131 protein-coding genes and 1 tRNA gene (2 of these 132 only partly in view) are annotated in these 108723 nt (G+C 65.6%); 58 read left to right on the top strand and 74 right to left on the bottom strand.

Going from position 1 to position 108723, the window contains the following annotated elements; translation table 11 throughout:
- Positions 1-407: the start of a patatin-like protein gene (locus IE187_RS03270; protein WP_189675077.1), read on the bottom strand. The gene continues 1891 nt to the left of window position 1, outside the view; the window shows 407 of its 2298 coding nt (coding positions 1-407); its start codon is at positions 405-407; its stop codon lies off the left edge, out of view.
- Positions 407-1099, bottom strand: coding sequence for an endonuclease/exonuclease/phosphatase family protein (locus tag IE187_RS03265; RefSeq protein WP_133188969.1), 693 nt, complete (start codon positions 1097-1099; stop codon positions 407-409). The genes IE187_RS03270 and IE187_RS03265 overlap by 1 nt, the downstream gene beginning before the upstream one ends.
- Before the next feature lie 292 nt (positions 1100-1391).
- Here IE187_RS03265 and IE187_RS03260 point away from each other — a divergent pair, with 292 nt between their 5' ends.
- From IE187_RS03260 to IE187_RS03230, 7 genes are all read left to right on the top strand, one after another.
- A complete protein-coding gene (locus IE187_RS03260) occupies positions 1392-1769 on the top strand; it encodes a Ros/MucR family transcriptional regulator (RefSeq protein WP_133188967.1) in 378 nt (125 codons plus the stop codon).
- A gap of 84 nt (positions 1770-1853) precedes the next feature.
- Entirely contained in the window at positions 1854-2051 is a 198-nt protein-coding gene (locus IE187_RS03255; protein WP_133188965.1) for a hypothetical protein, read from the top strand.
- 33 nt (positions 2052-2084) lie between these two features.
- Entirely contained in the window at positions 2085-2603 is a 519-nt protein-coding gene (gene moaC, locus IE187_RS03250) for a cyclic pyranopterin monophosphate synthase MoaC (RefSeq protein ID WP_189675076.1), read from the top strand.
- Positions 2600-3784, top strand: a complete 1185-nt coding sequence (locus tag IE187_RS03245) for a molybdopterin molybdotransferase MoeA (RefSeq protein ID WP_189675075.1) — start codon at positions 2600-2602, stop codon at positions 3782-3784. Before moaC ends, IE187_RS03245 begins: the two co-directional genes overlap by 4 nt.
- A 71-nt stretch (positions 3785-3855) precedes the next feature.
- On the top strand, positions 3856-4614 hold the full coding sequence (gene modA, locus IE187_RS03240) for a molybdate ABC transporter substrate-binding protein (RefSeq protein WP_189675074.1): 759 nt from the start codon (positions 3856-3858) through the stop codon (positions 4612-4614).
- Between the two features lie 14 nt (positions 4615-4628).
- Complete coding sequence (gene modB, locus IE187_RS03235; protein WP_133188957.1) at positions 4629-5309, top strand: molybdate ABC transporter permease subunit; 681 nt, start codon at positions 4629-4631, stop codon at positions 5307-5309.
- Positions 5299-5919: an ATP-binding cassette domain-containing protein gene (locus IE187_RS03230; protein ID WP_189675073.1), complete on the top strand. Its 621-nt coding sequence runs from the start codon at positions 5299-5301 to the stop codon at positions 5917-5919. The genes modB and IE187_RS03230 overlap by 11 nt, the downstream gene beginning before the upstream one ends.
- 126 nt (positions 5920-6045) lie before the next feature.
- Here the strand turns inward: IE187_RS03230 and IE187_RS03225 are convergent, their stop codons facing one another.
- Positions 6046-8337 (bottom strand): FdhF/YdeP family oxidoreductase, encoded by a 2292-nt coding sequence (locus IE187_RS03225; protein WP_189675072.1) that lies wholly within the window; start codon positions 8335-8337, stop codon positions 6046-6048.
- A 153-nt stretch (positions 8338-8490) separates the two neighbouring features.
- Between IE187_RS03225 and fdhD the strand changes: the two genes are divergently transcribed.
- From fdhD to IE187_RS03210, 3 genes are read left to right on the top strand one after another with little or no spacing between them, the layout of a single operon-like run.
- Positions 8491-9279 (top strand): formate dehydrogenase accessory sulfurtransferase FdhD, encoded by a 789-nt coding sequence (gene fdhD, locus IE187_RS03220; RefSeq protein WP_189675071.1) that lies wholly within the window; start codon positions 8491-8493, stop codon positions 9277-9279.
- Positions 9276-9818 carry a molybdenum cofactor guanylyltransferase gene (gene mobA, locus IE187_RS03215; RefSeq protein WP_189675070.1) on the top strand — a complete coding sequence of 181 codons (543 nt, stop codon included), beginning with the start codon at positions 9276-9278 and terminating at the stop codon, positions 9816-9818. Before fdhD ends, mobA begins: the two co-directional genes overlap by 4 nt.
- Positions 9815-11011, top strand: coding sequence for a molybdopterin molybdotransferase MoeA (locus IE187_RS03210; RefSeq protein ID WP_189675069.1), 1197 nt, complete (start codon positions 9815-9817; stop codon positions 11009-11011). Before mobA ends, IE187_RS03210 begins: the two co-directional genes overlap by 4 nt.
- Before the next feature lie 3 nt (positions 11012-11014).
- On the opposite strand, the gene IE187_RS03205 is transcribed toward IE187_RS03210, so the two are convergent.
- The gene (locus IE187_RS03205; protein WP_229839199.1) at positions 11015-13396 is read right to left on the bottom strand and encodes a TonB-dependent receptor; all 2382 of its coding nucleotides are present in this window, start codon (positions 13394-13396) and stop codon (positions 11015-11017) included.
- A 209-nt stretch (positions 13397-13605) separates the two neighbouring features.
- Between IE187_RS03205 and moaD the strand changes: the two genes are divergently transcribed.
- From moaD to IE187_RS03180, 5 genes are all read left to right on the top strand, one after another.
- Complete coding sequence (gene moaD, locus IE187_RS03200) at positions 13606-13860, top strand: molybdopterin converting factor subunit 1 (RefSeq protein ID WP_189675067.1); 255 nt, start codon at positions 13606-13608, stop codon at positions 13858-13860.
- Positions 13857-14318, top strand: coding sequence for a molybdenum cofactor biosynthesis protein MoaE (locus IE187_RS03195; protein WP_189675066.1), 462 nt, complete (start codon positions 13857-13859; stop codon positions 14316-14318). Before moaD ends, IE187_RS03195 begins: the two co-directional genes overlap by 4 nt.
- Before the next feature lie 155 nt (positions 14319-14473).
- Positions 14474-14998, top strand: a complete 525-nt coding sequence (locus IE187_RS03190) for a 2Fe-2S iron-sulfur cluster-binding protein (protein WP_189675065.1) — start codon at positions 14474-14476, stop codon at positions 14996-14998.
- Positions 14995-15981, top strand: a complete 987-nt coding sequence (locus IE187_RS03185) for an FAD binding domain-containing protein (protein ID WP_189675064.1) — start codon at positions 14995-14997, stop codon at positions 15979-15981. The genes IE187_RS03190 and IE187_RS03185 overlap by 4 nt, the downstream gene beginning before the upstream one ends.
- Positions 15978-18308 (top strand): xanthine dehydrogenase family protein molybdopterin-binding subunit, encoded by a 2331-nt coding sequence (locus tag IE187_RS03180; RefSeq protein WP_189675063.1) that lies wholly within the window; start codon positions 15978-15980, stop codon positions 18306-18308. Before IE187_RS03185 ends, IE187_RS03180 begins: the two co-directional genes overlap by 4 nt.
- Before the next feature lie 185 nt (positions 18309-18493).
- Here IE187_RS03180 and IE187_RS03175 read toward each other — a convergent pair whose 3' ends face one another.
- From IE187_RS03175 to IE187_RS03135, 9 genes are all read right to left on the bottom strand, one after another.
- A complete protein-coding gene (locus IE187_RS03175) occupies positions 18494-19417 on the bottom strand; it encodes an XdhC family protein (RefSeq protein WP_189675062.1) in 924 nt (307 codons plus the stop codon).
- A gap of 4 nt (positions 19418-19421) precedes the next feature.
- Positions 19422-20456 carry a GTP 3',8-cyclase MoaA gene (gene moaA, locus IE187_RS03170; RefSeq protein WP_229839198.1) on the bottom strand — a complete coding sequence of 345 codons (1035 nt, stop codon included), beginning with the start codon at positions 20454-20456 and terminating at the stop codon, positions 19422-19424.
- Between the two features lie 89 nt (positions 20457-20545).
- Positions 20546-22750 (bottom strand): aldehyde oxidoreductase molybdenum-binding subunit PaoC, encoded by a 2205-nt coding sequence (gene paoC, locus IE187_RS03165; RefSeq protein WP_189675061.1) that lies wholly within the window; start codon positions 22748-22750, stop codon positions 20546-20548.
- Between the two features lie 5 nt (positions 22751-22755).
- Positions 22756-23706 carry an FAD binding domain-containing protein gene (locus IE187_RS03160; RefSeq protein ID WP_189675060.1) on the bottom strand — a complete coding sequence of 317 codons (951 nt, stop codon included), beginning with the start codon at positions 23704-23706 and terminating at the stop codon, positions 22756-22758.
- On the bottom strand, positions 23703-24338 hold the full coding sequence (gene paoA / locus IE187_RS03155) for an aldehyde dehydrogenase iron-sulfur subunit PaoA (RefSeq protein WP_189675059.1): 636 nt from the start codon (positions 24336-24338) through the stop codon (positions 23703-23705). The genes IE187_RS03160 and paoA overlap by 4 nt, the downstream gene beginning before the upstream one ends.
- Before the next feature lie 143 nt (positions 24339-24481).
- Positions 24482-27664: a helicase-related protein gene (locus tag IE187_RS03150; RefSeq protein ID WP_189675058.1), complete on the bottom strand. Its 3183-nt coding sequence runs from the start codon at positions 27662-27664 to the stop codon at positions 24482-24484.
- 165 nt (positions 27665-27829) lie between these two features.
- Positions 27830-28156: a hypothetical protein gene (locus IE187_RS03145; RefSeq protein ID WP_189675057.1), complete on the bottom strand. Its 327-nt coding sequence runs from the start codon at positions 28154-28156 to the stop codon at positions 27830-27832.
- A gap of 150 nt (positions 28157-28306) precedes the next feature.
- Positions 28307-29503: a multidrug effflux MFS transporter gene (locus tag IE187_RS03140; protein ID WP_133191993.1), complete on the bottom strand. Its 1197-nt coding sequence runs from the start codon at positions 29501-29503 to the stop codon at positions 28307-28309.
- A gap of 96 nt (positions 29504-29599) precedes the next feature.
- A complete protein-coding gene (locus IE187_RS03135; RefSeq protein ID WP_133188921.1) occupies positions 29600-30067 on the bottom strand; it encodes an Lrp/AsnC family transcriptional regulator in 468 nt (155 codons plus the stop codon).
- Positions 30068-30249: 182 nt separating this feature from the next.
- Here IE187_RS03135 and IE187_RS03130 point away from each other — a divergent pair, with 182 nt between their 5' ends.
- The 9 genes from IE187_RS03130 to IE187_RS03090 all read left to right on the top strand — a co-directional run bounded on the left by IE187_RS03130 (position 30250) and on the right by IE187_RS03090 (position 36489).
- Positions 30250-32106 carry a sensor histidine kinase gene (locus tag IE187_RS03130; RefSeq protein WP_229839197.1) on the top strand — a complete coding sequence of 619 codons (1857 nt, stop codon included), beginning with the start codon at positions 30250-30252 and terminating at the stop codon, positions 32104-32106.
- Positions 32107-32120: 14 nt separating this feature from the next.
- The gene (locus IE187_RS03125; protein ID WP_189675055.1) at positions 32121-33146 is read left to right on the top strand and encodes a polysaccharide deacetylase family protein; all 1026 of its coding nucleotides are present in this window, start codon (positions 32121-32123) and stop codon (positions 33144-33146) included.
- A gap of 12 nt (positions 33147-33158) precedes the next feature.
- Positions 33159-33235, top strand: a tRNA-Ile gene (locus IE187_RS03120).
- A 197-nt stretch (positions 33236-33432) separates the two neighbouring features.
- On the top strand, positions 33433-34101 hold the full coding sequence (locus IE187_RS03115) for a DNA cytosine methyltransferase (protein ID WP_229839196.1): 669 nt from the start codon (positions 33433-33435) through the stop codon (positions 34099-34101).
- A gap of 163 nt (positions 34102-34264) precedes the next feature.
- Positions 34265-34954 carry a DNA cytosine methyltransferase gene (locus tag IE187_RS03110; RefSeq protein ID WP_189675053.1) on the top strand — a complete coding sequence of 230 codons (690 nt, stop codon included), beginning with the start codon at positions 34265-34267 and terminating at the stop codon, positions 34952-34954.
- A gap of 64 nt (positions 34955-35018) precedes the next feature.
- Entirely contained in the window at positions 35019-35228 is a 210-nt protein-coding gene (locus IE187_RS03105; protein ID WP_189675052.1) for a hypothetical protein, read from the top strand.
- Entirely contained in the window at positions 35225-35473 is a 249-nt protein-coding gene (locus tag IE187_RS03100) for a hypothetical protein (protein ID WP_189675051.1), read from the top strand. The genes IE187_RS03105 and IE187_RS03100 overlap by 4 nt, the downstream gene beginning before the upstream one ends.
- Positions 35470-35931: a hypothetical protein gene (locus tag IE187_RS03095; protein ID WP_189675050.1), complete on the top strand. Its 462-nt coding sequence runs from the start codon at positions 35470-35472 to the stop codon at positions 35929-35931. The genes IE187_RS03100 and IE187_RS03095 overlap by 4 nt, the downstream gene beginning before the upstream one ends.
- A 336-nt stretch (positions 35932-36267) precedes the next feature.
- Entirely contained in the window at positions 36268-36489 is a 222-nt protein-coding gene (locus tag IE187_RS03090) for a hypothetical protein (RefSeq protein ID WP_189675049.1), read from the top strand.
- Positions 36490-36725: 236 nt separating this feature from the next.
- Here IE187_RS03090 and IE187_RS03085 read toward each other — a convergent pair whose 3' ends face one another.
- Genes IE187_RS03085 through IE187_RS03020 form a run of 14 tightly spaced genes read right to left on the bottom strand, consistent with a single transcriptional unit; the run spans position 36726 to position 49303 of the window.
- Positions 36726-38513 (bottom strand): hypothetical protein, encoded by a 1788-nt coding sequence (locus tag IE187_RS03085; protein ID WP_189675048.1) that lies wholly within the window; start codon positions 38511-38513, stop codon positions 36726-36728.
- Entirely contained in the window at positions 38510-39340 is an 831-nt protein-coding gene (locus IE187_RS03080) for a hypothetical protein (protein ID WP_189675047.1), read from the bottom strand. The genes IE187_RS03085 and IE187_RS03080 overlap by 4 nt, the downstream gene beginning before the upstream one ends.
- 22 nt (positions 39341-39362) lie before the next feature.
- Positions 39363-39536, bottom strand: coding sequence for a hypothetical protein (locus tag IE187_RS03075; RefSeq protein ID WP_229839195.1), 174 nt, complete (start codon positions 39534-39536; stop codon positions 39363-39365).
- A 49-nt stretch (positions 39537-39585) separates the two neighbouring features.
- Positions 39586-40056: a hypothetical protein gene (locus tag IE187_RS03070; protein WP_189675045.1), complete on the bottom strand. Its 471-nt coding sequence runs from the start codon at positions 40054-40056 to the stop codon at positions 39586-39588.
- Positions 40053-40364 carry a hypothetical protein gene (locus tag IE187_RS03065; RefSeq protein ID WP_189675044.1) on the bottom strand — a complete coding sequence of 104 codons (312 nt, stop codon included), beginning with the start codon at positions 40362-40364 and terminating at the stop codon, positions 40053-40055. Before IE187_RS03065 ends, IE187_RS03070 begins: the two co-directional genes overlap by 4 nt.
- Positions 40361-40897: a lysozyme gene (locus tag IE187_RS03060; protein WP_189675043.1), complete on the bottom strand. Its 537-nt coding sequence runs from the start codon at positions 40895-40897 to the stop codon at positions 40361-40363. The genes IE187_RS03065 and IE187_RS03060 overlap by 4 nt, the downstream gene beginning before the upstream one ends.
- Positions 40898-40917: 20 nt before the next feature.
- The gene (locus tag IE187_RS03055) at positions 40918-41190 is read right to left on the bottom strand and encodes a hypothetical protein (protein ID WP_189675042.1); all 273 of its coding nucleotides are present in this window, start codon (positions 41188-41190) and stop codon (positions 40918-40920) included.
- Positions 41187-41468, bottom strand: coding sequence for a hypothetical protein (locus IE187_RS03050; protein WP_189675041.1), 282 nt, complete (start codon positions 41466-41468; stop codon positions 41187-41189). Before IE187_RS03050 ends, IE187_RS03055 begins: the two co-directional genes overlap by 4 nt.
- 6 nt (positions 41469-41474) lie before the next feature.
- A complete protein-coding gene (locus tag IE187_RS03045; RefSeq protein ID WP_189675040.1) occupies positions 41475-42311 on the bottom strand; it encodes a hypothetical protein in 837 nt (278 codons plus the stop codon).
- Between the two features lie 13 nt (positions 42312-42324).
- Positions 42325-44343: a sialate O-acetylesterase gene (locus tag IE187_RS03040; protein ID WP_189675039.1), complete on the bottom strand. Its 2019-nt coding sequence runs from the start codon at positions 44341-44343 to the stop codon at positions 42325-42327.
- 32 nt (positions 44344-44375) lie between these two features.
- A complete protein-coding gene (locus IE187_RS03035) occupies positions 44376-47303 on the bottom strand; it encodes a phage tail protein (protein WP_189675038.1) in 2928 nt (975 codons plus the stop codon).
- Position 47304: 1 nt separating this feature from the next.
- Positions 47305-47751, bottom strand: a complete 447-nt coding sequence (locus tag IE187_RS03030) for a hypothetical protein (RefSeq protein ID WP_229839194.1) — start codon at positions 47749-47751, stop codon at positions 47305-47307.
- Complete coding sequence (locus IE187_RS03025) at positions 47751-48647, bottom strand: DUF2163 domain-containing protein (protein ID WP_189675037.1); 897 nt, start codon at positions 48645-48647, stop codon at positions 47751-47753. Before IE187_RS03025 ends, IE187_RS03030 begins: the two co-directional genes overlap by 1 nt.
- Complete coding sequence (locus IE187_RS03020; RefSeq protein ID WP_189675036.1) at positions 48644-49303, bottom strand: DUF2460 domain-containing protein; 660 nt, start codon at positions 49301-49303, stop codon at positions 48644-48646. Before IE187_RS03020 ends, IE187_RS03025 begins: the two co-directional genes overlap by 4 nt.
- Before the next feature lie 417 nt (positions 49304-49720).
- Between IE187_RS03020 and IE187_RS03015 the strand changes: the two genes are divergently transcribed.
- Positions 49721-50122, top strand: coding sequence for a hypothetical protein (locus IE187_RS03015; RefSeq protein ID WP_189675035.1), 402 nt, complete (start codon positions 49721-49723; stop codon positions 50120-50122).
- Here the strand turns inward: IE187_RS03015 and IE187_RS03010 are convergent, their stop codons facing one another.
- The 30 genes from IE187_RS03010 to IE187_RS21695 all read right to left on the bottom strand — a co-directional run bounded on the left by IE187_RS03010 (position 50123) and on the right by IE187_RS21695 (position 72536).
- On the bottom strand, positions 50123-52999 hold the full coding sequence (locus IE187_RS03010; protein WP_189675034.1) for a hypothetical protein: 2877 nt from the start codon (positions 52997-52999) through the stop codon (positions 50123-50125).
- Positions 52999-53316, bottom strand: coding sequence for a hypothetical protein (locus IE187_RS03005; protein WP_189675033.1), 318 nt, complete (start codon positions 53314-53316; stop codon positions 52999-53001). The genes IE187_RS03010 and IE187_RS03005 overlap by 1 nt, the downstream gene beginning before the upstream one ends.
- A 29-nt stretch (positions 53317-53345) precedes the next feature.
- The gene (locus tag IE187_RS03000) at positions 53346-53702 is read right to left on the bottom strand and encodes a hypothetical protein (protein ID WP_189675032.1); all 357 of its coding nucleotides are present in this window, start codon (positions 53700-53702) and stop codon (positions 53346-53348) included.
- Between the two features lie 7 nt (positions 53703-53709).
- Positions 53710-54468: a hypothetical protein gene (locus tag IE187_RS02995; RefSeq protein WP_189675031.1), complete on the bottom strand. Its 759-nt coding sequence runs from the start codon at positions 54466-54468 to the stop codon at positions 53710-53712.
- Positions 54469-54541: 73 nt separating this feature from the next.
- On the bottom strand, positions 54542-54967 hold the full coding sequence (locus IE187_RS02990) for a hypothetical protein (protein WP_189675030.1): 426 nt from the start codon (positions 54965-54967) through the stop codon (positions 54542-54544).
- Entirely contained in the window at positions 54964-55428 is a 465-nt protein-coding gene (locus IE187_RS02985; protein WP_189675029.1) for a hypothetical protein, read from the bottom strand. The genes IE187_RS02990 and IE187_RS02985 overlap by 4 nt, the downstream gene beginning before the upstream one ends.
- Entirely contained in the window at positions 55425-55973 is a 549-nt protein-coding gene (locus tag IE187_RS02980) for a head-tail connector protein (RefSeq protein ID WP_189675028.1), read from the bottom strand. Before IE187_RS02980 ends, IE187_RS02985 begins: the two co-directional genes overlap by 4 nt.
- A gap of 1 nt (position 55974) precedes the next feature.
- Entirely contained in the window at positions 55975-56193 is a 219-nt protein-coding gene (locus IE187_RS02975; protein ID WP_189675027.1) for a hypothetical protein, read from the bottom strand.
- 23 nt (positions 56194-56216) lie between these two features.
- Positions 56217-56687 carry a hypothetical protein gene (locus IE187_RS02970; RefSeq protein ID WP_189675026.1) on the bottom strand — a complete coding sequence of 157 codons (471 nt, stop codon included), beginning with the start codon at positions 56685-56687 and terminating at the stop codon, positions 56217-56219.
- Between the two features lie 149 nt (positions 56688-56836).
- Positions 56837-58456 carry a hypothetical protein gene (locus tag IE187_RS02965; RefSeq protein WP_189675025.1) on the bottom strand — a complete coding sequence of 540 codons (1620 nt, stop codon included), beginning with the start codon at positions 58454-58456 and terminating at the stop codon, positions 56837-56839.
- Positions 58457-58560: 104 nt separating this feature from the next.
- Positions 58561-60093, bottom strand: coding sequence for a hypothetical protein (locus tag IE187_RS02960; RefSeq protein ID WP_189675024.1), 1533 nt, complete (start codon positions 60091-60093; stop codon positions 58561-58563).
- A gap of 18 nt (positions 60094-60111) precedes the next feature.
- The gene (locus tag IE187_RS02955) at positions 60112-62334 is read right to left on the bottom strand and encodes a phage portal protein (protein ID WP_189675023.1); all 2223 of its coding nucleotides are present in this window, start codon (positions 62332-62334) and stop codon (positions 60112-60114) included.
- Complete coding sequence (terL, locus tag IE187_RS02950) at positions 62327-63805, bottom strand: phage terminase large subunit (RefSeq protein WP_189675022.1); 1479 nt, start codon at positions 63803-63805, stop codon at positions 62327-62329. Before terL ends, IE187_RS02955 begins: the two co-directional genes overlap by 8 nt.
- On the bottom strand, positions 63795-64217 hold the full coding sequence (locus IE187_RS02945) for a hypothetical protein (RefSeq protein ID WP_189675021.1): 423 nt from the start codon (positions 64215-64217) through the stop codon (positions 63795-63797). The genes terL and IE187_RS02945 overlap by 11 nt, the downstream gene beginning before the upstream one ends.
- A gap of 242 nt (positions 64218-64459) precedes the next feature.
- Complete coding sequence (locus IE187_RS02940) at positions 64460-64612, bottom strand: hypothetical protein (protein ID WP_189675020.1); 153 nt, start codon at positions 64610-64612, stop codon at positions 64460-64462.
- 167 nt (positions 64613-64779) lie between these two features.
- Positions 64780-65064, bottom strand: a complete 285-nt coding sequence (locus IE187_RS02935) for a hypothetical protein (protein ID WP_189675019.1) — start codon at positions 65062-65064, stop codon at positions 64780-64782.
- 1 nt (position 65065) lies between these two features.
- Entirely contained in the window at positions 65066-65521 is a 456-nt protein-coding gene (locus tag IE187_RS02930) for a hypothetical protein (RefSeq protein WP_189675018.1), read from the bottom strand.
- Positions 65518-65835, bottom strand: coding sequence for a YkgJ family cysteine cluster protein (locus IE187_RS21700; protein WP_368855573.1), 318 nt, complete (start codon positions 65833-65835; stop codon positions 65518-65520). The genes IE187_RS02930 and IE187_RS21700 overlap by 4 nt, the downstream gene beginning before the upstream one ends.
- Positions 65836-65861: 26 nt before the next feature.
- Entirely contained in the window at positions 65862-66269 is a 408-nt protein-coding gene (locus IE187_RS02920) for a hypothetical protein (RefSeq protein WP_189675016.1), read from the bottom strand.
- Positions 66266-66496 (bottom strand): hypothetical protein, encoded by a 231-nt coding sequence (locus IE187_RS02915; protein WP_189675015.1) that lies wholly within the window; start codon positions 66494-66496, stop codon positions 66266-66268. Before IE187_RS02915 ends, IE187_RS02920 begins: the two co-directional genes overlap by 4 nt.
- A complete protein-coding gene (locus IE187_RS02910; RefSeq protein ID WP_189675014.1) occupies positions 66493-67380 on the bottom strand; it encodes a hypothetical protein in 888 nt (295 codons plus the stop codon). Before IE187_RS02910 ends, IE187_RS02915 begins: the two co-directional genes overlap by 4 nt.
- A gap of 32 nt (positions 67381-67412) precedes the next feature.
- On the bottom strand, positions 67413-67616 hold the full coding sequence (locus tag IE187_RS02905) for a hypothetical protein (RefSeq protein WP_189675013.1): 204 nt from the start codon (positions 67614-67616) through the stop codon (positions 67413-67415).
- A 151-nt stretch (positions 67617-67767) separates the two neighbouring features.
- The gene (locus IE187_RS02900; protein ID WP_189675012.1) at positions 67768-68073 is read right to left on the bottom strand and encodes a hypothetical protein; all 306 of its coding nucleotides are present in this window, start codon (positions 68071-68073) and stop codon (positions 67768-67770) included.
- Positions 68074-68269: 196 nt separating this feature from the next.
- Positions 68270-70621, bottom strand: a complete 2352-nt coding sequence (locus tag IE187_RS02895; RefSeq protein WP_189675011.1) for an ATP-binding protein — start codon at positions 70619-70621, stop codon at positions 68270-68272.
- Complete coding sequence (locus tag IE187_RS02890) at positions 70621-71064, bottom strand: RusA family crossover junction endodeoxyribonuclease (RefSeq protein WP_189675010.1); 444 nt, start codon at positions 71062-71064, stop codon at positions 70621-70623. The genes IE187_RS02895 and IE187_RS02890 overlap by 1 nt, the downstream gene beginning before the upstream one ends.
- A complete protein-coding gene (locus IE187_RS02885; protein WP_189675009.1) occupies positions 71064-71291 on the bottom strand; it encodes a hypothetical protein in 228 nt (75 codons plus the stop codon). Before IE187_RS02885 ends, IE187_RS02890 begins: the two co-directional genes overlap by 1 nt.
- Positions 71288-71497 carry a hypothetical protein gene (locus tag IE187_RS02880; protein WP_189675008.1) on the bottom strand — a complete coding sequence of 70 codons (210 nt, stop codon included), beginning with the start codon at positions 71495-71497 and terminating at the stop codon, positions 71288-71290. Before IE187_RS02880 ends, IE187_RS02885 begins: the two co-directional genes overlap by 4 nt.
- A 1-nt stretch (position 71498) precedes the next feature.
- The gene (locus tag IE187_RS02875; protein ID WP_189675007.1) at positions 71499-71774 is read right to left on the bottom strand and encodes a hypothetical protein; all 276 of its coding nucleotides are present in this window, start codon (positions 71772-71774) and stop codon (positions 71499-71501) included.
- Positions 71771-72199 carry a hypothetical protein gene (locus IE187_RS02870; protein WP_189675006.1) on the bottom strand — a complete coding sequence of 143 codons (429 nt, stop codon included), beginning with the start codon at positions 72197-72199 and terminating at the stop codon, positions 71771-71773. The genes IE187_RS02875 and IE187_RS02870 overlap by 4 nt, the downstream gene beginning before the upstream one ends.
- A gap of 157 nt (positions 72200-72356) precedes the next feature.
- Positions 72357-72536 carry a carph-isopro domain-containing protein gene (locus IE187_RS21695; protein WP_368855571.1) on the bottom strand — a complete coding sequence of 60 codons (180 nt, stop codon included), beginning with the start codon at positions 72534-72536 and terminating at the stop codon, positions 72357-72359.
- Between IE187_RS21695 and IE187_RS02865 the strand changes: the two genes are divergently transcribed.
- The 16 genes from IE187_RS02865 (at position 72525) to IE187_RS02795 (ending at position 79727) form a co-directional block, all read left to right on the top strand.
- Positions 72525-73349, top strand: coding sequence for a S24 family peptidase (locus IE187_RS02865; RefSeq protein WP_189675005.1), 825 nt, complete (start codon positions 72525-72527; stop codon positions 73347-73349). The genes IE187_RS21695 and IE187_RS02865 overlap by 12 nt on opposite strands.
- On the top strand, positions 73346-74062 hold the full coding sequence (locus IE187_RS02860) for a hypothetical protein (RefSeq protein ID WP_189675004.1): 717 nt from the start codon (positions 73346-73348) through the stop codon (positions 74060-74062). Before IE187_RS02865 ends, IE187_RS02860 begins: the two co-directional genes overlap by 4 nt.
- Before the next feature lie 110 nt (positions 74063-74172).
- A complete protein-coding gene (locus IE187_RS21230; RefSeq protein WP_229839193.1) occupies positions 74173-74649 on the top strand; it encodes an HNH endonuclease in 477 nt (158 codons plus the stop codon).
- On the top strand, positions 74646-75020 hold the full coding sequence (locus tag IE187_RS02850; protein WP_189675003.1) for a hypothetical protein: 375 nt from the start codon (positions 74646-74648) through the stop codon (positions 75018-75020). The genes IE187_RS21230 and IE187_RS02850 overlap by 4 nt, the downstream gene beginning before the upstream one ends.
- A complete protein-coding gene (locus tag IE187_RS02845; protein WP_189675002.1) occupies positions 75017-75352 on the top strand; it encodes a hypothetical protein in 336 nt (111 codons plus the stop codon). The genes IE187_RS02850 and IE187_RS02845 overlap by 4 nt, the downstream gene beginning before the upstream one ends.
- The gene (locus tag IE187_RS21610) at positions 75346-75480 is read left to right on the top strand and encodes a hypothetical protein (protein WP_268249482.1); all 135 of its coding nucleotides are present in this window, start codon (positions 75346-75348) and stop codon (positions 75478-75480) included. Before IE187_RS02845 ends, IE187_RS21610 begins: the two co-directional genes overlap by 7 nt.
- Positions 75477-75896 (top strand): hypothetical protein, encoded by a 420-nt coding sequence (locus IE187_RS02840; RefSeq protein WP_189675001.1) that lies wholly within the window; start codon positions 75477-75479, stop codon positions 75894-75896. Before IE187_RS21610 ends, IE187_RS02840 begins: the two co-directional genes overlap by 4 nt.
- Entirely contained in the window at positions 75893-76087 is a 195-nt protein-coding gene (locus IE187_RS02835) for a hypothetical protein (protein ID WP_189675000.1), read from the top strand. The genes IE187_RS02840 and IE187_RS02835 overlap by 4 nt, the downstream gene beginning before the upstream one ends.
- A complete protein-coding gene (locus tag IE187_RS02830) occupies positions 76084-76998 on the top strand; it encodes a YqaJ viral recombinase family protein (protein WP_189674999.1) in 915 nt (304 codons plus the stop codon). The genes IE187_RS02835 and IE187_RS02830 overlap by 4 nt, the downstream gene beginning before the upstream one ends.
- Positions 76998-77843 carry a recombinase RecT gene (locus IE187_RS02825; RefSeq protein ID WP_189674998.1) on the top strand — a complete coding sequence of 282 codons (846 nt, stop codon included), beginning with the start codon at positions 76998-77000 and terminating at the stop codon, positions 77841-77843. Before IE187_RS02830 ends, IE187_RS02825 begins: the two co-directional genes overlap by 1 nt.
- The gene (locus IE187_RS02820; protein WP_189674997.1) at positions 77843-77986 is read left to right on the top strand and encodes a hypothetical protein; all 144 of its coding nucleotides are present in this window, start codon (positions 77843-77845) and stop codon (positions 77984-77986) included. The genes IE187_RS02825 and IE187_RS02820 overlap by 1 nt, the downstream gene beginning before the upstream one ends.
- Positions 77986-78435, top strand: a complete 450-nt coding sequence (locus tag IE187_RS02815; RefSeq protein WP_189674996.1) for a hypothetical protein — start codon at positions 77986-77988, stop codon at positions 78433-78435. The genes IE187_RS02820 and IE187_RS02815 overlap by 1 nt, the downstream gene beginning before the upstream one ends.
- Positions 78436-78444: 9 nt before the next feature.
- Positions 78445-78672, top strand: coding sequence for a hypothetical protein (locus IE187_RS02810; protein ID WP_189674995.1), 228 nt, complete (start codon positions 78445-78447; stop codon positions 78670-78672).
- A complete protein-coding gene (locus tag IE187_RS02805) occupies positions 78669-79208 on the top strand; it encodes a hypothetical protein (protein WP_189674994.1) in 540 nt (179 codons plus the stop codon). Before IE187_RS02810 ends, IE187_RS02805 begins: the two co-directional genes overlap by 4 nt.
- Before the next feature lie 4 nt (positions 79209-79212).
- Positions 79213-79515: a hypothetical protein gene (locus IE187_RS02800; protein WP_189674993.1), complete on the top strand. Its 303-nt coding sequence runs from the start codon at positions 79213-79215 to the stop codon at positions 79513-79515.
- Positions 79512-79727, top strand: coding sequence for a helix-turn-helix transcriptional regulator (locus IE187_RS02795; protein WP_189674992.1), 216 nt, complete (start codon positions 79512-79514; stop codon positions 79725-79727). Before IE187_RS02800 ends, IE187_RS02795 begins: the two co-directional genes overlap by 4 nt.
- Here the strand turns inward: IE187_RS02795 and IE187_RS02790 are convergent.
- The gene (locus IE187_RS02790; protein WP_189674991.1) at positions 79715-81007 is read right to left on the bottom strand and encodes a tyrosine-type recombinase/integrase; all 1293 of its coding nucleotides are present in this window, start codon (positions 81005-81007) and stop codon (positions 79715-79717) included. The genes IE187_RS02795 and IE187_RS02790 overlap by 13 nt on opposite strands.
- A 328-nt stretch (positions 81008-81335) precedes the next feature.
- On the opposite strand from IE187_RS02790, the gene gloA2 reads away from it, so the two are divergent.
- Both gloA2 and IE187_RS02780 read left to right on the top strand, forming a co-directional pair.
- Positions 81336-81719 carry an SMU1112c/YaeR family gloxylase I-like metalloprotein gene (gloA2, locus tag IE187_RS02785; protein WP_133188917.1) on the top strand — a complete coding sequence of 128 codons (384 nt, stop codon included), beginning with the start codon at positions 81336-81338 and terminating at the stop codon, positions 81717-81719.
- Between the two features lie 104 nt (positions 81720-81823).
- A complete protein-coding gene (locus IE187_RS02780; RefSeq protein ID WP_165954477.1) occupies positions 81824-81991 on the top strand; it encodes a hypothetical protein in 168 nt (55 codons plus the stop codon).
- 16 nt (positions 81992-82007) lie between these two features.
- Here IE187_RS02780 and IE187_RS02775 read toward each other — a convergent pair whose 3' ends face one another.
- Entirely contained in the window at positions 82008-83297 is a 1290-nt protein-coding gene (locus tag IE187_RS02775; protein ID WP_189674990.1) for an MFS transporter, read from the bottom strand.
- 137 nt (positions 83298-83434) lie between these two features.
- On the opposite strand from IE187_RS02775, the gene pgsA reads away from it, so the two are divergent.
- Positions 83435-84001: a CDP-diacylglycerol--glycerol-3-phosphate 3-phosphatidyltransferase gene (gene pgsA / locus IE187_RS02770; RefSeq protein ID WP_189674989.1), complete on the top strand. Its 567-nt coding sequence runs from the start codon at positions 83435-83437 to the stop codon at positions 83999-84001.
- Between the two features lie 40 nt (positions 84002-84041).
- Here the strand turns inward: pgsA and IE187_RS02765 are convergent, their stop codons facing one another.
- Complete coding sequence (locus IE187_RS02765) at positions 84042-84677, bottom strand: fasciclin domain-containing protein (protein WP_189674988.1); 636 nt, start codon at positions 84675-84677, stop codon at positions 84042-84044.
- Positions 84678-84755: 78 nt separating this feature from the next.
- Positions 84756-85655, bottom strand: a complete 900-nt coding sequence (locus IE187_RS02760) for a hydrogen peroxide-inducible genes activator (protein ID WP_133188909.1) — start codon at positions 85653-85655, stop codon at positions 84756-84758.
- Between the two features lie 145 nt (positions 85656-85800).
- Between IE187_RS02760 and IE187_RS02755 the strand changes: the two genes are divergently transcribed.
- The gene (locus IE187_RS02755) at positions 85801-86343 is read left to right on the top strand and encodes a peroxiredoxin (RefSeq protein ID WP_133188907.1); all 543 of its coding nucleotides are present in this window, start codon (positions 85801-85803) and stop codon (positions 86341-86343) included.
- A 150-nt stretch (positions 86344-86493) separates the two neighbouring features.
- On the top strand, positions 86494-87015 hold the full coding sequence (gene ahpD, locus IE187_RS02750; RefSeq protein WP_189674987.1) for an alkylhydroperoxidase, AhpD family: 522 nt from the start codon (positions 86494-86496) through the stop codon (positions 87013-87015).
- Positions 87016-87056: 41 nt separating this feature from the next.
- Here the strand turns inward: ahpD and IE187_RS02745 are convergent, their stop codons facing one another.
- A complete protein-coding gene (locus IE187_RS02745; protein ID WP_189674986.1) occupies positions 87057-87839 on the bottom strand; it encodes a sulfite exporter TauE/SafE family protein in 783 nt (260 codons plus the stop codon).
- A gap of 133 nt (positions 87840-87972) precedes the next feature.
- Between IE187_RS02745 and epsC the strand changes: the two genes are divergently transcribed.
- Together epsC and IE187_RS02735 are read left to right on the top strand one after the other, a co-directional pair.
- Entirely contained in the window at positions 87973-88653 is a 681-nt protein-coding gene (gene epsC / locus IE187_RS02740; protein WP_189674985.1) for a serine O-acetyltransferase EpsC, read from the top strand.
- Positions 88653-88994, top strand: a complete 342-nt coding sequence (locus IE187_RS02735; protein WP_189674984.1) for a DUF2794 domain-containing protein — start codon at positions 88653-88655, stop codon at positions 88992-88994. The genes epsC and IE187_RS02735 overlap by 1 nt, the downstream gene beginning before the upstream one ends.
- 4 nt (positions 88995-88998) lie before the next feature.
- On the opposite strand, the gene IE187_RS02730 is transcribed toward IE187_RS02735, so the two are convergent.
- The 11 genes from IE187_RS02730 to IE187_RS02680 all read right to left on the bottom strand — a co-directional run bounded on the left by IE187_RS02730 (position 88999) and on the right by IE187_RS02680 (position 100156).
- Positions 88999-90117, bottom strand: a complete 1119-nt coding sequence (locus IE187_RS02730; RefSeq protein ID WP_189674983.1) for a sensor histidine kinase — start codon at positions 90115-90117, stop codon at positions 88999-89001.
- Between the two features lie 124 nt (positions 90118-90241).
- Positions 90242-91273 (bottom strand): hypothetical protein, encoded by a 1032-nt coding sequence (locus tag IE187_RS02725; RefSeq protein WP_189674982.1) that lies wholly within the window; start codon positions 91271-91273, stop codon positions 90242-90244.
- A 98-nt stretch (positions 91274-91371) separates the two neighbouring features.
- Complete coding sequence (locus IE187_RS02720; RefSeq protein ID WP_133188895.1) at positions 91372-92271, bottom strand: SDR family NAD(P)-dependent oxidoreductase; 900 nt, start codon at positions 92269-92271, stop codon at positions 91372-91374.
- A gap of 166 nt (positions 92272-92437) precedes the next feature.
- Positions 92438-92803: a hypothetical protein gene (locus tag IE187_RS02715; protein ID WP_189674981.1), complete on the bottom strand. Its 366-nt coding sequence runs from the start codon at positions 92801-92803 to the stop codon at positions 92438-92440.
- Positions 92804-92885: 82 nt separating this feature from the next.
- Positions 92886-93578 (bottom strand): phosphate regulon transcriptional regulator PhoB, encoded by a 693-nt coding sequence (gene phoB / locus IE187_RS02710; RefSeq protein WP_133188891.1) that lies wholly within the window; start codon positions 93576-93578, stop codon positions 92886-92888.
- Positions 93579-93583: 5 nt separating this feature from the next.
- Positions 93584-94282: a phosphate signaling complex protein PhoU gene (phoU, locus tag IE187_RS02705; protein ID WP_133188889.1), complete on the bottom strand. Its 699-nt coding sequence runs from the start codon at positions 94280-94282 to the stop codon at positions 93584-93586.
- A gap of 7 nt (positions 94283-94289) precedes the next feature.
- The gene (pstB, locus tag IE187_RS02700) at positions 94290-95060 is read right to left on the bottom strand and encodes a phosphate ABC transporter ATP-binding protein PstB (protein WP_133188887.1); all 771 of its coding nucleotides are present in this window, start codon (positions 95058-95060) and stop codon (positions 94290-94292) included.
- Positions 95057-96271: a phosphate ABC transporter permease PstA gene (gene pstA / locus IE187_RS02695; protein WP_189675570.1), complete on the bottom strand. Its 1215-nt coding sequence runs from the start codon at positions 96269-96271 to the stop codon at positions 95057-95059. Before pstA ends, pstB begins: the two co-directional genes overlap by 4 nt.
- 91 nt (positions 96272-96362) lie before the next feature.
- The gene (gene pstC / locus IE187_RS02690) at positions 96363-97739 is read right to left on the bottom strand and encodes a phosphate ABC transporter permease subunit PstC (RefSeq protein ID WP_189674980.1); all 1377 of its coding nucleotides are present in this window, start codon (positions 97737-97739) and stop codon (positions 96363-96365) included.
- A 42-nt stretch (positions 97740-97781) separates the two neighbouring features.
- Positions 97782-98846 carry a substrate-binding domain-containing protein gene (locus IE187_RS02685; RefSeq protein WP_189674979.1) on the bottom strand — a complete coding sequence of 355 codons (1065 nt, stop codon included), beginning with the start codon at positions 98844-98846 and terminating at the stop codon, positions 97782-97784.
- Between the two features lie 74 nt (positions 98847-98920).
- Positions 98921-100156, bottom strand: coding sequence for an ATP-binding protein (locus tag IE187_RS02680; RefSeq protein WP_189674978.1), 1236 nt, complete (start codon positions 100154-100156; stop codon positions 98921-98923).
- Between the two features lie 79 nt (positions 100157-100235).
- On the opposite strand from IE187_RS02680, the gene IE187_RS02675 reads away from it, so the two are divergent.
- The 4 genes from IE187_RS02675 to IE187_RS02660 are packed head-to-tail and all read left to right on the top strand — an operon-like array spanning position 100236 to position 102787.
- A complete protein-coding gene (locus IE187_RS02675; protein WP_133188879.1) occupies positions 100236-100628 on the top strand; it encodes a hypothetical protein in 393 nt (130 codons plus the stop codon).
- 4 nt (positions 100629-100632) lie between these two features.
- Positions 100633-100920, top strand: a complete 288-nt coding sequence (locus IE187_RS02670; RefSeq protein WP_229839192.1) for an HPr-rel-A system PqqD family peptide chaperone — start codon at positions 100633-100635, stop codon at positions 100918-100920.
- A complete protein-coding gene (locus IE187_RS02665; RefSeq protein WP_189674977.1) occupies positions 100917-101777 on the top strand; it encodes an HprK-related kinase A in 861 nt (286 codons plus the stop codon). Before IE187_RS02670 ends, IE187_RS02665 begins: the two co-directional genes overlap by 4 nt.
- Positions 101777-102787 (top strand): nucleotidyltransferase domain-containing protein, encoded by a 1011-nt coding sequence (locus tag IE187_RS02660; protein WP_189675568.1) that lies wholly within the window; start codon positions 101777-101779, stop codon positions 102785-102787. The genes IE187_RS02665 and IE187_RS02660 overlap by 1 nt, the downstream gene beginning before the upstream one ends.
- Here the strand turns inward: IE187_RS02660 and IE187_RS02655 are convergent.
- On the bottom strand, positions 102779-103465 hold the full coding sequence (locus IE187_RS02655; RefSeq protein ID WP_189674976.1) for an HAD hydrolase-like protein: 687 nt from the start codon (positions 103463-103465) through the stop codon (positions 102779-102781). The genes IE187_RS02660 and IE187_RS02655 overlap by 9 nt on opposite strands.
- Positions 103466-103526: 61 nt before the next feature.
- Here IE187_RS02655 and glmU point away from each other — a divergent pair, with 61 nt between their 5' ends.
- From glmU to IE187_RS02625, 6 genes are all read left to right on the top strand, one after another.
- Positions 103527-104888 (top strand): bifunctional UDP-N-acetylglucosamine diphosphorylase/glucosamine-1-phosphate N-acetyltransferase GlmU, encoded by a 1362-nt coding sequence (gene glmU / locus IE187_RS02650; protein ID WP_189674975.1) that lies wholly within the window; start codon positions 103527-103529, stop codon positions 104886-104888.
- A 25-nt stretch (positions 104889-104913) separates the two neighbouring features.
- Positions 104914-105294 (top strand): ribbon-helix-helix domain-containing protein, encoded by a 381-nt coding sequence (locus IE187_RS02645; RefSeq protein WP_229839191.1) that lies wholly within the window; start codon positions 104914-104916, stop codon positions 105292-105294.
- Positions 105291-105656: a type II toxin-antitoxin system VapC family toxin gene (locus IE187_RS02640; RefSeq protein ID WP_189674974.1), complete on the top strand. Its 366-nt coding sequence runs from the start codon at positions 105291-105293 to the stop codon at positions 105654-105656. The genes IE187_RS02645 and IE187_RS02640 overlap by 4 nt, the downstream gene beginning before the upstream one ends.
- Before the next feature lie 14 nt (positions 105657-105670).
- On the top strand, positions 105671-107494 hold the full coding sequence (glmS, locus tag IE187_RS02635; protein ID WP_189674973.1) for a glutamine--fructose-6-phosphate transaminase (isomerizing): 1824 nt from the start codon (positions 105671-105673) through the stop codon (positions 107492-107494).
- Complete coding sequence (locus tag IE187_RS02630; protein WP_133188865.1) at positions 107491-108381, top strand: ROK family protein; 891 nt, start codon at positions 107491-107493, stop codon at positions 108379-108381. The genes glmS and IE187_RS02630 overlap by 4 nt, the downstream gene beginning before the upstream one ends.
- Positions 108382-108474: 93 nt before the next feature.
- Positions 108475-108723: the start of a putative bifunctional diguanylate cyclase/phosphodiesterase gene (locus tag IE187_RS02625; protein ID WP_189674972.1), read on the top strand. It continues 1647 nt past the right edge of the window; only the first 249 of its 1896 coding nucleotides appear in the window; its start codon is at positions 108475-108477; its stop codon lies off the right edge, out of view.

Genomic DNA, 108723 nt, shown 5'->3' with positions numbered 1-108723 from the left:
CAGGCGAGCGGCAGCGCCCAGACCTTGGTGAAGCGGTGCGTCGGCGCTTGCTTGGGATCGACCAGCGCCTCGATATCGGCCGAATCGAGCCAGAGCTGGGTGAGCGGTTCGAGGCTTTGGCCAGTGCTGATCGCCTGGCCCAGAAAGATGCCGTTGATCCCGCCCGCACTCGCGCCGGCGATGATGTCGACGAGCACGCGCAGCTTGAGCCCGGTCTCGGCCTCGATTTCTTCGAACAAGGCGAAATAGACCGCTTCGCTGCCCGTCGCCGCAGCCGGGTCGCCCGCGTGGAAGGCGCGGCTGGCCCGCGCGAGCCGCCAGATTTCCTTGGTGATGCCGTGCATGTAGACGGCAAGGCTGATGCCGCCATAGCAGACGAGCGCGAGGCGAAGTTCCTTCTCGCGCATCACTCGGGGTCCAGCACCGCCCAGATCGGCAGATGATCCGAGGCGCGGCGCGCGATCACGCTCGCATGCACGCCGTAATCGACGACGCGAAAGCCGCGCGTCATGATCCGGTCGAGTCGCCCGACCGGGCGGCGGGCATGGAAGCTCGGGCCGGTCGGGACGCTCGGATAGTCGCGTCCGAAATCGTGCAGGCATCCGCCGGCCGGGGTCCATTCGTTGAGATCGCCCATCAACACCGTCGGCAGGCGTGCGGGGCATCCGTCGATATGCGCGAGGATCGCGCGCGCCTGTTTGCGGCGCCACAGCCCCGACAGATCGAGATGCATCCCCAGCACGCGGATCGGCGTGCCGTTCGCGACGACATCGGCACGGATCGCGCCGCGCGGCTCGAGCGCCGGGATATGCAGTGTCGCACAGCTGTGCACCGCGGCCTCCTTGCGAACGAGCAATGCGTTGCCGTGAAACCCCATGCTCGCGCGGTCATGGCCAATCTGGATCGCGCGCCACGGGCTATGCTCGTCCATCAGACGCTGCGGGATGATGCGCGCCTTGGTGCCGAAGCGGCGATCGGCCTCCTGCAACGCGATCACGTCTCCGCCGATCTCGTGCAGCACGTCGAGGATGCGCTGCGGGTCGCGCTGCCTATCGAGCCCGATGCCCTTGTGGATGTTGTAGCTGACGACCTTGATCATGCGTCGGCTGTTCGCAGGGCCGGACCGATCGAACGCTGGTGATAGGAAAACTGGTCGATCATCGTCCATCTAACGCAATTGGCACATCGGGATGAGCGCACGATGTATAGCGCGAAGCGCTGGCGGAGGTAGGTGTTCCATATCGCGCACCCTGCATATAAACCATGTTAATTCCTGCAAGGCCGCAACCTTCTGGGACCTTTAAGACTATATCACCTTATAATAGACGGCTCTTGCGGTGCTGCGGCGCACAAAGAGCGCACACAAGGAAGAGATATTGTTGGATTTGAAGATGTTACGGCTCGTTGGCGATATTGTCATCGCGCAAGTCAGCGCCAATCGCGTCGCCAGCGGTGAAGTGCCTGAATTAATAAAGTCGGTTTACGCCTCGATGACGCAGCTTGGCGAAGCGCCGGCGGAAGCAGCCGCCGAAGCGCCCACGCCGGCCGTTTCGGTGCGCGCGAGCGTTCGTCCTGATTCGATCGCGTGCCTGGAATGTGGTGCGCGCTTCAAGGCGCTCAAGCGCCATCTGTCGGGCCACGGGCTGACGCCGGAAACCTATCGCGAGAAATGGTCGTTGCCCGAATCCTATCCGATGACCGCGGCCGACTATAGCGTCGTGCGCTCGGGCATGGCGAAGGCGAGCGGCCTCGGTCGCGTTCAGCGCTGACACCGCCCCCCTGACACCGCCCCCCTGACACCGGTACCATCGTGAGGCCTTGCCGTGGTCGCGCGGCGGCGGCAAAGCAGCGCGATGCGCACCACTTCCTCCACCGCGAGCGTGCGGCTATATTATCTCGACGAGAGCGACCCCGTTGCGCAGACGCTGTTCTACGGGTCGCTCGCCGACGCGATGATCCTCGCGCGTCAACAGCCCGAAGATGTTCAGGCAGGGCTGTGGTTCGCGACCGATAACGACGTGGTGCCGTTCCTCGATATCGACGAGGGCTGAACGGTGAGCGCGACGCCAGCTATGGGACAGACCATGCCCGATCCTGATACCAGCCCGTCGCTCGCCACCGCGGATGCGTTGACGCATATCGACGCTGCGGGCCGGGCGCATATGGTCGATGTCAGCGAAAAGGCCGACACCGCGCGCGTCGCCACCGCCGAGGGGCGATTGCTCTGCACCGCGGAGACGCTCGACATCGTCCTGCGCGGCGAGGCGCCCAAGGGCGCGGTGGTGCAGACCGCCGAGCTTGCCGGGGTGATGGGGGCCAAGCAGACCAGCACGCTGATTCCGATGTGCCACCCGCTGCTGCTGACGAGCATCAAGGTGCGGATTGCGCCCGATCCCGCATTGCCGGGCTTTCGCGTCGCGGCGACCGTCAAGACCAAGGGGCAGACCGGAGTCGAGATGGAAGCGTTGACCGCGGTCAGCGTCGCATGCCTGACCTTGTTCGACATGCTGAAAGCGGTCGACCGGACGATGCGGATCGAGGGGATCCAAGTGACGCACAAATCGGGAGGCCGCTCGGGCGTCTGGCAGGCGGACGCGGCGTGATCGCGTTCGACGCGGCGCTCGCGATCGTCGTTGCCGAGGCGAAGCCGCTCGCGGCGGAAGCGGTTGCGCTCGGTGCGGCACTCGGGCGTGTGCTGGCCGAGCCGTGCGTCGCGCAGGTCGATGCGCCGCGCTCGGACATATCGGTGATGGACGGTTATGCGCTGCGCGACGCCGATCTCGCGCTGGGGGCACCGTTCCGCGTCATCGGCGCTGCCTATCCGGGCACGGCCTTCGACGGAGTGGTGCAGTCTCGCGCGTGTGTCAGGCTCTTCACGGGGGCCCCATTGCCGCAAGGCGCGGACCGTGTCGTCGTGCAGGAGGATGTCGCGCGCGACGGCGATACGATGCGCGTCGTCGGGACACTCTCCGGCAAGCGCTACATCCGGCCGCATGGATCGGATTTCCGCATGGGCGACGTCCTGCTCCCAAGGGGCACCATGCTCGGACCGCGCGCGTTGGTCGCAGCGGCGGGGGCGGACGTCGCGACGCTTGCGGTATGGAGGCGTCCGCGGCTGAGCGTGATCAGCACGGGCGACGAGCTCGCCGAGCCGGGTCACGCGCGCGAGCGGACGGGGAGCATCCCGGAAAGCGCGTCCTATGGCGCGGCGGCGCTCGGCGAAGGCTGGGGCGCGCAGATGATCGGGCGGTACCGCCTGCGCGATGACATTGCCGAGCTGACCGCAGGCGCGACCAGGGCGCTTGCCGAGGCCGATGTCGTCGTTGTCACTGGCGGGGCGTCGGTCGGCGAGAAGGATTATGCCAAGCAGATCTTCGTGTCGCTCGGCACCGAGCTCCTGTTCTCGCGGATCGCGATCATGCCGGGCAAGCCGGTCTGGTTCGGGCGGCGCGGCGAGCAGCTGGTGCTAGGTCTGCCGGGCAATCCCAGTTCGGCGATGGTCACCGCGCGTTTGTTCCTGACGACGCTGCTCGCAGGGCTGAGCGGTCGCGCGCCGTCGGCGGCGCTGCGCTGGCGGAGTGCGACGCTGACCGCGCCGCTCGATGCGGTGAGCGCGCGCGAGACCTTCGTGCGCGCGCGCTGCGACGGGGAGGGTGTAGCACCGCTCGCCAACCAGGATTCGGGGCTGCAGCGCGCGCTGGCCGAGGCCGATGTGCTGATCCGGCGGCTGCCGCATGCCGCCGCGGCACCGGCCGGGAGCACGGTGTCGGTGATCGACTTCTAGGCGGGCATCGGACCGGGTTGCTCTCCCGCACGGAGCGCGCCATGCACGGGTTCGGCCATAGGAGTTTGACGATGCGCCCCCTCTTTCGCGTGCTCACCGTGTCGGTCGCCTTGCTGGCTGCGACTCCGGCGCTCGCGCGCGGGCCGCTCGTGCTCGCGGCGGCGAGCTTGCAGGAATCGATGAACGCTGCCGCCGATGCCTGGGCGGCGCAGCGGCATGAGCGGCCGGTGATTTCGTTCGGCGGCTCCTCGGCGCTGGCGCGGCAGATCGAGGCGGGGGCGCCTGCCGACCTGTTCGTCTCGGCCGACGAGGATTGGATGAACGCGCTCGCCAGGAAGGGTGCGATCGTGCCGGCGAGCCGCGTGACGTTCCTCGGCAACCGGCTGGTGCTCGTCGCGCCCGCAGCAGTTGCGAAGCCAGTGACGATCAAGCGCGGCTTCGCGCTGGCGCAGTGGCTCGGCAGCGGGCGGCTGGCGATGGCGGACGGCGCGGTGCCGGCGGGGAAATACGGGCAAAAGGCGTTGACGGCGTTGGGCGTATGGAGCGCGGTCGCGCCCAAGGTTGCGCGCGGCGATACCGTGCGCTCGGCGCTCGCCTTGGTCGAGCGGGGCGCGGCGCCGTACGGCATCGTCTACGCCACCGACGCCTATGCCTCGAAGCGCGTGCGGATCGTCGGGGTGTTCCCCGCGGCGAGCCATCCGCCGATCACCTATCCGGTCGCGGTGCTCAAGGCCGCGCCGTCGCCAGCGGCGGCGGAGGGGTTCCGCCGTTTCCTGGTGTCGAGCGCGGGCAAGGCGATCTTCCGGCGCTACGGCTTCGTGGCCCGCTGAGCGTCGCAGCGGCGATGACCCCCGAGCTTTGGACGATCGTCTGGCTGTCGCTCAAGATCAGCCTGGTCGCGGTGCTGGTGACGCTGCCGATCGCGTTCGTGCTCGCGATGCTGCTCGCGCGGGCGCGGTTTCCGGGGAAGTTTCTGCTCGACGGACTCGTCCACTTGCCGCTGGTGTTGCCGCCGGTGGTGACGGGCTGGTTGTTGCTGCTGGCTTTCGCGCCGAACGGACCGCTCGGCGCGCCGCTTGCGGCGATCGGCGTGTCGCTGCTGTTCCGCTGGACCGGGGCGGCGGTGGCGGCTGGGATCATGGCGCTGCCGCTGATGGTCCGCGCGATCCGGCTGTCGATCGAAGCGGTCGACCCGCGGCTCGAGGGTGCCGCGCGGACGCTCGGCGCGTCGCGGATGCGCGTGTGGCGGACGATCACGATCCCGCTCGCGCTGCCGGGGATCGCGGCGGGTGCGGTGCTCGGGTTCGCGCGCTCGCTCGGCGAGTTCGGCGCGACGATCACCTTCGTCTCGAACATCCCGGGCGAAACGCAGACGCTGCCGATCGCGATCTATTCGGCGCTGCAGGTGCCGGGATCGGATCCGATGGTCGCGCGGCTCGCGCTGATCTCGGTGCTGCTATCGCTGGCCGCGCTGGTGCTGTCGGAATGGCTCAGCCGCCGCGGGGGCGTCGACCATGTCTTTTGACGTCGATGTGCGGCATCGCTTCCGCTCTGGCACCGTCGCGGCGCTGGCCTTCCAGAGCGGGGCGGGGCTGACCGCGCTGTTCGGGCCGTCGGGCGCGGGCAAATCGAGCGCACTCGCGATGATCGCGGGGTTGCTCAGGCCCGATGCGGGGCATGTTCGCGTCGCGGGGCGTACGCTGTTCGATCGCACCACCAACGTTCCCGCCGAGCAGCGCCGTTGCGGCTATATCTTCCAGGATGCGCGGCTGTTCCCGCATTACCGAGTGCGCGCAAACCTGCTCTACGGTGCGGCGCGCGCGGCGGGGGCAGGGATGACGCTCGACGAGGTGAGCGAACTGCTCGGGATCGCGCATCTGCTCGATCGCTGGCCGCGCACGCTGTCGGGGGGCGAGGCGCAGCGTGTCGCGATCGGGCGGGCGCTGCTGTCTGGGCCGGCATTCCTGCTGATGGACGAGCCGCTTGCCTCGCTCGACCGCGCGCGGCGGGGCGAAATCATGGAGCTGATCGAGCGCGTGCGTGATGAGGTCGGGTTGCCGATCCTGTATGTCAGCCATGATCGCGGTGAGGTCGATCGGCTGGCGACGACGGTCGTCGATATGGGCGCGGGGTAAGCGATGCTCAATTGAAGCCAACCCGTCACCCCGGCGTTGTGCCGGGGCCCACCGTGCTGCGCGTGCTTCGGCGGCACACTCGGGTCGCGGTGGACCCCGGCACAAGGCCGGGGTGACGGCGTAGGGTTAGCCCGCGACGATCCTGACGGGCACCGATTTCGCCGCCGGCACGAAGCTTTCCTCGGCATAATGCTCGACCGGCATCAGCACGTTGCACTCGGGATAATAGGCGCCGAGGCAACCGCGCGGGATATCGTACGGCGTTACGATCAACCCGTCGCGGCGGCGCGCGATGCCGTCGCCCGCATCGCTTTCGAGCGCGACGAGTTGCCCCTCCGAGAGTCCGGCATCCGCCATGTCGGCGGCGTGGATGAAGAGCACGTCGCGCGTCCCCTTCACGCCGCGGAAGCGATCGTGATAGCCGTAGATCGTCGTGTTGAACTGGTCGTTCGAGCGCAGCGTCATGAGCCGGAAGCGACCCTCGGCATCGTCGAATCCGGTGGCGCACAGCCCGCTCGGCGCGAGGAATTCGGCCTTGCCGCTCTCCGTCAGCCAGATCCGCTCGGACGCCTTGTTCCCCTTCCAATAGCCACCGGGCCTGAACAGCTTGTTGTTGAAATCGGGGAAGATCTTCGGATAGGTTTCCTCGATCGCGTCGCGGATCAGCGCGTAATTGCCGACCCAGGCGTCCCAGTCGACCTTGGGATTGGGGGGCAGGAGCTGCTTGGCGAGCGCACCGACGATCGCGGGTTCGGACAGCAGATGCTCGCTCGCCGGATGCGCCTTGCCGCGCGAGGCGTGGATGCAGCTCGTCGAATCCTCGACCGTGACGACTTGCGGGCCGCTTGCCTGCACGTCGCTCTCGATCCGGCCGAGGCAGGGGAGGAGATAGGTCACCTTGCCCGGGAAGAGATGGTTGCGGTTGAGCTTGGTCGCGATCTGGACCGACACGTCGAGCCGGGGCCAGGCGGCTTCCATCGGCTCGGTCTCGGGCACCGCGCGCAGGAAATTGCCGCCAAGCGCGACGAACGCCTTGACCGATCCGTCGATCACGCCGCGGCACGCCTCGACGGTGTTGAGCCCCTTCTCGCGCGGCGCGGTGAAGCCGTATTGCTTCTCGATCTGCTCGACCGGCACGAGCTCGGTCTTCTCGGTGATGCCGACGGTGCGCTGTCCCTGGACGTTAGAATGGCCGCGCACCGGGGTCGGTCCGGCGCCGGGCTTGCCGATATTGCCGCGCATCAGCAGCAAATTGACGACCATGCGGACGTTCTCGACGCCCTTGACGTGCTGCGTCAGGCCCATGCCGTAGATCGCGAGCACTGCCTTCGCCTTGGCGTAGAGCCGCGCCGATTCTTCGAGTTCGGCCTTGGGCAGGCCCGATTCGTGGACGATCGCATCCCAGTCGGCGGCGCGGACCGAGGCGACGAAGGCGTCGAAGCCGTGCGTGTGCTCGGCGATGAAGGCGGTATCGAGCACGGGCGGCTTGCCCGCGGCGAGCGCTGCATCGTGCCATTCGACGAGGAACTTCGCGATCCCCATCATTGCCGCGAGATCGCCACCGGCCTTCACCTGATGATATTGCGTCGAGATGTTGGTCTCGCCGAGCGTCGCCATCTCGATCGGGTTCTGCGGGTCGGTGAAGCGCTCGAGCCCGCGTTCCTTCAGCGGGTTGAAGGTGACGATCTCGACCCCGCGCTTGCGGGCGCTGCGCAGGTCATGCAGCATTCGCGGCGCGTTCGACCCGACATTCTGCCCGAAAAACAGGATCATGTCGCATTTTTCGAAATCCTCGAGCCGCGTCGTGCCGACGGGAACGCCGATCGCCGCCTTGAGGCCGACCGAGGTCGATTCGTGGCACATGTTCGAACTGTCGGGCAGGTTCTGGTTGCCGTACATCCGCGCCATCAGGCCGTACATGTACGACGCCTCGAGGCTGGTGCGCCCCGAAGAGTAGAAGACCACCGACTTGGGATCCATCGGCTTGAGCGTCGCGCCGATCTCGGCGAACGCCTCGTCCCAGCTGCACGCAACATATTTGTCGGTCGCGGCGTCGTAGCGCAGCGGATGCGTCAGGCGGCCGTTCTGCTCGAGGTCGTAATCCTTCCAGTCGCGCAACTCGGTCAGCGTGTGCTGCTGGAAGAAATCGGGCGTGGTGCGATAGCTGGTCAGCTCCCAGGCGGTCGCCTTGGCGCCTTCCTCGCAAAATTCGACGGGGTGGAGATGCTTGGGCTTGGGCCAGGCGCAGCTGACGCACTGGAAGCCGTCGGGCTTGTTCTGGCGGACGAGCTCGCGCAGCGCCTCGGGACCGACGCGTTCGCGCGGCAGGATCTCGGCGAGCGAGCGGACCGAACCCCAGCCTCCGGCGGGCCCTTCGAACGGCTCGATTTCAGGGGCGTCCGACTTTTGCTTGACCATGACCGTTCCCGCATTCTGCCCGCAAGACACAGCGGACCTTTTCGCTGAACGATACCGCAACCGATTGGTTCACCCACAAAAGCGCATGATCTGCGCACCGTTTGCGCGCGATTGCGCATTTGGCGATGCCGATGGATGGGCTAGGGCGATGCGATGACGGATGCTTCCCTCGATCAAACGTTTGCGCAGATCCGCGCCGATGGCACGCACAGTGAAATCCGCCGCGCGGTCGCGGTCGAGCGGCCGATCGCGCTCGAGTTCAGCGGGGTCGGCTATGCCGTGATGATGGCGACGCCGACCAATCTCGAGGATTTCGCAACGGGGTTCGCCTTGAGCGAGCGGCTCATTCCCGGCGTCGAGGCTGTGCTCGGGATCGACGTGCATTCGCGCGCCGACGGCGACATCGTTCGCGTCGCGCTTGCGCCCGAGTGCGGACCGAATCTGCTCGAGCGCGTGCGGCACCGCGTGTCCGAATCGTCATGCGGCATGTGCGGGATCGAGAATCTCGAACAGGCGCTGCGCTTGTTGCCCGCCGTGACGGCGCAGAGCCGCGCCGACAGCGCCGCGCTGTTCCGCGGTTTGAACGCGCTTCGCCCGCTCCAGCCGCTCAACCGCGCGACAGGCGCGGTCCATGCCGCGGCGTTGTGCTCGGCAGAGGGCGACGTGTTTCTCGTCCGCGAGGATGTCGGGCGACACAATGCCTTCGACAAGCTGATCGGCGCGATGGCGCGCGAGCGGCGCGGCTGGGATGGCGGGTTTGCCTTGCTGTCGTCGCGCTGCTCGTACGAGCTGGTCGAGAAAGCGGCATTGGCGAATTGCCCGCTGCTCGTGACGATCTCGGCGGCGACCGACCTTGCGTTGCGGCGGGCGGCGTCGTGCGATCTGCGCGTGGTGATGCTCGCGCGCAGCGATGCGGTGCTGGCGGCGCACGGCGCGGCATGACGCTGCTCGGTGCGATCCTCGCGGGTGGTCAGGCGACGCGGTTCGGGAGCGACAAGGCGCTCGCGCTGCTCGACGGGCAAACGCTGATCGCGCATGCGGCAGCAGCGTTGCGGGCGGCGACCGATACGGTGATCGTCTGCGGGCGGACGACGGGGCCAGACGGGCTTGCCGCGATTCCCGATTGGCCAGCGCCAGATCTCGGGCCGCTTGGCGGCTTGTGCGCCGCGTTGCGGCACGCCGAAGCGCACGGGCATGACGCGGTGCTGTCGATCGGGTGCGATACGCCGTATCTTCCGACCGCACTTGTCGAGCGGTTGACGGCGGGCGGCGAAGCGCGGTTTTTGCGGCAGGCGCCGATCATCGGCTATTGGCCCGTCGCGCTGACCGAGCCGCTCTCGCACCATCTGACGCAGAGCGGAGATCGCGCGGTCTATCGTTGGGCGTCGCGTGTCGGCGCGGTGGCGATCGATGCGGGGGGCGATCTGCCTAATATCAACCGCGTCGCCGATCTCGCGCGGCTCGCGGACCGGGCCGAATGAGCGACGCACCACGCCCCGCGCGGCCGAGTTTCGACGCCGCGCTCGCCATCATCCGCGAACAGTCGGCATCGCTCGGCGTCGAGACGGTCGGCCTGCTCGACGCGCTGCACCGCGTGACGGCGGGCGACGGGATCGCGGCGAGCGACTATCCCCGCTTCGATGCCGCCGCGATGGACGGCTTCGCGTTCGCCGCGGCCGATACGGTGGGTGCCACGCCCAAGCAGCCAGCGCATTTGCCGATCGCGGGATCGGTCCGCGCGGGCATCAGCCCGACCACGCACGCGCCGCGCACCGCGTGCCGGATCAGCACCGGCGCGCCGGTCCCGGCCGGGTGCGATTATGTTCTGCCGCATGAGGAAGCGCGGATCGAGCAGGGGGCGCTCGTTCTCGATCGCCCGCTGCTGCCGGGGCGAAACGTCCGGCGTCGCGGTGAGGATGCGGCCGCCGGTGCGCGCGTGCTGTCGCCGGGAACGCGGGTGACGCCCGAGATCATCGGGGCGCTCGCTTGCTATGGGGTCGCGGCGCTGGATGTCGCGCGGCAACCCTCGATCACGCTGCTGCCGACCGGGGACGAACTGCTCGTGCCGCCGAGCGTCGAGCGGCCCGCCGCGATCTTCGACGCCAACAGCGTGATGCTTACGGCGCTGCTGCGCGCGCAGGGGATCGAACCGCGGCGCGCGCTGCCGGTCAGCGACGATGTCGCGCAACTCGAGCGCGCGATCGCGGCCGCGTCGGACAGCGCGATCGTCGTGACGACGGGCGGCGCTTCGGGCGGCGACCATGATCATCTCGGCCGGGCGCTGGCGCGGCTCGGCGCGCGGGTGCATTTCCACGGGGTGCGGATGCGGCCGGGCAAGCCCTTGCTGTTCGCGACGCTGCCGAATGGCACGCTGTTCTTCGGATTGCCGGGCAACCCGGTCGCGGCGTTGCTCGGCGCGCGCTTTTTCCTCGGCGCGGCGCTCCGCGTGATGAGCGGACTTCCGCCCGAATGCGGCGAAACGGTCGAGATCGACACCGATCGGCGACCCGACACGACGCTGTTCCTCAAGGCGTCGCGCGATGCCGCTGGAGCGATCCGGATCCTCGCCGATCAGCGATCGCACACGTTGCGCCCGCTGATCGAAGCGAATTGCTGGGTGGTCGCCGACACGACGTCCGACGGGGAGCGCCGCCGCGTCTATCCGCTGACCTGAGCGCTATTGGTACGCGCGCAGCGTCACGCCGATCACGCGCGGGTCGCTCGGCGTGCCGAGGATCAGCCCTGAATTGCCCGCCTGGATCGTCAGGTTCTGGATGTAGTCGGCGTTGAACACGTTGCGGACGAACACCGCGACTTCGAGGCCGGCGCGGGTCCGCACTGCCAGGCTCGCATTGGTGACGGTGTAGCCGTCGATCAGCGTGTATTTGGACAGGCTCGGATCGCCATAATAGCTGGTCCGCCAGCTCGAATCGGCATGGAGGATGACCGCCAGCGTCCCCACCGGCAGCGTATAGTCGCCGCCAATCGTCTCGGACCATTTCGGCAGCCCGGCGAGCGGCCGCCCTGTCAGGTTGCAGGCGGCCGTCGCGGCGGTCTGGAGTTCGAGCGGGCAGGGGCCGGCGGGGTAGCGCGAGTATTCGCCATGCGCGAAGGCGAGGTTGCCGCGGAGCTGGAAACGGGGCGTGAGCGTGGCGGTGATGTCGGCCTCGACGCCCTTCACCGTGACCTTGGGGATGTTCGAGAGATAGCCGCGCAGCGCTACCGTCTGCGCGCTGTCGACGATCGTCGCCTGGAAATCGCGCACGGCGGTGGTGAAGCCCGCAAGATTGAAGGTCAGCCGCCGCTCGAACAGCGCCGCCTTGAGCCCGGCCTCATAGGTCGTGTTGAGCTCGGGCCGGATGACGGCGGTGGTCAGCACCGGCTGGTTGGCGGTGTCGAGCGGCAGTCCCGACAGGTTGATCCCGCCCGATTTGAAGCCGCGCGCATAGCTTGCGTACGCCAGCACTTGATCGGTCGCCTGCCAGGCGAGGTTCGCGCGGCCCGACAGGTTGCTTTCCGTGTCGTGGCCCGAATAGCTCTGCCCGCGCAGCACGCCGAGCTGGGCCGCGAGCAGCGCTGCGTTGGTGACGGTCGGTCCGCCGAAGGTATAGGCGCTGTAGCTGCCGTCCTTGACCTCATAGGTGTAGCGTAGGCCCCCGGTCAGCGTCAGGCGCGGCAGGAGCTTGTAGTTGAGTTCGGCGAAGGCGGCGTAGCTGTCTTCTTTGAGCCGGGTGTTGCCATCGGTGCCATAGCCATCGAGCAGGTTCGCCGGCACCGCGACCGCCGCCGCGCCCGTTCCGGTGGTCGTGCCGATCAGATAGCGCGCCGCGGCGGGGCCGTAGATGCTGATCGGCTCGCCGGTGATCTTCTGGTCGAAGAAGTACAGGCCCGCGACATAGCCCAGGCGATGCTCGCCGTTCGAGGCGAGCCGCAGTTCCTGGCTGAACTGGTCCTGGCGCGAGGGGATGTGCTGCGTGATCTGGACCGGGATGCCGGTATAGTCGCGGTCGTTCGCCGCATCCCAGTTCCAGAAGCGCCACGCGCTGACCGAGGTGAGCGTGCCGATCCGCCCGAGGTTCCAGTCGGCGATCGCCGAGACGCCGCCCTCGTTCGTGTCGACGCCGAGTTGCGCGTCGATGTCGGTCTTGCGGTCGTACGGGTTGGTGCTCGGTGGTGCATAGCCAAATTGCGCGGCGAGCCCGGTCGGCCCGGCATATTGCCGCGTCGCGGCGCGCAGGCTCTGGCCGACGCGCAGATAGACCTGGGTGCAGCATTCGCTTTCGAAATTGGTGAAGTCGGCGCTAAGGCGGAGCTGGAAATCGCTGGTCGGCTTGAACAGCAATTGGCCGCGCACCGCCTGGTTGCCGATGCCGTTTTGCTTGGCGCCGGTGCGGACATTGTCGATCACGCCGTCGCGTCGCGTCGTCAGCCCCGCGATGCGAAAGGCGAGCGTATCGCCGATCAGCGGGCCCGAGGCGGACGCCTTGGCCTGGACGAAATTATAGCTGCCGACCGAGAGTTCTTCGCTCGCCTCGGGGGTGAAGGTCGGCGCCTTGCTGGTGATGCTAATCGCGCCGGCTGTCGTGTTCTTGCCGAACAGCGTGCCTTGCGGCCCGCGCAGCACTTCGATCTGCGCGATGTCGGAAAAGTCGAACGCGGCGGTGGCGGGGCGGGCGTGATAGACTTGATCGACATAGAAGCCGACGCCGGGCTCGAGCCCGTCGTTCGCCTGACTCACCGCGACGACGCTGCTGCTGAGGCCGCGGATGGTGAAGGCGGTGTTGCGCGGATTGGCCGAGCTGTAGTTGAGCGCGGGGACCAGCAGGCTGAGCTGGTTGGTGTTGACGGTGTACGACCGCTCGATCAGTGCGCCGCCCACCACCGAAATCGCGAGCGGGACCTTTTCGAGATCCTCGCTGCGGCGGCGCGCGGTGACGGTGATGTCGGGCGTGCCCTCCGCGCTGTTGTCCAGGGCGGGGACAGCGGGCGGCGCATCCTTCGCCGATGCGACGGTCGGCATGGCACTGCACAGGGCCGCCGCCGAAATGGTGGCGGCCATGATCGACACTCGCATTCGCAAAACCCCTTACGCGCCGCGTTTGGCTCGCTGCGAATCGCTGTATACCGTCGAATATAGTGAGCGGAAGTCAATTTGTCGGTCGGTGCGTTTTCGCGCGAAGGGAGGTGGCATGACGCTGGCTTCGGTCTTACGTGACGACCCAGAAACACGCGCCGCGATAGTCGGTTCGGCGCTGATGGTGACGTGGCATGAAACTCGATCTGCTCTATTTTTCCTGGGTGCGCGAAGCGGTCGGCCGTGATGGTGAGGTCGTCGAGCTGCCGACGGAGGTCGCAACGGTCGACGATTTGCTCGCCTGGCTGGCAGCGCGGGGCGAGGGCTATGGCGTGTTCGCCACCACCGAGCGGTTGCGCTGCGCGATCGACCAGACCTTCGCGCCGCTGTCCGCGTCGATCGCGGGCGCTCGTGAAGTCGCGATCTTCCCGCCGGTGACGGGCGGATGAGCATCCTGATCGGCGTCCAGCAGGCGGATTTCGTCCCCGCGACCGAACTCGAGCGGCTCGAGGCGCTGGGGGGTGGCGCGGTGGCGAGTTTTACCGGCATCGTCCGCGCTGACGCCGCCGACACCGTCGCGCTCGAACTCGAAACCTATCCCGCGATGGCAGAGCAGGCGCTGCGCGCGATCGCGCAGACCGCGACGGAGCGCTGGCCGTTGCTCGGCGTGACGATGATTCACCGCTACGGGCGGCTGCCAGTCGGTGCGCGGATCGTGCTGGTCGGTACCGCCTCGCGGCACCGCGGCGCGGCGATGGAGGCGTGTGCCTTCCTGATCGACTGGGCGAAGACCGCCGCGCCGTTCTGGAAAAAGGAATGGCAGAGCGACGGCGCAGCGCACTGGGTCGAGCCGCGTGCTGCCGATGACGCCGCTGCGGCAGCGTGGGCTTCACGCGCGCCGAAATAAGCGCTGATCTGGCGCGTGCGCGGCAAGATCGCGTGACGGACGCTAGTCTTCTGCCGTAAAGCAGCGGTGCCGATGACTCGCCCCGATCAGGCGACTCACCATCGGCCGGGCGAGCGCGGAAATGCCGCGGCCTGGATCCTGAGGCGAGGTGCTGAATGCAATTCACAATCAACGACCGGCCCGTCGAGGTCGAGGTCGACCTTCGTACCTCGCTGCTCGATCTGCTCCGCGAACATCTCGGCCTGATGGGCAGCAAGAAGGGCTGCAACCAGGGCGCGTGCGGCGCTTGCACCGTGCTCGTCGATGGCGCGCGAATCAATTCCTGCCTCGCGCTCGCGGTGCAGTATCAGGGCCGCGCGATCACCACGGTCGAAGGGCTGGCCGACGCCGAGGGGCTGCACCCGCTCCAGCGCGCGTTCATCGCGCATGACGGGTTCCAGTGCGGCTATTGCACGCCAGGCCAGCTGTGCTCGGCGGTGGCGATGGCCGACGAGATCGCGCGCGGTATCCCAAGCCATGTCACGGGCGACCTCACCGCCGCGACGATCGCGCTCGACCATGACGAACTGCGCGAGCGGATGAGCGGCAATCTGTGCCGCTGCGGCGCGTATAACGGCATCGTCGCGGCGATCGCGGAGACCTATGCTGCCGCGCCCGCACGGCAGGAGGAAGCGGCATGACCCCGTTCAGCTATGCCCGCGCCGAAGACGTGGCGGGCGCAATCGCGCTAGTAGGCGCTACGCCAGACACGAAATATCTCGGCGGCGGGACCAATCTGGTCGATCTGATGCGCGAGACGATCGAGCGGCCGGCGGCGCTGGTCGACGTGACCGGCCTGTCGCGCGAGATCACCGTTGGCGCCGATGGCGGCGTGGTGATCGGCGCGGGGGTGACCAACACCGCGCTCGCGGCCGACCGCACGATCCGCGCGCACTATCCGATGCTGTCGCGCGCGATCCTGGCGGGGGCGAGCGCGCAGATCCGCAACGTCGCGACCGTCGGCGGGAACCTCCTCCAGCGCACCCGCTGCGGCTATTTCTACGACGACGCAGCGCGCTGCAACAAGCGCGCGCCCGGCGCGGGGTGCGACGCGATCGACGGGTTCAACCGCATCCATGCGATCCTGGGTGCGTCGCCGTCGTGTGTCGCGACGCATCCCTCGGACATGTGCGTTGCGCTGGCGGCGCTCGATGCGCAGGTGCGCGTGGCGGGGCCGGGCGGCGAGCGGACCATCGCACTGGTTGATTTGCATCGCTTGCCGGGCAGCACGCCCGAGCGCGATACCGAACTTCAGCCGGGTGAGCTGATCGTGTCGGTCGCGCTGCCCGCACTCCCATTCGCGGCGCACTCGACCTATCGCAAGGTCCGCGACCGCGCGAGCTATGCCTTTGCGCTCGTCTCGGTCGCCGCGGCCCTCGAGACTGAGAACGGCACGATCAAGGAGGTCCGCATCGCGCTCGGCGGCGTGGCGCACAAGCCGTGGCGGGCGTTCAAGGCCGAAGCCGCTTTGCGCGGTCAGGTGCCAAGCGAAGCGAACGTCCGCGCCGCGGCCGAGCTGGAACTGGCCGACGTCGCGGGCCTTCGCGACAACGGCTTCAAGATCGAACTGGCCAAGCGCGCGATCGTCGCGACCCTCGCCGAACTGAGCGGAGAGCAGGCATGAGCATCGTCGAAAACGCCACGCAGCTTGCGCAAGGCGCGCTTCAGGCGGTGATGAAGAAGGCGGTCGAGCTCGCGCCCGACAGCTGGATCCCCGGCGGCGTTCCCGATCCGCTGATCGCGCACAAGCACGGGCTCGTCGGCACGCAGGTGTCGCGGCTCGACGGACCGTTGAAGGTCACGGGCGCGGCGCGTTTCGCCGCTGAATTCCCGCTCGAGGACCTGGTCTACGCCGCGCTCGCCTACAGCACGATCCCGAAGGGGCGGATCGCCACGCTCGACGTTGCGGCGGCCGAGGCGCTGCCCGGCGTCGTTCTGGTCATGACCTACAAGACCGCGCCGCGGCTCAACCCTACGCCGGTGATGATGACCGCGCCGAAGGCGGTCGGTGGTGACAGGTTGCCCGTGATGCAGGATGACCGCATCCATTGGAATGGCGAACCGGTCGCGGTGGTGCTCGCGCAAACGCAGGAGCAGGCCGATCATGCCGCGTCGCTGATCGCGGTCACGTACGACACCGAGATCGCGATGACGCGCTTCGAGGACGCCAAGGCCGATCGCAAGAACGCGTCGTTCATGGGCGCGCCGATGCTGCTCGAGATCGGTGATGCCGAGACCGCGCTCGCGGCCGCGCCGCACAGCGTCGACCGCACCTATCGCACGCCGCGCCACAACCACAATCCGATCGAACTCCACGGCGCGACGTTAGTCTGGCAGGGCGACGACCTGATCCTTCACGACGCGTCGCAATGCGTCGCGCACGTCGCCTGGACGCTCGCGCAGGTGTTCGGCATCGACGAGGCGCAGGTCCACGTGACCTCGCCCTATGTCGGCGGCGGTTTCGGCAGCAAGACGCTGTGGAACCACCAGATCCTGGCGGCCGCCGCCGCCAAGCTTGCCGGGCGGCCGGTGCGTATCATGCTGTCGCGTGAGGGCGTCTACCGGATGGTCGGCGGGCGCACGCTGACCGAGCAGCGCGTCGCGATCGGCGCGCAGGCCGATGGGCATTTCGATGCGCTGATCCACACCGGCGTCGTCGCGATGACGTCGCACAACAATATGCCTGAGCCGTTCATCCTGCCGACGCGCTCGGCCTATGCCGCCGGGAGCTTTCTCCTCAACGTCGAGGCGGTCGAGCTCGACATGCTCGCCAACACCTTCATGCGCGCGCCGGGCGAATCGGTCGGGACCTTCGCGCTCGAGAGCGCGGTCGACGAACTGGCGGCCCAACTCGGCGTCGATCCGATCGCGCTGCGCGAGACGAACGAGCCCGAGACCAACCCGACGACGGGCACGCCCTTCTCGTCGCGCAACATCGTCGCGGCGTATCGCAGCGGCGCCGAGCGCTTTGGCTGGGACAAACGGAGCGCCACGCCGGGCACGCGTCGCGAGGGCGAATGGCTGGTCGGGATGGGCTGCGCGACCGCGACCTATCCTTACTACCGCATGCCCGGTGGGGCTGCGCGGCTGACGCTGACCAAGGATGGCCACGCCACGGTCGAGATCGCCGCGCACGAAATGGGGATGGGGACCGCGACGACGCACACCATGGTGCTCGCCGAACGCCTCGGGCTGCCGATGGACAAGGTCACGTTCCTGTACGGCGATTCGAAGATGCCGGGGACGGTGATGGCAGGCGGATCGCAGCAGACCGCGTCGATCGGCGCGGCGGTGATTGCGGCGCAGACCGCGCTGTTCACCGAATTGCTCAAGCTGGCGGGCAACGATTCGCCGCTCGCCGGGCTCAAGCCGAGCGAAGTCGGCGGGTATGAGGGTGGCCTGTGCAAGCTCGACGATCCGAGCGCGTGCGAAAGCTATGTCTCGATCCTGTCGCGCGCGCAGCGTGACGCGGTCAGCGTCGAAGCCGCGGGCTCGGCCCCGCTCGAGACGCAGCATTGGTCGATGCACTCGTACGGGGCGATGTTCGCCGAGGTCCGCGTCAATACGGTGACCGGCGAAGTGCGCGTCAGCCGCTTCCTCGGCTCGTTCGATTGCGGCAAGATCCTCAATCCCAAGACCGCGACGAGCCAGTTCCGTGGCGGGATCATCATGGGGCTCGGCATGGCGCTGATGGAGGAGACGCAGTTCGACGAGCGGACCGGGCGCGTGATGAACCCGAGCCTCGCCGAATATCACGTGCCGGTGCATATGGACGTGCCCGAGATCGAGGTGATCTGGACCGACATCGCCGATCCGCACGCCCCGATGGGCGCGCACGGCATCGGCGAGATCGGCATTACCGGTGTCGCCGCAGCGGTCGCGAACGCGGTGTTCAACGCGACCGGCAAGCGCGTTCGCGATCTGCCGATCACGCTCGACAAGCTGATGTAAGATCGACACTTGCGGGGGGCAGCGCCTCCCGCAGAGCGGTGAGGAGGGAGCGACTCTTCACCCGTTCGCCCTGAGCTTGTCGAAGGGCCGGTCTCCCAATGCGCCCCGCGCGCTTGTGCGGATGGCGGGGCTTCGACAGGCTCAGCCCGAACGGAGTAGGGGGCCGCGCGTGCAATCCGGCGACGTTACCCCCGCACGTGCAGCGCCTTGACCATCCCGGCGGCGACCGACAGCGCGATTTCGCTCGCGCCGATCGCGTTGATGTCGATCCCGGCCGGCCCGTCGATCCGGTCCAGATCGTCCTGGCCGAAGCCCGCCGCGGCCAATCGCTCGAGCCGCGCGGCATGGCTGCGCCGCGACCCGAGCGCGGCGATATAGCCGGTCTCGGCGGAGAGCGCCGCGATCAGCGCGGGATCGTCGATCTTGGGGTCGTGGCTAAGCGTGATCACTGCGGTCGACGGGCCGGGATTGTACGCCGCGACGGCTTCGTCGGGCCAGCGATCGTCGAGCGTCACGCCGGGGAAGCGCTCCTCGGTCAGGAAGCGGGTGCGCGGGTCGATCACCGTCGCCTTGACGCCGAGCGTCTCGGCGATCTGCGCGAGCGCCTGCGCGATCTGTACGGCACCGACGATCAGCACCTGGCGCGGCGCGGCATAGGTGTTGGCGAAGATGCCGTCGCCCGGCATCGGCGCGAGGCTGCTGCGCCCCGTCGCCAGATCGGTATAGACCGTCACGCCGCGCCCGGACCCTTGCGCATGCTCGATTGCGTCGAACAGCGCGGGCGGGAAGCCCGCGTCGGACACGGGCTGGACGAGCACTTCGATCGTCCCGCCGCACGGCAAGCCGACTTCCCACGCCGAGCCGTCGGCGACGCCGTATTGGCGGCCTTCGGGCGTCCCGCGCGCGATCACCTCGGCCGCGAGCGCGAGTACGTCGCCTTCGACGCACCCACCCGAAACCGAGCCTTCGAGCCGACCGTCGGCATGGACGAGCATGTGGCTGCCGCGCGGGCGCGGCGCCGATCCCCAGGTCGAGATGACAGTGGCGATCGCCATCGGTGCTCCGCGCCAGGCTGCAAATGCCGCGAGCGCCGTCTCGTTATCGGCCATCGTGTCAGCCCCCCGTGACGCTCATGTGCCGCCCGACCGCGGGCGCGGCATTTCGGTCGACGATCTCGAACGCATGGCGCAGCGGCTTGGTCAGCAAGGCGGCGTCGATCGCCGCATCGAGCGCGGCGGGGCCGCCCTCGCGGAGCACCTGCTTCAAGTCCATCTTGTCGTCATGGCCGAGGCACATATAGAGCCGCCCGGAAGCGGTCAGCCGCACGCGGTTGCAGCCCTCGCAGAAATTGTTGGTGAGCGGGGTGATCAGGCCGAGCCGCGTCCCCGTCTCGCGCACACGGACGTAGCGCGCAGGGCCGCCGGTGCGATGATCGTCGCGCTCGAGCGTGAAGCGCGCCTCGAGCCGCTCGCGAACGACGTCGAGCGGGAGGTAGCGATCGGTGCGATCCTCGTCGACCACGCCGAGCGGCATCGTCTCGATCAGCGTGAGGTCGAACCCGTGCGTCCCGCACCAGCGCATCATCGGTTCGATCTCGTCCTCGTTCGCACCCTTCAGCGCGACCATGTTGATCTTGATCGACAATCCCGCCGCCTTGCCCGCGGCGATGCCGTCGAGCACTTCGGCAAGGTTGCCCGTCCGCGTGATGTGGCGGAAATTGTCGGGATCGAGGCTGTCGAGGCTGACGTTGACGCGCCGCACACCCGCCGCGAACAGCGCCTCGGCATGCTGCGAAAGCCGTGTCGCATTGGTGGTGAGCGTCATCTCGTCGAGCGCACCCGTCGCGATATGCCGACCGATATAGCGCGCGAGATCGTCGACGCCGCGCCGCACCAGCGGTTCGCCGCCAGTCAGCCGGATTTTCCGCACGCCACGCGCGATGAAGGCATCGGCGACCGCGCCCATTTCCTCGATCGTCAGCACTTCCTTGCGCGGCAGGAACGTCATCGCCTCGCTCATGCAATAGCGGCAGCGCAGATCGCAGCGGTCGGTCACCGACAGCCGCAGATAGGTGATCCGGCGGCCGAAGCTGTCGGTGAGCGGGCGGGTGTCGGGGCGGATGTTCGACATCGGAGATGGGAAACTCATGGGGGACGGCGAACGGCGACGGACGACGGTCGGTGGTACTATTTAGGATGCCGGCGGCACGATTGCCATGCCGCCGGCGATCCCCGGTCTCATGCCACTGGCGGCAGGTGGGCGATATGCTTGTCGAGCGTGACCGGATAGTCGCGCACGCGCACTCCGCTCGCATTGTAGATCGCGTTGGCGATCGCCGCGCCAACGCCGCACAGGCCGAGCTCGCCGACGCCTTTGGCCTTCATCGGCGACGATGTCGGATCGACCTCGTCGAGGAAGATCACGTCCTGGTGCGGGATGTCGGCATGGACCGGCACCTCGTAGCCCGCGAGATCGTGATTGACGAAGAAGCCGAAGCGCGTGTCGACCGCGAGCTCCTCCATCAGCGCCGCGCCCGCGCCCATCGTCATCGCGCCGATCACCTGGCTGCGCGCCGATTTCGGGTTGAGGATGCGGCCTGCCGCGCACACGGCGAGCATCCGGCGGATGCGGACCTCGCCCGTCAGGCTGTGGACCGCCGCCTCGACGAAATGCCCGGCGAAGGTCGATTGCTGATAGGTCTTGCTCAGAGTGCCGTATTCGATGGCGTCCTCGGCAACGAGCCCGGCATCGCCCGCCGCTTCGGTCAGCGCGACGCTGCGGTTGCCCGAGCGCACCTTGCCGTCGGCGAAAGTGACGTCGGCCGAGTTGAAGCCGAGCTTCTGCGCGATCGCCTCGCGCAATTTGACGCACGCGGCATAGACGCCCGCGGTCGCGTTGTTCGCGCCCCATTGCCCGCCCGACCCGGCCGAGACCGGATGGTCCGAATCGCCGAGCTGGACGACGACCTTGGCGACATCGACGCCCATCATCTCCGCCGCGGTCTGCGCGATGATGGTGTAGGTGCCGGTGCCGATATCGGTCATGTCGGTCGAGACGGTGACGATACCCTTCTTGTCGAGCGCGACCCGCGCCGCCGACTTCATCGCCATGCTGTTGCGGAAGCCCGCCGCAACGCCCATGCCGACGAGCCACTGGCCGTCGCGCCGCTGCGCAGGCTTGGCGCTGCGCTGCTTCCAGCCGAAGCGCTCCGCGCCCTGTTCGAGGCACTGGACGAGCTGGCGCTGCGAGAAGCGGCGCTCGGGCTTTTCCGGGTCGACCTGCGTGTCGTTGGCGACGCGGAAAGCGATCGGATCCATGCCGAGCTTCTCGGCCATTTCGTCCATCGCGATCTCGAGCGCCATCAGCCCAGGCGCTTCGCCCGGCGCGCGCATTGCATTGCCCTCGGGCAGATCGAGCACCGCGAGCCGCATCGACGTCAGACGATTGGCACCGGCATAGAGCAGCCGCGTCTGGCTAACCGCGGTCTCGGGGCCACCACCGGGCAGATCGCCCGATCCGCTTTCGTGCGCGATCGCGGTGATCTTGCCATCGGCGCTGGCGCCGATGCGGATCCGCTGGATCGTCGCGGGGCGGTGTGTCGTGTTGTTGATCATCATCGGGCGCGTCAGCGTGACCTTGACCGGACGGCCCGCGGCCTTCGCGCCGAGGGCTGCCAGGATCACGTCGGCACGGATGAACAGCTTGCCGCCGAAGCCGCCACCGACATAGGGCGAAACCAGCCGGACATTGTCCTTGGGAATACCGAGCGTCTTCGCGACGTCGCCCTTGCTCCAGGCGATCATCTGGTTCGAGGTGTACAGCGTGACCTTGTCGCCATCCCATTTCGCGGTGGTGGCATGCGGCTCCATCATGGCATGGCTGTGATCGGGCGTGGTATAGGTCGCGTCGAGCTTGACCGGCGCGCTGCCGAACGCCGCGTCGAAATCGCCGATCTTGGTGACGGGCGGCTTGCCCTTTTCGCTGTAGAGCGGCGCGTCTTTCAACTCCTTCTCGAGATCGAACCGGCCCGCGGTGCGCGCGTAATCGATCACGATCAGCGCGGCGGCGGCACGCGCCTGTTCGAACGTCTCGGCGACGACGAGCGCGACGGCCTGGTGATAATGGTCGATCTCGGGCCCACCGAGCAGCTTGGCGGTGTTGAAATTGCCCTTGCCGAGCGGCCCTGCGCTCTCGGCGGTGACGATCGTCAGCACGCCGGGTGCGGCCTTGGCGGCAGCCAGGTCGATCCGGCTGATCCGCCCCTTGGCAACCGCCGCGCCGACGACATAGCCGTAGGCCGGGTTGGCGACGACGTCGTGACGCTCATAGGCGTAGGGCGCGGTGCCGGTGGTCTTGTACTTGCCATCGATGCGATCGATCGGCTTGCCGACATGCTTGAGCTGATCGATCGGGTTCTGGCCGGCGGGTGTATCAAACTTCATGGCGTTCAGCCCTTCGCTTCGATCAGGGCCGCGGCGAGCGTGCGCTCGACCAGCGTGACCTTGAAGGCATTGTCGTGCGTCGGCTTGGCGCCGGCGAGCAGCTTGGGCGTCACCGCCGCGGCGCCTTGCGGTAGTACCGCTTCGGCCGCCTCGACGCGCCAAGGCTTCGGCGCAATCCCACCGACCGCGACGCGGCCCGAGCCGTCGCGCTGGACGATCGCGGCAACCGAAACGAGTGCAAAGGCGTAGGACGCGCGGTCGCGCACCTTGTGATAGATGTGCGTGCCGCCGATCGGCTTGGGCAGCGTGACCGCGGTGATCAGTTCGCCGGGCACCAGCGCCGTCTCGATATGCGGTGTGCTGCCGGGCAGCGTGTAGAAATCGGCGATCGGGATAGCGCGCGCCGCGCCATCGGGGCGGACCGTTTCCACGGTTGCATCGAGCAGCCGCATCGCGACCGCCATGTCGCCGGGATAAGTCGCGATGCACGCGTCGCTCGTCCCGATGATGCCGAGCTGGCGGCTGAACCCGCCGATCGCGGCGCAGCCCGAGCCGGGCTTGCGCTTGTTGCACGCCTGGTTGGTGTCATAGAAATACGGGCAGCGCGTGCGCTGGAGCAGATTGCCCGCAGTAGTCGCTTTGTTGCGCAACTGGCCGCTTGCGCCGGCGACGATCGCACGGCTGAGCACGCCGTAATCGCGCCGCACGCGTGCATCCGAGGCGAGATCCGAATTGCTGACAAACGCGCCGATGCGCAAGCCCCCGTCCTTCGTCTCCTCGATCCGGTCGAGTTTGAGGTCCTGCAGGTCGATCAGATGCGCCGGGGTCTCGATCTGCAGCTTCATCAGATCGAGCAGATTGGTGCCGCCCGCGATGAACTTGGCATTCGGCGTGCGGGCGACCGCGGCGGCCGCTTCGGCGGGCGATGTGGCGCGCGCATAGGTGAACGGCTTCATGCGTTTGTCCCCGCAACTTCGCTCATCGCGTCGAGAATGTTGGAATAGGCGCCGCAGCGGCAGATGTTGCCGCTCATCCGCTCGCGCATCTCGGCATTGGTGGCGCGCGGTGCGTCGGTGAGGCTGGCGGTGACATGGCTCGGCGTGCCGGCCTTGATCTCGGCGAGCACCGCGACGGCCGAGCAGATCTGCCCGGGGGTGCAATAACCGCACTGATAGCCGTCATGCTTGACGAACGCCGCCTGCATCGGATGCAGATGGTCGGGCGTGCCGAGCCCCTCGATCGTCGTGATCTTGTCGCCCTGGTGCATCACCGCGAGGCTGAGGCACGAATTGATGCGCTTGCCGTCGACGATCACGGTGCACGCACCGCACTGGCCGTGGTCGCAGCCCTTCTTGGTGCCGGTCAGATGCAGATGCTCGCGCAGCGTGTCGAGCAGCGTCGTCCGCGTATCGACCTCGAGCGTCTGCTTCTTGCCGTTGACGGTGAGCGTCACGGGCATCGTCATGGGGCGCTCCTGTTGTGCTGCGACCGGCGCCGCCGCTGCCGGGATCGCGGCCAGCCCCGCCGTCATCGCGCCGCCCACCAGGACGCCGCGCCGCGACACCTCTGTCTCGCTCTTGATATCCACCGCACGTCCTTCTTGTGATCAAATGGCCACGCAGCCATTGCGCCGCCAGCGTCGATTTACGGCGCCAACCTGTAATCCGTCGCAACCAAACGCTCAACCGGTCGCTTTGGTTCACGCTACAGACAGGAAACGGTGCGGCAAGGTCAAGTGTCGCTCGACAGTCCTTCGAGCAGCGTCTCGATCACGCCGAGCCGCGCCATCGCGTCGTCCTGCGCGCTCCGCAGCAGCAGCCGGTCGCCCTTCACCTCGAGCCCCGCGGCGTCGCCGGCGAAATCGTGCCGCGGCGTCAGCGCGATCGCCGCGGGGCCGGCATCGATCCGCGCGATCCGCGCACCGAACGCGAGCACGCGTAATCGCGCGACCGCCAGCAAGGCATGCGCCTCGGGTGGCAAACTCCCGAAGCGATCTTCGAGCTCTGCCTCGAACGCGTCGAGCGCGGCCATCTCGCTCAGCCGCGACAGCCGGCCGTACAGCGCGACGCGGACATCGTCCTCGGGGATCCAGTCCAACGGAAGATTGCCCGCGATGCCGAGATGAAGCTCGGGCGTCCAGCGCTCGACATGCTCGCCACGCGCGGTGCGAAGCGCCGATTCGAGCAGGTAATGGTACAGATCGACGCCGATCAGCTTCATGTGCCCGGCCTGCGCATCGCCCAGCAGATCGCCCGCACCGCGCATGTCGAGATCGCGCGCGCTGATCGCGAAGCCGGCGCCGAGCTTGTCGAGCGCCTCGAGCGTACGCAGCCGCTTGAGCGTGGATTCGGCGACCTTGCTCTCGGGATCGGTGAGCAGCAGGATCTGCCCGCGCCGCCCGCCCCGCCCGACGCGTCCGCGCAGCTGGTGGAGCTGCGACAGGCCGAAGCGGTCGGCGCGCCAGACGATCATCGTGTTGGCGCGCGGCACGTCGAGCCCAGCCTCGACGATGTTGGTCGCGAGCAGCACGTCACCATCGCCGTTCGCAAAGCTGACCATTGCTGTGTCGATCTCGGCGGCGGGCAGCTTGCCGTGCGCTTGCCGGATCGTGAGGCCGGGAACGAGCGCGGCGAGCCGTTCGGCCATCGGCGCGATATCCTCGATCCGCGAGACGACGACGAAGCTCTGTCCGCCGCGTTCGCGTTCGCGCAGCAACGCGGTGCGGACCGTGACGGGATCGAAGCTGCCGACGCTGGTGCGGATCGGCTGGCGCCGCGCGGGGGGCGTGGCGATGACCGAGACCTGTTGCAGCCCGATCAGCGCGGCCTGCAAGGTGCGCGGGATCGGCGTCGCGGTCAGCGTCAGCACATGGCCATCGGTGTTAAGCCCGCGCAGCTTGGCCTTGTCGGCCGCGCCGAAGCGCTGTTCCTCGTCGATCACGACGAGGCCAAGGTCGCGATAGGCGACGCCCTTCGCAGCCACCGCACCGGTGCCGATCACGATCGCGATCGATCCGTCGGCGAGGCCGGCCTTGACCGCCTTTTTCTCGGCCGGGCTCGACAGCCGCGACAGGCCCGCCACCGCGAGCCCGGTCGCGGCGAAGCGCTTGGTGAACAGTTCGAGATGTTGGCGCACCAGCACCGTCGTCGGCGCGGCGACGACGACTTGCTTGCCCGCCAGCGCTGCGAGCGCGGCGGCGCGGAGCGCGACCTCGGTCTTGCCATAGCCGACATCGCCAACGACGAGCCGATCCATCGGCTTGCCCGCCGCCAGATCGGCCCGCGTCGCGGCGATCGCGCGCGCCTGGTCGGGGGTTTCGGTGAAGGCGAACTCGGCGGCGAAACGCTCATAGGCGTCGACTTCGGGCTCGAGCACCGCTGCGGTCTTGCGGTCGCGTTCGGCGGCGAGCGCGGTCAGCCCGCGCGCACTCTCGGCGACCGCCGCGTCGATCGCGCCGCGGCGTTTCTCCCAGCTCGACCCGTCGAGCGTGTCGAGCGCGACCGCGTCCTGGTCGGCGCCATAGCGCCAGATGCGGTCGGCATCCGCGACCGGCACCAGCCGCCGGCCCTCATTGGCATATTCGAGGACAATCGCGTCGCCGCCATCGGCATCGACCCCGACGGGCTCGACCCCGGCGACGAGCCCGATCCCGAAATCCTCGTGCACCACGACGTCACCGATGCGGATGTCGCCCATGTCACCGCGGAGCGCCGCCGCGGCATCCGACGGCGCATGCGTCGCCTGGACGCGGCTGCCGAGCAGATCGGCTGCGGCGACGACGCTGAGTCCGGGCGCTTGCCAGCCATGGTCGATCGGCATGTCGAGCATCGCCGCACTGCCCGGTGCGAGCGTCGCGACCTCGGCCCAATGGCTGATCTTGGTAAAGGCGATGCCCTGCGCCTTGGCGAGGCGCGGCGCGAGGAAACGGATGTCGCGCGCCGCGCCGAGCAGGACGAGCCGGTCCCCCTGCGACAGCGCCGCCTTGGCGAAGCGCGAGAAAGCGCGACCCGCCGCCTTGCGCTCGACGAAGCGCGGGACGGGCTGTTCGTCGGCGGCGGCGACCGCGATGATCGTGCGCCCTTTCAGCGCCTTGTCCCAGCGCTTCCGATCGACGATCGGCAGCGTGTCGAGACCGCGCGCCTTGGCGGCGCTGGTGGCGAGCCCGACATAGCGATCGCGCCGCGCCGTTCCCGCGGGGTCGATCGCGATCACGGCGTCGGGCGCATGGTCGAACAGCGACTCCCAGTCGGCGCCAAGCGCTGGTTCGGACACGCGGCCAACCTGGATCGACTCGATCGGCTCGGTGCCGAGCTGCGAGATCGGATCGTAGAGCCGGATCGCGCTGATCGCGCCGTCGACGATCTCGATGCGTACGGGGGCGACCGCGTCGGCGGGGTACAGGTCGACGACTTGCCCGCGCAGCGCCATTTCGCCCGGCTCGTCGACCCGGTCATCGGCGACATAGCCGATCGCGCCGAGCATTTCGGCAAGCGCCGTCATGTCGACATGGTCGCCGACCCGCAGCGTCGGGGGTGCGTCGTCGAACGCCGGGGGCGGGGGGTAGGCTGCCGCGGCAGCCTCGGCGGTGGTGACGAAGGCGACGCGCTGCTGGTCGGTCAACGCGACGCGCAACCGGCGCAACGCGGCGATGCGGCGGCCGACATTGGTGGGGGAGGCGGGCGCGGTGTCGCCTGGCAGAGCGTCGCTCGAGGGGCTGTGCACCACCAGCAGATCGGGCGCGGCGCAGGCAAGGGCTGCGGCCACGGCCTCGGCGCGTTGTTCGTCGGTTGCGATGTAGAGGATGTCGTGCGTCGCGGCCGCTTGCGCGAGCTTGGTCGCGACGATCCCGATCGCGGCATCACGCTCGGTCTGGCGCGCTTCAGGCGCTGGCGGATTGGCGTCAGCGAGCAGCAAGGGGCTGTTCCGACACGGGGATTACGGCACCCGCCGCACGCTTTGTCTCGCTCATGATCGGCACGGCATCGCGTCAGTCTCTCCCAGCGTCAGGAGCGTCCTAACGGGCGGAGACACGATTTTGGTCCCGCGAAAAGCGCAGCTTTCGTCGGGAATTAACTTCGATCAGGAAGAACGCTCGGCTGCGTGCGCGCCGGTTTCGATCGCTGGCTCTGCTGCAGGACCCGGCGCGAGCTTTTCGTCGCCAGCGAAGAGCCGGTCGAGCCGCCGACGTGTCGTGCGGTCGAATTCGGCCTTCGATACGGTCGACGGGCGCGACAGTTCGAGCTCGTCGGCGATCGCCGCCTTGATCCGCGTTACCGCATCTTCCTGCAGGACGCCGGCCTTCACCAGTTCGGCCGAGAGCTGGAGCAAGCCAACCGCGGTGGCATGCGCGCGCAGTCCGACGAAACCGATGAGGTCATGGACTTCCTTGCCGGCTCTCGTGTCCATCGTCACTCTCCTAGGATGGGGGTCTTGCCCGCTACGGCCGCCCGTTTCCCGGCCCATCCTCTGCTCTTTTCGGGCGACCGCAAGCGCAACCGGCTCTGCTTGACGCGTGGGTGCGCCGCCCGATCCTGCTGGCCAAACTCTCCCGCGGCGTCAGCGCGCGTGGTGTGCGTGGAACAGCCGGCCGCCTTCGACCCAATAGACGATCGCCAGCACGACCAGCCCGATCGCGAGATAGCCGATCGCCAGCGGATAGGTCGTGCCGTTATACGATTGTCCGATCAGCGACCCGACGATGACCGCGCCGACGCTGGTGATGAACCCCTGGATCGACGACGCCGTCCCGGCGATATGCCCGACGGGCTCCATCGCCATCGCGCCGAAGTTGGAACCGCACAGGCCGATGCACGTCATGCTCAGCGCCTGGAAGACCATATAGGTCAGCAGCGTTTCGAAGCCCGCCGCGATCACGCCGATATGCAGCACCGACAGCGCGATGAGGCCGAGCAAGGCGGATTGCGAGATCAGCCGCGTCCCGAGCCGTTCGACCAGCCGGCTGTTGGCGAAGGCCGCGCAGCCCATCGAGAAGGCGCAGATCGCGAACAGGATCGTGAAGCGCGTGCCGGCATGGAATTCCTCGACGAAGATCTGCTGCGCCGACGACACGAACGCGATGATCGCGCCGAAGGTCATCGACGCCGCCACCGCATAACCGGCCGAATAGCGGTTGGTCAGCGTCAGCCGATACGCCTGGCCGAGCGACGCGAGCGACAGCGGCGAGCGCCGCTCGACCGACAGCGATTCGCCCAGCCGAAAGAACGTCCAGCTCAGCACGAACGCGGCGAAGGCGGCGAGCGCGTAGAAGATGAAGCGCCACGGCCCGAACGCGAGCAGGACTTGCCCGATGCTGGGCGCGAGGATCGGCACCAGGAAGAAGATCATCTGCGCGACCGACAAGGTCCGCGCCATCTGCCGGCCCGAGAAGCGGTCACGCACGATCGCCACCGCGAGCACGCGCGTCGAGGCTGACATCAGCCCTTGCAGGAAGCGCGCGCCGAGCAGCGCCGCGAAGGTCTGCGACCCGCCCGCGAACACGCTCGCCCCGACGAACCCGAGGAGCGAGATCAGCAGTATCGGCCGCCGTCCGTAGCGATCGGCGAGCGGCCCGTAGACGAGCTGGCCAGAGCCGAAGCCGAGCATGTAGATCGTGATGATCCACTGCCGCTGATTCGCGGTGGCGATCGCCAGGCGATGGCCGATATCGGCGAGCGCGGGGAGCATCAGATCGACGCCCAGCGCATTGACCGCCATCAACGCCGCGACAAAGGCGACGAACTCGCGCTGCGACATGATCCGGGCGGGCGATGTGTCAGACATCGCTGCCGCCTAGGCCGAACCGGCGCGCAAGACCATCCGTTCGTTCGATCGCCGCGCTTCCCGTCCGCTCTACGCCGATCGGATCGGGATCCCGGGCAGCGCCTTGGCAGTGCGGATCGTCAGCGATGTCTTGACGCTCGCCACGTTCGGCGCTGGCGTCAGGTGCGTCATCAGGATTTCCTGGAAGCTCTTGAGATCGCTCGCGACGATCTTCAGGATGAAGTCGATCTCGCCATTGAGCATGTGGCATTCGCGGACCTCGGGGATCGTCGCGACATGCTCTTCAAACGCGGCGAGATCGTGCTCGGCTTGGCTGCGCAGCGATACCATCGCGAACACCGTGATCGGGAACCCGAGCGTTGCTGCATCGATCTCGGCGTGATAGCCGCGGATCGCCCCGGCTTCCTCGAGTGCGCGGACACGCCGCAGGCACGGCGGTGCCGTCAGCCCGACGCGCTCGGCCAGTTCGACATTGGTCATCCGTCCGTCGTCCTGGAGCAATTCCAGAATACGCCGGTCGATCGAATCAAAGCTCATTACGTGCAGCTCCCCCGCGACGCGTCTTTCGCGTCGCATGCTCTGCCCCCAGCATAAGATAATTGCCGGCGAACGCAATTGTCCCACAATGCGACGCCTCGAAATCTTGGGCTTCCACCGAGTCCTCCCCCCGGTTAAGAAATTCTTACGGCGCGATGGGCGACCACAGGGAACGATCCGACTTGCGCTTCGACGACAGCCTCGACACGGTTCTTTCGGCAGACATGTCGACGCCGTTCGGTGCGCAATCGACGTGGCGGCAGCTGGTCGATCTGATCGGTCGCGGGCGTGTTGCGGCAAGCGACGTTGCCATCGCGCGGCTCGCGTCGATCCGGGGCGACGTCCCGCCGCCGATCCGCGCGGCGAGTGCGCGCGCGCTGGCTTTTGCCACGCCGCCCGCAGCCCTGGTGGCGTTCTTCGCCCAGGACGAGCTCGCCATCGCCGCGCCGATGCTGCGCACTGCCGATTTGTCGACCGATGAGTGGGCAGCGATCCTTCCCACGCTGTCGCCGGCCGCGCGCTCGGTGCTCCGCCACCGCCGCGATTTGGCGGACGGCGTGACGCGCGCGCTGCAAAGCTTCGGAAGCGTCGATTTCGTGCTCGGCGCGCCCGAGCCCGTCGCAGACGCCGCTGCGCCAGCCCAAACCCCGGCGCCGGCGGAGATCGTAGCGCCCATCGCCCAGCCGATACTCGAAGCCGAACCCGAGCCGTTCGCCATTCCCGAGACGATCGCACCCGTCTCGCCCTTCTTGTCGATTGCTTCGGTCGCCGCATCGATGCCGCTCGTCGCCGAGGCGCGGCGCCGCGCCGAACAGGCGAGCGAAGGCGGTTCGATGGCACCGCCGAGCGCCGATCCGAAGCCCGACAAGCCGCAATCGGGCACTTTCCCGATTGCCGAGCTCGTCGCGCGGATCGACGCCTATCAGCGCAAGCGCGCCGAGGCGCCCGCGCCGCCACCGCTCGAAATCCAGCCCGCGCCGTTCGTTCCCGCGGCACGCCAGGCCGAGACCTTCCGCTTCGAAACCGACGCCGCGGGCGTGCTGCGCTGGGTCGAGGGCGCCGCGCGCGCCCCGCTGATCGGGTTGACGCTCGATCACGGGGCGATCGGATCGCAGGTCGATGGCGTCGCGTCAGGCGCCTTCCGGCGCCGCGCCGGCTTCAGCGACGCGCGATTGGTGGTCGATGGCACGTCCGATGCGGCAGGTCCGTGGCGGATCACCGGGATCCCGGTGTTCGACCGGACGACGGGCCGCTTCACCGGCTATCGCGGCAGCGCGCGGCGCCCGCGTGCCGACGAAACCGCCGAGCCGACGCGCGAGGCGCGCAACCCCGCCGCCGACGCGCTGCGCCAGCTCGCGCACGAACTGCGTACGCCGACCAATGCGATCGCCGGCTTTGCCGAGATGATCGAAGCACAGATGCTCGGGCCAGTCCCGCAGCCGTATCGCGAACAGGCCGGTGTGATCCGCAGCCAGACGAGCGGCTTGCTCACGGCGATCGACGATATCGACATGGCCGCGCGGATCGAGACGCACGCGCTCGACTTGCGCGCCGCCGATGTCCCGCTGGCACCGCTGCTGACGCGGATCGCCGATGATCTCGCGCCGCTCGCGACGCTGCGCGGCACCGTGCTCGAGCTGCAGGTCGACGATCCCGCCCTGGCGATCCTCGGCGATGATCGCGCGGTCGAGCGGCTGATCGCGCGCTTGCTCGCGACGCTCGTCGCAGCCGGCGGCGCTGGCGACCGGATCGGTGTTGTCGCGAGGCGCGATGATGGTGCGGTCGTGATCGTGTTCGATCGGCCCAAGGCGCTCGCCGCCTATGCCGAGGAAACGCTGCTGACGATCGACGCCGAATCCGAGGCCGATCGCGCCGACCAGTCCGGCGGTGCACCCTTGCTCGGGACCGGGTTTGCGCTGCGGCTCGCGCGCAATCTTGCCGTCGAATTGCGCGGGAGCCTGACGCTTGGCGACAAGAGCTTGACTTTGCGCCTTCCGGTCGCCTTTCCTGCCGATATGGAGCAGGTTTCCAGCAACTGACCGTGGCTGCAAGCGTGCCACCCCCCGGGTATCGCCCGCGCGCGCCCGAGCCGCGCGATCTTGTGGCGTGGCCGTCGACGTTCGGCACGCGCTTCATCGTGCTCGTCGATACCGAGGAAGAGTTCGACTGGAACGCCCCGCTGGCGCGCGATACGCACGGCGTGTCGGCGATCGCGGCGCTCCCCGCGGCGCACCGCCGCTTTGCCGATCACGGCGTCCCGCTGACCTATATGGTCGATTATCCGATCGCGACCGACGCCTACGCGATCGCGACGCTCGCTGGCGTGCTCGAGGACGGCGTGTCGGCGGTCGGCACGCAATTGCACCCGTGGGTCAATCCCCCGTTCGACGAGGCGCTGACGCCGTCGAACAGCTATGCCGGCAGTCTGCCCGAGCAGCTCGAGGCGGCGAAGATCGATGTGCTGACCGACGCGATCGCGGCGGGAACGGGAACGCGGCCGATCGCCTATCGCGCCGGGCGCTACGGGATCGGGCCGAACACGCTGCGGCTGCTCGCCGAGCGCGGCTATCGCATCGATAGCTCGATGCGGTCGGGTTATGCCTATAGCGGCGATGGCGGCCCCGATTTCGCCGAGATCGGCAACGCCGCCTTCCGCACCGGCCCCGACGCACAGCTGGTCGAGCTGCCGTTGACGACGATCCACACCGGCTGGCTGCGCAGTGGCGGGACGCGGCTGTATCGCGCGCTGGGCGCCGTGCCCAAGGGGCGCGGGCTGTTCGCGCGGGCTGGGTTGCTGTCGCGGGTCGCGCTGACGCCCGAAGACATGCCGCTGCGCGATGCGCTCGAGGCGATCGCGGTGGCAACGGGAGAGGGCCTTCGCTTGCTCAACTTTGCCTTCCACTCGCCGTCGCTCGCACCGGGCCACACCCCCTATGTCCGCGATGCGGCTGACCTGGCGCGATTTTACGCGTGGTGGGACGCGGTGCTGACGGATCTTGCGCGGCGCGGGGTGCAGGCGGCGTCGCTCGAGGATGTGATTGTCGCTGCGGGCTTGCCAGCTTCGGGGGCAGGGCGCTAACGAGCGTGCGGGGGGCCTGTAGCTCAACTGGTTAGAGCTGGCCGCTCATAACGGCTAGGTTGCGGGTTCAAGTCCTGCCGGGCCCACCATTCTTAATTTGCATGCCATACATATCCTATCACGTCTCAGGCGTGAATAGGATCATTCGGCCTTGGTTTGTTCTCATTACCTCTGCGATGCGAATCGGGACAGCCCGCGCACTTTGGGGTAATTGTTGGGGGTATTGCCCGGCAAGTGGGGGTATCGCCTCGGATCGGCGCGGGGTGGGGCTGTGATGCGCCCTCGGTTGCTCGACCTGTTCTGCTGCGCTGGCGGTGCAGCGATGGGCTACCATCAAGCCGGGTTTGACGTGATCGGCGTCGATATCAATCCGCAGCCGCGGTATCCGTTCGGCTTCCTGCAAACTGACGTGCTTGCGCTCGACGCGCGGTTCTTGCGGTCGTTCGACGCGATCCATGCCAGCCCGCCATGCCAGGGCTATACTGACATGCGGCACGCCCCAGGCGCGATCGGTGCGCCGCGCCTGATCGGCCGCGTCCGCGAAATGATCCAGACGCTGCCATACGTGATCGAGAACGTAGAGGGTGCCGAAGGTGAAATGCGCGAGCCGGTGACGTTGTGCGGCTCGATGTTCGGGCTTGGTGCGGCTGGTGCTGATCTGCGCCGGCATCGTCTGTTTGAAAGCAATATCCTGCTATCTGCGCCGCTGTGCTCGCACTCTGAGCGCGCGGTTGTCGGCATCTATGGCGGACACGCACGCATTCGCTCAGCAAAGCACGGTGGGCGGGGAACGCGGGACGCTTGGACGAATGGTCACAAGCCCGTTGCTGCTGAGGCGATGGGCATGGACTGGGCGACGCTTGCTGAAATGAGCGAGGCAATCCCGCCGGCCTACACGCGCTTTATCGGCGCCCAGCTTATCGCGCACCTCGACCGGCAAAGGCTGGCAGCATGAACCCGCTGATTAAGAGTCAGCAGAAACCCGCGTCTTTTCAACGCGTCTTCCGCGATATTCTCGCTGTGTACCGGGTTGAGGGCACAGCGCTGGGTTTTGTTTGTCGGAAAGGGCCCACCCCCTCGCCAACGTCCGAGATCGCGCGCCTTGGGGGTGACGGGGTATGAGTGGGAAACTGCGCGTCCTGTCGCTCTTTGCAGGCATCGGAGGCTTTGACCTTGGCCTGGAGCGAACGGGCGGTTTCGAAACCGCTGCATTTTGCGAAATCGATCCATTCTGCCGGCGCGTGCTGGCGAAACACTGGCCCGAGGTGCCTTGCTACCATGACATCCGCAAACTTACAGGCAAGCAGCTCTCCGCAGATGGAATTCGCGTGGATGCGATATGCGGCGGGTTTCCGTGCCAAGACTTATCCCGTGCCGCCCATGCCGGATCGGGACTTGCTGGTGCGCGCTCTGGGCTTTGGCGTGAGTACGCCCGCCTTGTTCGCGAGCTTGAACCCCGGATCGTTATCGTGGAAAATGTCTCAGCCTTGTGCGGAGACGGTCTCGGCGAGGTCGTTGCCGATTTGGCCGAGATCGGGTTTCGTGTCGAATGGGATTGCATACCGGCTTCCGCCGTTGGTGCGCCTCATCCGCGGGATCGGGTCTGGATTATGGCCTACACCGCGGAAGTGTTCGGGCAAGAACAGCTCAGGGACGAACCGCGCCGAATTCTATCGCCGGATGGGCTACTCTCCTTCGTCTACGACCAAGGGCGGAGCCACGGCTTCGCATCATGGCGGGCCGCTGAACCCAGAGTGGCTAGAGGGGCACATGGGGTTCCCAATCGGGTGGACCGACTGGAGCGCTGAGCAACGCCGTCGTTCCCCAAATCCCAGAGATGATCGGCCTTTCTATTTTGCAGAGGCTCGCAGCGTGACCATTACCGAAGCCATGGTCGCTGCTGGCGCGAAGCATCTGCGGAATACCCAGCAAGCCGGGAAGCGTTTGACGCCGTGGGAAGAGACGCCCCGCGCGACCAAAAAGAAGTGGCTTGCGCTGTCGGAAGGGACATTGCGAGCCGCCTTCGCCGCCCTCCCATCTCTCCCAACCCCCGTCGAGCCCGAAGAGGAAACCAGAGCGTGATAGGATATAGCTTCGATGGAAGGGCGATCGCTCTTACCGCTCCGTCTGGAGGCGAATGCACGGTCGCGCTCGGTGCGATCCACCCATTCGAGGACAGTGCCCCACAGTCAGCAATCTATATCAAGATCACCGACAAGGACGGTGGGAAAGTCGCCGAGTTCGGCCTGTTGGTCGAGACATTCGGTACGCTCATGGAGGCGATCAAAGCCGCGTTCGCTGCCGCCGCAGAAGGACCATCCGCATGACGCTGCCCCCCGAACAATCCGAAGCGCTGCCGACCGCCCAACTGGACGTTGAGGCGCTGGTGGGGCTGCTGGAGCGGGCAGTTCAGGAAGAGGACGACATTCGCTATTATAGCGGGACGAGCTCAAAGCATCGGCCAGCCTATGAAGCGTTCGCCAAAGCCTCCATGCGCGCGCTTCCGACCCTTCTCGCCCACATCGCCGGCGAGGACGCGCGGGTTGCGGCTGCGGTTGCGGGGGAGCGGGAGCGAGCGGCGTTGATCTGCGAGCAGTATTCCGAGGTCAACATGGAAATCTGCGGCGACTCTGTGCTGCTCGATCCGATCTTACATGGCGGCGAGTGGAGCAGCGAGAACGTCAAACGGTCGGAGGACTGCCAGATAAAGGGCACCATCCATTCGGCTCACCATTGCGCGGCTCGCAACCTCGCCGCCGCCATCAGGGAGACACCAAGTGCATAACGAGAGAGACGCGGGGGAGGTGGTCGGATACGCCGAGGCCGAGGCATTGCTTCGAGATATCATCGGTCCAAGCCGTATCAGCGACACAACGATACGGGTAGCGCGCGACCACATGATGCAGTTCGCCCGTTCCGCCACCCGTCCCCCAGCGCCAGAGGATGCGGGGACGGTCGAGCGGGTGGCGAGGGCGATCTGCGAAGTGAATGTCGAGTATACTGGGCCGAACGACGCTCAAACGCTTGATGAGCGCGTGTTCGAAGAATGGAACGATTGGGAACCGTCCGCCCGAGCAGCCCTCGCCGCGCTCTCCCGCTTGGATGGGGAGATGGGGGCCCCGTGAAACCGGCTGTCCACTTCGTCGGGTTCCGCGGCGAGGAATATTGGTCGGCAGTGCGCGTCTGGGGAAAGCCCGGCTTCATCCACGTGGGCAATGACAACCGCATGCGGCGCGAGATGGCAGACGGCGATGTCGTGATCTACGCCAACGGGTGCGAGGCGCGGCCCAGCGACCGCAATTTCTCCGACCTGAAGCCGCAGGATCGTGAGAACGGCGTTTAACAGCAGCCCTTGCCAGAATCACCCGCCCCGCGCACGATCCCCCCATGCCAATCTCCGACCTCGACCGCGCCGTCTGGACAACCCGGTTCAGCGCCTACACCGACGAACAGCTACTCGCGCATTGGCGTAGGGCTGCCGAGGAACCGGACGAGGTGGACGAAGTTGCGCTGGCGGAGATTAGGCGCAGGAACCTTGATATTTAGGGCGCCCGAGGCACGAAGCCCCAAGTGCATTAACTAGATACGCTCCCAATGCGATCCGTCCGGCTTCTTGTACCAAGTCCCGACCGCGTAGCCCTTCGCTATGGCATCGGCATTGTCCGTCGCCTGTGGCAGCGGTCCGATAAACCGCCCGTTGCTCTCGATGCTGTACGGTACAGCCCCGCTTACCACAAACTCCATACGCCCACCCGATCCCACCGAGCCGATGCGGAGGGTTGCACTTGGCGAAGTCGCTTGGAAATAGTTGTATCCGCTGCCGCCTAGATAAACAGCCTGGCAGTCGTCTGAGACTTGGAACAGTCCATTACCCGTCGTGCCGTAGAGCGCTAACCGTCCCGTCGAGACGCCGCCGATCGATAAACCAAACGGGGTGAGCGAAACAGGGGCGGTCGTTTGCACAGCCAGTGCACCTGATGCATAAGTCTTTGTCGAGGAAGTCCAGTCCGCCCAAGCTACATTAATGCCCGTCGATCCCGTACGAATGTCGATCTCACGCTTACTCGACGTGACGACAAACTCATCGGCATCGGGCATCTGGGAAGTCGAGAACCCGCCTGTCAGCGAGCACTTGGTGCAACCGTCGTAGATAACCCCCTTGGGCGAATAGAGAAAATCGCTCGCCCGGTGATGAATGCTTGAAGAATTGCGAATCAGTGCAGCGGCGTAGCCGGACGTATCCGTCTGCACGTTGGCGATGAAACCAAGCTCTGCGTCTTCAATAAACTGTCCGACAACGGTCGTGATCACCAGCCCAGCAGTCATCCGCTCGATTGAGGATGCTGCAATAGCCGTTACTCCAAGAGCCATGATACCGAACGCGCCCACCTCGATGTTCATAGCCACTACCGCATCACCGGCTGCGCATGGCGTGGACAGGACGATCTCGCCCGTTGCCGTGTCCACAGTATAGCTTGAAACCGCGAGCGTGGTTCCGTTGACGGTCGCGCGGATGCTGGGCTCGGTGCCCCAACGCCACACGCGCTTCGTCATCTCGAACGGGAACGCAAAGCGGGTCTGCCCGGCCGTCGCGGTGTAGCTCAGCGTCTGTGTGCGCCCGCCAGCCGCGAGGAAGTTGCTGACGTTCTCCCCCGCTGAGTTGTCGGCGAAGATGAAAGCGGCCCCCACGTAATCCGAGACTCGAACACCGTCAAAAAACGTGAATGTGTTGCCGCCCGCAACCCCCTGCGCGCCGGTCTGGACGCCGAATAGGCACTGGCGCACGTAGCTGTTGCGCATTGCGCCCTGCACCGCGCCACCCTTGGTGATGATCATCGGGAAGCCGGCATGGAACGCCTCGCCGCCCGAAACCGCGCCGCGCAAGGGGTGATCGAAGCTGACGACGTTGCCCATGATGCCGGTGATGAGGTTCGGCTCGACGTAGCTTTCGAACGTCGAGGCATGGACCACGTACATGCCGACTTGCAGCTTGCTCGCATCGGCGACCGTAACCGACGGCGCGCCGATTGCAGCCGCTGCCGTGATCGTCGTTCGAGCCCAGCGATACTGACCGACGAAATCACCGCCGATGAGTTCGCCATGGTAGGCGCTCAAATCCACGGCATACTTGCCGCTGGAACCGCGGAACACGGTGCAGCTCGTCAGATCAAGCACAGCGTTCGTCGTCAGCGTGAGGTCGCTGAACGTGTACGTCCGGTCTCCGCGCCCCTTGACGTATTTGCCCTTCGCAAGCGCGCGGTAAACCGACTGAGTGTCGTCCGCGTCACCAGCTTGCCGGTAGTGGTCAAAGTAGATCACACCATCATTTGCGAGCGCGAATGTTGCGGCATCCATGGCGATGCTCATTGCGAAAGACTCCCTGAGCTGGTGACCCCGTTCGTGCCGGGGGTGATGGTGACGCAGTATTGCGCAGCGGTGCTTTGCTCGGGATCGAGTTGCTCGCGCCCCTTGGTCGACGTGCTGACCAAATTGCCCGCGGAATAGCTGAAATTCGCCGCCATCAACGGCACACCACCTGCGCATGCCCCCGTCGTCGTCACCGTCACGTTAATCGTTGCCGTGTCGGTGCTGGTCTTGGTCAGGTAGATCGCGCGGCCGGTTTGCGGCGTCCACGGGCCTACCGTCGTCGTCGTGCTTACCGACCAGCTTAGCGGGGTGGAGGTGGCGGCAGGCGTTCGCACATCTACACCGCCGATCAGATTACTACCCGCAGGTGTGGGCGCGATCATGTCGGCGTGCAAAGTAGTTTGGAGCGTGCCAATCGAAGAGTTAATCGTGCCTTGAAGCACGCTCGTCGCCGCACCCGACGCCAAGACCGGTGCCGCGAGAAGCACGCGCATCGCCTCAAGCCGACCCTGCAGCGTGTTCGCGGTCGGCGTGCCCGAAATAGCCCCGATCTCGTCGCGGATGGACTGCTCGAGCGTGATCTGCGAGGTCTGGTTTGTTGCGCTGGCGTCGCCGCCGCCGCCTGTCAGCACGTTGCCGTTTGCATCGACCGGCACCGTCGGCGTGACCCGCAACACCTTGCCGCTCGGCAGGGTGACATAGACGGTTGCCGAATCACCGTTCAGCGAAGATCCCGAGGTGATGACCTGGCCGGATGCAGGCGCGATGGATGCCGAGAAACTGAAGGCGAGCGCGATCGCGCCTACTGCGAAGCGCAGTCGGGTCATAGTTTATTCCTCCGATGGGGATTTAATTCTTGGGGCAGTCCGCGGGCGCGCTGCCGGTCGTCCATATGGCCTTCAGGCACCGCCGCTCCTGCTTCACGCCAGCCGCGTGCGTGTTGGCCTTGGCGACGTCACCGATCGCCTCGGCAAGCAGCGCGCCCATCGCCTGCAGGTAGCCCTGATCGATCTGGACCATCACGCCGGTTTCGGGATGACCGAGCGGCTTGAGGTGGAAGGCTTGGACGAACTCAGGGTTGAGCGTCGGCAGCGTCGGCCTGTCCGTTCGCGCGTTCGACGAGGGCGTCGATGGATGCTGACAGGCTTCGAGTGTCAACGCGAGCGGGAGGATCGCCAGCAGGCGCAGCGGGTACGGCAATCGCATCGGACATTTCCTTGAGCTTGGAGCGGACGAGATCGGTGGTGGCGGCGTCGACGCGCGCCATGCGTTTCCCGATCGCGTCGGTAGTCGTTTGCGCCGCAGTGGTATCAGCCTTCGATTCGGCGACAGTCATTGCGTGAGCAGCGATGTCGCGCTTTTCGATCTTGGCGGCGCCCTTGGTTTCGCCGGCCTTCTCGCCGTGGAGGTAGACCGCGAGCAGCAGGATCAGCGCGGCGAGGATGGCCCAAATCCACCAGGGGACTGCCTTAAGGAAGGCGAGGGCTGCAGTCGCCCAGCCGGCGAGCAGCAGCTTAAGGGCTTCGAATCCGGCGCTGATCATGGCTTTAGTTTTGCAACTTGGTCGGGAACGCGCGGGTCGGCGGCGATGGCGGCGAGCTGCTGCGAACGATGTCGCGCCTTCCATTGGCCCCACCCGAACGTCGCGGTGCCGATCAGCGCAGCGAGCGCAGCGAGGAAGTCGCTCGATTGCATGTACGCGACGAAGCCGGCCAGATCGTGCTTGGACACAAAACCAGCGAGTGCCGTGACGACGCTGATCGCCAGCAGGACGCTTCGGATGGCAGACTCGGCCTGATCGCGCGCGGGGCTCTTCTCCGCCTGGATAGGCGGCGTCGTGTCATCGGTCATTTCGGCAGGTCCTTCATGCAAAGCGCGCGCTCGGCGGCGCGGCGGTTGGCGAGCCCGGCGACGACGCGGCCGCCTGCCTTGTTCCACATCAGGAAAGCGTCGCAGGCGGCGGCCCATTGGCGCGCGTCGAACCGGCGATCGACCGTGGAGCCGCAGTAGGCCTTGACGCCGATATTGTAGGCGAGGCTGGTCGCGGCGGCCCATTGATTGTCGCGCCCGCGCAGGCCCGGCGAGCACGCGACGACCTGCTGCGCAAACCCCGCAAGCCGCGTGTCGAGCTTCACCGCACAGCCTGCCGGCGTTTCTTTCGGCGACGTCGCGGTGACCCCGAGCGTCTCGCCGTCACACTGCGTCCAGACCCCGACGACGTCGCGGTAGGGCACGAGATGCTGCTGTCCGCCGCTCTCCCAACCCGAGACGAACGGGGAGATGATAGTGGCGCAGGTGAGGCCAACCGCTGCGGCCAACGCGACGATAGCGGGCTTGGCAGGCGCGCGCGCGGGCGCGGCCGCCTGTGGGGGCGTTTGCGGCATTCGGTATCTCCGGGATGGGGCTAGGCTTCGGGCGTGCCGTCGTTGGCGTGATCGTATGTCGCCGCGGTCGCGATGATGCCGCGAGACAGGTTATCCTGGTCGAGCGCGTCTTCAGCCTGGCGCGTCAGCGCGTCGAGCGACGGGCTCGGCGGCACCACGGGGAACGCTTCGGCGAACGTGTTCTGGAAAATGCCGACCTTCGCGCTTCGATGATGGATCAGTGCCCGCTCGACGGGAGGCGCGATCATCGCGAAGATCGCAATCACAAAACAGAGTTCACCCAGGCCTGTCATGGTGCCTTGTCCTTGTCTGGTTTGAGCAAGGCGAGCGTGGTCTCAATTCGGATCGTGCGACCGTCGATCGCGCTCAGTTTCTCGATAGTGGCTTCTTTGTCCTTGTCCTGCTGATCGACGCGGATGCGCAGATCGTGCGCCTGGCTCTCGACCTCGGTCAGCCTTTGCGTGACACCGCCATAGAAGAAGGCTCCTCCGGCGAGCATCGCTGCGATGGTGATCGCCGGCGCGAAGTCATGCCACCACGGCCGCGGCGGCGATGGCGGGGTGCTAGCCACGCGCGATCACGACCATGCTCGGCCGCGCGCGCCGCCGAGCTGCGATGCCGCTGCGACCTGGATCTGAATTTCGGTCGCGGAGAAGTCCGTCAGCGCGCGGTTATAGCGCGCGAAGAACTCGAACTGCTGGATCGCGCCATCGAACACATCGTTGAGGCCGCCGATGATCGGCTGCAACATCGAATTCGTGGTTCCCGAGCTCGTGAAAAGCTGTGCGGGCGTCGCCGACAGCGGGCCGGTGACCTCGGCCACGCCGCTGACATTGTAAAACGCCGAGGTGAGCGTGCTGGACCCGTCGTAGGAGAGGGCGATCACGCGGCGGTTGCCGGCGGGGGGAACGCTAGGAGCGGAAAGTTGTGCGTCGGTGCCGTCGGCGCGATGCAGGAAATACTGCGCGCTTGCTGGCGACGTCCACGATTCCACGCCGCGCCCGTAGCAGTAGGCACCCTTCGGCGCCGTCCCGTACGAGGTGCGGTGTCCGATGAAGCCCGTGATCTTCTCGAATTCGGAGCCGACATCGCCGATAATAGCGCCAGCGGTAAACAGGGTCCAAGGCGCGTGTGCTTCGTAGGTCGGGAAGCTGATGAACTGCGCACCAGACAGAGACACACCGCCGCCAGAAAGCCGCGCGAAGGCGTTGTTGCTGTTGATGATCGAGTCGAGGTTGCCTGCGATCCCCCCCTTCGCATCAAGGAAGGCCGCACCACTGCTTTCCGCGAGCATATGCAGGGCGACCAGACCTCGATCGACGAAGCCGGTCGCGTGCAGGAGGGTGACCTCCTCTTGCGCGAACGTCGGCGTGAAGCCCGCACTGGGCAGGATGATGGAGACGCCGGATGCCATGGATTTATTCCTGTCAGAAGAGTTGAAGGACGAAGGCGCTGAGCCAGTTGTACTGATTGCCGCCGGTGATCGTCGGCAGCGCCGCGTCGTTGCGGATCGTGCCGCGAGCGCCGATCACAGGGCCGTCCTGCGTCGTGTTCCCGCTGTTGCGCGTGATGGCGTAGGCGAGGCGCGGGCGGCGGCCGGTCGGTGCGCTGGCGAGCGTGATCGTGATCTGGTTGCCCGAGACTGCGACCCCGCTGATCGCGGGCGCGGATCCGCTGCCGTCGTCGAACGCGAAGCCTTGGCTTGAGAGGCCGGACGTCTGCACGGGGCTGTTCGACGTATCGATCACGAGCGAGCCCGACAGGACCGTCACCTCGACCACCAACACCGTGCTGCTGGTCCAGTACCATTTGTCTGGAAGCATCGGCGCATAGCCGATCCCGCAATGCTCCTCGATCGCGGCGTTGGCGATCAGCTGACCGACCAGATAGCGGCCCTGGCTCGTGTTGTGGATCACATCGGCATACGGGATCTGATACCGCGGCCCGACCAGACGGATATTCTCGATGCCGTTCGCGCTCACGATTCCGAACCTGCTGCTGTTCTCCCACTCGGCGCCAGTCGGCGTGTTGCTGTGCTGCATCGCGAACACCACGGGCGGCTCAATCTCGCCCGTGCGTGCCATGATATCGGCACGAATCTCCCGGCAGAGCTTCTGCAACATCATTTTATAGGCCCATGCGCCTTTGCCGGTCGTACCCGATGCGCGATCAAGTGGAGATCCGCCCGTATCGCCTTCGCCCTGATCCCATACGATGACCGTGCGAATCGACGTCCCGCCCGCGGCGCGGATCGCTGTCACGGCATCTTTCACGGAATTGATCGCGTCGTTCCATATACCTTGCCCGCGCGACAGCCCGGCGAGCGACTGCCCGCCGAACGCTGCAACCATGCTGACGATCTTGGGCGTCTTGCCCGTCGCTGCCGCCACGTCGCGGATCAGGTGGTTCGTAAAGCCCGAGCAGTAGGTCTCTTTGCACGCCGAACCTGGCACGCTTGGCGTCGTGTTGTTGTGCTCGATCAGGGGGACGAGCGTCGTCGTCCGCGATTGCCCGCGCCGGCGGGGGCCATCACTGCCCGCAAGCATGAAGCTGTTGGACGGGTAGAGCGCGGACGTGGTGACGGGCACATCGCTGCCGTCGCCGTTATAGCCCTCGGCATTGGACTGGCCCAGCACGATGAAGATAATCCAACGGCCGTCTTCGACGAACCACGAGAATTTGCGCGCGGCATTGGTCGCCGTGGCGGTGTAGGTCGAAACGGCGATCGCCGATGCGCCGGTGCCGGGGAACCACGAACCGTCAGCGCGGACACCGGCGATCGCCCACGCGCGCCCGTCGGTCGTCGTCTTGCAGATCACCCAGTCCCAGCCGAAAGCCCGACGCGCCTCGTACGTTACGCCAGCGACCTCCATCTGCCCGGCTTCGAAGACGGATGTGCGAAGGGCGCCGTCTGCCATCATTGCCAGGAACAGGCGCATGACGCCGGTGTTGTCCTCGGCTACCCAAGTCTGAAGCGCGCGCCGGCCATCGACGATCGAGCTCTCCGCCAGAGTGGCCCCGAGATCCAGCCAGGCACCGCCGCTTTGATCCGCGCCCCAGACATACTCGCGCCTGTTCTCGTCGACATAGACGTGCAGCCCGCCAGCCCGGTCCTCCTCCGAGATCATGGCGAGATCGGTGTACTTTTCGACTTTCCGGTAGGCATTTTGCGCCAGCCGTCCGTCGAGGTCGGAGAAATCGTAGAACTGCTGCTGGTGGACCGTGGGCGCGATTCCAGCGGGGTCGCCATAATCGTAGGTACCGTTTGCGGCAGCGAACCCTACTTTGCCGGTGCGATCCGCGGTCAGCGGGTTGACGATCCCATTGCCGTCCGCGTCGAACAGCGGCGCCAGCGTTTCCGTGCCGGAATGATAGACCGACAATTTTGCAAACGGGAGCGCCGCACCCGTCGACGGACGGGTGAGCACGAACTCGACATATTGCATGGTGCGTCAACCTTTTTGGCGGTCGGGGCGAGCTATTCGCTCGCGTTGAACTGCTTGATGTTGTGCGAAAGGACGCCAGCGGAGACGTAGGTGTGGGCGTCGTCGACCGTGATCTTGGCAACCCGAGCGGACCCGACCGGCACGCCGAGCACTTCCATCGTCACCCACCGATCGACCCAGAAACGATGCCGCCGGGTCGCGTTTGGATAGCCCGGTGCGGCGAAAGTCGGGTCGTTCGAGAACGAGATCGCGGTGATTGGGTAGGCGCCCCATTCCATCGTGATTTCGTGCCGCGTCCACACCCAGTCGCCGACGGCACAATCGCGCGCGGCCTTCTCCTTGCCGGGCCCGTCCAGCGTGGCGTTCGCGATCAGGATCGGGGTCGTGTCAACGACACAGCGACCGTCATAGCCGCCGCCTGTGGTACCGCCACCGGAGGGTGTCGATCCCCCGCCGGTCGTGATCGTGAAGCTGATTTCGCTCGAGAGGTTGAGGGTCGCGGGGTTGGACGACCATCCATCGAATGCAGCGATGCGGCCATAATAGGTGCCCGCGGCCAGCCCGAACACCGAAACCGATGGGATGCCGGATGCGACGAGACCGCCCGTGGTAGCGGGATCGAAACCGCTCGCTGACGAATAGAACAGGACGTAGCCCGCAACGTCGGGATCGGTTGTTGCGGTGCAGGTGGCAGTCGCAACCGTCGCGCCGCCTGCGATCGCCGGTGACGACACGGCGGGCGGGGCGCTGTTCGTTACGGTCAGCCACGTCGAGGGGGCCGTATAGCCCGCGTCGTTCCCTGCCAGCACCTCGATCGCATATGCGCGCTGCACGCCGTCCTGCGCGGCCAACGCGGCGCTGTAGGTTGCGGCGGGCGTGGTCGTCACGATCTCGCGAACGAGCGTGGTCTCGTCGGCCTTGTAGAATCGGAATTTGTAGGACGTAGCGCGGGCGGACGCATCGCAGACCACACTGAGCGTCGAACCCGTCCATGGCAGTGACAGCGCAAGGCCGGTGACGGGGTCGGGGAGGGCAGAGACCGGAGCGAGGCTGACGCTGTACGCGCTGACGGTTGCCAGATCCTCGATTGCTCGGCCGTACACATTGAACGACGGCAGCTTCACATAGATCGTCGAACCGACGTTGAGCTTGGCGTAGCTGAACTTGAAGATCGCATCGTCGAGCCGAACGAAGCTGGCGCCACTGGCGTGGGCTGCTGGCGAGGTCCCCTGAAAGCCCCGCCGCAGCGACGTGAGCGTATACGCGTTTGCGCCGGTCAGCGTGGCAGTCTGATAGGTCAGGAGCTCGCCGTCGATCATGCACAGCGAACCGCCTGCATTCGCTTCCGCAGCGGTCGCGGATCCCAGCGAGCCGCGCGACGTCGCCAGGCTGACCGATAGCGTGTTGGTCGTGTCCGGGTCACCGTGGGACACCAGCGCCGCGGTGAGCACGCCATAGCGCGCGGGGCCGTTGATGCGTCCGATCCGCGAGTATTTATCGCCATCGACGCTGATCCAGACCTCGCAGCCGCCCCAGGTGGGCGACGTCGAGGCGACGGCGCACCAGATCTCGGGATCGCCAGCCGTGAGCGAGGTCGGCGCATTGATCAGCGCGGGCGGCGAAACCGAGCCCGGCGCGACGTCTGTGTTCGACGAGAAGCCATCGCTCGAGCCCGAAGTGAAGCGGGCGGCCGTCGCGATGCCGATATCGACGTGCTCGGCGGTGAAGGCGAGGGTGTCGTCCGACTCGCTTTCGTCGATCTGCAGGATCCGGACGAGCTGCCGGGTCAATTGGAGTTCGTCGGTCTCCGTCGTCAGGGTGACCAGGTCCATCGGCTCGAGCAGCACGAAGCTCCACGGCAGGGTGAACGTGTACTGGAGCCGCTTGTAGAGGACGCGCTGGTTCAGCAGATCGCAGGCGTGTTGCGCGATGTTGACATCGCAGATCGAGTGCCACGTCACCGGGTCAGCCTTGCGCGGACCGTTGAGCGCGATGTCGGCGTCGTCTGGCGATGTCATGATCGCGGTATCGTATCGGTGGTCGCGATCCAGGCATTCGACCTGGCTGATGTTGTACGCATCGGACTGGTCGAGGATCACGATCTTGACCGCCGGCGTTCCTTCCGCCGCGATGAAGTCCGCTTCGGTGAGGTCGTATTCCGGCGTGAGGTTCGGCGTGAAGGTGACGCCGTTGCCGGTTGCGGGCCGATCGCCATAGGGACGGATCTTGAGCAGGCCCTCCGACCAGAACGGCGCGCTGTTCGTCAGGTCGGTGATCTCGGTCAGATGCGCCGACGCCTGGACCTGCGCCTCGAGCAGCGGCGAGATCAGGAGGTTGTTCGCGCGGCAGTAGGACGACCATTCCGACCAGTCGCCGAGCAGCGACGTTCCCCAGCCCGGCAAGCCCCACTGCGCGTTGGTGAAGAATTCGACGAGCCAGTCCTTGGGGTCGGCATCGGCCAGTCCCGCCATCTGGATCGGATGATCGACCTCGAAGCTGTGGTTCGGCAGCGCTGCGGAATCGGTCAGCGCATAGTCGGCGGCATAGACGTAGGCGATCCGCGCGTAGGCGCGCGCCTGCGCCGGATAGACCGAGGTAAGGTAGCTCCAGACCGGCTGGTCGGGCGCACCGGTCGCCAGCGACAGGCCGGCAGCCGCCAGCGAGGTGAAGACCGACTTGTCGCGGTAGACCGTGCGGATGCCGCTGACCGGGCCCTCGCCGATCGCCAGGATGATCGAGGCGGTGTAGGTGTAGCTGGTGCTCGACGACCCGCCGCCGAGACCCTTGCCCGCGCTCTGCTGCGTCGTGTGCGGCGTCGCGGTGAAGGCGTTGTACCAGATCAAGTTCGGCTTGCGGCGGTTGCGGCCGGCGCCGATCGCCAGGGGGAGCCCGAGCGTCGACGACTGGATTGAGATCGAGTTGATCTTGGGATCGGAGGTGGAGGTGTGCTTGCCGCCCATCCTATCGATCCCCGAACAGCGTGAAAAAGCGAACCAGGCGCGAGCGAAGCTCTTCGTCGCGGTCGATATTGGCGCGGATCACCCCGCCGCCGATGATGACCGCGTGGATCACCTCAGGCAGGTCGATGACGATCGCGCCGTGAGAATAGCAGCGACCGAACTTCCAGATCGCGAAATCGCCGGGGCCGACCTCGCCGCGGTCGATCTCGCGCGCGTAGGGCGTGACCCAGGAGAGGAACTGTTCCTCGTCGCGGTGCAGCATCCATTGTGGGCTGTAATCTGGGCTGATGACGGGCACCAAGCCGACGGCGTTGAAGACGGCGGCCGGGAACATCGCGCAGTCGACGCCGACACCCTTGAGCTTTGCGCGCGGGTGGTAAGGCGTCCGCTCCCACGACAACGCCTCCGCCACGATCGCGGCGCGCATCTCCGCCTCGGCGCGCGCCATCAGAGCGCGGTTTCAGGCGAGGGCACGAACTCGGTGCCCTTGAAATTCTGGATGTTGTTGAACTTGCCGGAGCACGTCGCCGAGGTCCGGTCGCAGCCCCAATAGGCGACGAACGTGTCACCCGCGGCGGGAGCCACGGGGAGCGGGTTGACAATTTCGAAGGTTCCGTCGGAGGCGCTGCTCCGAACACTGCGGGAAATGCCAGAGTTCGCGCCCGAGGTAAAGACCAAACTGCCCAGCGTGAACTTGTCGGTCACGCCGGTGAGATTTGACAGCCATGTGGCCTGCGTCGGCCGGGTGTCGGGCGTGGTGGCCGGGGGCGTCGGTGCCGTTCCGGCCTGGACCGTCCCCGTCGACGAGAAGGACGAACGCGCGAGGGCGCAGCCGGCATCGTAGACGTTGTGGAGGCAGTTCGTCTGGTACAAATGCGGCGGCATCATCACGTTGAGCAGGATCGTCCAAGCCGAGACAGTCACCTGCGCGGTCGAGCCGCTAACTTCTGGAACGGAGGTGACGCGACCGGCGAAACGGATGACGGTTCCGACTGCCGGCGCGGACCAAGACGTCATGAACGCGCGCTCGAGCTTGACGGTCGCGCCGTCGAGCCCGCGCCCGATGATGAAGGGGATCACCGGCTTGCCGACGATCAGGTCGGTCGAGTCCGCCATGATCGTGAGATCGAGCGTCGCCACGTCTACGCCGATCTTTTCGCTGATCGCGCCGCGCGCGATGACCGGGCCCAGCGTGAAGTTGTAGCCGTTCGCGAAGACCGCCTTGTCGGCGCCAGACCACCGCACGATCGTGCCGTCGCGAAGCCGGAGCGTCCAGAGGTCGGCCATCTCGAAATCGGTGCCGGAGTTGAGCAGCGCCTTCAGCGCGTCAGATGCGCTTTTCATCGGCGATCCGTCATGAACGAGAGTCCGGACTGCGACCAAAGGCCTTCCATCATCTGGGTCAGGTCGAGGTCGTCTTGATCGAACCGGCACAGGAACAGGAATTGACCCGACCAGGTCAGAGTTGCGCCGGTCGCTGGCGGCGTTGCGAAGGTGACGAGGCCGGTATTGATGCTGGTGCTTGACAGCGCGACGACGGCACCGTTCAGCAGGATCATGGGCTCCCCGACCACAGCCCGGACCGGCTCGTCGAAGGGCTCCCCTGCGAACGTCTTCGAGCGGATCAACTGGAACTGTGTAGTGACCCCGTCGCCGGTGCCGAACTGCTGCGCCTCGACGGTGTTATCGCCGGGGTCGTAGAACGTGAAGTTCAGACGGCGGCCGGCCTGGATGTTGAAAAACGTCACCAGCCGGTCAACATCGCGCTGCGTCGGGCGATCGCGCAAGACCTCGTAGGAGACCTTGAACGACCACTTCGGGTACGACCACAGGCTGCGGCGGCGCTCACGGCCATTCGAGGCGGTCGTGATCGCGGTGGACCAGATTTGGCGCTTCGAGACGAGGAACGACTGCCCGATCAGCAGCGGGAACATGCCCGGCACATCGGACGCGGTCTCGCCGGCGATGATGTAGCGCGTGAGCAGCGAGGGAAAGCTCATGCGGTGACGCTCGCGCGAATGGACATGGCGACGTCTCCGATTGATGATGGTCCGATGAGACTCGGACCGGAATGGCGCGGGCGGTTGCCGCCTTGGGCAGATGAGCAGCACACAACGACGCTCGGCGGATGGCGTGCGGCGAATGCGAAAAGCAGCCGGGATATTGTCGTCGGCGTTCAGCTATTAGCGCCGATCGACTGCCCGGCCGCGATGAGGCTTTCCGAAGTGATCTTTCCGCTCGACGCGCCACCAGCGCTGCCGGTGGGAGGCTGCGTTCGGGCGCCATGCTGCGCGTGCGGGTTCATCGCGGTGCTTGACGACGGAGACGGGAGCAATGCGCGCTCGGTCGGAGATGCCCCGCCTAGACTTTTGCCGCGTCAGGAGTAGGTTGCGCGCCTCAAACGGGGGGAATATTGGATGCTCACGATCGGTGCGGCTGTTCTGCTCGCCGCGCAGCCAACGCCGGCGGCAACCGACTATGGGGCCGCCATGCGTTACGAGGATGGGGTCAAGATTGGCGAGGCGTATATTCGGCGCAACCTCGCCGACCCCTATTCAGCGCACTTTGAGTGGCCGAACACGTTCGTCCCGTTCACCGAAAAAGTGCCGATGTTCAAGCGCACCACTGGTTACGCGACCTGCCTCGTGGTGAACGCCAAGAATCAATACGGCGGCTATGTCGGCGAGCGTACCTACCGGATCATAATCCGAGACGGAAAGGTGATCGATTATGCACCCGTTTCGGAGCTTCGCTTCGTGCCCGATATCTGCCAGGAACTGGCAACGAAGTTCGGCATGACGCCCCTCCAGACGCAGTAATCAGCCGACGCGCAACTCGCGGTGCGCCATCTTCATCGCTTTGGCGACCGCGGCCCGGTTGCCAATGATGTCGCTCGCGGACACGCCCTTCTCGGTATGGTCGTGATAGTGGAAGTGCTGATCACCGCTATCGTTCGCTGCGGCCGGGGCGCTTCCACTGGCAGAAGATGCGCCGATCATGGCTCGAACCCCGTTCGCCAGCGCGGCTGGAAGTACCATCTCCTCCGGATGCAACACACCAACCGAGCCGCCGCGCCCATCAATGCCATAGCCGCCCGACGGCACGTCGTATCCGCCCTCGGCCGAGAAAGCCATGACGCCAGCGAATGCGGTCGCGGCGGCGATCGGCGCGAGGATCGGTCCGACAATCGGGATGCCGACCACTGCGCGGTAGGCACCGGACGCCGCCGACTTTGCGTCTCGCGCAACACTCTTGAGATGCTGAGACGATTCAGCGGCGTCACGCACCAGAAGGCTTTCGATCCACAAAGAGACCATGCGCGAGATCGACCGCTCTACACCGCCGAGCAAGGACGTCCACAGTCCGTTGACTGAGGTGACGAAGCCCTTTTGGAACGTTGCCATTTGGCCAATCGCGTCGCCGAAGGACTTCGACATAGTGGCGAACCGGGCACGCTGAGCGACAACCTGTTGCTGGTCGAGTTCGGCCATCTTCTGGATATGCGAACGCTCAAGCTGCTCGATCTGCGCGTTCAGCTGTGCATATTTTACCGGGTCCCGGTTCGGGTCCGCGATGCTGAGCGCGCGTTGAGCGGCTGCGAGTTCGATTGCGTAGCGCCGATCCTCGAACGATTTCTGCTCCGTCAGCAGCTGCACGCTCGTCTCGGCGCCTGTCGCGACACGATGCTTCGCGAGCGTCTCCTCCGCCGTAATCTGGTCGAGATTGGCCTTCTCGACCGCTTTTGCGCGAATGTCATCGATCTGGCGGACCTGTTCGGCCGCCTGCGTCTTGATCCGCACGATTTCGGCCTGCGCCTGCGCATATTCCTTCGACTGGGTGCCGAACGTCTTGCCGATATAGGCAAGCTCACGCTCGGCAATCGCCAACTTCGCGGCGGCATTCTTTTCGGCCTCCGCAATCTCCTGCTTGTAGCCGTCGATGACGATCGCGATGCGCTCTTTGGTCAACTGGCTGTGCGCGGCGAGATACTTCGTCTCGACCGCGGCACGGTCTTTTGCGGACAGATCGGTGCGCTGCAGGATCGCCTGCCAGTAATCGGCCTCCGACTGGAGCGAATAGGCCTGCGCGGTGCCCTGCGCGTCCTGCGCCATCGACCATGCCAGCTTCTTCGCGGTGAGCTCCGCCTCGAGCTGCTGGACGAGGTCGTCCTTCTCTTTTTTCGGCTTCTTTTCCTTCTTCTGCTTCGCCAAATCAGGGTCGAAGTCGCCGCCGGCCCCGCCGTGCTCGCTCTTGATGCCGGTCTTCTTCTCGGTCGGGCCTTCTCCGTTCATCGCCGCGGCGATCGTGCGTGCGAGGTCCTGATAGGTGCTCTCGATCTCCTGCGCATTCTTCAGCGCGTGGTTCTTGAGCGTGGCGAGCCCGCTGTCCCAGTCCTTCTGGATGCCGGACCAATTCAGATTGAAAGCGTCGTAGGCGATCTTGCCGAGCAGGACGAGCGTGTCGATCAAACCCATGATCGCGGCCTTGGCGACCACGATCACGTTGACGATAAGGTCCTTCAGGATGACGAACGCATCCTTGATGAGGTTGATCGCGACCTCGCCGGTCTTGAAGCTGCCGGGGATCTTGATCCCGAAGGCGTCCATGATGTCGCCGACGAGATCGCCGACGATCTGGATCACCGCTTCCCACATTGCCGAGAAGATCTCGACCAGGCCGTTGATCGCTGCGCCGACGGTCTCGACGACGCCGACGATGACCTCGAACACGACCGCGACCGTGCCTCCTTCGGTGTACGAATCGACGAACGCCTTGATTAGCGAGTTGATGCCGTCGGTGATGTCCTTCAGCGCGGGGCCGAAGGCATCGCCGAGCACGTTGGTGACACCCTTCCATGCGACACCGCTCTCGTTGATCGACTCAGCGAGCGCTACGCCCTTTTCCTGTGCGCCGTCGGACAGTTCGGTGTAGGCGGCGCCGTATTCCTCCGCCTTCTCCTTCGCCTCGCGCATGGCCTCGCCGCCCTGGTTGAGGATCGGGATCATCTGCGCACCAGCGCGGCCGAACAGGTCCATTGCGAGCGCGGCCTTCTTGGGCCCGTCGTCCATGCCCTTGAACTTGTCAGCGACCTTCGCGAGCAGATCCACCTGATCTTTCGCGTCGCCCGCCTCGATTCCCATCTGCTTGAAGACGGATTCCTTCGCCCCCGAAAACAGGTTCTTGTCGAGGATGCCGAGGCCCTTGGTGATCGTGTCGAGCTGGACCCCCGACAGCTGCGCGACGACGCCCAACCCCTGGACCTGCTGCGCGGTCATGCCGAACTGCTGACCAAGGTGCTCGACATGCTCGGCGGCTTCGGCGAATTCCTTCGCCCAATCGGCGATCTGCTCGACGGCGAACGCGGCAAGGAACGCCTCGGCGAAACCGAACGCGGCCTCCTTCATTTCGGAGATCGACTCAGCAGCTTCCTTCGCGGACAGCGCCATCTCGCGCAGCGACAGCGACTCCTTCTCGGTCTCGGCCTTGAGCTGGTGCATCTCCTGCGTCAGTTCGGCGGTCGATGCGGCAGTCGTCGCCATGCTGGCGCGGATCTCGGCGGCGAGTTCGGCGAACCCGGCCGTCAGTTGCGCGAGCGCCGGACCGAGGCCCGCGATCTCGTCCTTGGTCTGGTTTACGGCCGGCGCGACCCCGCTGGCATCGCCAACGATTTTGACCGAAGCTTCGGTTTCCGACATTATTTGCCCTTCGCGAAGCGCTCCGCGATCGCACGCGATGCTGCCATGGTGTCGCCGCCGGAGATCGGAAGCTCGATTACCTGGTGGATATCGGTCAGGCTGACCGCGTTCGGCGCGACATCGAGTTCGCCGAGCGGCATATCGTCGGACTTGCTCTTCAGCAAATCGATGCCGAGCGCCGCCGCGATGTTGATCGCAGCGATGCGGAGCGGCGGCCCGTTGCGCTTCCACGATGCCCGCCAGGCGGCGACGTCGTTCAACGTCCAATCGGCCTCAATGCGCCGGATCGAACCGCCTTCGAGGCCAGCGTCGGCCACCTCGAAGACGATGTCGGCGATGATGTCGGCTAGGCTCCCGCTGCTTCCCCCGCCGCGGGAGCCGGAACTTCCCCCGCCGACTTCAGACCCGATTCCCGCATGATGGCGGTGAACGCGGCCTGGATCGCGGGCATGTCGCCGAACCCGAGTTCGTCCTCGAGATGATCCGGGGTCAGCGTGGCGTCGATCTTCATCAGCCCGATCGAAAGCACGGCGCAGAAATCGCCGAGCATCTCGGTCAGGTCGACGAGCGTGGTGCCGCCGCCATCGCCCTTGGCGGCGATCGTGGCATTGATGCGCTCGATGATGGGCGCCGCGGCCTTCATAGCCCCGAGCTTGAAGGGCGCGATGTCGTACTCGCGCCCCGATACGGTCAGCTTTGCCATGCGCCGATTACTCCGACGTCGACCACATGCCGACGCGGTTCAGCGGGTCGGCGAATGCATCGAAGTCGAGTTCGGGGATCAGGAAGTCGTCCTGCTTGGTCGCCAGTGTGAGCTTGCTGGTCAGGCAGCAGAACAGCGAGAGGGACAGGCTCTTGCTGTTGTAGTTGTTGACGAAGTCGCAGCGGAACGTCGGCGCATAACCCATCGCCACGTTCATGATCGTGCCCTTCTGAGCGACCGTCGAAGTTGCGGTGTACTGGTACGAGATGAAGACGGTCTGCCCCGTATCCGCGGCGGCGAAGGTGTAGACGCCGGCGGAGACCATATACTGACCGGTCGCGGGCGCAGAGGCAACGCAGACCATAGCGACGCCGAACGCATTCTTGACGCCGAGATCGGCAACCCAAGTGCCCGCACCGGCGATCGTCGGGGTGATCGAATACGGGGTAGCGGGAATCGGCGCTCCGGTCAGATCCTGATAGTCCGACAGCACGCCGCTGACCGCGGTCTGGCCGAAGAACAGGCTGTTGAGCAGCCGACCGTTGATCTGGCCCATCTTCGCCTTGCAACTGATTTTGCCCTTGCCGCGACCAAGCGCGACCGGGAACTGGTTGCTGCCGTACAGCATTTTCGTGTCGAAGCTGATGTCGACCGAGACGTCCTGGAGGACGCCGAAATTGACCGGGGTCGGGTTGGCGATTGCCGCGCCGTATGCGTCCGTCAGGGGGGTGCCCCACAGGACGCCGGAGCCGAAGCCGTTCTGCATGTCAGTGTCTCCATGTAAAAAAGCCCGCCGAAGCTGGGCGGGTTGAAGGTCGTTCCGGTGGGTGGGGAGCCCGCTAGAGAGCGAGCATGTGGATCGGGATTTGAATTACCTCGAGGTTATCGAGCGTGCCTTCGGACGTCTCGATCGTGCCGCCAATGCGCGCCCATTGGACAAGTCCGCCGAGCGTCTGCCCGCCGCCGACCGCGTTCGGCTCGAAGAGATGCGTGATTGCGTCGACGATCGGATTGACGACCGATCCGGGGTTATCTGCGCCTTTGGTCGAGACGTAGAGATAGAGCAGGGCGCCAAGCGTCCAGCGCACCGGCAGGAAATCGGCGCCGTTCGACATCTGCGCGGTTTGTGCCTGAAAAAGTGCTGGCATCGCGCTCGCCTGCACGTCGTTCCAGTGCTTCAGTTTTCGGCTGGTCGTCTTGAGACCTTGAACGCTCGACACCAGCGCGAACAGCGCTGCGTAGATCGGTTCGCGCTGGATCGTCATTTAAGAGCCCTCACGATCGCGGCGTCGATCTCGGTCTTGATGACGCCCGATGCTTCGAGGTCCTTCAGCGCTGAGCGCAGGAAAGAGCGTTGCTTCGGCGTGCTGTTGGCGAACATATCGGACCCGGCGAGACTGAACTTGGCCTTCGCATCCTTGAGCGATGGCTTGCCCGGGCCGCCTCCAGGCCAACCCAATTCCCAGCCGATGCCGTAATTAAGGTTGGTGCTGACCTTGCCGACGACCTGGTCGCCTTCCTCGGTCACGCCTTGAAGGATCGATCCGGACAGACGGCCTGAACGCTGACCGAGCACTTGGCCGCGAAGCTTGTCGGTCTTCACCAAGTTCTGGAGCTTGATCGCCAGCCGCCCGATGCCGCCCTTGAGTTCGCCCTTGATGCGCTCACCGGTACGCTCGACGCTGGCGACAACTTGGTCGCCGTTGACGAGATAGGCTTTGATCACAGCGGCACGACCGCACGGTAATTGGCGAGGATCGTGCGGACCGAGCTCGGCATGTCGGCGGTGATCAGCGACACGGTCTCGCCAGCGAGCGACTTCGACGACCAACCCTGCTTGTCGCGCAGTTCGTAGCGCAGCCCGACCAGCTCATTGACCGCCTGCGCGATCTCGAGCGGTACCGTGGCATAGCCAGCGGTCCACGAGATCAGGACGTTGCCCTCGCCGCGGCAGAAGCGATAGCCGTTCAGCATGACCGACTGCGCATCGAAGCGGAAACCGGCCTGCCCGAACGTCGCCTGAAGCGGCACGACCTGCGTGTCGATCTGCACCGCGGTCACCGACTGGACCGGGTATTGTGGGAGCATCTGACGGGTCTGATTGCGCCCGTCAAAGGTGCGCGAATAGCTGCCGAGCGTGAAGTCGCGATTACAGTATTGGCGGACATAGCCCGAATATGCGCTGATCAGCGCCTGAATCGCGGTATCGTCATCACCACCAGTCACCCCGGCATAGGCCTTGAAGTTCGCGAGGGTGGTGAGATCGGTCATGTCAGGCGGCCGGCTCTTCGCCGGCGGGATGCTCGACGGTCTTGGCGACCGGGGCGGGCTGCGTTTCCGCGAGCGACGCCGGCAGGAAGCCGTTGGCGATCAGCCCCGCAGCGTCGCCGAGCGAGAGGTGATCGTCGACCTCAATGAAGCCGCCGACGACAGCAACCGGCCCGGTTGTCAGGTCGATGCTCGTCGTGTCGATGGGAGCGGAATAGCGCATCATCTCGGCCTTTCTGGGAGAGTTCAGGCAATGACCATCCGAAAGCCGTGCTCGCGCATCAGCGGGACATCGCCGAGCGGCACGACGATCTGGCCTTCGGCGTTGAGCGGATAGAGGTCGCAGGTGCCGCCGTCGGGGTGGACCATCGCAACGGTCTGCTCGGCGAGCGCGGCGTCATCGATCGTAGCTGCGGCTTCGTCGGCGATCTCGCGGTGCGCAGCGTCGATGACGAGCTCGACCGGAGGTGTGGTATCGGCTGGGGGGACGGCTTCGGCATCAGCAGCAGCCGATGCGGCAAGCTCGGGGTGGCCGTCGATCGCAGCCTCGAGCGCGGCGATTGCGTCCTTGCGTCCGCCGCCTTCGCGGGCCTGTTCGGCTTGCAGCGCAAGGGTCAGCGTGAGCAGGTCGGCGCCTTCGATCAGCACGACGAGGTCAGCGACGCTCGATGCGACCAGCGCGGTTGCGGCTTCTTGTGCTGCGGCTTCGTCGGCCATGATGTGGCTCCGTAAATCTGGGGAAAAGGTGGCCCCGCTGGCTTGGACCGGCGGGGCCTAGGGTGCCCGGGCCAAGGGGAGAGAAACCCGGGGAGACGGTCAGCACGACCAGGTGCCGCCCGACGCTTCCATCGTCGGGCGACGACCGATCAGATGGTCGGTGCGATGTTGTTGATGATCGCCAGGCAGAAGGGCGCGTAGACCGCGACCGCTTCCTGGCAATACGTGCCGTAGAACTGGCGACGCGCCGTCTTCGGCCACTTCTCGACGTAATAGTCCTGGCGAACGATGACCTCGGCGACGGTCGGGCATTCGTTCGACATGTACGTCGCCGGCAGGGTCTCGGCGTAACCGAAGATCGTGCCCGGAACCATGTTCGGGTGGATGATGATCGGGATGAAGCGACCGCCGTCCGCCGTGTAGGGGTTGAAGTACCAGCCGACGACCGAGCCCGCGGTGACCTTGACGTTGGCGGGGCTGTCGGCGGTCGTGTTCGAGTTGATGCGCAGCAGCGGGGCCGACCCCGCGGTGAGCACCAGTTTCGTGAGCGAGGTCAGCTCCTGGGCTGCGACATACAGCTTGGTGACGCTGACGCGGTTCTGGTCCCACATCGCGCGAAGCATGTCGCGGATTTCCTGGACCTCGCCGTTGCCGACCGCGGTCATCTGCGTGCCGACGCCCGCCGTGCCGGTCGCCATGGTCTTGATGTACGCGACGGCGTTGTTCTTGAACGCCTGCGTCACCAGACCGTCGAACGCGATCGAGTTGGTCGAATAGTCGGCGGCGATCGCGGTCGCCGCCTGGCGCGAGCCGGCGAGCGGGGTCGAGAAAGTCGCCGAGTTGATCGTGGTGATCGCCTGCAGCGTCTCCGAGCCGACCGCGCCGACATACCACGCATAGCCCGCAGTGCCGTTGATGTACGGCGTAGTCGCCGAGAGCGCCTGACCAAGCGTGACCGCCTGCGTTGCCGACGCCGACTTGTTCGAGCAACCGCCGTTGACGGTGTAGCCGGCCGCGCCGTCGTTCGAAGCAATCGTGACCTGCGTCACGACACCGGCGCCGAGCGTTGCCTGGAGCAGGCCGAGCGGGGTGAGGGCGACGACAATGACCGAATAGGTCAGCGAGGGAAGAGTTGCGGTCGAACCCGCTGCCGACAACGTGGGAGCGGTGGGCGTGCCGAGCGCGACCGATGCGTTGCCGTGCAGCAGCGCGCATTCCTCGATCTGCATCGTCTTGTAGAGCGAGCGCATCTGAACCAGCGCTTCCTCGTCCTCGAACCCCTCGGCGGCGTACTTCGCCTCGTCGGTGATGTCGTCCTCGGTCCCGATCGTGGCATAGGCCTGCGAGGCATCGGCCATTGTATAGGTGATCGAGGCGGCGCGACGGCCCTCGGGAACCCAGCCCATCAGGTTCGGCGAGTTGACGAGGCCGCTGATCGCCTTCCAGTGGAGCGCGCCGCCCGGGCCGGGGCGCTTGGTGCGCTTCAGGCTGTTGCGCAGCGGGGTGATCGTGGGCGAGAACAGCAGCGAGGGCGCGCGGAGGTCATAGGCCTGCGCGCCGGTTGCGAGCGTCACCGACTTGGACAGAGCGCCCTCTTCGATGGGCTTGGCGAGTGCTTCCTTGGCGAGGTCGATGGTGGCCTGCGCCTTCTCCAGCGTCATGGTGACGATGGCCTGGCCGTTGATGGCCTTGCCGAGCGAGGCATAGTCATCGCCGCCGTTCGCCAGTTTGGCGAGTTCGAACGCGGCGCTCGAAACGATCATGTTCATGGTGTTTCTCCAATAAAAAAGCCGCCTCATCGGGCGGCTGTGGAGCGGGAGCGTTGCTGTTGCCCAAGCAGCGGCGAGGCGGTTACCGGGTGACCGGAGTCTAGTTAGCGGAAACGAGCGACCGCGCTTATGGCGCGCTGCTCGAGCGAAAGGTGGGATTCGTCGGGCTTAGCTTCGTCCGCCTTTGCGAGGGCGGCGTCAGCCTCCTTCGACACAGCGATCGGCGCGACCAGCGCGACGCCCTTGACGGGGGCCGGCGTCGCCTTGAGCAGCTTGTTCTCGGCAGTGAGATCCTCGATCGTCTTGACGAGGCGATCCACCTTCGGCGCGGCGTCCGTCACGGCCTTCGCGAGACGCTCGTTCTCCGCCGACAGCTGCTCGACCTTCTCGGCGGTCGTGTCGCAGGTCGCGCCGAGCTCGACGGCATTGTCGTGCATCGACTGGATCTTGGCCGCGTCGCCCTTGCTGTTGCGCGCGCCAGCCTTCTCCATCAGGACGGTGTCGGCCTTCACGAGATCGACGATCTGATTGGCAAGCTCCATGACCACGACGTCATCGCCGTCAACGACGACCACACCGTCGATGTCGACGCCGGAGCGCTGGATATTGGTCAGCAGATCAGCGACGCCCTCCTGCGTCATCGTGACCAGCAGCTCGCCGATCGCCTTCACGATCTCGGCGGCCTTGGTCGGAATCGTCATGTCGGCATCGCCGGGGGCCGCGAAGTTTTCGTCCCACGTTACCTCGGACTGGAGGCAGGCGAAGTCGCGGAGCAGCGAGGTCAGCCATTCGACCGACCAGAGCGACTTCGCGAGCGGGATGGTGCCGATCAGCGCCACGGCGTCGGCCGCCTTCGCGAGATTGGCGAACGGGCCTTCGGGCGCCGGGACAGCGGCCGCAATCGCAGCGTCGGCCTTGGCGAGCGACGCGGTCAGCGCATCGGCGGCGCTGGCCTGCTCGCCATCTTCCTCGCGCTCAGGCACCTCGGGCTCGGCCATCTTGGCGAGCTCGGCGGCAGCATTCTCGGCGATCAGGTCGGCGCGCGCCTGGACGACATAGTTCTTGGCGAGCGCGTTGCCGCCAGCGGCGTTGGCGAGAGCCTCGGCACGAGTCTTGGTCGCGTCGTTGCCGGGCTCGTACGCCTTCGACATGACGAACTCGACCTGCTCTTCCGAACCGTCGGCCTTTACCATGGTGAAGGTTGCGCTGGGGTTGCAGGGGCAGTCGACGATCGACAACTCGCCGACACGCGGGGTGTAGCGCTGATACGCGCCGTCCACCCAGCGCTTGGCATAGCTACCGCCCGGCGAGAAGCCGGTATAGACGAGCTCTTCGACCTTCTTCCACTCCTGGTCGTCGACGATCTTGGCGCAGAAATCGATGCGCTTCGCGGTGTCGTCGAACTCGATCGAGATCAGCTTGCCGGCGGCCTTCTTGAGGTCGTGCTGGCCGCGGATGTTGCCGAGGTTCTGACCACCCGACGCCTTCGACATTCCCTCCGACCATGCCTGGAACGCGGGCTTGGCGGTCGCGTAATCGCAGACCTCGCCGGCGCGATCAGGGGTCTCATCGAAGCTGCCCCAGACCAGACGCTGTGAAGCGTCCGCCTTGATGAGCGGAATGAACAGTGCGGTCATCATGGTCTCCTGAGGATGTCAGTCTTCGGTTTCGACGCCATCGGCGTCCGGCATGTCTTCGGGCAGGACGGCGAGGATGCCGCAACGGCATTGCGGGTGCACCGGCGGGTCGCCCTCGGCGAATTCCTCGTCAAGCCCGACGATCTCGCCGTCGAGTTCCTGGCATTCGTCGCAGCAGTCGGGCGCGGCGGCGAACTGCTTGCCCGCCACGACGCCGCTTGCCTTCCAGCCCGCAACGGTCCCGGCAACCTGCGCCTTAGCCGTCTCGGTGCGCGCGATGGTCTCGGCGCGTGCTTTCGAGAAGCCCGTCGATTCGCGGATGACCTTCGCCAGTTCCTGGTTCGACTTGCCCTCGTCGAGCGCTTCCTCGATCGCGCCGCGCAGCATGTTGCGGGTCGCGTCCTGGATCGACCACGCCGCGTCGGCATTCTCGACCAACGCGCCGTCGACAACCGTCATCCCGACCATTTCCGCAGCGCGCGCCTCGGCATAGTCGTTGGTGGTCTGCATCAGCGTCTTGAGCGTCGCCTTGTCGAACAGGCCATGATCGGTTGCGGCCGCGGTGCCCCTGGCGACCGCGATGCTCGCGAGGATCGGTTCGACTTCGGCGGCGAGCGGCGTCCAATCCCAATCGACCTCGTCGAAAGCGTCGTCGATGCGGCCGCTATAGCCATCGGACGGCGCGGACTTCTCAAGGCCGAGAGCGGCGACCAACTTCGGCGTGATCTCATTGGCGCGCGCGGCGAGGTACGCTGCGATCGCCGAGGTGAGCCGCGTCTCCGGGGTCACCGACTTCGCCAGCGCAGCCTTGCCCGGCGCGTCGTCGTTTGCGGCGGCGGGTTTCGTGCCATCGTCCAGCGCCAGTCCGCCCAGCGCCGCCGGGACAGGAGCAGGCGGCGGGGGATTCAAGATCAGGTCGAGCGGCGTCGCGCCGGACGCGGTGTAGATCAGCGGTGTGTCGCCGCCCTCGATCGATTCCTCACCGTTCCGGTCGCGAACTTCGTTGATGGTGGTCGAGCCGTTGCGCAGGCGGATGTTCGCGATCTCCGCAGCCGCCTTCGGATCGGGCTCATTGTCTTCGATCCACGCGAATTCCAGGTCGGGGCGCTTGAACTGGTCAGCGAGGACCCGGTTCATCAGACGGCGAACCATCTGCTTGAGCTGCGCGATGCCGCCTTCTTCCGATGCCTCCTTGTCGGTCCCGGCGCTGCCATGGCCGAGCCCAGCCTGCTTTAGGAACGGGGTCGGCGCGACGTCGAACAGGAAGCAGATCAAGCGGATCAGCCACTCGTCGAACAAGGGGTCGAAAATGTTGATCTTGGTTTCGTGGAACGCAGTGCCGTGTGGGACCCAGATGATCTGGTTCTGGTCCGCAAGGCGACGCCCACCGTCGGCGCTCATCATCGCGTTCCAATGCGTTTCGAGCGCGGCAATCTGGTCGGGATTGAAACCCTCAGGAGCCTCCATGTAGCCACGGCCGATATTGCCGTTCTCGAGGAAGCCCTTCTGCGATTTCAGCCGGCCGATCATGGTCTCGACCTCGTCGACCAGCATCTCGACGCGGCTGTAGCCGTATATCTTATCCGCCCGGTAGTTTTCCGGGTAGTAAATCAGCTCCTCGGTCGTGTAGCCGACCGCGGGAAGGCCCTTGAGGATCTGCTGGTATGCCTCGGTCGGTGCCATCGGCCGGCGGCCACTCGCATCGATCAGTGGCGTGATTGTGGCACCGTCGATCAGGTCGAGCGAATAGAGGTCACCACCGAGCGTGCGGCGCGGATAGATCGACAGCGCGTCGAGCACGAAGATCTGGTCGAGCGCGGCGTTGATCCACTGCGACCAGTCATGCACCTTGTCGGGCATTTCCAGAAACGCGGTGATCTCGGCGATCGTGGGATCGGCGACCGTGGGATCGGCGACCGCATCCTTGGCCTGCTTGGCGCGTGGCTTGATCGACCACTCGATCGCCTTCACCAAATCGCGCTGGCGGCCCATGACCAGCTTCAGTGGCCCGCAGTTGTTCGCGAGCAACTTGAGCTTGGTGAAGCTGACCGGCTCGGTCTTGCGCGGCGTGTAATTGAGGTTCGACGCGACCGGGTAATCCCAGGTCCGGCCCTTGACCTCGGGCGGCGCCTGGTTCGCCAGCGGATCGCTGGGCCCGAACCACTCCGCCGGTGCGGTGCCCGTGAAGGCATAGCGCATGGCCGCGATCGTGCGGGCCACTATGCCGTTCGCGTCAGCCATTCGGGGTTCCTGTCGGTTGCGTGCCAGCGGCGCGCGCGGCGAAGAAGTCGACCCACGCTTGTGCGCCAGATCCGTCAGAGAAGTAGCTCAGTGCCTGCGTGGTCGAATCGACGTCATCGTCATGCGTCCCATTCGGGAACGCGCCGAGCGATGCGACATAGTCGGCGACCCAATCTGCTCCGGTCGGCAAATAGACCCGGCGACTCTCGATCACCGGTGTCACCGCGAACGCGCGCGAGACCTTGTCGATGTCGACCTTGACGGCGATAACCGAGAGGCTCGTCTCGCGCCGCAGTTCCTGGATCAGCGACTGCCCGGATGCCTTATCCTCGACGAGGATGGCGCTGACCGGGAGACCGCCCCATTGCTGGGCTGCCTTCGAGACGACCATGCGCTTGAGGTCAGGAAACTCGACCTTGTTCTTCCAGACGTCGACTAGGTAGAATTTGCCATCGGCGCCTTCGCCCCAGGTTGTGCAGACCGAGTAATCGTTGGCCGTTTTCGTCTTGAAGGCCGTGTCCCAGCTTTGCACCACGCGCTTGAGCGGCGGAAGCGCCTCGGCGCGGAAATACTGCCACCACTCGGTCTTGAAGATGCCGCCTCCGAGCGGAGCAGGCCGTTGCATGTACTGCCCGGCGAACTCGTACGGCTTCGACATCTCCATGCGACGGAGGTCTTCGAGCGTGTGCGTCGACGGCCACAGCTCGTCAGGGGCGTCGTCAGGCCAGAAGGGAACTGGCGGGTCGTTGAGTGCCGGGATGCAGAGATGCTCCCATTCTTCGCCGTTGCCGCCGCCGAGCAACCAACCCGCAAGATCCTCTTCGTGCAGGCGCTGCATGATGATGATGATCGGCGTGTCAGGGCTGTTGCGGCGCGATTCGAGCGTCGATTTGAACCAGTCAATGACGTTCTGCCGCATCAAGTCGGATGTGGCTTCCGCGGCCTTGTGCGGGTCATCGACGATGATCGCGCCGCCGAACCCGGGGCGCTTCTTGCCAGCACCGAACCCGGTGATAGTGCCGCCGGCACCAGTGGCATAGACGACGCCGCCCTGCAGGGTGCGCCAGTCGTCGTTCGCCTGCTTTTCCGGGTTGAGCGCGAGCTCAGGGAACAGATCGGCGTACCATTCGGTGCGGACGAGATCGCGGGCTCGAGTGCTGTTGCCGGCCGCCAGGCGTGCGCCGTAGCTGACGTGAATGAATTCGCTGTCGGGCGCCAGACCGAGCGCCCATGCGATGAAATTGACGACCGCGATCTCGGTCTTGGAATAGCGCGGCGGGATGTTGATGATCAGGCGCTTGCACCGACCCTCGAACACGTCCTGCAGCTTGCGGCAGATGACCTCGTGGTGCCAGTTGCGCTGCCACTTGTAGCCGCGCTGCTGGAGGAAGCCATACCGGGTGAACCAGTAGAGCGATCGACGGGCCTGAACGCGGCGGGCTAGTTGCTCTGCCCACTCATCAGCACTCATCGTCGATTTTCGGGAGGGCTCTCAGGACATCGTCAACCGTAATCTCGGTCTTGATTGCTCCGCCGTCCTTGCCGGTAAGCTCGGTGCGCGTCGTCTCGTGCTTGCCTGCCCGGGTCTTTTCCCACCAGATGATCGAGCTGGTATCGCCCGCCATCGCCTTGGCGAAAAGCGCGCCCGCGATTTGGGCATTCGCTTCTTCAAGGCCTGCGTCGAGCTCTGCGCGACAGTGACGGTCGAGCGTATCGACGCTAAAGCCAACGATGCGCGCGATCACCTCTTGCGGCGTGCCGACCGTGGCGAGGCGCTTGATCGCCTCTCGCTTTTCGGACGAAATCTCAATGCGGGGACGGCCGCCGGCGCGTTGCTGCACAGGCGCTTTCTTCGGCTCACCGGCCTTGGGCTTCACAGCCATCGGGAATCTCCATGGAAAGGCGCGTCAACCTCGCGCGCAAAAGCCGCAATCACCCCCTCTCCACAGATACGAGGACGGCCCGCGCGAGCGTCGCGACAGGGGACCGGGCAAAAAGAAACCCCCGAAGCCGTGCGGCGCGGGGGCAACTCTAAGAACTTGCGCTTTATGGACGAGGTCGCGCCCGGTTTGCAAGCGGTTTCACGCGCGACGGCGCGATTTGTTCCGCGACACTCGTGATGTCCCTACAAGCGCGGGGTCGTGTTCTCCGCGATCGTTTGCAGCAGTTCCTTCATCTGGACCATTTCGACCCGCAAGGCGCTGACCTGGCTGTTCAGGTGCTTCAGTTCGCTCTCGGTTGTGGCGTGTGGCGATTTGATGGTTTGGTTTATGCTCATAGTGGTCTCCCTTGCTGTGAAAGTTGAGGGTTAACGCCGCCGCACCGGACGATTACGGCGGCCGAAGCGCACGCGCGTCACGAAGCACGCGAACGCAAAGGTCCGCCAAAACCTGCGGGCGGGCATCGGCAGGGCTGCGCGTAGAGCGCGGCGCAGGATGGGCGCTCTCACGCGCTCTCCCCCAACGCAGAACCGATCATCTTACGCCACACCAATTCAGGCATTGCTACATCGAGCCTTTCGGCGGCGAGCATCTGCTCGGTAGGCTCGCGCATGACCGAAAGCAGAGTTCGAGCACGACCGGTATGCCGCGTCCACGCTGCGACGCCCGGCGGCGTCTCGGCGAACGTCTGCCGCTGGAACCCCGATGTTGCCGAAACGATTTCATCCGGGTCTTCACCGTTCCAGGCGCAAAGGACGCGCGCGATGCGCTCGATCATCGTGTCAGCCATGTCAGCGCTCCTCGATTGGTTGGTCGCCACGCCGGTACGGCTTAGCATAGAACGCACCGATCTCTTGCCACCCAAGCCATCGACGGATGAAATTCGGTACCAGCGACAAACCTTGAAGGCGGACACGCATAGGTGGAGGTGAGGGACGTGACACCAGAGCACCATACCGCAATTGCGCGTCACATAAAGCCTCGCCGCACATCCGATCAAACGCGGCTGCGATTGCCACCTCAGTCGAGCGCCCGGCGAAGTGTTGGAAGTCGATCTCGTCGGCGCCGGCGGCTAGCATACCGGGGGTTGCCTCGCGGAACGCCAGCACGCCCGCGATCGCAATGGCGCGCGCCTGGTCGCCCTTGACCCCGAACGGAGCGAACGACGCGGCGATGCTCTCGACCATTTCGGACGTGCCGTGGACGCTCCAGATCTGACGGATCGCGCGAGCGGTTTCTGATGTCATATCGCTGTCTCCAACGCAGGTTCGTCATCGCGCGGCACGAAATGCACGCAGAGCGGGTCAGCGCCGGGTTTGAACGCTCGGCATAGCCGCGGCCTATCGTCGTAGATTCCGCATCGCCCAGCATCAGTTAGTTGATCGCAGGTCCATTCCCACGTTCCGTCGATGCGCTGCGAGCTTGGTCGGAACGGCAGGCCGAACTGCATAGCGACGTGCTCGGCACGCTCAAACGACATTGGGCTGTCGATGAATCCGCCGGAGGGCATCGCCGGACCGCCTGAGAGGTTGAGCCGCTTACAGCAGGCCCCGGGAGACATGCAAACATCGCAGAGACCGCCGCGGTTCACAACGCTCCTCGTGATCGGCCACGTGATCGACGCACTGCGCGCTTGGTCGCAGGCGGCAGCGTGAAGATGGTCGGGACTGTCGCGGCCGATGGGAGTCCAGGCTTTTGGCGGCACAGGTTATCCCATGCCGTCTGCATGTACGCTTTGATCTCTGCGAGCGCGTCCGGGGCATATTCGCCGCCCCAGGGCTTCGCGTCGCCGATCATAGTCGTGGTGGCACCGCCTGTGAAAGGGCCAACCAGAAATTTGAGCAGCCCACTATCCTGTGGCCCGGGCGTCTCGCGTCCGAAAAGGATCTCGCGCTCCCACAATTCGAGCGCGCGGGCGGGTGTCAGCATTCGGCCATGGATATCGCCGTAGCTGTCGAGTTCAGCGAACTCTGCGTCGGTGAGGGGTGTCGTCATCCGTTCATGTCCGCCAGTTCCCGCTTGATTGCCAGTTCGACCGCCTTCGCCTCGGCAATCTCGGTAGGAATGTCACGCATATGAACCCCCGTCTGAGCCATCAGCGCGCAGCGCTGAGCGATCACAATCCGCCACGTGTCGACGCATCCATGCGAGTGACCGAGCTTGCAGAAGTGCCAACCAGTGACAGCAGCAGACGCGGCAATCATGACGATGTTGAGGATCACAAGCCTTCTCCCCCATCCAATTCCCCACCCAGCAAGATAACCTTGATCTCGGCATACGGCCGCATGTAGCCGCGCTCGTCGAGGTAGCGGGGGTCAAGGTCCGGACGCGGCTCCGGCGTGCTCTGAGAGGCAGGATCGGGCGCGACATCACCACCCGGCGCACCAACCTCGCGCGTCGGCAGCACATGCCCGATCCCGCCGCGCAGCAGGTACGCCGCTAGCTTCAGCATCACCGTGACGTTCGTGTACCGGCACCGGGCCTCGCGAGCTGCGTCGGTGATCGTCAGTTCCTCGAGTACGACCAGGTCGAACGTCTTGCGCATGTCGTCGGGGATGAAGGCGGCCGCGAACCGGAAGTTCTGCCGCGCCTCGACCTGCGCCGGCGTCTTGCCGCCGTGCCCATATGCCTTCTCGCCCGGGATCTGCTCACCCCATGCCGCGGCGGTCGCCGACAGGTCGAACCCGCAGCCCTCCCACGCCTTGCGGTACCATAGGCAGGCCGGAAAGGTGTCGTCGTCCAGCACTCCGCGCTTGTGGAGCGCGATGATCCGGCTGTGCTGGACGCGGCGAAGTGTCGGCACTGTGCGGATCGTGCCGTCGGTCTTATCCGGGATGTATTCGGCGAATTCCCCCGTCCGCAGCAACTCCGGTGTCGGTTGCAGTGCCGTGTCGGCGAGGTTGCCGAACTTGCCTTCCTTCACCTCCGCCAGCGCTTCACGCCGCTTCCGTTCGGTCTTCGTTCCGGCCCGATCGCGCCGCAGGATGCCGTCAACCCGCGCCTGTTCGCGCTCCATCAACTCGGCAATCGAGGGCCTGCCGACCCCATCCCCGTTATTCCCCGCCCCAGAAATCATGGTCGTCACTCCCAAAATAATTACCGCCATCGCCGCTCGAAATTCGTTTTTAGTTCCGCAAATCAGCCGCTCGGCTTGCGCTTGCCGTGGACCTTCTCGGCCAGGATGATCAGCTGCTGCTGGTCTACCCAGCTCGTCAGCCAGGCCGGATCGATCGCTACAAACCCGCGGTCGTGCCAACCGCGCGCGGCGATGCGCCGGGCGGCGTCCGGATCGGGCTCGCGCATGGAGCCCGCGTGCGCGGCGAGGGAGGACCGAAGCGTCATGCCGCATCTTCCTCGCGGTCGTGGTGGGGCACCGGGCGCTGCGCTGTCCGCGTCATCGGCTCCCCGCACAGCCAGCACTCGCCAGCGGTCTCCGCCTGCGTGGAGCAGGGGATGCAGCACCAGGGCATCGGCTGGCGGGTGGGGACGGTCATCAACGTTCGGCTTGGAATCGCTTAGGCAAGCAATCGCTCGCCAGCATGTCGCGGTATTCGGGGATGACGATCAGCGCTTCATGGATCTGTTCGGCTGGGATCTCGTAGAACGCGGCTACATGCCAGGCGTCGATCATCATCTGCAGGCGCCGCCCGTTCGTGTCTTTCTTCCGCCAGTGGGCGAAGCACGCGCCAACACTCGATTGATATTCATCCGATAGCCCTTTGGTGTCGGGGTGGCGAACAACCGCAACCTTCTCACCTCGGGTCCACACCAGCATCGCATTCTCAAGTTCGATGTCCATTCTGCTCATTCTTTCATCTTCTGCCGCGCTCCCGAAAGCGGGGCGGAGAATAGTATGTAATACTATAGGGATCTCCGCCCGCCGATCTCCGCTAATGTTTTCAATGTCTTAGCATTTCACTTCCGCATCTCCGCCACATCTCCGCTTCCAATCTTTTCAAAGACTTAGCTATGTCGCTTCCGCCGACTTCCGCCGCTCAGTTGGGCCATTTGTTGACCTTCAAACCGACCAGTTTCGTCTTCTTGTCAGCCATCTCGGACACCACCATTTCGGCGTGAAACCAGTCGTCGAGCTGCTTCTTGGCGACGAATTTCGAGACCCCGTATTCGCGCTGCATGAAGCCGATCGCGTATCGGTCTTGTGAGTTGGCGGCGGCGCTGAACGGGCGACCAGCACGCCAGCGGGATTCTATATGCTTAAGGAAGTCGAGGCACTGCATCTCGGTCATGGCGGTGACTTTCTGGGCCGCCCTCTTCCCGGCATCGTTCGCATCCGACAACAGTCCGTTGTCGGACCGCATGTACGTATGGACCTCCCAATCATGCTCATCGTTCGCCTTGACGACGGCACCGTGCACGACACGCTTCGGCCGATATTCGACGCCAGACTCTTGGCAAACGCGCCGTGTGGCGTCCTCGCTAGCGGACCACAGGGCATAGGTAGCGCGCGCGCCGTCGATCAGTGCCGTTGAGCCTCGGATAGCCTCTCTTGCCTGATCAGCGGTGTCGATCGTGGCTGCGCCCTCTTTGCGCATGTGATGGCAGGCGATGATGGTCGCCCCGGTCGATGCGCAGATGCGGGCCAGTGACGACCACATGAACTGACCAGCTGCGGGGTCTGCGGTAATGTTGGCTGTGACGAATGCCTGGAGCGGATCAAGGATGACCAGCTTGAGGTCCGGGATTGCCTGTAATTGCGCGATCAATGCCTCAAGCTTTGCAGTTTGCATGAACTCGCCAGACTGCCCGGCGATCAGCGTCATAGGGCCGCCGACATCCGGCAGTGGAACGACGAACAAACGACCAAGCGCGGCGGCTCGGCGCCCGCCTGTGTCAATAGCGGCCATGCGGCGATGAACGCTGTCCTTCGCGTCCTCAGCGCCTAACACGACGACTGAACCGTGTTCGCGAACGGGCCCGCCTAAAATTCGGCGCGTGCCGTTCCCCGCGATGACCTCCGACGCGATGTCTAGTGCAAGATCGATCGCCATGAAGCTCTTGCCAACACCGCCCATGGCAGCGAACAAGGCCGGGACACCTTGCGGTATCGCACCCTCGCAAAGCCACCGAATAGGCGGCGCTTCGCCTGCATAACGGTCTGTCGACCAGTCGGTGAGGCGGAAGCCTAGAGCGTCAACGCATGCTTCTGCTGCTACTTCCGCCTCAGCTTCCGCATCAATTTCATATCCTAGCTCGCCCGCGTCCTGAACCCATTCCGGCACTTCCTCCCATCCGGGGTCCTGGTCATCACCGCGGAAATTGACCTGCACCACATTGCCGCGTTGCTCGCGTCCTAGAGCGCGATATGCCTCCTTGTGGTCGCCATTGTGCTTGTAGTGGGCATAGAGATCATAGGCGTCGCCGAAGCAGCCGCTCCGGTGCTTATGGCCTAACCCAGACGCAGCATCGCTTCCCGACAGGCTGACCCACTTTTCTTCGATGATGCGCGTCGCATAAGTGTCTCCAGTTTGAAGCGGCGAACGCCAATCATCTGGGCAGCGCGGGCTTTGCGTGTATCCGCAAATCTCGAGCATGGTCGCAACACTGTTTGTCGCGTTGAACTGCTCGATGAGATTGACGCCCTCGCGTTGTGGTCTGTTAGCCCGGCGCTCAGATGCCGCCTTGCGCAATGCTTCCCGTTCGCGATCATCGGCCGCACGCTGCTGACGCAGCGACGAGATGCCGCCCGCCACGATGCCGCGTTCGATATTCAGGCCAGGAGCGGTAAGACCGCTATTCGCCGTCTGATAATAGATCGGGTCACCGAAGGCATCGCGCAGTGGCGTGCCATCCTTATAGGCGATTGGGACATTCGGCAGGTAGATCGGCTGGCCTGCGCGTGACAGCGCATGATCCATCGGGATGCCGGCGCTTTCCATGAAGGTGAAGAGCGCGCACTGAGCGTCGAACCATTGGGCAAAAGGCCATTCTCGGTCGAGCGGGAACACCATGCGCCAACGCTGGTCTCCATCACGCGAATGCGAACTCGAATAGACGAGCCATGCAGCGCCATCGGCAAAGCGCTCAGTTGCTGCCTGGATCGTCTCAAGCGATAGATCCCAGCTATCGACATCGCCAACCAGCGCGACGAACGCGCCATGCTCGCGCTGCGCTTCATGCGAACGAGCGTCGAAAGAACGATAGGTGCTCGCCAGGAAGGCATCGCCCGCCATCTTGGACTTGGCCTGCGGCTCCATCGTGAAGATCGACGCGAGCGTTACCGAGCTGTAATCCTCGCCTGTCTCGATATGCGTATCGTGCTGCCCACCAAAGGTCGCCACACGGTAGCTATTCCAAGATGGTGCGGCGTTTTCGTGAAGCGTCGCCATCACTGATCATCGCCTTCAATTTCCATGGTGATGACGAGCCGGGGGGTGTCGGAATACCGCTTGCGCACGATCAGATCGGCGATCTGGCTGTCATCTTTGAACAGGATTGCGTTGCAGCCATCGAGCGCCGCCTTCGCATAATTGTCTGCGTCGGGCCGCGTGACGGGCTTTATCAGACCATCCAAAGCCAACGCGCGCTTGGCCTTCGACATGGCCTTGGGCATGCCTAGGAACGCTGTTACCGTGACCACGACTGGGCCATCGACAGGCCGGCGATCGCCCATTGCACGGGCCGCGCTGCACCGGATCAGATCCTCATAGGCGCGTGTCTTGGCTGGGGTGTACATGCGTGCGACACCGCCACGTGCGGTCGCTCGAGCGCGGCCCTTAGCGACAGGGATACCGGGCACCATGAAGGTGACGAGCAGCGATTCCGGCGCCATCAGACAATCCCCCGCAGCGCCGCACGAAACGCGCGCGCCTCGGCAAGACGGCATTCGATCTGCCGCGTGGGGAGCCCGCCCTTGCCGCCATGCCGACGCTCGAGCGTCTCAAGCGTGATCGCGGCAAGCGACGCATCGCTGGTGTTGGCGAGGAACATCGCAAGCTCGGTGCCATGCGATGCCTTGGTGCGCTGGAAATCCGGCTTGCGGGATGCGTTGCCCCTCATGCCATCTCTCGCTCAAGCCAGCGAACGCGAGCAGCGATATCATCGTCGATGATCTGCTTGCGCTCAGCCAGCGTGAACCCTTCGCTTTCCATCTTGCGATGTAGCGCGGCATATTCATCTGGGCACCAAGCTGGGCAGCGGTGCAGACGGCAGCGGTTGGTGCGTGTGCTGACCGCATTGTCGCATTCGATGCAGGTTTTGGTCATGTCAGGCCTCACATCCGAAAGCCGCACGCGCAGCAGCGTTCCCGCCGCGCACCGGGCGATTGTCGATCTCAGCAGCGAGAGCATCAGCCAGCTTGTCCGCTGCTCCCGCATGCTCGATGAGTGCATTCAACAGCGTGGTTGCGTGCCGGTCGAGCAGGGGGAGTTCGCCGCGCTCAATGCGCAAAACAGTCGTGCGAGTGACGCCGATCGCATCGCCGACGCGCTGGCGGCTGCCGTAGATGGTGACGGCCCAGGCCATGATCTCGGCGCGGGTCATGCTGCGACGCTCCGAGGCTTGCGGATCTGCGCGCAACGCTCGAGCCATTCGCCGGCGCGGTGATACAGCGCGCGCATCACTTCCTCGCCGTCGAGATACTCGGTATGGACAATCTCGCGACCGCCAGGGCCGTCCGGGTGGGTCGCCTCGTTAAGCTTCACCAGTGCGCGCGACAGCAGCAGGTTCAGGTCGTCGACGCAGCACACGGCATCCTTGGGCACGATCCGCACGCCAAGGGCGTCGGCTATCTCGTCAAGCACCTGGTCATCAACGGACGCCGCATCAATGATCGTGGCGAAGTCGGGCATCGAGCCCTTTAGGTGCTTGTCGATTGCTGCCGTGGTGACGTCGAGCGCGTCGGCAAACGGCTCCTTGCCGTAGCGAGCGATGCACCGTGCCCATCCGACCATCAGCAGGTCATGCACACGCGACTTGCCGAGTTTGCTGCGATTGCGAACGATTGTTTGGCGGGATGCCATTAGTTCGTCTCCACATGATGTTGTTGACCCCCGCCATCCCGTTCGCTGTCGCTGCCTGGCGCGTGCTGTGGCGGCTGGAGGTGCGTGGGGAGGGTGGGGGAGGTCACGCTGCGGCGTTTTGCGCGACCGTTTCAGGCAGCGCTAAAACGCCGGGCAAGCGCGTGTCAGGGATGCGCTTTCGCTCCCACCACCCTTGCACTGTCGTATGGTTACGATGCCCGAGGGCGCGCGCTAGCGGTCGGATACCGCCGCGCTCTGCGATGATGGTCTGATGCTCGTCCATGAAGGCACGGTACGTACGGAACGTACGTTCGTCAAGGGCGTGGATTACGTACCTGAATTTTGCGACAATACGTACATGTCATCCACAAAAACCACAGGCGAGGCGCTGATTGCGCTGAAAGAGCGAGCCAATTTGTCGCTCGAGCAAATCGCGAAAGCGGCTAAATACCGCGGTAAATCGTCAGTGCAGGAATACTTCAAGCCCGAGTATGAAAGCCCGCTAAGTGCCAATGTAGCGGTGAAGCTCGCAACGGCATTCGAAGGCAAAGGATCGCCTGTAATAACATGGGACGATGTTATCAGTTTAGCCGGTGTCAGCGCGAGACCTAACGCACGCCCGGTGCAATTCGAGGGCGCATCTGAGCAAAGGATGAATTTTGACCTGCCTATTTACGGAACTGCTTTAGGCGCGGAGGTCATTGTAGAGGGTGAGGCGATAGAGCAAACGACGTTGAATAAGTCCGAGATTATCGGTTACGCGCAACGGCCGGTTATGCTGAACGGCGTGTCCGACGCATATGGTTTGCACGTCCAAGGTTCTTCGATGGACCCAGTTTATGTAGATGGTTCATTCATCGTCGCCCAACGGGGCAGACCTCTCCGGATCGGTGACGACGTTGTTGTTTATCTTCGCCCCCGTGACGAAAGCGATGATGGGGAAACTGCGCGCCAGGTGATGGTGAAACGTCTTGTACGCCGGTCCGCTCAGTTTATCGAGCTTCGGCAGTTCAACCCGGATACGACTTTTCGTATATCGATGGATGACGTTTTACGCACCGATCGGGTGATGACGCTGGGGGACCTTCTGTCATGAAATATGTTGTTGCAGCAGCTATGGCCGGCGTGCTGGTCTGGTGCTCGCCGGCGATAGTTCATGCCGACAGGGTGCAGACCGAATTCAAAACGGTCTTTGGTGACAGGGAGGCAAGATACGTCGGGGAGCAACGAGCGTCGTTAGAGAAACGTGATGCGGCGAAAGCCTCTTATGAAACCGCGTCGAGCAGGAATGACCCGGCACAAGATAGCGGCCGATATGCGCATAATGAGCTAGTCAGGGCTACTATAGGCCTCGGCTATGCCAATGGCCGGCTTGCCTCCTTGAAAGATTTCGACGTTTTTTTCGCGAAACGCCCATCAATCACAAGCATCGACCTTTTCATGCAGGAGCGCGTATCGAACCTGCAGCGCATGGCACAAGCCTCCAAGGATCAGGTAGCCAGCTTGAACGGGGCAGATCCTAAGTCGGTTCAGGATTTTGTCGGGAAAGCATTCGCCGCGATGCAATATAGCGGTTTTGTCCAAGGGTATGGCGACGAAACCCGTTTGATCGACCAGAACCTCGAGGTCTATTCAACCGCAGAGCGAAATGCGTCAAACAGGCGCCGTGATGCCGTTTCTGCTATCTTGTCAGGGCTGAGTTCGGGGGCAACGCAATATTCAAATTCGCTGCAATCGCGAGCTTTCCAAGCGCCTACTACCACTCGGTGCGTGTCTAATCCTGGTAATGTGACCTGCACGACGCAGTGATGCCGTACGTTTTTTAGAAGAGCGTACGTTTTCTGATTGACGCCCGTACGTACGTACGTTAGAACTCCCTCCATCGAAGCAGCCACCCCCGGCTGCAGACGGAGGCGAGAATGCAGGACGCGGCAACGCTCCCAGAAAAGCTGCAACGCTTTTCAATATCCGAAAATGGATGCTGGAACTGGAATGGATCGCTGTGGGCGAAAAGCGCGCGGCCCCGTTACTGGGATGGAAACGGAAAATGGCGTTGTGCTTATCGCGCAATCTATGCGGCATTGGCTGCGCCTATTCCCGAAGGCCTGACTCTCGACCACCTTTGCATGAACAAGGCATGCGTCAACCCGGGCCACCTGGAGCCAGTTTCGATGGTGGAAAACCGCCGCCGGTATGATGCGAGCAACGTCTCTAAGCCGTTCGAGCGCGTCAGAAATAATAAGATTACCGAAGAACAGGCAGTCGAGATCGTACGGTCGCCTTTGAGCAACCGCGAATGCGCGGCGCGCTTCGGCCTCTCGTCGGGTAATGTGTCCCGCATCCGCACAGGTAAACGCTGGGGTTACGCTACCGCAGAATTGCGAGCGCAGTCGTGAACGCGCCGGTCATTTTCAGCAAGGCGGTCCTAGCCGACAGCCTCGCGCGCCACAGCCCGCAGCCGGCCCCGTGGCACCGCACCCCAGCCGCCCGCGCTGCAATCGCAGCCGTCGTGCTGGCAGACGAGCGCCCCATCGGACACCGCACGACCTACGCGCTGACCGCCGACGAATGGCACAGCTACGAGGGCCCGCTTGCCGGCAAGGTGTGCGCGCTCTGGGCTGCGGCCTACGAGGTCGCCGATGCGGCGTATCTTGAGGGCGACCGGGACGCGCTCAACGTGTTCTTCGCGCAGCCGCGGCTTGATGCTGCGATCGATGCGGCGTTTGCGCGGCGTGATGATGCTGCTCTGCGGAGTGCGGGGAAGTGACGCACGTACATCCCATCAACGCCGCAACGGTCGAGGTCAAATGCGCCCGCTGCAAAACCCCGTTCATGGCGCGTGTGGCCGATCGCAAGCGCGGCTGGGGCAAGTTCTGCTCCAAGTCGTGTAAAGCGATCAAGCAGACGCAACAGGGTGGTGGGCGTTCGAAACTGCCCCGGCCCAATGGCTTCACGCCAATGCTCTACAAGAGCTGTGACGTTTGCGGCGGCCCCGCGGTCAATGGCGTTTACACCAACGATCGCGACCATCCGATCCAGTGGGGGTGCGCGCTGCACCACGACACCACGCCGTTTATCGACGGGCATGGGCAATGGTGACCACCCTCGCCAAGATCCGCGCGGCCTTCGCCAACAGCCCCGAGCCGATCTCCGAGACGATGCAGAGCGCCGCGCACGTCGTGATCGGCTTTGCCCTGCTCATCTTCATCATGGGAGCATTCGCATGAACGCCATCTCCTTCGCCCCGCCGGTCGCGCAAACGCTTCAAGAAGCGATCGCTGCAGCGAACCTTTGGACTGCCACGGCGCGTCCGATCGCCAAAGCTATGTTCGCCCTTCAAGATGCACAGTCAGACCTTGTGACGGCTCGATTTACGGCTCGCGGCGAGAAGCGTTGGAATGAACCGCAGGCATGGGACGAGTACGCGCTGAAAAGCGCCAGCGACGAGATCGACAAGCCGATCAATGAACTGTTCGGGCACATCGAGGGCATCCGCGACAGTGTGATGTGCGACAATTACCGCAGCCTGTCGTTCGATGCATCCGACGAGGAATGCGATGTTGTTGGCGTGTTCAACGACGATCTGGACCGCTCTGTTCTGAGCGTGGACGCCTTTGTTAAGCAGATGGGAGACGAGGCATGAAGATCGCGGGTCTCGAAATCGGCGATCCAACGCCCGAGCTGATCAAGGTAGCAGAGTCCCTCGGGCTCTATTGCTTCGGCCATCCTGCAGAGCCTGAATCAATTCGCGGCAAAGGCTGGAGCGCTGATTGCCCGAATTGTGTCGCCAGCAAGTTCTGCTGTGACGAGCACTACCAAGGCCCCTCGCTGTGACCGCGCAGTCGCTCGGGATCGCCGGGGATGGGGACGACGCATTTCGTTCGCAGGTGGTCGGCGCAAGCGAGGTCGCGGCGTTGTTCGACGCATCGCCGTGGCTCACCCATTTCGAGCTCTATCACCGCAAGACGGGCGGTATCAGCACCCCGGAATTCGGCGGCAATGAGCGCATCGAGTGGGGCGTGCGGCTGGAACCCGTCATCATTGAGGCCGCGCGCGAGCGGTATGGCTATGAGCTGCTCGACACGCCAAAGCGCTTCGACAACGGAAAAGGGCTCGGCGGTCATCCCGACCAGATGGCCTATTGCCCTGCGCGCGGCGGTCCCGGCGTGCTCGAGGTCAAGACCGCTGACTGGCTGGTCGCGAAGAAATGGGGCGACGAACCACCGCTGAATTACCTGCTGCAGAACCAGACCTATCAGGGATTGGCAGGCGTCGCCTGGGGTGACGTGATCGTGCTCGTCGGCGGCAATGAGTTACGCCGGTTCAAGTACGATTTCAGGCCCAAGCTGTTCGCCGAGATCGAGGCGCGCGTCGTGGCGTTCTGGCAGGCTGTTCGTGCTGGCGATGCTCCGACCCCGGATTTCGCGCGCGATGGCGATGCAATCCGCGAACTGCTCGGCGAACCGACAGAGGAATTCGCAGACCTGCGCGGCGACAACGATGTCGACGGGCTTGCGGCTGATTTCCTCAATGCGAAGGCCGCGGCGAAGGATGCTGAGAAGCGCGCCGAGGAAGCCAAGAACCGGCTTCTGTTCAAGATCGGCACCGCAGGGACGGCCCTGCTTCCGAACCACCGTGTCGGCTGCGCGCTGACCAAGGGCTCGCCCGACCGCATCGCAGAGGCTGGCGAAATCATCAAGGGGCGCAAGAGTTACCGGCGCTTCGACCTTAAGGAGATTGTGTGATGGCTACCCAACTGACCGTTCAAGAACAGCGCCGCTACGAGGCGCAAGCGATCGTTCAGACGCTCGGTAAGATGGCACCGCAATTCAAGGCGGCACTGCCGGCACATGTCAGCGTCGAGAAGTTCACGCGCGTCGCATCGACCGCAATCCAGAATACGCCCGATCTGCTCCAGGTCGACCGCGCTTCGCTGTTCTCGGCATGTGTTCGACTGGCGCAAGATGGCTTGCTCCCCGATGGGCGCGAAGCTGCGATCGTGAAGTTCGGCGACAAGGCGCAGGCGATGCCCATGATCGCCGGCGTGCTCAAGAAGATCCGGCAGTCTGGCGATGTAGCCAAGGTTTCGGCGCAGGTCGTCTATTCCGAGGACGAATTCATCTGGTCGCTCGGCTTCGACGAGGATGTGACGCACAACCCGCCGAAGCTTGACCAGCCGCGCGGCATGCCGATCGGCGCCTATGCAACCGCTGTGCTCAAGGATGGCTCGCGACTGCTCGAGGTGATGTCGCTCGAGGAAATCGAGAAGGTCCGCAACGTCAGCAGAGCCGCCAAGAACGGGCCGTGGGTGGCCTGGTGGGGTGAGATGGCGCGCAAGACCGTGATGCGCCGGTTGTCCAAGCGCCTGCCGATGTCGACCGATATCGAGGACGCATTCGACCGTGATCCGAGCATGGAGGGTAATGGCACCGCTCCGGTCCTGCAGGCTGTCAAGAGTGCGCCTGTGCCGATGTCGCGCCTCGATGCGCTCGAGCATCACCTTGAGGGCGAAGACGCGACCTTCGAACCCGAAGGCAAGCCCGACGCTGACCACGGTGAAGGCTTCACGGACGAGCGGGGAGTCGCCTGATGTACGCCAGTTACAAACAGTCCACCGCCTACCAGCGCAGCCAGAAACCCATCTACCCGCTGTCGTTCTCCGGCAAAGCGCACCTCGCCGTTGTGCCGCAGACTGACGCGCCGTCGCGGTTGGGGCGGGAGGGGCGGTCGTAATGGGACGCAGCGGATATACCGAGGATGGCGACTTCGACAACTGGAGCCACATCCGTTGGCGTGGTCAGGTCGCTAGTGCCATGAAAGGCAAGCGCGGGCAGGAGTTTCTGCGCGAACTTATCGGAGCGCTTGATGCGTTGCCCGAGAAACGCCTCATAGCCCACGACTTATCCACTGGCGGCAATGTGTGCGCGATCGGAAGCGTGGGTATCCAGCGCGGTGTCGATATGTCGAAGCTAGACCCTGAAGACCCGTGGGCAATCGCGGAAGCATTCGGGATCGCTCAGCAGATGGTTCGAGAAATTGAATACATGAATGATGAGGGGGCATACGACGAAACCCCAGAACAGCGCTGGCGGCGCATGCACCGCTGGGCTTCGGCGCATCTCACAAAAGCACCAGCCATGCCCCACCCCCGCCAACACGGCGATGCTGCAACCCGGTTTTGAGGAGGAATTGTGATGAAGGATAGCTGCTACATCGTGTTGAGCGAATACGGAATCGAGCGCATGACAAAGCGTCAGGGGTCTCTCAAGCGCAATGAGGTCGCGGTCAAAGTCAACCTTTCGATCGCCGATAGCGTCTTTGCGGAGCCGGCGATCAGTGCCGCGATCGTCATACCGGCGTCTGCGGTCATCCACCCCGATATCGAGGTAACGGTAGAAGACCAGGAGCCTTCCGCATGACCCCGCGCGAAGCCGCGCCGACGCGCGAGGATGTGACGCAGGCTGATCGCGATGCGGCGCGTGGTTGGCTGCATGATGTCGTCCACAAGTATCTAGCGAACCGACAGGAGATGGAAATGCTGGCCGAGCATTTCGCCCGTCACCGCCTCGCCCACACCGCCCGCCCCGACGCCGCGCCTAACCTAAATGACTACATCGCCGGCTATGAAGATGCGCAAGAGGTTGCTGCCCGCCCCGACGCCGGGGATGAGGTCGAGCGGGTGGCACGGGCGCTGTGTAAGCAGCAGGGCGGTGACGCCGATGCTCATGCGGTCGATTCCCATGATTGCTGGGAAGGACCGCTATGGACGGTCTTTGCCAAAGACGCAGAGGAGTTGCTCTCCGCCATGCGCGAGGGGGTGGACCGGGGGATGGTGGAGCGGGTCGAAGCCGAGGCTCGCCGTTATGCTGGGATGTACAGCGAGGCGTCGGATGGCCGCAACACGTTCGTCATGTTCGCCGATTGGGTCGCCGCCCTCTCGCGCAAGGGAGGTTGAGGGGATGAGCGAGGAAATGACGTGGCGGCCGATCGAGACCGCGCCGAAGGATGGGACTTCGCTTCTGGCGATTTTAAGGCCGGATCTTTTTCCGCAACTTCGCCCAGGGCGCCCCGATCTGGAAGCATGGAACGGGCTGGCCATGGTCGTGCGACATCACGGCGTCGCAGATGACGGCTTCGATTCTGGATGGAACATGGCAGGTCCTATCGGTCAAGGCGGATTCCCTGATGTGTGGTTCGCGGGATGGATGCCGCTGCCCGCACCTCCCGCCCTCGCCACGGCCAGCAAGGAGGGCGGGGAATGACGGGGGTAGCACAACCAAAGGACCGCCGGACGGATTCGCTGCTGCGGATCAAGGACGTGCGTCGCCGCACCGGCCTGTCGGTTGCAACCGTGTACCGCCGCGAGGCAGCGGGCACGTTCCCGCCGCGCGTGCGCCTGGGGCCGAAAGCCGTCGCATGGTACGAAAGCGATATCGGTGATTTCGTCGCCGATCCGCTGGGCTACCTCGCTTGACCGCCGACCAGATCATAGGGTGGCACAAGGCCCTCTGTGATCAGGTCGGCCCATGCGGTCGCCAGTTCCCGCCGGCGCGCGCTATAGCGAGCCCGGTTGTAGGCGAACTCGCTTGCGCTCATCCCGCGCGGCGCGTGCGCCAGCATCAGATCCACGATCAGACGGTCACCTTCGCGCTCGAGCTCGACAGCGCGTTCGTTCATCACAGTCGAGAATGCCGCGCGCCAGCCGTGCGGGACATGGCGTCCCTTGAACCCGCGGCGCTTGTAGGCGGTGCTGAGCGCGGCGTCGGACATCGGCACAGCCACGGAGCGCTGGCTTGGAAACAGGAGCGCGCCCTTGCCGGTCAATGGGCGCAACGCGCGCAGCACAGCGACGGCCTGGGGAGGAAGCGGGACATCGTGGTCATAGGCGGTGTCGCCCTTATCGGCGACCTCCAGCTTCATGCGCGAGGCGGGCACACGCCACATGGCGGACGGGGCGGGGGCGTCAGGATCGCTCCAGTCGATGCCGGTGAACTCGCCCCACGGCGCCGCGCGCAGAACGCCTATTCGTACGACGGTGAGCGCGAGCAAACGCGACGCCAGCTTGACCGCCGGCCCGCAGGTCGAGCGATCGATCGTCTGTTGCAACGTGATCAGATCGGCAACATCGGTGATCGCGGGTTGCTTCGCGCCCTTGATAGTCGGCCGCAGCGCGTCGCCGATATCGGACGCCGGATTGAACGCGATTTTGCCCTCGGCTTTCGCGCGACCGAACGCACCGAGGCAGTAGCCGCGCACGCGCTTTGCCGTCTCGATCGAACCGCGCGCCTCGATCTTTCGCAGCATCGTGATCAGATCCATGCCGGTCACGTCGGCGACGTCGATCGGGCCGAGCGTCGGGAATGCATCACGCTCCAGCGCGCGCAGGATGAGCGCGGCCTGCCCCGGCGACCAGCGCGGGCGCTCAGCATCGTGCCAGGCGCGCGCTACGGCCTCGAATGTGTCGTCGGTCGCTTTGCGCGCAACCGCCTTGGCAGCGACGCGCTGCGCCGCAGGATCGATGCCCGCCTTGAGCGCGTCGAGCGCATCTTGTCGCTTACTGCGCGCGTCGGCGAGTCCCACATCGGGATACAGGCCGAACGTCATCAGTTTCTCGCGCCCACCGAACCGGTATTTCAGGCGCCAGGAGCGCGCACCGGTCGGCGTGACGTACAGGAACAGACCGTTCCCGTCCGCCATTTTGTACGGTTTTTTGGCCGGCTTGGCGTTGCGAATCTGGACCGCGGTGAGGCTCACAAAATTCCTAGCATTAGACGATTGGGGGTATCCTTGGGGGTATCGTATGCTATGATGGTGTCAGAAACAACGCTTTTCCGTCATATATCAGGGGTAGTTCAATTGCTGCCGGGCCCACCATTCATCCTTATGAAGTCTGCAGGGTTTCCGATACCCCGGTGCTGCCGAACGGGGTGCGGAAAGCCGACATGCTGCGCGAAGCGCAGCGACCGCAGGAGCCCAGCCGCTTCGACGACATTCGGGGCGGGATCCGACGCCAGGTGCCGCGAGGCGCACCTTGCGACGCGACGGCTTGGCCCCGAGGATCCGCCCGCGTAGAGCCACGCGCATGCTCGACTCGCTCCACCATGTCGCCCTGATCTGCACCGATTATGATCGCTCGCGGCGCTTCTATGTCGAGCTGCTCGGTCTCGAGCTGATCCGCGAGGTGTACCGCGCCGAGCGGCAATCGTGGAAGGCGGACCTGCGGATCGGGACGGCGCAGATCGAGCTGTTCTCCTTCCCCGCACCGGCACCGCGGCCGTCCTATCCCGAGGCGACCGGGCTGCGGCATCTGGCGTTCAGCGTCGCCGCGCTCGACCCGGTCGTCGCTCGGCTCGAGGCTGCGGGAGTTGCTGTCGAGCCGATCCGGATCGATCCCTATACCGATCAGCGCTTCACCTTTTTCAGTGATCCCGACGGCTTGCCGCTCGAGCTTTACGAAGCGCGCTGACGCGGCGGGCGCGGCGCGGGCGGGTAGGGGGCCGTCCCGGATTTAGACATTGCTAACCATAAGAATCGTGCGTCAAAATCGTAAACGGCGCGTTAACTAGCGTCATGCAGGATACGATTTCGCTCAAGGCGCCTAGCGCACGTCACCCGTTCCGCCAGGCTTTCGTCGAATCGCGGATCGCGCGCGCGCGCGATCGCGATGACAGCGACGTGCGGTTGTTCGCGTTGAGCTTCGGGGCGTTCTTCATCTGCTTTTACACCTTCATCTTCTGAAGGCGCCGCCCGCCGCTCAGTCGCAGGCGAGGTGGAGCTTATACGCGAGCCACGCCGAGATCGGGCACATCGCCGCCACGACGAGCAAGGTGTTCTCAGGCGAGACGCCCGCGATCGCTAGCCCCTGCACGCCGATTGCGCCGATCGTCATCGCGCCGGCATTGACGACATTGTTCGCCGCCACGGTCCGCGCGGTTTCGTCCTTTGCGACGGTCGTCGTAAGGAAGGCGTAGAGCGGCACGACGAACATCCCGCCGGTCACCGCGATGCCGATCAGCGAAGCGATGACGAGCGCGGCGCGCGGCGTCTCGATAAATGTCATCACGTCGTACAGCGTGCCGGCGGGCGCCGCGGGCCATGAGCGGCACAGGAACGAGAAGGCGACGATGAAGCCGCCCATCGCGAGCACCGAGGCCGGGCCATATCTTGCCGAAGTGTGCCCTTTCAGCAGCGCATTGATCAGCACCGAGCCGATCGCCACGCCGATCGAGAACAGCGCGATCATCAGCGTGAGGACATGCTTGTCGGCGGTCAGCACGTTCTTGGCGAGCGGATTGAAGACGATGATGAGCACCGCGCCCATCGTCCAGAAGAAGCTGATCGCGCAGATTGCAAGGAACAGCCGGCGGATGTGCATCGTGCCCGAAATGAGCCGCCACGACGAGGTGAAGGGATTGTAGCTGACCACCAGCTCCTTGCCTTCGCGCAAGGCGGGCGGAACCTGGAGCGAGACGACCCAGCCGATGACCGCGACGACCAGCACCACGATCGCGGCATGCTGCACCGCCATGAACCCGCCGAGCACGGTGCCGATCAGGATCGCGATATACGTCGCCGATTCGACTAGCCCGGTCCCGCCGAGCACTTCGTCCTCGTGCAGATGCTGCGGCAGGATCGCATATTTGATCGGGCCAAAGAACGCCGAGTGCACGCCGAGAAACAACACGGCGGCAAGCATCAGGATCAGGCCGGGGACGGTATAGCCGCCCCACGCGATCATCAGACCCGCCGCGCCGACGATCATGATGCCGATCTCGGCCAGCTTTACGATCCGGATGATCTTGGCCTTGTCGTGCGTATCCGCGAGCTGCCCGGCCAGCGCCGAGAGCAGGAAGAAGGGCAGGATCCCGATCGCGGTCGCGAACGCGGTGAAATTCTGTTCGAGCTTGGGGTCTGCAAAAATCTTGTAGATCGCGAATTGCACCATCACGGTCTTGAACAGATTGTCGTTGAACGCGCCCAGGAACTGAGTGACGAACAATGGCAGAAATCGGCGCTCTTTCAGCAAGCCGAGCGCGTTGAGCATGGTGTGTTCACGGCCTCGAAATGGCAGAATAAGGGCTGCCCATAGACTAGGCGGTATGCCGCCAGCAACCTGCTTCTCGATTGCGCGCGGTTCGGATGGGGTTTCACCAAGCCGATCGGACGGTTAGAGCGTAAGGCGTGCTCACCTTGCCCAACCTGCTCACCCTGTCGCGGATCGTCGCGGTGCCCTTGCTCGCCTGGTTCCTGTGGTGGCCGGGCTGGTCAGATGGCTATGCCGCCGGGTTCGCATTGTACTGCCTGATGGGCATCACCGACTATTTCGACGGCTATCTCGCGCGCGCGCAGGGGACGGTATCGAAGCTCGGCGTTTTCCTCGATCCGATCGCCGACAAGATCATGGTCGCGGCGGTGATCTTGCTGCTGGTGGGTACACGCGACGGCAATCCCGCGATGATCCAGGGCGTGCACCAAATCGCGGCGCTCGTCATCTTGCTGCGCGAGATCGCAGTGTCGGGATTGCGCGAGTTCCTCGCGCAATTGCAGGTCTCGGTCCCGGTGTCGAAGCTGGCGAAGTGGAAGACGACGATCCAGCTCGTCGCGCTCGGCGGGTTGATCCTCGGAGGCGCGGTGCCGGCCTATCCGGTCGTTGGACAGATCGGACTGGTCCTGCTGTGGGTGGCCGCCGCGTTGACCGTCATCACCGGCTGGGATTATCTGCGCGCCGGCCTGAAATATATGGATTGAAGCAAACGCGGGCGGCACCGGAGTGCCGCCCGCGAGAACATTAGTTGAGCTTGGGAAGCACAACGCCATTAACGACGTGGACGACGCCGTTCGACTGCTTGACGTCGGCGGTCTCGATATAGCTCTTGTTGCCGTTGACGTCGGTCAGCTGCACCGCACTGCCGACCGTCTCGACGACGAGCGGATCGCCCTCGACCGTGACGAGCGAGGCCTTGCCGCCGCCCGCGGTCACCTTCGCCTGAAGGTCAGCCAGCGTCAGCGTGCCCGGAACGACATGATACGTCAGCACCTTGGCGAGCGTCGCCTTGTTTTCCGGCTTCATCAGCGTGTCGACCGTGCCGGGGGCGAGGCGCGTGAAGGCGTCGTTGGTCGGCGCGAACACGGTGAACGGACCGGGGCCCGAGAGTGTCGTCGCGAGGCCAGCGGCCTTCACGGCAGTCACGAGCGTGCTGAGGTTCGGTGCGGCCGAGGCGTTGACGGCAATCGGCTTGGTCGCGTCCATCACGGCGCCGCCGACGGTCGGGTTGGCGCCGGCTGCGGGGGCTGCCGCCATCGGTGCGCCGGCCATCGGGGTCGCGCCAGCGGCGGGGGCGGGCGCGGTTTGCGCGGTCGCTGCGGCACCGATGATCATGGCACCGGCCATCGCCGAGAGATACAGGTTGGTCTTGAAGGTCATCGCGATTCTCCACTCGATTGGGACGCGCGCTCGATGAACGGCGTGTCACAAATACGGTTCAGAGCCGAAATGGTTTCGTCACACCGCTTCGGCGAGTGCAGTGGCAAGCAGCTTGAAGTCCTTTTCGCGCGGAGATCCGCGTCGCCAGACGAGCGCGATCTTGCGCGACGGATTGGCCGCGTCGAGCGGGCGCGCGACCAGGCTGGTATGATCGAGAATGCCCGCCTTGAGCGCCATTTCGGGCAGCATGGTGAGCCCAAGGCCGTTGTCGATCATCTGCACGATCGTGTGGAGCGACGTCCCGAGCATCGTCGCCTCGGCGCGCAACTCGGGACGCGCGCACGCCGACAGCGCATGGTCCTTGAGGCAATGCCCGTCCTCGAGCAGGAGCAGCCGAGTCTCGTCGATCTCGGAGGGCGGCATCGCCCGGTCGATATTGCCCATTTCGCCCGGCTGGCCCGCGACGAACAACCGATCTTCGAACAGAGTCTGTGATGAGACTTCGCCGCACGCGAAGGGCAAAGCGAGCAGCACGCAATCGGCGCGCCCGTGATGGAGCCCCTCGCACGCCGGCCCGCTCGGCTCCTCGCGCAGGAACAGCTTGAGGTCGGGATAATCACGCCGGAGCCGCGGCAGGATGCGCGGCAGCATGAAGGGCGCGATCGTCGGGATGACGCTCATCCGCATCTCGCCCGACAGCGGGCGACCAGCGGCGCGCGCCATGTCGCCCAGTTCCTCGGCCTCGCGCAACACGCGCCGCGCCTTGTCGGCGATCCGGTCGCCGAGCGGGGTGAAGCGCACGACGCGCCGCGTACGCTCGACCAGCGTCACGCCGATCAGCGTCTCGAGTTCGCGAATCCCCGCCGACAGTGTCGATTGCGTCACGAAACACGCCTCGGCCGCGCGGCCGAAATGGCCGTGGTCCTGTAGCGCCGCGAGATACTGCAATTGCTTCAAGGTCGGCAGGTACGTCGCCATTTATCGCTCCAATCGATCACACGGCGACAAATAACCCATTGGATCGATAAGAACAGTCCCTATATGGGCCCTGCAACGAGACGGCGTTCAGCGCCGCGCATGAGGATGTCCGACGAGGCCCCAATTTTTCCAGGAGGCCCACGACATGTTGACCATCGGCGACAAGCTCCCCGACTTTACCGTTCCCGTCCAGCAGGGCGTATCCGCACTCCCCGCCGGTGAGACGCTCAGCCAGGACGCGTTCCCGGGCAAGTGGAAGGTGCTGTTCTACTGGCCGAAGGATTTCACCTTCGTCTGCCCGACCGAGATCGTCGGCTATGCCGGCCTCAAGGGTGACTTCGAGGATCGCGACGCCGTGCTGATCGGCGCGTCGACCGACACCGCGCACGTCCACCTCGCCTGGCGCAAGTCGGATCCCGATCTGGCGGCTGCCGACTTCCCGTGGCTGGCCGATAATGGTGGCGTGCTCGCCGCGCAGCTCGGCATTCTCGACAAGGACGAGCATGTCGCGTTCCGTGCGACCTTCATCATCGATCCGGACAACGTGATCCAGGCAGTCCAGGTCAACGGCCTCAACGTCGGCCGTAACCCCGCCGAGACGCTGCGCGTGCTCGACGCGCTGCAGACCGACGAGCTGTGCCCGTGCAACTGGAACAAGGGCGACGACGTCCTCCAGATCGCGGCGTAAAATTGGACGCGCGGGCGCGGCCTGACGGTCGTGCCCGCCATCATCGTCACCCCAGCGTAGGCTGGGGTCTTTATGGGGCGGGCGTGACGCTCGCCCTCGAGAGACCCCAGCCTGCGCTGGGGTGACGTGTTTGTGGATAGGGAAACATCAATGTCGCTCAAGGATTTCGCCGGGACGCTCCCGGATTTCGCCAAGGACATCCGCCTTAACGTCGGCTCGCTGCTCAACGAGGCGCATCTGCCCGACCAGCAGAAATACGGCCTGTTCCTGTGCTGCGCGCACGCCACCGGCTACAAGCCGCTGGTCGACGTGACCGAGGCCGAAGTCGCCGCCAAGCTCTCGCCCGAGGCTGCCAACGCCGCCCGCGCCGCCGCTGCGGTGATGGCGATGAACAACGTCTATTACCGCTTCACGCATCTCGCCGGGAATGCCGAATACCAGACGATGCCCGCCAAGCTGCGCATGAACGTGATCGGCCAGCCGGGAATCGAAAAGGTCGATTTCGAGCTGTTCAGCCTTGCGGTCTCGGCGATCAACGGCTGCGGCATGTGCATCGACAGCCATGAGCAGATCCTCAAGAAAGCCGGCGCCACGGCCGAGGCGATCCAGACCGCGGTGCGGATCGGCGCGGTGATGAAGGCGGTCGCGACGGTCCATTCGGCGATCAACTGACCGTTCTAAAGCCCCTCCCCTTCAGGGGAGGGGTTTGCTGCTCATTGTGCGAGCGCCGACCATATCGAATAGGCGCTCGTCACCGTCAGCAGGGTCCCGACCATCGCCATCAGCTTGCGCGCCGGGACGCGCTTGGCGACCACCGCCCCGATCGGCGCGGCGATCAGCCCGCCGATCAGGATCCCGAGCGTCTGCAGCGTGAACGCCTTGAGCCCGAGCGTCGCGATGAACGTCGCCGAGATCGTCGCGGTGAGGAAGAATTCGGACGTATTGACCGTGCCGATCGTGGTGCGCGGCGCAGCGCCCTGGACGAGCAGGTTCGACGTCACCACCGGCCCCCAGCCGCCGCCGCCCGCGGCATCGAGGAAGCCACCGACGAGACCGAGCGGCTCGATGATCTTGGGCTGCCTGGGCGTCACCGGTCCACGATAGGCCCGGTAGAGCAAATAGAGTCCCATCAGCGAGAGATACGCCATCACGAACGGCCGCGCGACCGCGCCGTCGATGTTGCTCAGCACATAGGCACCCAGCGCACCACCGATCATCCCGGGGATCACCAGCCGCCGGAACAGCCGCCAGTCGACGTTGCGATGCACGATGTGGCTGACCCCTGAGGCGGCGGTGGTGAAGGTCTCGACCGCGTGGACACTCGCCGAAGCGAGCGCCGGTGGCATCCCGAGCAGCACGACGAGCAGCGTATTGTTGATCACCCCGAACGCCATGCCGAGCGCACCATCGACCACCTGCGCGGCAAAGCCGATTAGGATGAAGGGCAGCATCGCCGCGAAAATCGCGGGGAAATCGATGGTCGAAACCTCTGGCATGCTAAGCAGATCGCGCCTTTTTTGAAATCCCACAAGAAAGATGGGGTTTTGTTCGATAAAGTTAGCGACCGGACGCGCCTTTAATTCGACCGACCGAAGGACTAGATATCGCGCAGATGAAGGGGAAACCGCAATGATGGGACGATTGATCGCCTATCTCGATTCGATCAAGGCTCGTGATCCCGCCCCGCGTTCGCGGCTCGAGATCCTGACCTATCCTGGCGTCTGGGCGCTTGGCTATCACCGTATCGCGCACCGGCTGTTCAAGGCGCGGCTGTTCTTTCTTGCGCGCGCGGTGAACCATTTCTCGCGCTTGATGACCGCGATCGATATCCACCCCGGCGCCTCGATCGGCCGCAATTTCTTCATCGATCACGGCTTCGTCGTGATCGGCGAGACGGCCGAGATCGGCGACAACGTCACGATCTATCAATGCGTCACGCTCGGCGGCACGAGCCCGGACAATGGCATTGCCGGCAAGCGCCACCCGACCTTGTGCGACAATGTCATCATCGGGTCTGGTGCTCAGGTGCTCGGCCCGATCACGCTCAACAAGGGCTCGCGCGTCGGCGCGAACGCCGTCGTGACGCGTGACGTGGTCGAGGGCGCGGTCATGGTCGGCATCCCGGCGCGCGCGACGATGGTCGAAGGCGGGCAGAAGCCCGTCGAGTTCCTCGCATACGGCACGCCGTGTAGCGAGATGTTCGATCCTGCGACGCAGAAGGTCGAACTGCTGCGCTGCGAACTCGAGACGATGCGCAAGCGGCTCGACGCCTTGCTGGTGGAAAATCACGACCTGCGCGATCGGGCTTGATGGGGACGATAACACCCTTTCCGGCGCCACGCGGTACGCCGCTGCAGATCGGCTTCGAACGGCTCGAACTCAACCGCATCCTCGATCTCTATGGGCGGATGGTCGCAGCCGGCTTTTGGCGCGATTACGCGATCGATCTCGGCTATGAAGCCGCGGTCTTCGCCGCCTTCCGCCGCGCCGCCGAACGCCCCGAATTCCGGATCGAGAAGCGTCCCGCGTTGCGCCACAAGCAGGGGATGTGGGCGCTGATCGGCGAACATGGCATGGTCCTCAAGCGCGGCCCCGAACTCGGCCCGGTCCTTGCCCCGGTCGAGCGGCGCCTGATGAAGGTGGTCGACTGAGCGCTTAGGCTATACCCGGCACGGTAAAGCACGCGATCGCTCCGCAGGTGGCGCGGTTGCGCAGCGTGATCACCCCGCCTTGCGCTTCGATAATCGCCTTGCAGATCGACAGGCCGATTCCCAGGCTGTCGGCCTTGGTCGTGACGAACGGCTCGAAGACATTGGGGAGCAGCATCCGGTCGACCCCGGGACCCGAATCCGCCACGCAGACCTCGACGACTTGCCCCTTGTCGGACGCGGTGACGAGGATGTCGACCGGCGTGCCGGCGGCGGCCTCGACCGCATTCTGCAGGAGGTTGAGCAGCGTCTGCTGGAGCAGGATCCGATCGCCGAGCACGATAAGCGAGTGCGGAAGGTCGAGCGTGATCCGCGCGTCTGGTCGCCCCAGCGTGACGATATCGGCGGCGTCGCGCAGCGTGTCGGTGAGCGCGACCTGTTCCAGCCGTGCTTCGGGGCGGGTCGTCAGCGATTGCAGGGTGCGGATGATGTGGCCCGCCGTGCGGCTTGCCTCGATCGCTGCCTGCAGCGACTCGAGCACCAGCGCGGAATCCCCCCGGCTTTCGACGACCGCACGCGCGACGGCCAGGTAATTGCCGATCGTCGTCAGCGGCTGGGTGAGTTCGTTGGCGATCGTCGTCGCCATCATCCCCATCGCATTGCGGCGTGATCCGTGAATCAGGTCGTTTCCCAGCGGGCCGAGCCGCGCGCGCGCTGTGCCTGACGGACGTTCGCCATGCGGCTCGCCCATCGCTTTCTGGATGCTTGCCGGGCGGCACAAAGCGAGGAAGGCCGCCGTGATCTCGATCGGATCGGACGTCGGCGCGAAGACCACGCTGTGCGGGACACCTGACGCTGCCCAGTCGCTGGTCCCCCGCGTCGACAGATAGCCGATCGCGACCGCCGGGTTGGCAGCGCGGGCCTGGCGCGCCACCTCCCACCCGCGCGGCGGCGCATCGTCATCGATTCGAACCAGGACTCCGTCACGCTTGAGCGCTGCGCTCGATACGGCGTCGTCCGCTACGAATGGATCGAGCGTCGCGCAGGCGCCGCCGTCGCGCTCGAACGCCGCTTGGAGCGAAGTGCGCAGGCTGGAATGGCGGTCGACGATCAGAATCGAGGTCACCCGGTGCCTCTTTCGTTGCGTTGAACGGCGCAAACGGCGCAAATATCCGCCTGCGTTCAAAGGAATACGCGAGATTCCGGTTTGCAACAAGGCACACGACGCACGCCGCCGGGCGAGTCGGCCGCTAGGCGGCGACCAGCGTCGCGACCGGGGGCAGGCGCTCGCCAAGACCGCCGAGCAGGCCGACCACGATCCGCCGCATTGCCGGCCAGAAGGCGGAGAGCGTCAGCAAGGCCGAGCCGATCGCCAGTGCGGTGAACGCCCACGCCAGTTCGACCGCGCCCGCCGTCTGGAACAGCGCGTACAGCGCATAGAGGACATAGGCGAGGCTCGAGACGAGCAGCGCGCGCCGGTCGACCGCGAGCGCGACGAAGGCGAAGGCGAGGTAAAGCGCGAGCACGATCAGCGCGGTGCCGATCGCGATTGCCCCGCCGAACACGCCGAGCATGTGAAAGACGGGATGGGCGATCATCGGTGCTGCGGCGAGGTGGAGCCAGAAGGCGACGTCGGCACGCCGCGTGCGGCGCTCGCGGTCCGACAGATCCCACGTCATTGCGAGCGCGAACATGCCGAGCCCGCAAATGAAGACGAGTGGATAGACCGCTTCCTTCACCAACGGGATCGCGGCGATCACCAGCGCGACGACGACGCCGACCAAGGCCGATGCGCCGGCGGCGACGGTGATCGGCACCATGAAGCGCCGCCAGTGCAGCCATGCGGCGCCCGCCATCAGCAGGCCGATGCCAGCGCCGATCGCCGCGCCGGCTTGGTCGCTCGAATTGGCGTGCAGCGCGACGAGCACGCCGACCGGCGTCGCGCCGACACCGCCGACAAAGGCGAGCAGCAGCAGGATGCTCGGCAGCGCCATCCGCCGAACGCGCGTGAAATATTCGGCGAGCCCCCAGGCCGCGACCGCGACCAGCGCGCCGGCAAGCGGGGGGGTGATCGATTCGCCGATCCAGCCGACCGCGAGGAGCACCAGCACGATCGCGATCGAGACGAAAATATCGTTGAAGCCCGACAGCAGCCGAAAGCTCTCTTCATCGACCGCGGGCGCAGCGTTGCGCGCGGCGATATGATTGCGCAGCGCGGCCGCCGCCTCGCGCGAAATCGCGCCTGCCGTCACCGCCCCGTCGATATCGCTTTCGCTGTACATGATCGTCTCCCTGTCGATGGGGAGCGTATCACGCGTGTATCAGTGTAGCAACACAGTAACTATCGTCGCCCCGGCACAGGCCGGGGCGACGCGCGAGGTCAGCCGCCCTGGAGCTTCTTGAGGATGCTCATCGACTGTTCGGCACCGTTCTGCGGGGTCATCTCGCCAGCACGGTCGGTGATCTCGGCCCAGTGCGCGGCGATGCCCTCGGGCGAGAGATCGTCGCCGCTCAGCAGTTTGCCCTGCGTCAGCGTGACATAGGCTGCCTGGAACACACCGGCGCCCGCGCCGATGATCATGTTGGTCGGCGATTCCTCCGACACGAGATAGAGCGCGGCCGGCGCGACCTTCTCGGGGGCGAAGGCGGCAAACGCCTCGGCCGGGAAGAGGTCTTCGGTCATCCGCGTGCCCGCGGTCGGCGCGATCGTGTTGACCTTGATGTTGTTCTTGGCGCCTTCGATCGCGAGCGTCTTGGTGAGGCCGGCAAGGCCGAGCTTGGCCGCGCCGTAATTCGCCTGGCCGAAATTGCCGTAAAGGCCGGTCGACGACGCCGTCATCAGGATGCGGCCATAATTCTGGGCGCGCATCGTTTCCCACACCGCCTTGGTGACGTTGGCCGAGCCATTGAGGTGGACGTCGATCACGAACTTGAAATCGGCCGGCTCCATCTTGGCGAAGCTCTTGTCGCGCAGCACGCCGGCGTTGTTGATGAGGATGTGGACGCCGCCCCAAGTTTCCTTGGCCTTGGCGACCATTTCGACCATCTGCTCATATTCGGTGACGCTGCCGCCGTTCGAGATCGCCTCGCCGCCGGCTGCCTTGATTTCCTCGACGACCTTCAGCGCCGCGTCGCTATGGCCGGTGCCATCACGCGAGCCGCCGAGATCGTTGACCACGACCTTCGCGCCGCGCTTGGCCAGTTCGAGCGCATAGGCGCGACCGAGACCGCCGCCGGCGCCGGTGACGATGGCGACCTTATCATCGAAACGGATGGACATGGATGGACTCCTCTAGGTGGTTTGAGGCGCGTCCTAGGCAATTGCGCGCGGCGTGCAAGCCGCGATCGGCATACTCCCGATACGAAAAAGCCGGCGTGCAGGGCTTCTGCACGCCGGCCGTAACGGCAAGTCTTGAAGGCTGCGGCCGGAAAAATCCGGCGCGGCCTCAGTGCTTGTGCATGCGCTTGCTCGAGTGCATCCGCGCGCCGGCAGCGTTCGACCGCTCGGTGCAGCCATCCTTCAGCGTGCGCGAGCAGGGCGGGTAGTCGCCGGTCGCTGCCATCGGTGCCGACGGCGTCGCCATCGACGCATTGGCGGCGGGCGTCGTTGCCGGCTGCGCCATTGCCGGATCAGCGGCGGGGGCGGCGGGCTGTGCCATTGCGGGGTCTGCTGCCGGGGCGGGCTGAGCAGGCATGGTTTGCGCCGGGGCCGGCTGGCTCATCGCGTCGGGGGTCGCCGGTGCTGGCGTGGTCTGCGCCAGCGCGGGCATTGCGACGGCAGCGGCGAGCGCCGCAAACATCATGATTTTCATAAACAGTCTCCTGCGAACGGGCAGCATTGTGTGCTGCTCGTCGGGTCTAACGCACATTGTGCCGCATGGGTCCCAATATTCTTTACGCACCCGAATCGAGTGCATAGCCCGCCGAACGCACCGTGCGGATGATATCGGGGCGGTCGCCGCAGTTGATCGCCTTGCGCAGCCGCCGGATGTGCACGTCGACCGTGCGGCTCTCGATGTCGCTGTCATGGCCCCATACCGCATCGAGCAGTCGCTCGCGCGAGAACACCCAGCCGGGATGTTCGAGGAAGTGTTTCAGCAGGCGGAACTCGGTCGGCCCGAGCGGGATGACCTCGCCCGAACGCCGCACCTTGTGGCCGACGGTATCCATCTCGATGTCGGAATAGGTCAGCTGCTCGCCCGCCAACGCCGGGCGCACCCGCCGCAGCACCGCGCCGACGCGCGCGACGAGTTCGCGTGGGCTAAACGGCTTGGTGACATAATCGTCGGCGCCGGTCTCGAGCCCGCGGACGCGATCCTCTTCCTCGCCGCGCGCGGTCAGCATGATGATCGGGACGTTGGCGGTCTCGGGCATGCGGCGCAGGCGGCGGCACACTTCGATCCCCGACAGGCCCTCGACCATCCAGTCGAGCAGCACGATGTCGGGGGTATTCTCCTTGGCCAGCAGCAGCGCCTCCTCGCCGTCGGGCGTCTGCGCGATCTCGAAATCCTCGCGCTTGAAGTGCCAGATCAGCAGCTCGGCGAGCGCGGCGTCGTCTTCAACCAGCAGCATTTTCGCGCGTGCCATATCGTTTACTCCGTCAGGCTGAGAAGGGTGCCGCGGTCACGTTCGACCATGTGCGTACCGGTTGCGGCATAGTAGATCATCTCGGCGATGTTCGTTGCGTGGTCGCCCACGCGTTCGAGATTCTTGGCGATGAAGAGCAATTGCGTGACCTGGCCGATCGTCCGCGGGTTCTCCATCATGTGGGTTACGAGCACGCGGAACAGGCTGTTGTAGAAATCGTCGACCTCGCGGTCGCGCTGGCACACTTCGACCGCGGCATCGGCGTCGCGCGCGGCGAAGGCGTCGAGCGCGTCGTGCACCATCCGCACCGCGAGCGCCGACATGGCGGGGAGCACCGACAGCGGTTCGATCTCGCCATGGCTGTCGATCGAGGGGACGCGCTTGGCGATGTTCTTGGCATAGTCGCCAATCCGTTCGATCACCCCGGCGATCTTCAGCGCGGCGACGACTTCGCGCAGATCGTCGGCGAGCGGCGCGCGCAGCGCGATGATGCGGACTGCGAGCTGCTCGACCTCGAGCTCGAGCGCGTCGAGCTTCTTGTCGCCCGCGATGATGAGCTGCGCGCCTTCGAGGTCGTGGCGGCGCAGCGCTTCCATCGCGCCGGCAATCGCGTGTTCGGCCATTCCGCCCATCTGCGCGATGAGGCCGCGCAGCTGGCCGATATCGGCGTCGAACGCCTTAACTGTATGGTCGTTCAATGGCATGTCCTGTTCACCCGTAGCGGCCGGTGATGTAATCCTTGGTGCGTTCCTGCCGAGGATTGGTGAAGATGTCCGAGGTCGCGCCATATTCGATCAGCGTGCCCAGGTGGAAGAAGGCGGTGCGCTGCGACACGCGCGCGGCCTGCTGCATGTTGTGCGTGACGATCACGATCGCGTAGCGGCCCTTCAACTCGTGAATCAGCTCCTCGATCTTGGCGGTCGCGATCGGGTCGAGCGCCGAGCACGGCTCGTCCATCAGGATCACCTCGGGGTCGACCGCGATCGCGCGCGCGATGCACAGCCGTTGCTGCTGGCCGCCCGACAGCGCGGTGCCGCTGTCGGTGAGGCGGTCCTTGACCTCGTCCCACAGCCCGGCGCGGCGCAACGAGCGTTCGACGATCTCGCCGAGCTGGGTCTTGTTGCCGGCAAGGCCGTGGATGCGCGGGCCGTAGGCGACGTTCTCGAAGATCGACTTGGGGAAGGGGTTGGGCTTCTGGAACACCATGCCGACGCGCGCGCGGAGCTGCACGACGTCCATTTCGGGGGCGTAGATGTCCTCGCCGTCGAGCGTGATGTCGCCCTCGACCTTGGCCGCAGGAATTGTGTCGTTCATCCGGTTGAGCGTGCGCAGGAAGGTCGATTTGCCGCAGCCCGACGGGCCGATCAGCGAGGTGACGTGGTCCGAACCGAAATCGAGCGACACGTCGTCGATCGCTTTCTTGGCGCCGTACCAGACGTTCACGTGCTGCGCCGAAATCTTGTGTTGGTTGGGAATGCTCACCAGCGGGTCTCGAATTTGTTACGGAGGTAGATCGCGAAGCCGTTCATCGCGAGCAGGAAGACGAGCAGGACGATGATCGCCGCGCTGGTCTTTTCGACAAAGCCGCGATCGATCTGATCGGACCATAGGAAGATCTGCACCGGCAGCACCGTCGCCGGATCGGTCAGCCGCGCGGGTGGCGAGGCGATGAACGCGCGCATCCCGATCATCAGCAGTGGCGCAGTCTCGCCGAGCGCGCGCGCCATGCCGATGATCGTGCCGGTGAGGATGCCGGGCAGCGCGAGCGGCAGGACGTGGTGGAAGACGACCTGGATCGGGCTCGCCCCGACGCCGAGCGCGGCATCGCGGATCGACGGCGGGACGCCCTTGATCGCGTTGCGGCCCGAGATCACGATCACCGGCATCGTCATCAGCGCGAGCGTGAGACCACCGACGATCGACGCCGAGCGCGGCAGCCCGAAGGTGCCGAGGAAGACCGCGAGCCCGAGCAAGCCGAAGATGATCGAGGGCACCGCGGCGAGATTGTTGATCGAGACCTCGATCAGATCGGTCCAGCGGTTCCGCGGCGCATATTCCTCGAGATAGAGCGCCGACAGCACCCCGACCGGGAAGGCGATCAGCAGCGTGACCAGCATCGTGAACAGCGAGCCCTTGAACGCGCCCCAGATCCCCGCGCGCGTCGGATCGTTCGAGTCCGATGCGGTGAGGAAGGGGAGGTTGAAGCCGGTCGAGATCGCCTGGCGCGCCTTGAGCTTCGCGACGATCGCCTCGGAGGCCGGATCGCCCTGGCGCTTGGCCGCGACGTCGATCGCATCGGCGGCGGGCACCCAGATCGTCGCGCGCGCGCCGAGCAGCGCGGGGTCGCGCTTCAGCGCTTGGCGCACGCGCAGCCAGCCGCCGTCGGACACCCAGCGATCGCCGTCGGTCCCGAACGCGGCCTTGGCCGATGAATCGGTCAAGCCTTCGATATTGGCGGTCGACAGCGCGAGATCGGCGCCGGGTCCGCGCAGGTCGGCGGGCGTCAGCAACAACCCTGAATGCGCGAAATCGACCGGCAGCGCGATCTGCGTCTGCAGGAATCCGCTGGCGCCGTTATACACCATCGTCACAAGCAGCACCGCGAGGAAGCCGGCGGAAAGCACGACCGCGCCGAGCCCGAGCCAGCGGAAGCGCCGCTCGGCGGCATAACGCTTGCGGATGCGGCGCTGCATCGACTGCGTCCGCCAGTCGGTCGGCGCGCGCTCGGCCGGGCCGGTCGCGGTGGTCGCGACACCGGGGACGAGCCCGCTCAGGATTGGGGCGTCACTCATAAGCTTCGCGATACCGTTTCACGACCGTCAGCGCGACGATGTTGAGGAGCAGGGTTATGACGAACAGCGTGAGCCCGAGCGCGAAGGCGGCGAGCGTCTTCGGGCTGTCGAACTCGGCTTCGCCGGTGAGCAGGTCGACGATCTGCTTGGTCACGGTGGTCGCGCTGGCGAACGGGTTGAGCGTGAGCGTCGCGACGCCGCTCGCCGCCATCACCACGATCATCGTCTCGCCGATCGCGCGGCTGACCGCGAGCAAGACGCCACCGACGACACCGGGAAGCGCCGCGGGAAGCAATACGCGGCTGATCGTCTCGGACGAGGTCGCGCCCATCGCCAGGCTCCCGTCGCGCATCGCGCCCGGCACCGCCGCCAGCGAATCGTCTGCCATCGAGGAGACGAACGGGATGATCATCACCCCCATCACCAGCCCCGCGGCGAGCGCGCTTTCCGAGCTTGCCCAGGTAATGCCGAGCGACACCGCGACATCGCGCACCGCCGGCGCCACCGTCAGCGCGGCGAAATAGCCGTAGACCACGGTCGGCACGCCCGCGAGCACTTCGAGGATCGGCTTCATCCAGCGGCGCGCGCGCGGCGTCGCATATTGCGTGAGGTACACCGCGCTCATCAGCCCGAACGGGATCGCGACGAGCATCGCGATCACCGCGCCGATGAAGAAGGTGCCCCAGAACAACGGCACTGCGCCGAGTGTCTTGCCCGGGTCGGCCGGGTCGATGACTTGCGGGCTCCAATGCGTCCCGAACAGGAAGTCGGTGATCGGCACGACGCTGAAGAAGCGCCACGATTCGAACAGCAGCGACGCGACGATCCCCATCGTCGTGACGATCGCGATCAGCGAGGCGGCGAGCAGGCACGCCATCACGACGCGTTCGATCTTGCTGCGCGCGCGGAAATCGGGGCGGACGCGGGTATAAGCGAACCCGCCGGTCGCAAAGGCGAGCAGCAACGCGACCGCCGAGCCGATCCAGTCGTTGCGGTTCTGCGCCGCAGCATAAGCGGGCGCGAGCTTCTGCGACAGTGGGTTGAACGCGCCGAAGCTGTTGCCAGCGGCAAGGCTGCGCGCTTCGGACAGGATCGCCGCACGGTCGAACCCCGGCGGCGGCAATTGCGCGGCGGCGGGATCGCGCAGCACGCGGTCGGTCACCAGCGCTGGCGAAGTCGACGCCCAGACGCACAGGAAGAGAGCGGCGGGCAACACCGTCCACAAGGCGACATAGCCGCCGAAATGCGACGGCAGCGAGCTGAACCGCGCGGTGCTGCCGCGGCGGAAGCCGACGGCACGCATCCGCGCCGTCAGCCAGCCGATCAGGCCGAGCCCCGCGATGACGAGGGAGAGAGTAAGGATCGACAAAGCGGGTGTTTCGACTTCGGGTTCGAGGTGTGGGAAAGACGATTAGAGCAGCTTGGACGGGTCCAGCGTCGCTTCGGCCTTGATGATCTCGGCGCTGCGCTTGCGCACGTCGTCGGGCGCCGCGATCAGCCCCTTGGCGACGAGCGGACCCTTGGGATCCCATGACTGCGCATAGAGCGAGAGGAATTCGCGCAGGCCCTTGATTGCGGTGAGATGCGCCTTCTTGACGTAGAGGTAGAGCGGCCGCGAGCCCGGATAGGCGCCGCGCGCGATCGTCTCATAGGTCGGTTCGACGCCATTGATCGGCACGCCGTTGAGCTTGTCCTTGTTCTGCTCGAGATACGAATAGCCGAAGATGCCGATCGCATTGGGATTCGACTGGAGCTTCTGGACGATCAGATTGTCGTTCTCGCCGGCATCGACATAGGCGCCGTCCTCGCGGATTGCGGTACAGCCCTTGGCATAGCCGGCGGCATCGCTTTCCTTCTTGTCGGCGAGCGCTGGGTTGATCGCGTCGCAGCCCTTGGCGAGGATCAACTCGGCGAGCGCATCGCGCGTGCCGCTGGTCGAGGGCGGACCATAGACCTGAATCGGGATCGCGGGCAGCGCCGGGTTGACGTCCTTCCACGTCTTGGCGGTGTTGGGCTGGCCCATCGGCGTGGCGGCGAGCGCCTTGTACAGGTCGACCGCGGTCAACTGCAGCTTGGGGCCGCTCATCGATTCGGCGAAGGCGACGCCGTCGAGCCCGATCTGGACCTCGATGATAGTGTCGACGCCATTGTCCTTGCAGGTGCGATACTCGCTCGCCTTCATCCGGCGCGAGGCGTCCTCGATGTCGGGATGCGCCGCCCCGACGCCGGCGCAGAACAGCTTCATCCCGCCGCCCGTGCCGGTCGATTCGATCGCGGGCGACTTCATCCCCGGCGTCTTGTTGATGAGCTGCTCGGCGACGATCGTGGTGAAGGGGAAGACAGTCGACGATCCGACGACGGTGATATGGTCGCGCGAGCCGGCGCCCCCGCCATTGGCCTGGTCCTGGCAGGCACTGAGTGCCAACGCTGCCGCACTGCTGGCGGCAAAGGCGACGATCGCGCGTTTCCGGTTCATGGATTCTCCCCTCGGACCGAAGGGTCCGTAGAATCGCAATACCATCGCGACGGACCGCCTGTGTGACACTGTCGTTACCGTTTGATGACAGCGCCCGTCTGGCCGTGCGCTGGGAGCAGAATTGTCACCGTGGTTCCCTTGCCCACGGTGCTCGTCACATCGAACCGACCGCGGTGGCGCTCGATGATATGCTTGACGATCGCGAGCCCAAGCCCGGTTCCGCCAGCCGCGCGGCTGCGGCCCGGGTCGACGCGGTAGAAGCGCTCGGTCAGGCGCGGGATGTGCTCGGGCGCGATCCCTTCGCCCTCGTCGGTCACGCTGATCCGCACCATTCCCGCCGGATCGCGCCACAGCCCAACTGTCACCGGCGTACCGGCGCGGCCGTATTTCATCGCATTGCCGATGAGATTGTGGAGCACCTGGCTCAATTGCGCGCGGTCGCCGGCCACGGGCGGCACGCCGAGGTCGAGGTCGGCGACGATATCGGCGCTGCGCGTGTCCTGCGCGTCGAGCAGTTCGGAGCGGACTTCGCCGATCAGCGCACTGACATCGACCGCGCGATCGGGCAGACGATATTTCTCTGCCTCGATCCGGCTGAGCGAGATCAGGTCCTCGACCAGCCGCTGCATCCGCCGCGCCTCGTCGAACATGATCTTGAGGAAGCGCCCGCGCACCTGCGCGTCCTCGCCCGCCTTCTCGTCGCCAAGCGTCTCGATATAACCGAGGATCGAGGCGAGCGGGGTGCGCAATTCGTGGCTCGCGTTCGCGACGAAGTCGACGCGCATCCGCTCGGCGGCGTAATTGCCGGTGCGGTCGACGAGTTGCACGATCCGCTGACCACCCCCGGCGCGGCTGACATGCATTTCCCAATGCTGGTCGAGCGCGCCGAGCCCGACGAGATTGGTCGGGCCCTGCAGATTGCCCGTCGACGGACCGGCGAGGCGTTCGGCGGCGCCCGGGTGCCGGATCGCGACGCGCACGTCCTCGCCGACGATATGCTTGCCGAGCAGCCCGAGCGCGACGGCATTGGCATGCGTCACGCGCCCTTCGGCGACGATCAGCACCGGCTCGACGATCGCCTCGATCACGTCCTGCGTTTCGGGCGGGGCGAGCGCGGCGGCAGCGGGGACGGGGCGGGGCAGCTCGATCGGGCCGTCGCCGGTGCCCGTCGCGACGAGCGCCGCGGCAATCCCGCCGACCAGCGTGACCAACGCGGGCTGCAGATCGCCCGCAAGCAGGAACACTGCGATCGCCGCGACGACGATGAGACCGATCGCCGTGATCGTCCGAGAACCGAAACCCTGGAGCATTTCGCCGCCTTAGCCCAAAGATGCTTAAGCTCGATAGCCTTGCTTGCCAGCGATTTGCGAATGTGAAATGGCTGTCACCATGACCGACGTTCCGCCAGAGACCCCGAACGCCACGCGCCGCCGCGCGCTCATGCTCGGCGCGGCCGGCGCCGCCGCGGTCGTCTCGATCCGCCCGGCACTCGCCGCGACCACCGCGTCGATCTCGACCTGCGAGATTCCGGTGCCCGATCCGGGGCGGGCGGGCAGCTACATCGCCGCCGACGGCACCACCGTGCCGCGTGGGACGCTGGGGGCGTTCGCGCCGCCCGGAAGGCCGTTCAAGGGCGAGGAGGTCAAGACCGCGCTGGCCGGCGGACAGCTGCCGGGAACGAGCTATCAGCAGAGCCGCGCCTACACCAATTACATCCGGCGGCTGCAATCGGGGACGAGCGGCTTCACCTGCTTCGCGTCGTTGCAGATGCCGCGCGGCTGAGCCGGTGGCCCTGGCGGACGACACCGTCCTCTACCGCATGGCGCGGGCCGAGAGCCTGAGCATCGTCCATCTCGACAGTTTTTCCGCAGTCTATCACCGCGCCTCGGGCATCACGCACCTCATCACCGCGCCAGCGCCCGAGATTCTCGCGACTTTGGGTGAGGCGGGAATGACGCGCGCGGCGCTGCTGGACCGCTTGGCGCGCGACTATGCGCTCGGCGATGCCGATATGGATGTGCTGCGCGAGCGGCTCGACGAACTCGTCGCGACTGGCCTGGTGTCGCGCGCATGAACCACCAGTTCAGCGTAGCGATCGGGCCGGTCGGTTTCCGCATCGGCTCCGACTGGCGCGCGCCGATCGCGCAGCTCGAGACGCTGTATCGCGCCTATCCCAAGCCCACCGATGGTGTCCCCGATTTCACCGTGCGCCTCTTCGCCGCGCGGCCGTGGCGGCGCGTGCTGCGCCCCTCCGTGATGATCGGCGGCGATTTCGTGCTGCCCGAGGCGGCGCCGCTGCCCCTCGCGCAAGGGCTGCTCGCCGCCGAGATGGGGATGAACCTGCAGATGGCGCTCGGCCAGCGCCGTTACCTGCTGCTCCACGCTTCGGTCGTCGAGCGCGACGGCGAGGCGCTGATGATGACGGGCGTCTCGGGCGCGGGCAAATCGACGCTCGCGGCGCTGCTGTCGCTGCGCGGATGGCGTCTGATGGGCGATGAATTTGCCTTGCTCGATCCCGAAACGGGACAGCTCCATGCCTTTCCGCGGCTCGTCAGCCTCAAGAATACGAGCATCGCGACCGTCGCGGCCGAGGCGCCGGCCGATCGGTTCGGGCCACTGCTCGAGGGCACACCCAAGGGCACGATCCGCCATTTCGTCCCCGATGCGCACGCGATCGCGACGATGATCCAGCCGGCGCGCCCGGCGCTGATCCTCTTCCCGAGCTTCGGCTTCGAACCCGCCGCGCGCGACGTCGCGCCGAGCGAGGTGTTCGTTCGGCTGACGCAAGCCTCGACCAACTACGTCGCGCTCGGCGAGCGGGGCTTCGATGCGCTGACCAAGCTCGTGACCTCGGTCCCGGCGCGCGCGATCGACTATCCCGACACCGCCAGCGCGATCGCGCAAGTGGAGGCGGCGTGGGCGGCGCGATGATGCGCCGCGCGCCCGACGGCTGGCTGCTGGCGCGCGCGCTGCGCTTGCCCGAAAGCACGCTCGCACTCGACGCGCAGGGCTGGACCGCCTTACTCGCGATCGCCCGCGCGGAGCAGATGCTGGGCACGCTCGCATGGCGGCTCGATGGAGTGGCGGTTCCACCGAACGTCGGGCGCATTCTCGAAGACGCGTGGCGCTCGGTCGAACAGGGCCGGGTCGTCGCCTTGTGGGAAGCCGAAGCGGCCCGCCGCGCACTCGCGCCGATCGACGAGCGCGTCGTGCTGCTCAAGGGCACCGCCTTCGTCGCCGCCGATCTGCTGGCGGGGCAGGGGCGGTCGATCGGGGATCTCGACATCCTCGTGCCACGCGCATCGCTGGATACGATCGAGGCGGCTTTGCTCGACGCGGGTTGGGAATGGGTCAAGCCCGATCCGTATGACGACGCCTATTACCGCCAGTGGATGCACGAGCTCCCGCCGCTGATCCACCGCGACCGCGACCGGATGATCGACGTCCACCACACGATCCTGCCACTCACCGCGCGGATCACCCCCAACGCTGCGGCGTTGCTCGCCGATGCGGGCGAGGTTGCGCCTGGGCTGTGGGCGCTGTCGCCCGAAGACATGGTCGTCCATGCCGCCGCCCACCTGTTTGCCGACGGCGATCTGGCGGGCGGGATGCGCAATTTGTGGGACGTCCACTGTCTTGTCGAGCAAGACGGTGTCGCGGGATTGGCCGAGCGAGCCGCAATGCACGGATTGAACCGCGAGGTCGCGCGGGCGCTGCGGCTTGCGGCCGCGCTGTATGGCGACGGCGCCGGTTCAAGGCTCGTCGACCGCCTCTATCTCCGCCGCGTCACCGCACGCGATGGTTGGGGGCGCACGACGCGCCCGGTGACGCGGATGGCGTTCTACATCCGCTCGCACTGGCTGCGGATGCCGCCCGCGATGCTCGCGCGGCACCTTTGGACCAAGTGGCGCAAGGGCGGCGCCGGGCCCGCCTCAGGCTGACAGGCGGTCGAGCGTCGGGAGCAGTTCGTCGAACGAATCGATGATGGCGTCGGCGCCCATTTCCTCGACCGGCTCAAGCAGGAAGCCGAAGCTCACCGCGATGCCGGGGATTCCGGCGTTCTTCGCCGCCATGATGTCGTAGATCGAATCGCCGACGAACGCCGCGCGGGTCGCGCCGATCTCCCCGCCGCAGCGCCGGATCATCTCGTCGATCGGCGCGCGGTTGGGCTTGGACAGGCCCGGCCCCATCGTGTCGCCGCCGATGATGCACGCGAAGCGCTCGGTCAGCCCGAGATCGGCGAGCAGCGTGAGCGCCAGGCTCTCGAACTTGTTGGTGACGACCGCGCTCTTGATGCCGCGCGCGTCGAGCTGGTCGAGCGCGTCGATCACGCCGGGGAAGGGGCGCGTATGGACCGAAAGGTGCGCGGCATAATAGGCCAGCATCCGCTTGTAGAGCGGGCGGAATTCCTCCGGCGTGCAGCCGCCGGTCGCCTCGAGCCCTTGCGCCAGCATATGCTTCGCGCCGCCGCCAACCATCGTCTTGACTTGCGCCACCGTCAGCAACGGACGCCCGGCGAAGTCGAGCGTGTCGTTGACCGCGGCGGTAAGATCGCCGCTGCTGTCGACCAGGGTGCCATCGAGGTCGAACCCCACGATCTGAAATGAATTCGTCGTCATGCGGCCCCGCCTGGCAGGGTTGCTATGGAATTGGCAAGTCCGGCGTGGCAGGGCTGGCGTTATGGAAAGCCCGTCTCGCCCCCCCATCGCCGCCATCATCCTTGCCGCGGGCAAGGGGACGCGCATGAAATCGGATCTGCACAAGGTGCTGCATCCGATCGCCGGGCGGCCGATGCTGCTGCATCTGGCGGCGAGCGTCGCGGCGCTCGACCCGGCGCGCACCGTCGTCGTGACGGGCGCGGGGCGCGATCAGGTCGAGGCGGCGGTCTCGCCGCTCGGGATCGCGACCGCGCTGCAGGCCGAACAGCTCGGTACCGGGCATGCCGTCGCTCAGGCCGAAGCCGCGCTCGCTGGCTTCGACGGCGATGTGCTGATCCTCTACGGCGACGTCCCGCTCGTCTCCTCGCAGACGATGCGGGCGATGCTCGACCGACTGAACGCGGAAGACGCGCCGGTGGCGGTCGTGCTCGGTTTTCGTCCCACCGATGCCGGTGCCTATGGCCGGATCATCGCCGAGGATGGCGTCATTGCAAAGATGGTCGAGTTCAAGGACGCGACCCCCGCCGAACGCGCGGTCGATTTGTGCAACTCCGGGCTAATGGCGGTGCGCAGCGCCGATCTGTTCGCGCTGCTCGCCCGCGTCGGCAACGACAATGCGGCGGGCGAATATTACCTCCCCGACATCGTCATGCTCGCCGCCGCCGATGGCCGTCGCTCGGCGGTGATCGAGACCGGCGCGACCGAAGTCGCCGGCGTCAACAGCCGCGGCGAACTGGCGGGCGTGGAAGCCGCGTGGCAGCAGCAGCGCCGCGCGCAGGCGATGGCCGACGGCGCGACGCTCATCGCCCCCGAGACCGTCTGGTTCGCGCACGACACGGTGATCGGCCGAGACGTCGTGATCGAGCCCAACGTCGTGTTCGGCCCCGGCGTCACCGTCGGCGACGGTGCGCTGCTTCACGCCTTCAGCCATATCGAGGGCGCGCTGATCGGCGCCAAGGCCGAGGTCGGCCCGTTCGCCCGCCTGCGTCCCGGCGCGGTGATGGGCGAGAAGTCGAAGATCGGCAATTTCGTCGAGATAAAGAAGGCCGTGCTCGGCGCGGGCGCCAAGGCGAGCCACCTGACCTATCTCGGCGATGCCGAAGTGGGGGCTGGCGCGAATATCGGCGCGGGCACGATCACCTGCAATTACGACGGTTTCTTCAAATACAAGACGATCATTGGCGAAGGCGCGTTCATCGGGTCGAACTCGGCGCTGGTCGCGCCGGTGACGATCGGCGCGGGCGCGATTGTCGGCGCAGGATCTGTGATCACCGCCGACGTCGAAGCCGACGCGCTCGCGTTGGTGCGGCCGCAGCAAGTCTCCAAACCCGGATGGGCCAAGCGCTTTCGCGACGCGATGACGGCGAAGAAAGCTGGCAAGTGATATCACCCGGTGATATCGGTCGATAATGGCTAGCAGGACCCTGGTTTCGCTCGGCGACGATCGCATTGCGCGGCTCGATCAGATCGCGGCCGAGCACGGTCAGTCGCGCGCGGCGGTGATCCGTGACGCGGTCGATCGGCTGATTGCGAGCGACGCAGAAGAGGGGAACCGGCAACGGCGACTGGCGGCTCTGCGCGCCGGTTTCGGAGCCTGGAAGGATCGCGCTGACATTGGTGACGCCGTCGCATGGCAGCGGCGCGAACGCGCGAGCTGGACCCGTCCCTGGGACGACGATTACGAAGACGTCAAAGCCGAGTTTCCCGATCTCTTCGACGCGGAAGATGATCGTCAGCGCGCGATCTATCTCGATCAGCTTCGGGGCGTGCAGCCGTCGCCAAAATCGTGAGCGCCACGTCGTTCGACAGCAATATCCTGATCGATGCCCTTAACGGCAACGTGTCAGCGCAGCTCGAGCTCGAGTCGGTTGACGATCGCTGGATCAGTCGGGTGACGTGGATCGAGGTCATGTCCCGGGTCGACCAGATCACGATGCCGCGAACGAAATCGCTGTTGGCGGGGTTCCTGATCGATGAGCTCGATATACCGATTGCGACGCGCGCGGCGGAACTGCGCAACGAGTGCCGCCTGAAGCTTGCGGACTCGGTCATCCTCGCGTCAGCACAAGTTCACGGACGCATTCTAGTGACCCGCAACACCACGGATTTCCCGGCGACCATGCCGGGCATCCGCATCCCCTACACCCTTTAAGGTCGAGACATTCCATGTGTGGCATCGTTGGCATCCTGAGTACCGAAGACGTCGCCGATCGTCTGCTCGACGGTCTGAAGCGGCTCGAATATCGCGGCTATGATTCGGCCGGCATCGCCACCGATTTCGACGGCGCGATCGAGCGGCGGCGTGCGTCGGGCAAGCTGATCAACCTCGCCAACGAACTCGCCGCGCATCCGCTGCCCGGCAAGACCGGCATCGCGCACACGCGCTGGGCAACGCATGGCGGCCCGACCACCAACAACGCCCACCCCCACGCGACCGGCGAAGTCGCGGTCGTCCACAACGGCATCATCGAGAATTTCAAGCCGCTGCGCGACGAACTCATCGCCCGCGGCCGGACCTTCACCAGCGAGACCGACACCGAGGTCGTCGCGCATCTGATCAGCGAGAAGGTCGAGGCCGGGCTCGCCCCCGAGGACGCGGTGCGCGAGGTGCTCCCGCGGCTCCACGGCGCCTTCGCGCTCGCGATCCTGTTCCGCCAGCATCCCGATCTGCTGATCGGCGCACGGCTCGGTTCGCCGCTCGTCGTCGGATACGGCGAGGGCGAGATGTATCTCGGCTCCGACGCGCTCGCGCTCGCGCCGCTGACGCAGCGGATCGCCTATCTCGACGAAGGCGACTGGGTCGTCCTCACGCGTGAGGGCGCGCAGGTCTATGACCGCGCCAATACGCCGGCCGAGCGTGCGATCACGATCTCGGGCGTCACCGGCGACCTCGTCTCGAAGGGCAACCACAAGCATTACATGCTCAAGGAAATCTACGAGCAGCCGATCGTCGTCGCGCAGACGCTGCGCTCGTACCTGCAGCGGATGGAAGAGCGCGTCACGCTGCCGATCCCCGAATTCGACCTGTCGACGATCAAGCGCGTCACGATCGTCGCCTGCGGCACCAGCTTCTACGCCGGCATGGTCGCCAAATATTGGTTCGAGCAGTTCGCGCGCGTGCCGGTCGACCTCGATGTCGCCAGCGAATTCCGCTACCGCGCGCCGGTGATGGAGGAGGGCGGCCTCGCCCTCTTCATCAGCCAGTCGGGCGAGACCGCCGACACGCTCGCCGCGCTGCGCCATGCGCGCGCCGAGGGGCAGATCATCGCGGTCGTCGTCAACGTGCCGACGAGCTCGATGGCGCGCGAAGCCGATCTGCTGCTGCCGACGCATGCCGGCCCCGAGATCGGCGTCGCCTCGACCAAGGCCTTCACGTGCCAGCTCGCGGTGCTCGCAGCGCTCGCCGCCAACCTCGCGCGCGCCAAGGGCAAGCTCAGCCCGGCCGAGGAGAAGATGATCGTCAAGCATCTCTCCGAAGCCCCCGCCGCGCTCAACGGCGCGCTCGCCTATGACGAGGCGATCGAGGCGATGGCGCACCACATCGCGGGCGCGCGCGACGTGCTCTATCTCGGCCGCGGCACCGATTATCCGCTCGCGCTCGAGGGCGCGCTGAAGCTCAAGGAAATCAGCTACATCCACGCCGAAGGCTATGCCGCCGGCGAGATGAAGCACGGGCCGATCGCCTTGATCGACGAGAACGTCCCCGTCATCGTCATCGCGCCCTCGGGCCCGTTGTTCGACAAGACCGTCAGCAACATGCAGGAAGTCCAGGCGCGCGGCGGCAAGGTCGTTTTGATCTCGGATTACGACGGTATCCAGGCGGCGGGCGACGGCTGCATGGCGACGATCACGATGCCAAAGGTCCACCCGCTGATCGCGCCGCTCGTCTATGCGGTGCCGGTGCAGCTGCTCGCCTATCATGTCGCGGTCATCAAGGGCACCGATGTCGACCAACCGCGCAATCTCGCCAAGTCGGTGACCGTAGAATGAGCGCGCCCCTGATCGCCGGCGTCGAGCTCGGCGGGACCAAGGTGATTTGCGTCCTGGCAAGCGGACCCAACGATGTGCGCGAGCGCGTCCAGATCCCGACCACCACGCCCGACGAAACGCTTGGCGCGGTCGAGGACGTGCTGCGGCGCTGGTCGGGCTATGACGCGCTCGGCGTCGCGAGCTTCGGCCCGGTGTCGCTCGACCGCAGCGACGCCAATTACGGTTTCATCACCGCGACCACCAAGCCTGGTTGGTCCGATACCGATGTCGGGCTGCGGCTCGCGAAGATTGCGGGCGTGCCGTTCGGCTTCGACAGCGACGTCAACGGCGCTGCGCTCGGCGAAGGGCGCTGGGGTGCGGCGCATGATGTCGAAGACCATGCCTATATCACGGTGGGGACGGGCGTCGGCGTCGGGCTCGTGCTGCACGGCGCCCCCGTCGCGGGGATGACGCATGCCGAGCTCGGCCATATCCGCCCGGTGCGGATGACGGGCGACGCCTGGCGCGGAAGCTGCGCCTTTCATGGCGATTGCGTCGAAGGGCTGGTGTCGGGAACCGCGATCCGCGCGCGCACCGGAACGGCCGCGCAGGATTTGGCGGCGAACGACCCGGCGTGGGAAACCGTCGCGCATACCCTTGCGCAGCTCTGTCACATGGTGGTGCTGACCGGCATCCCGCGGCGGATCGTGATGGGCGGAGGCGTGATGGTCGGCGTGCCGCAGCTGCTGCCCGAAATTCGCGCTCGCTTGGTCGCGAGTCTCGGCGGCTATGTCGCAGCGCCCGGGCTGATGCCGATCGACCGCTTCGTCGTTCCGGCCGAGCTGGGCGGAATGGCGGGGCCGCTCGGCGCGGTCCAGCTCGGGGTCCTGGCACTCGAACGCGACTGAGTTTTGGCATCGTCGTTTACGACGCATTAACCGCCTTGGCATACGAGTTCGCAACGGGCTTTGATGCCCACTATCTTACGGGCGGGTGTGGGTATGCGAATTCTGATCGTCGATGACGAACCGGCCATGCACGACAGCTACCGGCGCAGTTTCGCGCCGGCGGCCGTCGACACCGGCGCGCTCGAGGCGATGGCCGCCGAACTGTTCGGCAAAGACGACGACGCTGCCGACCCCGCGCCCGATACCACGATCGACTTCACGTTGACGCATGCGATGCAGGGGCTCGACGGCGTTGCGGCGGTCGAGGCCGCATTGGCGTCCGACGAACCCTATGCCGTCGCC

Source organism: Sphingomonas glacialis, assembly GCF_014653575.1.
GTDB classification, from domain to species: Bacteria; Pseudomonadota; Alphaproteobacteria; order Sphingomonadales; family Sphingomonadaceae; genus Sphingomonas; species Sphingomonas glacialis.
The sequence above is the reverse complement of the archived record's forward strand: the minus strand, read 5'-3'. Positions and strand labels throughout refer to the sequence as shown.

What these genes read in the sequence shown, in the direction of transcription:
- IE187_RS02965 (WP_189675025.1), bottom strand. Translation starts at nt 58,456, where the DNA reads ATGAACATGATCGTTTCGAGCGCCGCGTTCGAACTCGCCAAACTGGCG.
- IE187_RS03065 (WP_189675044.1), bottom strand. Translation starts at nt 40,364, where the DNA reads ATGACCGATGACACGACGCCGCCTATCCAGGCGGAGAAGAGCCCCGCG.
- IE187_RS02975 (WP_189675027.1), bottom strand. Translation starts at nt 56,193, where the DNA reads ATGCGCTATTCCGCTCCCATCGACACGACGAGCATCGACCTGACAACC.
- IE187_RS21695 (WP_368855571.1), bottom strand. Translation starts at nt 72,536, where the DNA reads ATGGACGAGCATCAGACCATCATCGCAGAGCGCGGCGGTATCCGACCG.
- IE187_RS02765 (WP_189674988.1), bottom strand. Translation starts at nt 84,677, where the DNA reads ATGACCTTCAAGACCAACCTGTATCTCTCGGCGATGGCCGGTGCCATG.
- IE187_RS02685 (WP_189674979.1), bottom strand. Translation starts at nt 98,846, where the DNA reads ATGAACCGGAAACGCGCGATCGTCGCCTTTGCCGCCAGCAGTGCGGCA.
- IE187_RS02880 (WP_189675008.1), bottom strand. Translation starts at nt 71,497, where the DNA reads ATGACCAAAACCTGCATCGAATGCGACAATGCGGTCAGCACACGCACC.
- IE187_RS03180 (WP_189675063.1), top strand. Translation starts at nt 15,978, where the DNA reads ATGAGCATCGTCGAAAACGCCACGCAGCTTGCGCAAGGCGCGCTTCAG.
- IE187_RS02990 (WP_189675030.1), bottom strand. Translation starts at nt 54,967, where the DNA reads ATGACGATCCAGCGCGAACCGATCTACGCAGCGCTGTTCGCGCTGGTG.
- terL (WP_189675022.1), bottom strand. Translation starts at nt 63,805, where the DNA reads ATGAGTGCTGATGAGTGGGCAGAGCAACTAGCCCGCCGCGTTCAGGCC.
- moaC (WP_189675076.1), top strand. Translation starts at nt 2,085, where the DNA reads ATGCCCGATCCTGATACCAGCCCGTCGCTCGCCACCGCGGATGCGTTG.
- IE187_RS03035 (WP_189675038.1), bottom strand. Translation starts at nt 47,303, where the DNA reads ATGGGCGGCAAGCACACCTCCACCTCCGATCCCAAGATCAACTCGATC.
- IE187_RS02995 (WP_189675031.1), bottom strand. Translation starts at nt 54,468, where the DNA reads ATGCAGAACGGCTTCGGCTCCGGCGTCCTGTGGGGCACCCCCCTGACG.
- IE187_RS02680 (WP_189674978.1), bottom strand. Translation starts at nt 100,156, where the DNA reads ATGCTCCAGGGTTTCGGTTCTCGGACGATCACGGCGATCGGTCTCATC.
- IE187_RS02645 (WP_229839191.1), top strand. Translation starts at nt 104,914, where the DNA reads ATGGCTAGCAGGACCCTGGTTTCGCTCGGCGACGATCGCATTGCGCGG.
- IE187_RS02970 (WP_189675026.1), bottom strand. Translation starts at nt 56,687, where the DNA reads ATGGCCGACGAAGCCGCAGCACAAGAAGCCGCAACCGCGCTGGTCGCA.
- IE187_RS02940 (WP_189675020.1), bottom strand. Translation starts at nt 64,612, where the DNA reads ATGAGCATAAACCAAACCATCAAATCGCCACACGCCACAACCGAGAGC.
- IE187_RS03000 (WP_189675032.1), bottom strand. Translation starts at nt 53,702, where the DNA reads ATGGCAAAGCTGACCGTATCGGGGCGCGAGTACGACATCGCGCCCTTC.
- IE187_RS02835 (WP_189675000.1), top strand. Translation starts at nt 75,893, where the DNA reads ATGAAGATCGCGGGTCTCGAAATCGGCGATCCAACGCCCGAGCTGATC.
- IE187_RS02875 (WP_189675007.1), bottom strand. Translation starts at nt 71,774, where the DNA reads ATGACCCGCGCCGAGATCATGGCCTGGGCCGTCACCATCTACGGCAGC.
- IE187_RS02725 (WP_189674982.1), bottom strand. Translation starts at nt 91,273, where the DNA reads ATGTACAGCGAAAGCGATATCGACGGGGCGGTGACGGCAGGCGCGATT.
- IE187_RS03020 (WP_189675036.1), bottom strand. Translation starts at nt 49,303, where the DNA reads ATGAGCTTTCCCTCGCTGCTCACGCGCTACATCATCGCCGGCGAGACC.
- ahpD (WP_189674987.1), top strand. Translation starts at nt 86,494, where the DNA reads ATGTCGCTCAAGGATTTCGCCGGGACGCTCCCGGATTTCGCCAAGGAC.
- IE187_RS02715 (WP_189674981.1), bottom strand. Translation starts at nt 92,803, where the DNA reads ATGAAAATCATGATGTTTGCGGCGCTCGCCGCTGCCGTCGCAATGCCC.
- glmU (WP_189674975.1), top strand. Translation starts at nt 103,527, where the DNA reads ATGGAAAGCCCGTCTCGCCCCCCCATCGCCGCCATCATCCTTGCCGCG.
- IE187_RS03015 (WP_189675035.1), top strand. Translation starts at nt 49,721, where the DNA reads ATGCTCACGATCGGTGCGGCTGTTCTGCTCGCCGCGCAGCCAACGCCG.
- IE187_RS02895 (WP_189675011.1), bottom strand. Translation starts at nt 70,621, where the DNA reads ATGGCGACGCTTCACGAAAACGCCGCACCATCTTGGAATAGCTACCGT.
- IE187_RS03070 (WP_189675045.1), bottom strand. Translation starts at nt 40,056, where the DNA reads ATGATCAGCGCCGGATTCGAAGCCCTTAAGCTGCTGCTCGCCGGCTGG.
- IE187_RS02760 (WP_133188909.1), bottom strand. Translation starts at nt 85,655, where the DNA reads ATGGCGACGTACCTGCCGACCTTGAAGCAATTGCAGTATCTCGCGGCG.
- IE187_RS02960 (WP_189675024.1), bottom strand. Translation starts at nt 60,093, where the DNA reads ATGACCGCACTGTTCATTCCGCTCATCAAGGCGGACGCTTCACAGCGT.
- IE187_RS02930 (WP_189675018.1), bottom strand. Translation starts at nt 65,521, where the DNA reads ATGACATCAGAAACCGCTCGCGCGATCCGTCAGATCTGGAGCGTCCAC.
- IE187_RS02755 (WP_133188907.1), top strand. Translation starts at nt 85,801, where the DNA reads ATGTTGACCATCGGCGACAAGCTCCCCGACTTTACCGTTCCCGTCCAG.
- IE187_RS21700 (WP_368855573.1), bottom strand. Translation starts at nt 65,835, where the DNA reads ATGTCTCCCGGGGCCTGCTGTAAGCGGCTCAACCTCTCAGGCGGTCCG.
- IE187_RS02655 (WP_189674976.1), bottom strand. Translation starts at nt 103,465, where the DNA reads ATGACGACGAATTCATTTCAGATCGTGGGGTTCGACCTCGATGGCACC.
- modA (WP_189675074.1), top strand. Translation starts at nt 3,856, where the DNA reads ATGCGCCCCCTCTTTCGCGTGCTCACCGTGTCGGTCGCCTTGCTGGCT.
- gloA2 (WP_133188917.1), top strand. Translation starts at nt 81,336, where the DNA reads ATGCTCGACTCGCTCCACCATGTCGCCCTGATCTGCACCGATTATGAT.
- IE187_RS03265 (WP_133188969.1), bottom strand. Translation starts at nt 1,099, where the DNA reads ATGATCAAGGTCGTCAGCTACAACATCCACAAGGGCATCGGGCTCGAT.
- IE187_RS03195 (WP_189675066.1), top strand. Translation starts at nt 13,857, where the DNA reads ATGAGCATCCTGATCGGCGTCCAGCAGGCGGATTTCGTCCCCGCGACC.
- IE187_RS03085 (WP_189675048.1), bottom strand. Translation starts at nt 38,513, where the DNA reads ATGAGCATCGCCATGGATGCCGCAACATTCGCGCTCGCAAATGATGGT.
- IE187_RS02955 (WP_189675023.1), bottom strand. Translation starts at nt 62,334, where the DNA reads ATGGCTGACGCGAACGGCATAGTGGCCCGCACGATCGCGGCCATGCGC.
- IE187_RS03205 (WP_229839199.1), bottom strand. Translation starts at nt 13,396, where the DNA reads ATGGCCGCCACCATTTCGGCGGCGGCCCTGTGCAGTGCCATGCCGACC.
- phoU (WP_133188889.1), bottom strand. Translation starts at nt 94,282, where the DNA reads ATGCCATTGAACGACCATACAGTTAAGGCGTTCGACGCCGATATCGGC.
- IE187_RS02890 (WP_189675010.1), bottom strand. Translation starts at nt 71,064, where the DNA reads ATGGCGCCGGAATCGCTGCTCGTCACCTTCATGGTGCCCGGTATCCCT.
- glmS (WP_189674973.1), top strand. Translation starts at nt 105,671, where the DNA reads ATGTGTGGCATCGTTGGCATCCTGAGTACCGAAGACGTCGCCGATCGT.
- IE187_RS21230 (WP_229839193.1), top strand. Translation starts at nt 74,173, where the DNA reads ATGCAGGACGCGGCAACGCTCCCAGAAAAGCTGCAACGCTTTTCAATA.
- IE187_RS03040 (WP_189675039.1), bottom strand. Translation starts at nt 44,343, where the DNA reads ATGCAATATGTCGAGTTCGTGCTCACCCGTCCGTCGACGGGTGCGGCG.
- phoB (WP_133188891.1), bottom strand. Translation starts at nt 93,578, where the DNA reads ATGGCACGCGCGAAAATGCTGCTGGTTGAAGACGACGCCGCGCTCGCC.
- IE187_RS03060 (WP_189675043.1), bottom strand. Translation starts at nt 40,897, where the DNA reads ATGCCGCAAACGCCCCCACAGGCGGCCGCGCCCGCGCGCGCGCCTGCC.
- IE187_RS03025 (WP_189675037.1), bottom strand. Translation starts at nt 48,647, where the DNA reads ATGAAAAGCGCATCTGACGCGCTGAAGGCGCTGCTCAACTCCGGCACC.
- IE187_RS03045 (WP_189675040.1), bottom strand. Translation starts at nt 42,311, where the DNA reads ATGGCATCCGGCGTCTCCATCATCCTGCCCAGTGCGGGCTTCACGCCG.
- IE187_RS02805 (WP_189674994.1), top strand. Translation starts at nt 78,669, where the DNA reads ATGACCCCGCGCGAAGCCGCGCCGACGCGCGAGGATGTGACGCAGGCT.
- IE187_RS03140 (WP_133191993.1), bottom strand. Translation starts at nt 29,503, where the DNA reads ATGTCGCAGCGCGAGTTCGTCGCCTTTGTCGCGGCGTTGATGGCGGTC.
- IE187_RS03145 (WP_189675057.1), bottom strand. Translation starts at nt 28,156, where the DNA reads ATGGACACGAGAGCCGGCAAGGAAGTCCATGACCTCATCGGTTTCGTC.
- IE187_RS03160 (WP_189675060.1), bottom strand. Translation starts at nt 23,706, where the DNA reads ATGAAGCCGTTCACCTATGCGCGCGCCACATCGCCCGCCGAAGCGGCC.
- fdhD (WP_189675071.1), top strand. Translation starts at nt 8,491, where the DNA reads ATGACGGATGCTTCCCTCGATCAAACGTTTGCGCAGATCCGCGCCGAT.
- IE187_RS21610 (WP_268249482.1), top strand. Translation starts at nt 75,346, where the DNA reads ATGGTGACCACCCTCGCCAAGATCCGCGCGGCCTTCGCCAACAGCCCC.
- epsC (WP_189674985.1), top strand. Translation starts at nt 87,973, where the DNA reads ATGATGGGACGATTGATCGCCTATCTCGATTCGATCAAGGCTCGTGAT.
- IE187_RS03230 (WP_189675073.1), top strand. Translation starts at nt 5,299, where the DNA reads ATGTCTTTTGACGTCGATGTGCGGCATCGCTTCCGCTCTGGCACCGTC.
- IE187_RS03175 (WP_189675062.1), bottom strand. Translation starts at nt 19,417, where the DNA reads ATGGCCGATAACGAGACGGCGCTCGCGGCATTTGCAGCCTGGCGCGGA.
- IE187_RS02980 (WP_189675028.1), bottom strand. Translation starts at nt 55,973, where the DNA reads ATGACCGATCTCACCACCCTCGCGAACTTCAAGGCCTATGCCGGGGTG.
- IE187_RS02675 (WP_133188879.1), top strand. Translation starts at nt 100,236, where the DNA reads ATGACCGACGTTCCGCCAGAGACCCCGAACGCCACGCGCCGCCGCGCG.
- IE187_RS03095 (WP_189675050.1), top strand. Translation starts at nt 35,470, where the DNA reads ATGACGCTGCCCCCCGAACAATCCGAAGCGCTGCCGACCGCCCAACTG.
- IE187_RS02795 (WP_189674992.1), top strand. Translation starts at nt 79,512, where the DNA reads ATGACGGGGGTAGCACAACCAAAGGACCGCCGGACGGATTCGCTGCTG.
- IE187_RS03030 (WP_229839194.1), bottom strand. Translation starts at nt 47,751, where the DNA reads ATGGCGCGCGCCGAGGCGGAGATGCGCGCCGCGATCGTGGCGGAGGCG.
- IE187_RS02815 (WP_189674996.1), top strand. Translation starts at nt 77,986, where the DNA reads ATGGGACGCAGCGGATATACCGAGGATGGCGACTTCGACAACTGGAGC.
- IE187_RS02860 (WP_189675004.1), top strand. Translation starts at nt 73,346, where the DNA reads ATGAAATATGTTGTTGCAGCAGCTATGGCCGGCGTGCTGGTCTGGTGC.
- IE187_RS03080 (WP_189675047.1), bottom strand. Translation starts at nt 39,340, where the DNA reads ATGACCCGACTGCGCTTCGCAGTAGGCGCGATCGCGCTCGCCTTCAGT.
- IE187_RS02720 (WP_133188895.1), bottom strand. Translation starts at nt 92,271, where the DNA reads ATGTCCATCCGTTTCGATGATAAGGTCGCCATCGTCACCGGCGCCGGC.
- IE187_RS02665 (WP_189674977.1), top strand. Translation starts at nt 100,917, where the DNA reads ATGAACCACCAGTTCAGCGTAGCGATCGGGCCGGTCGGTTTCCGCATC.
- IE187_RS03255 (WP_133188965.1), top strand. Translation starts at nt 1,854, where the DNA reads ATGCGCACCACTTCCTCCACCGCGAGCGTGCGGCTATATTATCTCGAC.
- IE187_RS02775 (WP_189674990.1), bottom strand. Translation starts at nt 83,297, where the DNA reads ATGCTCAACGCGCTCGGCTTGCTGAAAGAGCGCCGATTTCTGCCATTG.
- IE187_RS02820 (WP_189674997.1), top strand. Translation starts at nt 77,843, where the DNA reads ATGTACGCCAGTTACAAACAGTCCACCGCCTACCAGCGCAGCCAGAAA.
- moaA (WP_229839198.1), bottom strand. Translation starts at nt 20,456, where the DNA reads ATGAGTTTCCCATCTCCGATGTCGAACATCCGCCCCGACACCCGCCCG.
- IE187_RS03055 (WP_189675042.1), bottom strand. Translation starts at nt 41,190, where the DNA reads ATGACAGGCCTGGGTGAACTCTGTTTTGTGATTGCGATCTTCGCGATG.
- IE187_RS02865 (WP_189675005.1), top strand. Translation starts at nt 72,525, where the DNA reads ATGCTCGTCCATGAAGGCACGGTACGTACGGAACGTACGTTCGTCAAG.
- IE187_RS03225 (WP_189675072.1), bottom strand. Translation starts at nt 8,337, where the DNA reads ATGGTCAAGCAAAAGTCGGACGCCCCTGAAATCGAGCCGTTCGAAGGG.
- IE187_RS03210 (WP_189675069.1), top strand. Translation starts at nt 9,815, where the DNA reads ATGAGCGACGCACCACGCCCCGCGCGGCCGAGTTTCGACGCCGCGCTC.
- IE187_RS02935 (WP_189675019.1), bottom strand. Translation starts at nt 65,064, where the DNA reads ATGGCTGACACGATGATCGAGCGCATCGCGCGCGTCCTTTGCGCCTGG.
- IE187_RS02885 (WP_189675009.1), bottom strand. Translation starts at nt 71,291, where the DNA reads ATGAGGGGCAACGCATCCCGCAAGCCGGATTTCCAGCGCACCAAGGCA.
- IE187_RS02910 (WP_189675014.1), bottom strand. Translation starts at nt 67,380, where the DNA reads ATGGCGGTAATTATTTTGGGAGTGACGACCATGATTTCTGGGGCGGGG.
- IE187_RS02905 (WP_189675013.1), bottom strand. Translation starts at nt 67,616, where the DNA reads ATGACGCTTCGGTCCTCCCTCGCCGCGCACGCGGGCTCCATGCGCGAG.
- IE187_RS02840 (WP_189675001.1), top strand. Translation starts at nt 75,477, where the DNA reads ATGAACGCCATCTCCTTCGCCCCGCCGGTCGCGCAAACGCTTCAAGAA.
- IE187_RS02780 (WP_165954477.1), top strand. Translation starts at nt 81,824, where the DNA reads ATGCAGGATACGATTTCGCTCAAGGCGCCTAGCGCACGTCACCCGTTC.
- IE187_RS02630 (WP_133188865.1), top strand. Translation starts at nt 107,491, where the DNA reads ATGAGCGCGCCCCTGATCGCCGGCGTCGAGCTCGGCGGGACCAAGGTG.
- pstA (WP_189675570.1), bottom strand. Translation starts at nt 96,271, where the DNA reads ATGCAGCGCCGCATCCGCAAGCGTTATGCCGCCGAGCGGCGCTTCCGC.
- IE187_RS03260 (WP_133188967.1), top strand. Translation starts at nt 1,392, where the DNA reads ATGTTACGGCTCGTTGGCGATATTGTCATCGCGCAAGTCAGCGCCAAT.
- mobA (WP_189675070.1), top strand. Translation starts at nt 9,276, where the DNA reads ATGACGCTGCTCGGTGCGATCCTCGCGGGTGGTCAGGCGACGCGGTTC.
- IE187_RS03010 (WP_189675034.1), bottom strand. Translation starts at nt 52,999, where the DNA reads ATGTCGGAAACCGAAGCTTCGGTCAAAATCGTTGGCGATGCCAGCGGG.
- IE187_RS03190 (WP_189675065.1), top strand. Translation starts at nt 14,474, where the DNA reads ATGCAATTCACAATCAACGACCGGCCCGTCGAGGTCGAGGTCGACCTT.
- IE187_RS03185 (WP_189675064.1), top strand. Translation starts at nt 14,995, where the DNA reads ATGACCCCGTTCAGCTATGCCCGCGCCGAAGACGTGGCGGGCGCAATC.
- IE187_RS02825 (WP_189674998.1), top strand. Translation starts at nt 76,998, where the DNA reads ATGGCTACCCAACTGACCGTTCAAGAACAGCGCCGCTACGAGGCGCAA.
- moaD (WP_189675067.1), top strand. Translation starts at nt 13,606, where the DNA reads ATGAAACTCGATCTGCTCTATTTTTCCTGGGTGCGCGAAGCGGTCGGC.
- IE187_RS02920 (WP_189675016.1), bottom strand. Translation starts at nt 66,269, where the DNA reads ATGACGACACCCCTCACCGACGCAGAGTTCGCTGAACTCGACAGCTAC.
- IE187_RS02660 (WP_189675568.1), top strand. Translation starts at nt 101,777, where the DNA reads ATGCGCCGCGCGCCCGACGGCTGGCTGCTGGCGCGCGCGCTGCGCTTG.
- IE187_RS02745 (WP_189674986.1), bottom strand. Translation starts at nt 87,839, where the DNA reads ATGCCAGAGGTTTCGACCATCGATTTCCCCGCGATTTTCGCGGCGATG.
- modB (WP_133188957.1), top strand. Translation starts at nt 4,629, where the DNA reads ATGACCCCCGAGCTTTGGACGATCGTCTGGCTGTCGCTCAAGATCAGC.
- IE187_RS02735 (WP_189674984.1), top strand. Translation starts at nt 88,653, where the DNA reads ATGGGGACGATAACACCCTTTCCGGCGCCACGCGGTACGCCGCTGCAG.
- IE187_RS02800 (WP_189674993.1), top strand. Translation starts at nt 79,213, where the DNA reads ATGAGCGAGGAAATGACGTGGCGGCCGATCGAGACCGCGCCGAAGGAT.
- IE187_RS02900 (WP_189675012.1), bottom strand. Translation starts at nt 68,073, where the DNA reads ATGGACATCGAACTTGAGAATGCGATGCTGGTGTGGACCCGAGGTGAG.
- paoC (WP_189675061.1), bottom strand. Translation starts at nt 22,750, where the DNA reads ATGAAGTTTGATACACCCGCCGGCCAGAACCCGATCGATCAGCTCAAG.
- IE187_RS02945 (WP_189675021.1), bottom strand. Translation starts at nt 64,217, where the DNA reads ATGGCTGTGAAGCCCAAGGCCGGTGAGCCGAAGAAAGCGCCTGTGCAG.
- IE187_RS03135 (WP_133188921.1), bottom strand. Translation starts at nt 30,067, where the DNA reads ATGAGCTTTGATTCGATCGACCGGCGTATTCTGGAATTGCTCCAGGAC.
- IE187_RS03110 (WP_189675053.1), top strand. Translation starts at nt 34,265, where the DNA reads ATGAGTGGGAAACTGCGCGTCCTGTCGCTCTTTGCAGGCATCGGAGGC.